This is a genomic window from Paraburkholderia sediminicola (assembly GCF_902859805.1).
GTDB classification, from domain to species: Bacteria; Pseudomonadota; Gammaproteobacteria; order Burkholderiales; family Burkholderiaceae; genus Paraburkholderia; species Paraburkholderia sediminicola.
Map to the genome: position 1 here is coordinate 1,265,435 of NZ_CADIKC010000001.1, position 113,023 is coordinate 1,378,457.

Below are 113,023 nucleotides of genomic sequence, written 5' to 3' on the forward strand. Positions count from 1 at the left end.
GCACGCCGACGCCGCCGCGAAATTCATCGTCTCCGCCTCGCAGCCGAAGGCGTATGCGGATTTGTCGAAGTACATCGCGTATGCGCCGCCGCGCAAGGATGCAATCGCCCTGGTCGACAAACAACGCCTCGCCGATCTGCCGACCGCCCCCGAGAATTTCAAGCGCGCCTTGCAGATCAACGCGAACTTCTGGGCCGACAACGCGGACCAGATCAACAAGCGCTTCCAGGTGTGGCTGACGCAGTAACACTATCGTCCAACGAGAGCCCAACGTGACTACCCACATGCCCGCTTCGGCCCGAGCCACGGCCCCGGGCTCTCCGACGAGAGCCGACGGCCGCGCGTCGTTTCAAAAGGCGCGCCGCCGTGCGTCGGTGCAGGCGCTTTTGCTCGCACTGCCGCTGATCGTGTTTCTGCTTTCAACGTTCATCGCGCCGATCGCGCTCCTGCTCGCGCGCAGCGTGCAGAACCACGAAGTGCCGGACAGCATGCCCGCGCTCACGCGCGCGCTCGATGCATGGGATGGGCAAGGCGTGCCGGACGAACACATGTTCGCGCTGCTCGCTGCGGGGCTCAAGGAGGCGCAGCAAAGCGGACAGCTCGGCACCGTCGCGCGGCGGCTGAACTTCGATCAGGCCGAGTTCCGTAGCCTGTTGATGCGCACCGCGCGGCAGTTGCCCCCTGATGCGCCGCCCGCGTGGAAACCGGCGCTCGTCGAACTCGACGCACGCTGGAATTCGCCTGAAATCTGGCGCTTGCTGAAGCGCGCCGCCACATCGCCGACGCCCGACTTTCTGCTCGCGGCCGTCGATGCGCAAGTGACGCCGCAAGGCTCAGTTGCGTTCGTGCCGGACAACGCTTCGATCTATCGTCAGGCGTTTGGGCGCACGATCTCGATCAGCGCCACAGTCACGCTGCTGTGCCTCGTGCTCGGCTATCCGGTCGCATGGCTGCTCGCGAACCTGCCCGCGAAAAGCAGTAACCGCCTGATGCTCTTTGTGATCGTACCGTTCTGGACCTCGGTGCTCGTGCGCACAACTGCGTGGTACGTCTTGCTGCAACCGGGTGGCGTCATCAACAGTCTGCTGATGGGGCTCGGTCTCACGACCCATCCACTGCCGCTCATCTTCAACCGGGCGGGTGTGCTCGTCGGTATGACACATGTGCTCCTGCCTTACATGATTCTCGCGATCTACTCGGTGATGAAGAGCGTATCGCCCGTCTATGTGCGGGCCGCGCAATCGCTTGGGGCGCACCCGTTCGTCGCGTTCGTGCGGATCTACATGCCGCAGACGCTGCCGGGCGTGGGGGCGGGCTGCTTCCTCGTGTTCGTGCTCGCGCTCGGCTACTACATCACGCCCGCTCTGCTCGGCGGCGCAGGCGACGAGATGATCAGTCAGCTCATCGCGATCCAGACCAACACGCAGCTCAACTGGGGCCTCGCCGGTGCGCTCTCAGCCTATCTCGTGATCTTCACGGCGATCTTCTATTTCCTGTTCAACCGCATTGTCGGCATCGACCGTTTGCGTTTCGGTTGAGACCTGGTTGATACACGCGAATACGACGAAGGAACGATATGCCAGACAAACGCAACACAGTGCTAACGGAACGCGTCGCCGCGCGCTGGGTGCGGCTGCATACAGCGCTTGTACTGTTCTTCCTGATCGCGCCGATTCTCGCGATCATCCCGCTTTCGTTCAATTCGGGCTCGTATTTCTCTTACCCGTTGCAGGGCTTTTCGCTGCGCTGGTATGAGCAGGCGCTCACGAGCGCGGCCTGGCAACGATCGCTTCTGAACAGCATTGGCATCGGCGCGGCGTCGACGCTGATCGCCACGTGTCTCGGCACGCTCGCCGCGCTGGGCATTTCGCGCGCGCAGTTTCCGCTGCGCTCGCTGATCATGCCGATCATCATCTCGCCGATGATCGTGCCGATTGTCGTCGTCGCCGCGGGCTTCTATCTGATCTTCGCGCCGCTTGGTCTTGTGAACTCGTATCCCGGCGTGGTGCTCGCGCATGCAGCGCTCGGCACGCCATTCGTCGTGATCACCGTGACGGCGTCACTGCTTTCGTTCGATCAGAGTCTGTTGCGCGCCGCATCCGGGCTCGGCGCAACGCCTTGGGTCACCTTCAGGCGCGTAACCTTGCCGCTCGTCACGCCGGCGGTCGCGACCGGCAGCGTCTTCGCTTTTGCGACCTCGTTCGACGAAGTCATCGTCATTCTGTTCATCGGCGGCCCGGATCAAACAACCGTGCCGCGGCAGATGTGGAGCGGTATTCGCGACTCGATCGATCCGTCGATCCTCGCCGTGGCGACGATGCTGATCGTGTTCGCCGTGCTGCTCTTCGCGAGCATTAACTGGCTGCGCGGCCGCGCGGCTGCCGCGAGCAACGCGCTTATCTGACGCATCGAGGCGACGGGGGTCGAGCTCATCCATCTAGGCTTCGCTTCGCGAGCATGCCTTGCGCCTCGCTCGCAGAAGCGGCCCCTCTGCGCCTCGTTACCGCTCACCACCGCTAGCGGGAAGACTACGCACTTCGATCAAGTTTCAGCTCAACGGATCTAACGCGTGCCGTTGCAGGGAGCAGCAGCACACCCGCAATGCCAATCAGGACGCTAAATTCCACGTAATAGATCGGCGCCAGATTGTTGCCCGTCACGTGTACCAGCCACGTATTAACGAATGGCGCCAAACCGCCAAAAATCAGAACGGCGAGGTTGTACGTGACTGCAGCTCCGGTCGAGCGAACGCTCACTGGAAAGACTTCGGTGAGTACAGCCGGTGTTGGTCCCCAGAAGAAGCTCATGAAGCACGACACACCAACCTGAACTGCCAGCAAAGACCCGAAAGACGGCCCACTGACCAACTGGTGGAACAGCGGATAAGCGGCCAGGCCGTAGGCGACGATGGCTGGCAGGAGCACGGCTTTTCGGCCATAGCGGTCTGACAGATGGCCTGCCAGCGGGCAAAAGATCAGGAGGACAGCGGTGCTGAGAAACGTGCTCAGATTGACGTCTGCGGCTGAAAGGCCCAGTTGCTTCTTTGCAAAGATCGGCAGGAAGAACACGAATACGTATGCCGAAACGGTGCCGACTACCGACATACCGAGGGTGCTCAACACCGCGCCTGGATAGTCGCTAAAAACGGTTCTCAGTGGCGTTTTCACAGGTTGTGTCTTGCCGTGCTTGACCTCCTCGGCATACGCAAGGAACTCAGGCGATTCATCGACACGCGAACGGATCAGCCAGCCTACCGGTCCGATCAGAATGCCGAGCAGAAACGGCAGACGCCAGCCCCAGGCTTCGAGATCGTGCGGGGCCAGGTTCGCTGTCAACAGATAGGCCACCAGTGCGCCTAGTGAAAAGGCCAGCGCTTGAGAGCACATCTGAAAGCTGCCATAGAAACCGCGGCGATTGGCGGGTGCGAATTCCACCAGCATCGTGGTCGCGCCGCTGAATTCCCCGCCCACCGAGAACCCCTGGATCAGCCGGGCGAGCACCATCAGGATCGGCGCTGCGATTCCGATCGCAGCGTGAGTCGGCAACAGGCCGATCATCCCTGTACCCACCGACATCAGGACAATCGTCAGCGAGAGTGCTTTCTTGCGGCCCACACGGTCGCCATAGAGTCCAAGCAGGACGCCGCCCAGGGGGCGCACTGCGAAACCCACTCCGAACGTGGCCAGCGTCAGCATCAAGGAGGCGAACTCATTGCCGGCAGGAAAGTACAGGTTGGCAATGACGACGGCAAACAGGCCGTAAATAGCAAAGTCAAACCACTCAAAGGCGTTCCCCAGCACCGAGGCAATCACGACCCTCCGAACCATTGCCGGTGTGGGCATGGGTTTTCCGTTCATCCCAGTTCTCCTCTGATCAAGACGTTCGATTCCGGATTTAGCCGAGCCGCTGTCGCACGATCTCGATGAAGACAGCTGCGCCGGTTGGCGAGGTGTCGTCGTCAAAGTCGAACTCGGGGTGATGGCAGGTGAGTCCACCATGGCCCAGGAAGAAGTACGAACCCGGGCGTTGCTGCAGCATGAAAGCGAAGTCTTCCGACGCCATTAACGGCGCTACATCGACGATGACGTTTTCCGCACCCAGCACTCGCTCCGCGGCGCGACGCACGTATTCGGTCTCGTCGACTGTATTGACGGTGGGCGGCGAGCTTTGCAGGTGTTCGAATCTCACCTCGCACCCATACATTCTGGCCGTACCTTCGCAGATATCCCGCAGACGAGCAAGCGTCAACGCCTGCGCGGCGGCCGAAAGGGTGCGTACGGTTCCTTCCAGGACTGCCGTATCGGCAATCACGTTGATCGCAGTTCCCGCGATGAACTTGCATACGCTGACGACAGCAGTGTCCAGCGGATCGATATTGCGGCTGACGATGCTCTGGATCGACTGTACGACGGTGGTCCCCACGATGAGAGGATCGATGGATTTGTGCGGCATCGCGGCATGACTGCCGATGCCTTTGATGCTGATCCGGAACAGATCGCATGCCGACAGGATCGCACCGGCCCGAACACCGATCTTGCCGGCCGGCAATGCGTTGTTGTTGTGCAAGGCGTAGATTTCGTCGCAGGGAAACCGTTCGAATAGTCCGTCACGGATCATCTCCGATCCGCCGCGCAGCGTTTCTTCGGCTGGCTGAAAGATCAGGTGAACGGTGCCGCAAAACGTGCGATGGGACGACAGGTACTTTGCTACGCCCAGCAGGATGGCCGTATGGCCATCGTGGCCGCAGCCGTGGAAAATATTGTCGTGTGTCGAACGGTGCTCCACCGAGCCCTTTTCCGTCATCGGCAGTGCGTCCATATCGGCACGCAGACCGAGGGAAGGTCCGGGCCCACCGGTGCCCCGAATCGTGCCGACCACGCCCGTGCCGCCTATGCCGGTGTGCACATCGATCGCCCAATCGGCCAGCAACTTCGCGACAAGTCCTGCAGTGCGATGCTCCTGGAAGCCAAGCTCAGGGTGTTGATGAATATCTCTGCGCCACGCCCGCATCTGTTCCCCGAGCGCGTTCAATTCAGCATCCTTCTGCATACCGCCACCTCTTGCGTTGGTGAGTCTGTAGCCCGTCTTTGCTCCGGCAAGGCGAGCGCTTCCGAACGTAGAGTAATTCATTAGTTGCAATTTGCAACTAATGCTTTTCCCTGATAATCCACCATGAACGGTCGGCTGGGCTATCATCCGGAGTGACCAGATGGCCGGTACGACAGGGCCGCTCTGGACGATCCAATTTCCGGGTAAGCAACTCTTCAGACAGGACGCAGAGAAATGCGAGCAGGTACGCCGTCGACCTCACAGAAGGCCAAAGCCGTCTCTACGGAGAGCGAGTTTGCCTATTTCCTTACGTTCAAGCTGGATCTGATCAAGAGCGAAATGATCAGTCGAGCCAACGCGGTCTATCGGCCAGCATTGGGCCTGGATGTGCGTTCGCTGCGGGTGCTGCGGATAATCTGCGACGCACCCGGCGTAACCGCGACCACCTTGAAGGAGCAGACGCTCATCGAGAAGACTCTGTTGTCCAAGCTTGTGACGGAACTGATCGAGCGAAAGCTGGTGCGGCGCACTATCCACCCGGACGACGCGCGTCACTTCGAGCTCTGGCCCACGGCGGCCGGCAAGCGGGCACGTGCGGCCAGCGACGAATTGGGCCAGTCAATGGAAACGGAAATGCTGTCGATGCTCTCTTCAGACGAGCGCGAGGAACTTAACCGTATTGTGGACAAGCTCGTGGCGGTATTTCGCAGCTCAGCGAAGGGCTAAGGCCGTGGATCTCTCGTAGATCAAAAAAATCGAGATTCTCTGCCGTCCAGAGTCCGACGAATAATTCCCCGGATTAAACAGTATTTATCCTTTACCAAATCAAATTAAAAACGGCAGAAAAATCCGGCTTTATTAAAACTAAACCCGGAACTCAAATCAAATCGTTTGTGCGCCAACACCCCCGCCGCTACTCTGTCCTGCAATGATCTCCGGCAAACATTCCGCTTTGAAGCGGATTTTTGCCACCCACTTCACTTCATTGCATTCGACAGAGGACATTCAGAATGAGTCTGGCGCACATCGAATCTCGACCCAGCAAGATATCCGAAGTTCAGCTCGGGGAATCCGATATTTCAATCGAGCAATTCATTGCCGTAGCCCGACATGGCGCACAGATAAAGTTTTCCTCCGTCTATCGCGAGCGCGTGTTGAATTCGCGCCGCCTGGTCGATCTTTTTCTGAGCCAGAACCGGCTGGTCTATGGCGTGACGTCTGGTTTCGGCGCCAATTCGACACGCGTCATCAGTCCGGACGACGCTGAGCAACTTCAGCGAAATATCGTGCGCTCCCATGCCGTCTCGGTCGGCGAACCGCTGCCGCGTGAAGTGGTCCGAGCCACGCTCCTGATGATGCTGATCAGCCTCGGCAAAGGTTATTCCGGTGTCAGCCTCGAATTGCTGCAGCAAATCGCCGGACTGCTGAACAACGACATCACGCCGTTTGCACCGGGCGATGGATCGGTCGGTTATCTCGCGCCCGAGGCGCATATGGCGCTCGTGCTGATTGGCGAGGGAGAAGCTTTCTACCGGGGTGAACGCATGCGCGGTGCCGAGGCATTGGAGCGTGCGGGACTGAAGCCACATTCGCTGCGCTGCAAGGAGGGGCTTTCGCTCACCAACGGCACCACCTCGGTCACCGCGATCGGCATGCTTGCGCTTTACAACGCGCTCGAGCTTTCAAAGGTTGCGGACATTGCCGCATCGATGTCTCTGCAGCCGCTCAAGGCCACCACGCGCTCACTGGATGCCCGGTATCACTCCGTCAAGAAACATGAAGATCAGCGGAACACCGCCGACAACATCCGGCGGCTGCTGGCGGGAAGTGCGCTATGCGAGCGCTTTGCCGATTACCGGTTGCAGGATGCCTACAGCCTCCGCGGCATCGCTCAGGTACATGGAGCGTCCAAGCGCGCGATCAAGAACGCCTACGACTCGATTCTCGATGAAGTGGGGTCGTGCGGCGACAACCCTGTCATTCATCCGGACGGTGAGGATGGCATCGCGATTTCCGGTGCCAACTTCGACGGTACGTTCGTCGGCATCGGGTGCGATCTCCTCTGCATCGCCATGACCACGCTCGCGAAGATCTCGGAGCGCCGGACGGACCGTCTCGTCAATCCGTACTTCAGCGAACTGCCCGCATTCCTGGCGAAGGATCCCGGACTGAACAGCGGATACATGATCATTCAATACACGGCGGCCGGATTGCTAGGCGAGATGCGCACTCTTGCTCAACCCGCAAGTGTCGATAGCGTGCCGACGAGCGGTAACCAGGAAGACCCCGTGAGCTTCGCCTATCACGCGGCACGAAAGGCCTACACAACTTCGCAGAAGTTGCAGCACGTGCTGGCGATCGAACTGCTCACCGCCGCCCAGGCGCTGGACTTCTTCGATCCAGCCGACGCATCACCCGCAACCGCTGCGGTCTATGCGCGAATTCGACAGGTTGCCCCGACAGCAGAAGGCGATCGTTTCTTCTATCCGGACATGATGGGTGTTCACCGGCTCGTCGAACAGGGCGACTTGCTGAGCATCGTGGAAAACATCGCCGGCACATTGCACAGCTGAAGCGGTAGCGCCAGCAATGCAGCGAACTGTGGCAATTCGAGCAATTCCAATCCAAGCACAACCTTGATTCGACACTATAGAGGTGTAATGTGAATGCGATTTCAACAAGAGTCCTGAAGACTTCTCTCGTCACTTTTCTCGGCATGCTGGCGCTGGCAGGAACCGGCGCTCAAGCAAAGGAATGGAAGACCGTGAAGATCGCCCTGGAAGGCAGTTATGCTCCATGGAATCTGACCTTGCCGAACGGAAAGATCTCGGGATTCGAACCGGAATTACTCGACAATCTGTGCAAGCGGGTCAACCTGCAATGCGAGACGGTTGCCCAGGACTTTGACGGCCTCATTACCGGCCTGCAGGCCGGTAAATTCGATGCTGTGATGGATGCCCTTGCAATCACGCCCGAACGTCAACAGGTCATTGCCTTCTCCAAACCCTACGCTGCAACGCCGGCTGCGTTCGCGACGGTAGATGGCCATGGATTGGCGAACACGACAGGAAAACCCTCTTCCCTCAAGCTGACTGGCAACCCCAAAACCGATAGCCAGTTGATCGCCCCGCTGCGCGATCAACTGAAAGGGAAATCGATCGGCATTCAATCCGGCACGGTTTATACGAAGTTCATCAACGACAACTTCAAGGACATCACGTCCGTACGCCTCTACAAGACCTCGGCAGAACGTGACCTCGATCTGGTCAACGGACGCGTCGACATAGCCTTCGACGACGTCACCTACTACGCTGGAATTGCCGACAACAAAGACACCGCCCGAATCCGGGTCGCCGGACCCACCATCGGCGGCACGGTTTGGGGGCCGGGAGAAGGTCTTGGGTTTCGCAAACAGGATGCGGATCTGAAAGCAAAATTTGACGCAGCCATCACAGCAGCACTCGCCGACGGTACCGTAACGCGCTTGTCGGAAAAGTGGTTCAAGACCGACGTGAAGCCGTAAGCGTGCGGTATTGCATGACGCCGTTGCGCGTCGAGGCGGAGATCAGTCTTTGCTAGACTGGCTTCACGATGGCATTTGCCAGGTCAACGACATGAACCGCCTTCCTCCTCTTCGAGCCTTGCAGATATTCGACGCCGTCATCCGTTACGGAGGCGTTGTAGCCGCCGCTGAGGCGCTTTACGTGACGCCCGGTGCAATTAGTCAGCAGATTCGCGTCCTTGAAGAATTTCTCGGGGTCACGCTTTTCGAGCGGGAGAATACGGGCCTGCGACCAACCCCGCTCTGCGAGATGTACCACTCGCACATCTCCCGGGGGTTCGAGTGCTTTCATAGCGCCCAGGCGGCGCTCAAAGCGCAGACGGGCCGCCGGCTCACCCTGATGACATTCCCGTCAGTCGCAACCCACTGGCTCGCCTCCAGATTGGACAAGTGGCACACCATCTGCCCGCACGTGCAGGTCCATGTGGAAGTCGTCGACCACGAAACCAGTATCGCCGCGAGAAGTGCCGACGTCCGGCTCACGTACGGGGCGCTACCGAGTGACGGAACGCCCTATCACGTTGTCTTTACGGACAAGGTTGCGCCCGTCTTTGCACCCTCGCTGCTGCAACCGGAGAAACCGATCTCGCAACCGGCGGATATCTTGCGCTATCCGCTGATTCACGTCGAATGGGGATGGGCAAACTTGTCACCGCCAACGTGGGGACACTGGTTGCATGCGGTTGGCGTGCCTCTGCCGGAGGGCCTGGCGCCGCTCACTTACTCCGTTTCCGGCATGGCAATCGACGCAGCAATTCGAGGCAGAGGCATTTCGTTGGGACAGGGCTTTTTTGCCATCGATAGCATCAAGCGACACGAACTGGTCGCGCCGTTCAAGGTCGCCTTACCCATGCCATTCCCATACTTCATTTGCTGGAAGCGCACTGCGGCAGATTCCCCTGCAACCAGGCAATTTCTCGACTGGTTAATTGAGGAAGCCGAGCAGACGGGACGCGACATTAACGCCATGTTCGGCGAGTGAGCCGTCGATCCTCACGAGCAACGTTAATACCACTCAGCCGACCGGCGACGAGTCGCGACTCATGACCAGTGCGAGCGACTCGGAGAGAATCGATTTCGCCAGTTTGTCGTCGTCAACGCCGCGCGCAAGCGTAATGGCGCCCACGATAGTCGCAACGATACCCAGGCCGGCGTCTTTGCTATCACTGGATATGGCTTGCGCTATTCGTGACGCCAGTTTGCGCACGTAATCCGTGAGCTGTTCCCTGACATCCGGATTTGCATGCCGCGCTTCGCCGGCAAGCGCACACAGCGCACATCCATTACCGGGATTCTTCACGTGACGCTCATTGAGGAAAGCTTCGGCAATAGCCTGTAGAGGCGTTTCCCCGCGCTTTGCCGCACCGCTTGCAATGGAAGCCATGCGCTTCTCGCTCTGACTCACCGCGTGTTCGAGCGCCTCCAGGATCAACGCATCACGCGACGAAAAATGGCCGTAAAACGCGCCGTGCGTCAGCCCCGCGCTGCGCATGCACTCGGCGACGCCGAGCGCCTCAATGCCGTTTTCGCGGATCTGTCGTGACGCATTCTCCAGAACCCGCTGCCTGCTCTCAGCCTTTTGTGCCTGCGAATAACCCATTTTTCCGCCTCATCGCGCTTGACAAACTGCATGATGAGCATAATACTGAATTTCTGCATGATGATCAACATACAGAATGAGATGTTGATGACGCTCGTGCCAGCTTGGATGCAGCGGCTGTCCTGCGCTGCTTAACAGAGATTTTTGTGAGGTTTTTGCGCCGTCAGCACGTGCAGATTTGGACGTGATCTCGCGGCGCAATGCATAGGAGAAGGAAATGCGTTTTACTGGAAAGACAGCGCTCGTCACTGGCGGAAACAGCGGCATTGGCTTTACTACAGCGAAGCTTCTGATCGCCGAAGGCGCCCGTGTTGCCATCACCGGCCGCGATCGCGCCAAACTGGATCAGGCGGTGTCCGAGCTCGGAGAAAACGCGCTTGGCATTCAGGCCGATCTCGATGATGAAAGCGCGATTGAGTCGACGTTCAAGCAGATCCAGGCTGCCTTCGGGTCACTCGACATCGTGTTCGCCAACGCCGGCATCTCCGGTCCGACGCCGCTAGGCGGCACGACCGCGGCGGCATTCGAGGCGATTCTTCGTACCAATCTCACCGGTGTTTTTCTCACGGTTCAATCGGCCCTGCCGTTGATGAGCGCCGGAGGCTCGATCGTATTGAACGGTTCCGTGATGCGCGAGCTGGGCTCGCCCGGGTCGGCTGCTTATTCCGCAACGAAGGCGGGCGTCACCGGCATGGCGAAGGTGTTTGCGTCCGAACTCGTGCAGCGTGGCATTCGCGTCAACACCGTGATTCCCGGCGGCACGCGCACACCGATCTGGACGCGCGGCGCACGGGCCGGCGCAACGATCGACGGCACCGAAGAAGCGTTTGCACCGCGCATTCCGATGGCTCGGCTCGCCGCTCCTGAAGAAGTTGCCAAGGCCGTACTGTTCCTCGCGTCCGACGATGCTTCGGGAATCACGGCGGCGGAAATCGTCGTCGACGGTGGCACGATCGGTGCGCCGTGGGGCGCGCCGATGTTCCGCAAGGGATGAAGGCACTCGAGTGTCCGGTAGCAGTTCGATCAGCTTAGGACAGCGGCACGCGGTCCTAAGCTGCTGGATAGTTTGCTACCGCCAGATCGCAAGCCCGCGCCCGCGGACCTCCTTTGGGCGCCCCTTTCCAAAAAGGCTACACGGACGGACGAGCGCCCTCCCAGGCACGCTGTAGCAGCGCTCTAAGCGGCGCCTCCTCAATCGGTCGCGGATTCCAGTATGGATTCGACAATGCCACTTTGCACGCGTGATCGAGGTCGGCTTCGCCCAACCCAATCTCACGAAGCCCTCGCGGAACGCCAAGTTCTTCGTTGAGTTGGTAAACGCCGTCTGGTGCCGAATCTACGTTCAACGCCCTGGCGATTCGGCCCATCGCATCATCCGCAACGGTACTGTTATAGGCGAGTGAATGAGGCAGAACGATTGCGTGAGTCTCAGCATGGGGGAGGTTAAATGTTCCACCCAGGGTATGACACAGCTTGTGATGAAGAGCCATGCCAACATTGCCGAGCACCATTGCGCACAGCCACGCACCGTAGAGACACTCGCTGCGCGCCGCTTTGTCCTTGCTGTTTTTCTTCACGCCACGCAGGCCGTTGGCGAGTGAGCGAATGCCTTCCTCCGCCATCAGCGACATGACGGGATTTCCGTCCTTTGCGTACAGCCCCTCGGCAGCATGAGCGATAGCGTTGAGGCCGCTGACAATCGAAAGACGAACCGGGAGCCCGATGGTCAGCTCCGGGTCGTACAGGACTGTCTTGGGGATGACCTTGGCATCGCGACCCGTCTTCTTCAGGCCGTTTTCAGTTATCCCATAGATGGGAGTCATCTCCGAACCGGCATACGTCGTCGGTATCGCGATGATCGGCAACGACGATTCGAGCGCAATCGCCTTGCCTAGCCCAATTGTCGAACCGCCGCCAATGGCCACCGCACAGTCCGCGTCGACCGACTTCGCGTGTTCGCGCGCGCGGCGAGCGCTCTCGATGGGAACGTGCATCCGGGCACCATCGAAGACGCCTGCGCTGGCAGGTCCAAGAAGAGACGAAACCACTTCAGCCTGAGCCTTTTGCTCGGGCGAACAAAGAACCAGCGCCCGGCGGGCACCCAATGTTTCCACTTCCTGTTGAATCAGCTTCATGCTGCCGGCACCGAATACGACTCTTGACGCCTGCGTGGTATAGGTGAACTCATACATGAGATTGACTCCCTGTGTCGTCAAACGGTACAGCTCGCTTAGATGTAGTCAACCTGGTGGCGAGCGATACGAATGTCACCCACGATCTGCTTCACTCGCAGATGCTCAGGGTGCGACGCATACGCGTCGAGCGACTCCTGGCTTTCGAACTCTGTGTACAGAACGACGTCGCAGGCGTAATCCACGGCGCTTACATCCAGCCCGACCTCGAGCCTGGTAAGTCCGGGAATCTTTCCCCTCAGACTCTCGAACGCAGTCTTTACGAGCACAGCGGATTCCTTCTTTTGCTCGGGAGTCTCACCGCGAACGTTCCACATCACGATATGCTTGACCATATTCGATTCCGTTAGTGTTACTCATTACCAGGCCAAATGTTCGAGATGCAATCTCATGACTCAAGTATGCATGTCAGTTGGGCCCCGCCGCGCACCTGACCCCTCTGACTTCTAGATCCAGTCTGCCGCAAAAGCAGTAGTTACGCTTTGTTCTTGTTGTACACGTCGACGAACACAGCCGCGAGCAAAACGATGCCTTTGATAACCTGCTGATAATCCACGCCGATGCCCATAATGGACATGCCGTTGTTCATCACACCCATGATGAAGGCGCCCACAACCGCCCCGACGACCTTCCCGACACCACCAGAGGCGGAAGCACCGCCGATGAAACACGCTGCAATGACGTCGAGCTCGAATCCCGTCCCAGCCTTCGGCGTTCCACTATTCAGGCGTGCGGCGAAAATCAGACCTGCCAGCGCTGCAAGAACACCCATGTTCACAAAGGTCAGGAAGCTCACTGCCGGAACGCTGACACCCGACAATCTCGCTGCCTTTGCATTGCCGCCAACCGCGTAGATACGTCGACCGATCGTGGTGCGATTCATGATGAACGTGTACACACCAATCAGCACAGCCATGATGACGAGCACGGTGGGCAGGCCACGATAGGATGCAAGCAGGTAGCAGAAGAACACTATCAGTGCCGTAAGAACGAGATTCTTCGCCACAAACATCGAGAACGAACCACTCTCAACGCCGTGTTTCGCCGCGCCGGCACGATGCCGAAGCTCAATCGCGAAGAAAAGCGCGCCGACAAATGCGCCGAGGACAATCGATGTGATGTGAAGCGCCTGTCCGTGAAAAAGGTCAGGGATGAAACCCGAACTCACGGCGCCGAATGCATCAGGGAACGGTCCGATGGACTGGCCTTGCAAAACGAGGTTTGTCATGCCGCGGAAAACCAGCATGCCGGCCAGCGTCACGATGAACGAAGGCATCCGCCAGAACGCAATCCAGTATCCTTGCACCGCGCCGATCAGCGCACCGGCCGCGATACAGATGATGGTTGCCCAGATGTAGTTGACCTCAAACTGCACCATCAATACAGCCGCCAAGGCGCCCACTAAACCGGCCGTTGAACCGACGGACAGGTCGATGTGGCCTGAAACGATCACCATGAGCATACCTAGCGCCATGATGACGATGTAGCTATTCTGAAGCACCAGGTTGGTCAGATTGAGCGGTTGCATCAGTACCCCGCTCGTCGAGATCTGGAAGAAGACCATGATGATGACGAGCGAAATGAGCAGTCCGTATTCGCTGCCAATACGCTTCACCACACCAAGAACTTCGCTTTTCTTAACCTCGGCGCCGTCGGCGACCACTGGAGAGAGTGCCTTACGCATTTTCGATGCCTCCATTTCGCATAATCGCCCGCATAATCTTTTCCTGCGAGACTTCTTCTGCGGTGAATTCGCCGACAAACCGGCCTTCGTTCATGACGTACACGCGGTCGCACATGCCAAGCAGTTCGGGCATTTCCGAGGAAATCATGACCACACACTTACCCGCTGCGACCACCTGATTGATGATGTTGTAAATCTCGTACTTCGCTCCCACGTCGATGCCTCGCGTGGGTTCGTCGAGAATCAGTACCTCTGGTTCAGAGAACAGCCATTTACTCAGCACCACCTTCTGCTGATTTCCACCCGACAGGTTGCCGACCACATGGGTGACGCCTTGAGCGCGGATTCGGAGTTTCTTTAGAAAATCGGTCGCAACCTTTATCTCCTCGTGTTCGTCGACAACGCCAAATCTCGAGACCCCGATCAGATTCGCCAGCGTGATGTTCCGTTTGATGTTGTCGTCCAGAAGCAGACCGTTGCCTTTCCGGTCTTCTGTCACGTAGGCGATGCCCGCCTTGATGGCCTTCTGTACCGATGAAACGTCCACCTGCTTTCCGTGCATCCGCACCTGGCCCGTGATGTCCTGACCATAGGTGCCACCGAAGACGCTCATGGCGAACTCGGTGCGCCCAGAACCCATCAGTCCTGCGATACCAACGATTTCGCCCTTGCGAGCTTCCAGATTGACGCCTTTGATGACTGCACGGTCCCTCTGCGTGGGATGCTGGACACGCCAGTCCTTGACTTCAAAAATGACGTCGCCGATGTTCGGCGTACGCGGCGGATACCGGTCAGACATCTCGCGACCGACCATCGCCTTGATGATGCGGTCTTCGCTCACGCTCTCGGCATTGCAATCGAGGGCGTCGACCGTCGAGCCATCACGGATAACGGTGATTCCATCCGCGACGCGCGAAATCTCATTCAGCTTGTGCGAAATGATGATTGACGTCACGCCCCGCGACTTGAGCTCAAGCAGAAGACTAAGCAGTGTGTCGCTGTCTTTTTCATTCAGGCTCGCAGTAGGTTCGTCGAGAATCAGCAGACGAACCTCTTTCGACAATGCCTTGGCAATTTCAATGAGTTGCTGCTTGCCAATCCCGAGCGTGCCGACCGGTGAATCTGGCGAATCTGAGAGGCCGACCTTCGCCAGCAACGCCTTTGCCTTCGCACGCGACACCTGCCAATCGATGACGCCGCGCTTCGACTGCTCGTTACCCAGATAGATGTTCTCGGTAATCGAGAGCATCGGTACGAGGGCTAGCTCCTGGTGGATGATGATGATTCCAACCGCCTCGCTATCGGAGATATCGGCGAATGCCCGCTCCTGACCGTCGTAAAGAACGTCGCCAGAATAGGAGCCGTGGGGATAGACGCCACTGAGGATCTTCATCAGGGTCGATTTTCCTGCGCCGTTTTCTCCGCAAATGGCGTGAATCTCGCCCTGACGAACCCTCAGATTGACGTTATTCAGGGCTTTGACAGCGCCAAAGCTTTTCTGAATTCCGCGCATCTCCAGAATGGTATCCATGGTCAAATTCCTCTGATTGGTCGCGCTCGCGAGCATGTCTGCGTGAAGCGAGGCCTCGGTGAGTACCCCGCCACGCGGACGTTCAGATGCCTTACTTGATTTGGGCCTGCGTGTAGTAACCGCTGGTCACCAGTTCCGACTGGTAGTTAGCCTTGTCGACAAGGATCGGCTTCACGAGGTAGGTCGGAACAATCTTCGTTCCGTTGTTGTAGCTCTTCGTATCGTTGACAGGCACCTGCTTGCCGCTCAGCGCGTTGTCCACCATTTCAGCGGTCACGCCGGCAAGCTTGCGAGTGTCCTTGAACACGGTCGAAGTCTGGTCGCCCCGGACAATGTTCTTGACGTTCTGGATGTCTGCGTCCTGACCCGTGACAACAGGCATGGTTTGCCGGGCCGAACCATATCCGATGCCCTTAAGCGATGAGATAACGCCAACTGCAATCGCGTCATTGGGTGTCCATACCGCGTCGAGGTGGTCCTTACCGTAGAAAGCGCTCAGCAGGTTGTCCATCCGGGCCTGAGCGGTCGCGCCATCCCAGTTGCGCGTCGCGACTTTATCGAAGACAACCTGTTTGCTTCTAACCACGAACTTGCCGCTGTCAATGTACGGTTTGAGAACGGACATGCCACCCGCGTAGACCATATGGGCGTTGTTATCGTCCGAAGACCCTCCGAACACTTCGATGTTGAACGGAGTCTTGCTGCCGGCCTTCTGCCACGCACTGACGATGCTCTGTCCTTGAAGAACGCCAACGCCATAGTTGTCGAAGGTTGCGTAATAGTCGACATCCTTGGTCTGGCTAATCAGGCGGTCGTATGAGATGACCTTAATGCCTTTCTTCTGCGCGAGCGCCAGAGCGTCAGAAAAGGTCTTGCCGTCGATCGGTGCGATGACCAGTGCTTTGACACCCTTCGCAAGCATGTTCTCGACCTGGTTCACCTGCGTCGGAACGTCGTAGTTTGCGTACTGCAGGTCGGCCGAGTAGCCTTTCGCCTTCAGTGCATCGACCATGCTTTTACCGTCGGTAATCCAGCGGGATTCGGTTTTATCGGGCAGCGAAATGCCAATGACACCCTTATCCTGGGCGAAAGCAGCGCCGGACATTGCTGAGAACGCTGCCGAAACAGTCAGGATGACCGCGACACTCTTCAGAATTTTCATGACTTCGTCTCCTATTTAGGAATGCGTATTTGTGTTGCCGGTTTATGAAGTACGGAATCCTCGACCGACGCCCAAAGGCGTCAGCCATTCAAACGCTTAACCGATAAAGACCTCTGCCCCCGCTTCTTTAGACGAAGCGAACATGGCCTCGATGACACGGCTAATGTTGTACGCCTGCGTAGCCGGTACCACCGACTGCGTGCCGTTGCGTAACGCGTCGAAGAACGCGTTCGACTCCCGGTCGAAATACACCGGGTTGCCAATTTCCGCGATATCGGGCGAATACTCCGTCTTTTTTGTTGCCCAGATTTCCGGGAAGCTGGTCTCTTGCCACTCGGTCCAGCCCTCTGGATGGTCGCCCTTGCCCGCGTCATAAATCTTGTAGCTCGCGGGTAGCGAACGGGAAGACATGATGCCTTCCGTTCCGTAAGCGGTGATGTCCCAGCTCTCGGTCCAGGGCAGGACGTCCCACGACATGAAGTCGACTGTGACAATCTTGTCGTCGTAGTTCAACACCGCACCGGCAGCATCTTCGCGAGACTCGTCGCCGTGGAAGTTCGGGAACTTGGTGATACGCGCGTTGACGGAGCGGGGCAATCCGAAGTGCAGAAGAATGCGGTCCACCAGGTGACATCCAATAACGAATACCGCGCCGCCAATATCACCTGGCTGCGTCATGTGTGGCGTTCCGGCTTCATCGTGTGAGCAGCCGCCGTGGGCGCGCACCTGGACAACTTTGCCAAGACGTCCGCTCTTGAGCGCCGCCTGCATGGCGTCGACCGATGGTGCGAAGCGCCAGCAATAGCCGACTTGCACGAGTCCACCTGTTCGCTCCACAGCCTCGACAATGCGCTTGGCGTCAACGGAACTGCGGCCGGCGGGCTTTTCGCACAGCACAGCCTTGCCCGCCTCGAGCGCTTCAATGGTCAGATCGGCCATCTTCTCGCTCTTGGAGTGGACGAGCACGACATGAACATTCTCGTCCGCCAGGATATCTTCCTTCGAGCGCGCCTCAAGACCGAGCGCGTCGACGAACGGTGTGAGTAGCGGGCTTTTGTCCCACGCACCGAGCATCCTTGCGTCGGTGCGACGCTGGATTGCCTTGACCCGCCCCGACGTATGGGGGTGAGTGATGCCAAGACATGCTACGCCGAGCGTTTCGTTGGGACCGATCTTTCGCGTCATGACTTATTTCCTCCAGATTTCCCGTTACACCTTGACGGCCTTGCCCGACAAAGCCGACTCGAGCGCGCAGTCCGCCAGACGCAGCGCCTTCAGCCCATCCTGAACGGAGGTCGGCAAAGGCGAATTGGCGTTCAGTGCGTCGACGAAAGCCTCGAGTTCGGCCTTGTATGCAGCCTCGTAGCGCTCCAGGAAGAAGTTGAGCAGGGGCTCGCGAACGTCAGTCGCTTCCTTGGACCAGCGTCGAATCGTCGAAGGACGCAGGTTTTCTTGCAGGAGCATTCCCTTCGAACCCGACACTTCCATGCGCTGGTCGTAGCCGTACACCGCTTCGCGACAGCAGTTGATGTGGCATTGCTTGCCCGAAGCTGTTCGCAACTGGACCATCACCGTATCGAAGTCAGTCAGCTTCTCAAGCGACTCGTCGACGAGACGGCTGGCCATGGCCATTACCTCGACCGGCTCTTCGCCGAGCAGCCAGCGCGCCATGTCCAGGTCGTGAATAACCATGTCGCGGAAGATGCCGCCAGAGTGCTCGACATAGTCACGCGGAGGCATGCCCGGGTCACGGCTCGAAATGATGACCTGCCGCACTTCGCCGACGTCGCCTGCGTCGATCGCTTTGCGGAAGGCTTGCGATGTCGGGTCGAAACGTCGATTGAACGCGAGCATGACGCGACCACCCAGTCGCTCGACTTCGTTTGCCGCGGCTAGCGACTTCTCCATGTCGAGGTCGATAGGCTTCTCGCACAGAACAGCCTTGCCGCGCTTGACGGCTTCGAGCATGAACGTGATGTGCGTATCCGTCGGCGTACCGATGACCACTGCATCGATGTCGTTGCGCTCGAGGACTGCTGCTGCGTCCGTCGAGGCTTCGCAGCCCAGACGGCTAGCCAGAGAATTAGCCGCACTTTCTACGGGGTCTGCAACCACGACCAGTTTTGCGTTCGGGCTCGCGGCGACGTTGCTGGCGTGAATGCGACCAATGCGGCCGGCACCGAGTACAGCGATTCGAATCATGGGACTCTCCAGAAATACATTGTCGGTTAAGGTCGAAAGCTTCAGGCAGAAGTCGCGGTTTTTGCCGAGAACTGTGCGATGGTGGTGTCGTAAGCGCGCTTTGCCATCTCGTCGAGCGGAAATTTCCGGTGCACCTCAGAGATGAGCTCCACGCCGTAGTACGGCAGCGCGCAACCTGCTTGATCAAGGGCATCGACGAAGGCGGGACAGTCACCTGCACCCTCGCCACAAAGCTGGCGGTTAAAGGTCGAGTCATCGAACAACGAGCCCTTAACCTGTGCGCCGACGTCATCCATTTCTACGCCCTTGATGAAGCACGCGGGGATCTGGGCGACTTCGCTATAGGGGCTGCCACCGCGTGCTACGTGCCAGTGGTCAACCATCAGGCCACCATTGGATTGGTTTGCGCCTTGAGCAACCTGTAGCGCTTCTGCGATGTTTCGAATGGGAGAGAAAGGCATGAACTCGATTGCAACCGTGGCGCCAACCGCCGCCACGTCCTGGCAAAGCTTCCCGAATTCGTCAGTCATGCGGGGAAAGTCGGCCGGATTCTTGTCGAAGGGGCTCGCACCGATTTTCAGATTGCGCATGCCCAGTTCGCCGCCCAGTTCGATGAAACGGCGACGGTAATCGTCCGACTTGGCACGCTCCTCTCCGTCGAAGTACCAGTCCATGAGAATCTCAAGCTCGAAGTACTTCATGCCCGTGTCGTCCAGAATCTTCTTGACGCCGGACACCCCGTATTTCCCAATGCTGTACTCGAGGTCATCGAGAATGAGGCCGATACCGCTCCAGCCGGCACGCGAAGCTGCTTCGCAGCGATCGCGCAGCGGGAACGGGCTGATTTCGTTCGGTGCACACGGATAGACGTCGCCGGCGAGTGTCCAGTACGCCGCCAGCAGTTCTTTCTTTGCGATCATATGTAGTACTCCTGTATCTCTCAATGTCATCGGTTCTTTCGGCGGCACACTCCCGCGCACCAAACGATTACGGGATTGCCCGCGTGGGCTTCGCAGACGTCGCGAGGGTGACGTCCCAGGAAACAGACCAGAACGGTGATAAGACTCCGACGCGCTCACCCGCTTCCGGGTCGTCAATCTTGTTGAATTCAGCGATGAGTTCACGCTTGACGCCGAAGACCGCGTCCTCGGGGAGATACGGACAGTCGGGCGTAAAAATGTGAGTGATGACCGGGTCAAAGCCAGGCGCGGTTACGATGAAGTGCAGATGAGCAGCTCGGTTCGGATGTCGGCCTATTGCGGCGAGGAGCTTGCCGACCGGACCGTCCGAAGGAATTGGATAGTGACGCGGCTTGACAGATTTGAACCAGTAGCGGCCTTCAGCATCCGACGTAAAGACGCCGCGAAGATTTGAGTCAGGCTGAATACCTTTTTGCTGCACGTCATAGAAGCCGTCGTCGTTGGTCTGCCAGACCTCGAGTTTCGCGTCAGGAATCGGGTTTCCCTCGATATCGGTTACCCGTCCTTCAACAACCATAGGCTCGCCCTTTCCGTCCAGGCAGATGTTCGCGCCGTTCGGATATTCAGGCGCGTTGGCGACGTAGAAGGGACCCAGAATCGTGTTCGGCGTAGCACCGCTCGGACGACGATGATTGATTGCATCAACGAGCATCGAGACGCCCAGGACGTCGGAGAGCAGGATGTACTCTTGCCGCCAGTCCGTACACATTTGCCCCGTCTCGGTCAGGAAACGAATGGCAGTGAACCACTCTTCATGCGTCGGCTCAACTTCCTTGACCGCCGCATGAAGGTGCTTGACCAGAACCGACATCACCTGACTCAGGCGAGCGTCGGCATTTTCACTCATACGGGCATTAACGACTTCGGCCGAGCGAGCCTCATCGAAATAAGGCGATGCGAACGGAACTGCAGAGGTTGCGCTTGGCATTGCGTGTCTCCATCAATCTCTTCTGTAGCTTTGAGACGAGTCTATATTCGTCGTGGCTGGCAAAACAGAGCTAGAAAGGGAAAGTCTTTCGCGCTGGGTGGGAAGAAACGCCAAATGCGATGAGCGCAAGCTCACGCCGTCCAATGACGCTCGTATTCGTTCTGGTGGAACCGCTCCACAAGCGCCTCAATGAACAGTCGCACCTTTACAGGTAGGTGTGATCGAGTCTGAAACGCGATGTTCATGGTCAGCCGGGGAAGGTCCCAGTCGTCGAGCACAGGGACAAGACGGCCTGACTTGAGGTCGTCGTAGATGATGTATTTGGGCTGCACCAGAATGCCCATGCTGTCTAGCGCAGCGATGCGCAATATCTGGCCGTCATTCGACTCCACTAACGGCTTCACTTTGACGACGACGTTCTCGCCACCACGTGTGAAGGAAAGCTCGCGTGGATTGTCGGCGAGTTGATAGTTCAGCAGTCTGTGCTTCGCGAGTTCCGCCGGGAAGCGAGGGCGCCCGTTCGCCTCGATGTAGCCGGGCGATGCGGCCAATATGCGACGTGTCGAAGCCAATCTTCTAATGGTTATGTTGCTATCTGGCTCAAGGACTTTCGTACGAATCGCGACGTCGATGCCGTTCTCGATGATGTCGCAGTAACGGTTTGCTGCTACCACGTCCACTGTTATGTCGGGGTAGCGCGCGGTGAAGTCAGGAAGCATTGGCGCGATGTGAAGCATGCAGAACGATAGCGAGGCGGTGACGCGAAGGACACCGCTTGGGCGCACAACTGCTTCCTTGGTTACAGCCTCTGCTTCGCCAAGATCGGCGAGGATGGATTTGCACCGTCGGTGAAACTCGGCGCCCGCCTCAGTCAGGTAAAGGTTCCGAGTCGTTCTACGCACCAGTTGGACGCCAAGTCTCGCCTCCAACGAAATCAAATACCGACTTGCGGCTGAGATGGACAGCTCGACAGCCTCCGCTGCGCGGCTGATGCTGCCCGTCTCGGCCACCTCGACAAATAGTTGTAGTTCCTTGAACTGATCCATGCCCTTGCACCGTTACGCCTCGTTCGCCCGCACCCCTGGCCGGATGCGGGAGCACACGCGACTTCGCAGAGTAATGTCGTGTGTCGCGTCGGCACCATGATAGTGCCGCGGCTCTATCTTTTAGCCAAAAAAATACATCAATAATCTATCAATTCAGCAGGTTCACCATTCCCATGGCGCCAGGCATGCTTTGCAAGGGTCCGCACAAATTCGGCTGGCTCCCAGTCCTCCCGAAGTGCCCGGAGCATCATCTGGGCTTGACTCTCCGGCGCGAGTCCCCCGACGGGCGGATCCCTGTCAAGGTTTGTCGGGAACGCATAACCTTCGGCGCACGACGCAATCACCGACAACACCTCGAGCTCGGTTATCGTGCCGGTCTTAAACCTGTCCCGAAGGACTGGATAGAGCGTCTCGGACATGCGTGTTCGATCCACCGCTTCCATCGCGCGACCATAAGCTGACGAGATTTGAAGCAGGTTTGCCATGCGCTGTACGTGGCTCGTTCGATTCGACCCCGCTGCGTGAAATAGCGCCGGATTGAAGAAGATGGCATCGCCCTTGGCAAGCGGCACCTGAACGAAGTTGTTCTCGAAATACTCCCGGAAATCGGGTCTACGCCAGGCCACATAGCCTTGAGCGTATCGCTGCGAGTAAGGCAGGAGTTTGGTCGGACCGCTCTCAACCGGCATGTCGCTGTGCGCAACGGCACCTTGCAGCGTGAGAAAAGGCGACATTCCATGCACGTGCGCAGGAAAAGACGCCGCCACCTGAGCCGTCTGGAAGCCCAGATGGTAGTCGCGATGGGCTTGCTGCGCCTCTCCGCCAGGCCTGACGACATTGACCTGGGACGTGACCTGAAAGCACGGGCCAAGCCATGCCTCGGCGGCCGCCGGCAGCCAGGGGTTCGAAAAGTATCTGGCGAAGACCTCAGGTGCCGCAACGCAGAGTTTTTCCTGCGCGTTCCAGATGCGGTCGTTCGCCCCTGCTTTCGCGAAATGGTCACCCTTCGAACCCGATTTCTTTTCGGCTTCAATAATCGATTCGAAGATGGCCGTTGCCTCATCCACGCACTCTGTATCGGCAAAAGCGTGCTTGAGCACAAAGACGCCCGCTCCATCCCGCAGGACCCCGGCCCACTCCGACATTAGCTCAAGCCTTTCTGTTTCAGACGAGCGCACTTCTTCCAGGTCGCGGCATTCGTATACAGGAATCGCTTGAACCAACTTTGCCGCGTAGCGCAGCCCACGCTCCCCTCTCGCATTGAGCGCCGTCACGAAATCACTCAAGCTGCAGTCGCTTTCGCGATACCAGTTAGTTTGCTCAGCGAGAGAGTCTTCGCGTCGGTCGTCCATACGTGCCTCCTATTCTCGATGTAGGATAGCTCGCAAAGCACAAATCAAGTCATCAGAAACACATCAAAAAACTATCAGCGAAGGAGAGTCGGATTGGCTCACCGCTTCTTGATCAAGGAAATTGCTCTTCAGGCAGGGCTTGGAGTGGCGACCGTTGACAGAGTGCTGAACGGACGCGCAAACGTCCGGGAGCACACTCGCAATCGGGTTGAGCAGGCAATCAAGGAACTTGAGAAACAGGAGCTAAACCTGGCGAACACGGGGCGCAAGCTCATGGTCGACGTGGTAGTGGAAGCGCCGGCGCGGTTCAGCGACGAGATAAAGAATGCGCTCGAAGCGGAACTTGCCTTGATGCACCCAGCGGTAGTTCGTCCACGTTTCCTGTTGCGGGAGACGATGACGACACCTGAAGTCGTGGATACCCTTCGGTCTATCGCCCGAAGAGGCAGCCATGGTGTTTTCCTGAAAGCCCGCGACGTTCCCGAGATTGCCGAAGCGGTTCGCGAGCTCCAGCATCACGGCATTCCTGTTGTCACCGTCTTCACCGACATACCGCTGTCGGGCCGTATTGCCTACTCCGGACTCGACAATCGCGTCGCCGGGGCCACGGCGGCTTACCTTCTGGGCCTATTACTAGGGCCCCAGCCGGCTAACGTGTTGATAACGATGAGCGACGAGCATTTTCGAGGCGAAGAAGAACGCGAAATAAGCTTTCGTCGAGCACTGCGCAAGCATCACCCCCAACTCAGACTGATTGACGCAAGCGGCGGACATGGTCTTGATCTGCCAACTGAAGAGCGAGTCCGAAGCGTTCTCAACGATGGTACTGACATCGCTGCCGTGTACTCCATGGGAGGCGGTAACGTCGCGATTCTTCGCGCGCTGGAAGCGCAACAGCAGGCTCCGGTCTGCTTCATCGGTCACGACCTGGACAAGGATAATGTCCAGCTTCTACGCGCTGGAAGGATTCAGGCAATCTTGCATCATGACCTCCGACAGGACATGCGCTCCGCGTGTCATCACGTCATGCACTTTCATAAGATCTTGCCAGCATCATCTGTCGCTTCATCCTCTTCTGTCGTGGTCGTGACGCCAGAAAACATTCCGGACCACATCGCCAGTCGTTTCCGCGATTGATCCAGCCGCTCATGAGCGCAGACGCAGCGCCCGATAGGTCCGGGAGATAATCATCACCCGGACCTATCGACAGCATCAGAATGTCGTCGCCAACCCCGCAATAACGCCAAACTGGCTTTTGCCATAGTTGGGGTTGGTGCTCGAGGTGCTTCCGTTGACCGGGTCGTTGTTGATATTCGCGCCATACAGACCGCTGTCGAGGCCGATGTTAGACGACGAACTGTTTCTAACGTATGCCAGTTCCGTGTACAGGAGCGTTCGCTTGGACAGCGAGTAGTTCGCACCCAACGTGTAGAGGGTTGCGTTCCCGTTCCCATTATTTGCGTTCGCGTGATAGACGGCGCCGGTGATCGCAAGCGCGGGGGTCGTCTGCCAGATCGCGCCAATCCACTCATGGTTGACGGCTGTCGGGAGGCTTGTTCCTGCCGGCAACGCTGAAGGGGTCGCAGTGCCGAAATAGCCCGCATTCGATGCGTTTGGAGCACTCAGATGCTGGTAGCCAACGTAGCCAGTCACGGGACCGAATGCGTACGTCAAGCCCGTGAGAATCGAGCGGGAGGCAAGGTACACGTTGCTGAACTGGCCGCTTCCGTCACGAACCTCATCATAAGTCGCCTGCCAGAAAAGGCCCTTGTTCGCGTAAGAGAGTTTGATACCATCCGAGCGGCCCTGCGAACTTCCGAGTCCGCTAGAAGTACCGAGTTGACCAGGCGCGCTTCCTGGATTTCCGGCGTTCCACGTCGACGAATTCGTCAAATCATACTGACCTTGCAGGGTGAAGCCGCCAATCGTCGGCGACAGGTACTCCGCACCGTTCCCTGCCTGTGAAAAGATGCGGCCGCGTACCAGCGTTCCAATCGCATACTTCTTTGTTTGCTGTGGGTCGACGTCGCCTGAATATTGACTTATTTCAGCCGAGCCCATGTTGCCGAGCTTGATTTGACCCCAGGTGTCATTCTGCAGGCCTACGGTCGCCTGTCCCTCGAAGAAACTTCCGTTCGCGAAAGCCCCGGTCATGGTATTCAGTCGGGACTCGAGCGTGAAAATCGCGCGGGTGCCGCCGCCGAGGTCCTCGCTGCCTTTGAGACCAAATCTCGATTGCGCCCAACCTCCGCTTTGCGCACCGAATACATGCCCCTTCGGTTGATTCGTCTCGTATGCGATACCGTTGTCCACGATGCCGTATAGCGTGACGCTGCTCTGAGCCATTGCAGTTGCCGTCGCAGACAATACGAACACGCCAAACAGAAACTTCTTCATTGCTATCTCCGTTAATATAGTTGTACTACGTACTTTCCCTGCTATCGAAAATGCTCACACCTTTCCCAGCGCCCATCTATCTTTGATCAAGTGCGATACGACTGAAGGACGTGGAGTCTCAGAGACGCTCGCGGGAAAGAAAATGAGAAGAAAAACAAGCACTGGAGTGAGGCTTATGCGGAGGGCAATAATTTCCGTGAGGCATGTCTCCTGAACTGCGCTTGTATTTTTGCCCGAGTTTATATTCCCCATTCGCTCGAACAAAGAGCAGAAAGGGGAATCTCTTTCGTGAAATCAGGGAAAATCCGCGTTAACGCAAGTGCGCAAGAGCCTTTCAGCGTTATGCCTCACCACCTCCTCACGGTTAACCCCTGTATCCCTGTGGGCGTCTCATCGATTACGGTTCGAGCGTTCCCCACGCGAAGAGACACGCTCTTCTCAGGAACCAACCCAAATGGTCCGTGAGCAGTCTCACGCCGTCTAACGCCCCCATACGGAGATACGTATGAAGTTCAAGCAACTGTCTGTTTTTGTTGTTTCAGCAGGTATGGCTTTGAGTCTGCTCTCACTTCCGGTGTTGCAAGCTCATGCAGCGACAACCGATGCCGGCGCCTCCGATAGTGCTATGTCGAAGCAAGAGATGAAGGCGCAAAAGAAGGCCGACCGCAAGGCGCGCCGCGCGAAGAAAAATGCCGAGCTCAGCAAGCTGGAAAAGAACGGGTACAGTCCGGCGGGGAATCAAACGAACTATCCGCAGAATCTGCAGAATGCCGAGCAGAAGGCGAATGGCCAAAAACCTACCAATGCACCTGCGGTCGCACCTTGACGCTTTACGCATACTGAATCGCACGCGTGGTCAAGCTGATGATGGCTCGAGTCGCGCGGGCGATCAAACAGGATCGTGGGTTCGACAATTGCCAGGCTACTATCGCTCTTGCGCGCTAACCAAGGGCAACCCAACATGAACAAGCCTTCAATCGAAAAACGCCGTAGCGGCGTGTTCAAAACATTGGCAGCATTAATGGCGTCGAGTGCGGTCCTATCCGTGCCCGTTCCCACGCCCGCTGTCGCGCAAACGAAAGATGCGAGCGCATCGATAGCAATGGTGTTCGCGCCGAGCGGCACGCTGCGCGCGTCGATCAATCTCGGCAATCCGATCCTCGCCAGTCTTGATCCGGCAACGGGCAAACCAGTCGGCGTGTCCGTCGATCTCGCCACCGAATTCGCCAAACGACTCGGTGTGCCGCTGCAACTGGTCGTGGTCAAGTCGGCGGGTGAATCGGTTGAAAACGTGAATCAGGACAAGGCGGACATCGGTTTCTTCGCCGTCGATCCGAAGCGCGGACAGGAAATCGCCTTCACCAAACCGTATGTGCTGATAGAAGGCTTTTATCTCGTGCGCGACGCTTCGCCGATCACCACCAACGAGGCTGTCGATCAACCTGGCGTGACGGTCGCGGTCGGCAAAGGCAGCGCCTACGATCTGTTTCTGACGCGCGAACTGCATCACGCGACAATCGTCCGGATTCCAACCTCACCGGCAGTTGTGCAGGGTTTTCTGGATCAACATCTGGACGTGGCTGCAGGCGTCAAGCAACAACTCGAAAAAGACGCTGCGAAAGCGGGCGGATTGCGGTTGCTGGACCAGCGCTTCATGGTGATCCGTCAGGCGATGGGCGTGCCAAAGACCGGGGGCGATGAAGCGGCCGCGTATCTGTCGAAGTTCGTTGAAGATATGAAAGCGTCGGGCTTTGTCGCGGCGTCGCTGGCGCGGCATCACATCGCGGGGGCGGAAGTCGCAAACAACGACGAGTAGCACATCACGTGGATGTCCCTTCGAGGTGCGCTACTTCCCACCCTATTCGTTCGCGACGTCCGGCATGACCTGTCCCATCTCCATCGCCTGACTGGCCGGTACGTCCTGAATGCCGATGACAATCTGGTCATCGGGCGCTCCGGTCGCGGTCTGAAACAGTTTCCAAAGACGCTGTATCAACTCCCGCTTATATTCAGGCGGCCGCCCGGCTCGCATCAGAAGCGTGAGCGCGGCAGTTGCCGCCGGTTCTCCGGCAGTGAAACCGCTACCCGGCGCATAGTCCTGAAACACGACATGCACCCAATTTTTCGGCACGCCCGCAAAATCGGAATGCAGGTTAGTCAGTTCCATCGCGAGCTTGGCCTTGGCGTCACTGCTAAGTGCGCCGTGCTGAGTGGTCAAGGTGTAGAGCGGCATGAGAGCGACTCCTAGGCTGAAGTTTCACGGGCGCTCGCGTCGCATTGAAGGCGCCCCTCGTAAACCTGCCCTCTGCTAACGCATAGGGGCGCCCAAACGATCATTCGACGTAGTTCTTCAGAATGCGCAGGTCGGTCACCGAGTACGCCATACCGAGCCGATAACCCCGGCCGACGCGCACCGGCGCAATCAGGTTCATATCCTCACCCGCGACTTCGGGAATCTTCAGTTCCGCCGACCCGGCCCAGACGTCCACGATCGCGAGATTGTCCGTAAGCGACATGGTCAGTTCATCGACCGGCGGTTTTTCCTGAAGTCCCGCTGCGAGCTGGGGAAAGTAACGGCGCATCGTTGTTGGCCGGTTAAAAACGGTCGTCGGGTCAGCGACAGGTTCCTCGAGCTGGATACGGGCGGTCGCCAGTCGCTCTCCATGCGCGGACACACTGGCGCCGAAGCGGCTTCCTTTGGCAAGCGGCGCAGCTGCCAGGCTGGGCGCCGAGAAACTGCGAGTCTGGTAGACGCTGGCGAGTTTCTTAGGAAAGCCCTGCGCCCACCCGCGGGCGATGGCGGCATCGTTATCGACGAAGATGTACGGGCAGTAGTTGACCGGAACGCCGTCGAAGACCGCCTCAACCAGAACGAAGGCCTCGCGGTATTGGTAGCGGGCCGGGTCCGTCAATTCATCATTGGAACCTGTGAACTGCCAATCCAGAAACCAGAAGAAGGCCCGGCCGCCGGATTTCTCGTCCACCGTGACGCCAGGCGGGAGGAGCGCCGCGATCGCTTTCTGGTCGGTCCAGTATTCGATGGCGAGACAATCGCTCGAGTAGTGCCACGGCGGCAGCGTCGCCAGTGCGGACTTTCCTTGCGGAGTGACAGGGACCGAAAACGCTTTGGGCATTTCGCTTCTCCTTGATCGGCGCGACGGCACGTCGCTGTACGTGGAATCCATGCGTTGCCTACGGACGCCGCGTATCAGTCGAGGCAGACCGTTCGAGGACACAACGCGCGGCCAGAAGGCGACCGTCCATAGCGCTCAATCCGGCGCGCCGCGCGTGAAGTAATAGTGCCGTGTCCCGTCTGCTGCCGCTTTCGAAATCGCACGACGGGGCCGCCATATCCCATCAGGAACTGCGCGCAAGGTGGAATAGACACCCCTCCAAAACCGTTTAGACGACATACGAACCACCGGCAGACTTCGATGAGCACTCGACAACAGCACGTCATCCGTTCTGTCAGCGCGGGGCTGCTAATTGCATCCGTTGCGTTGTTCGCTGGCTGCGGCGGCGGAGGCGGTGGTGGCAGTAGCGCAAGCAGCGTGTCGATGGTTTCGATCACCGGTACGGCGGCAACCGGCAAGGCGCTCGCGAACGCGACGATTAGCATCAATTGCGCGCGGGGCTCGATATCGGTCGCAGCAGATGCGAACGGAAACTACCACGCGGCATTCGGCGCAGTGATGCCGTGCCTGATCACTGCGACTTCGGGCGGGACGATGTTGCACTCCGCAGCGTTCGCCGGCGGCACGTACAACGTCACGCCTGAGACTGATCTGATGTTGTCGTATCTGGCGGCACAACTCGGTACGAATGAAAGCGGGTTGATCACCGGCTTCGCGACGAACACGCAATTTCAGCAGACGCTGCAGAATCAGACCGACGTTCTGAGTGCGCAGGCCGCTGTCGTCCAGAACCTGCAACAAAAGTACGGTATTACGCTTTCCACCGCCAATTTTCTGACCACCGCATTCACTGTCGGTCAGTCAGGCGAGGACAGCGATCTCGAAGCGCTCCTCGCTCTTGGCGCAATCGACACCAACGGCGAACCGGACGCAGCCGCCGTCTCACTCATAGCTACGATGGGTGCCGCACATCCGATCGCGACGTCGCCAGGTACCGGCACAAACGGGACCGGCGGAACCGGAGTAGGCGGCACGGGGAGCACGGGCGGCATGATGTGAGACGACACCACACATGCTCAACCGACCGCCCTCGCGTAAGAGTCAGGTCAGCTCCATGGTGAAATCCCCCGCAGAATGGCTGGGGCTGGAATCGGGTGAACTCGTGCGAAACAGCGCGGTGAACTCCTCCGCAGGCAGAGGCCGTGAAAAAAGATAACCCTGCCCGGTCTGGCAGAACCATTCGCGAAGGAGCCTTGCCTGCTCACTCGTTTCGATCCCCTCGGCCGTGACGGACAGTCCAAGCGATTGCGCCATGGAAATCACGGCGCGAACGATCGCATCGTCTTCGGCACTCGTGCCAATGCCCTGAACAAAGGATCGGTCTATTTTCAGCACGTCCAGCGGCAGCCTGCGAAGATAACTGAGCGATGAATAGCCCGTACCGAAGTCATCGATTGCGATGGTGACGCCAAAGTCTTTCAGCTTCTGGAGCGTCTCGATACTCCTTTCGGTATCCCGCATGATCAGGCCCTCCGTGACCTCCAGTTTCAGCGAGGCTGCGCCGATGTGCGCTTTGGACAGCGCCGTAGCCACGTCGGCAACGAGGTTGGGATCATCGAACTGCCGAGGCGAGAGATTGACGCTAATCTGCAGCGGCGGTTCTGCCGGGAACTCCCGTTGCCAGCGGGCGACTTGCAAACAAGCCTCTTCCAGTACGTATCGTCCGAGCGGAATGATCAGGCCGCTCTCTTCCGCAATCGTGATGAACTCGGACGGCGGCAACAGACCTCGCGTGGGATGCTGCCACCGCACGAGCGCTTCCATTTCCCGGAACCCCGCCTCCTGAAGCTGCATGATGGGCTGGAAATACACGCGCAGATCGCGATGTTCGAGCGCGTAACGCAGGTCCGTTTCAATCTCCAGCTTCTTGACTGCTTCAGCGTGCATGTTCTCTTCGAAAACCACATAACGGCCCTTTCCACCGTTCTTGGCCCGATACATGGCAACGTCGGCGTCTCGCAACAATGTGTCAGCATCGCCGCGGCCGCGGCCAGCGCGCGCGAATGCCAGGCCGACGCTCGCGCTGATGATGTACTGCTTGTTGTCGAGATCGAACGGCTGACTGAATTGCGCAAGAATGTTGTCCGCGACCAGGGTTCCTTCGTTCGTCGCTTCGCTCCCCAGGTGTTCCAGCAGGATGACGAACTCGTCGCCACCCAGTCGCGCGACGGTGTCGGTCGGACGAACACATCCTTCAAGACGCTTGGCCGCTGCGATCAGCAACCGGTCTCCCACGTGATGGCCGAGACTGTCGTTCACCCGCTTGAAATTATCCAGGTCGATGAAGACGACGCCAATCATCGCATTGCGTTGACGCGCGCGCGCCTCGGCCTGGCTAATACGATCAAGCAGCAGAGCGCGGTTCGGTAGCGAGGTGAGCGTGTCGTAGAACGCCCGTCGCGCGAGTTGCTCTTCGAAGCTCTTTCTTTCGGTGGTGTCGCTCGCGGTCGCCACGATCGCACCGACGGCCGGTTCGTCGAGCAGATTCGTCAAGGTAAGCTGAATATAGCGCCACGCGTCACCCTCGCCTCGAGTACGGATCTCGATGGACTTCGTGGATCCAGCGATCGACGACACGGTCTCCAACAGGCCCTGCAGCGTGGGGCGGTCGATGGGATGAATCGGATCGAGCAGACTGGTGCCGACGAGCTGGCCCATGTTCTTCAAGGGGTCCGGTCTTCGCGTCGGCGCTTCGTAAAGCACAGTCCCGTTGACGTCGGAAACGAGTATCGCATCCGACGTGTTGGCGACTAGCGCCTGCAACCTCTGTTCGCTCGAGCGCAGCGCGTCCTGAGCCGCTGCATCCACGTTCTTGCGAATACGCCGCAACATCTGAAGGAACAGCAGCGCGAGCCCCACGCCGATCGCGAGTACCACGGGGGTCGATATCAGAACGATCCGTTGTACGGCAACGAGCCGTTCGAGTTGCTTCGTCGCATCGTCGCGGTGCTGTGCCGCAACCGCGAGAACCGTTTGCTCGATGTCGTCGAAGAGCGGATCGGCCGAATTCTCGTCGATCTCATTGGCTCTCGCGATATCGTGATCGTCGACGGCCTTGAACATCGACTTGGCGAACGATCGATACTTCGCGTGCTTCTCCAGCAGGCCGTGCAGCATCGCGCTGCTGTCAGGCTCAAGTGCCATTGCCTTCTTCAGCGCTGCGTCGAGTGCTTCACCGGCCTCGCGGTGCTCGTGCAGCACCTCCGGGCGCGGATCCTGGAAGTACTTGCGCTCGGCCGATTCCTCCCACGCAACGCTATAGCGAGCTTCCTCGAAAGCGTTATTCGCCTCGTTGGCGGCTTGCGCGGCGAATCCGGCACTCAAGCTTTCATACGCACCCCAGAAGGCCAGGAGCGGCACGCTCAACAGAACGAGGACAAGACCGAATATTGCCGTGCGCCGCGCAGGGGGCACGTTCGTCGACGCCTGCTCAACCCGGTCTTCTATTGCGTTGCGTCGCCACAGGTATCGACGCCTTTGAGTGCCCTTCTGTCTGGTCACGATTGCTCCGATGTGGAACAGCACGTCGACGAGGTGACCTGTTCGGGCAGGTTGGGCGGAAGGACACTGAAAGTGTCCGTCTGCCCGTAGACGACGTGCTCATCCGGAAGTCGTGATCCGAAGCATCGCCTGGTTCGTTCGTTGACTTCGAACCGAGTAAATGACGGACGACTCCGATCCCGGTCCGCGTTGTGTCGGACCACCGCTTATTAACGGCACGCCGTGGTTTTTTCTAAAGGTTTCGCGGTCGCTGAATGCAGCACGCCCGCCGGTCTCGAACTAGAACAGCGGATGCGCTTGCGGATACAGCGCGGTCCTGAGGGCAAGGCCACCGAGCACCACGAAGATGATCGCGGCCAGAATGTGGACCGCCTTTGTCGGCAGGCGATCGGCGAATTTGTGTCCCAGGTAGATGACGGGCACATTTGCCAGCATCATGCCGAGCGTCGTGCCCGCAACCACGCCGAAGAACTCGTGAAAACGCGCCGCCAGAGCGATTGTGACGATTTGGGTTTTGTCGCCCATCTCAGCGAGAAAGAATGTGAGCGCGGTTGTGCCGAACACGCCCATCGAATTTTTCGTCAACACCGCATCGGCGTCGTCCAGCTTGTCCGGAACGAGAATCCACACCGCCATTACGGCGAATGACGCAACAACCGCCCAGTTCAGAATGCCAGGACTCAGAACGCTCGCAAGCCACGCGCCGAGTGCGCCGGATGCACCATGATTGATGAGCGTGGCGACAAAAACACCAAGGATGATGGGAATGGGCTTGCGATACCGCGCTGCCAGAACCAGGGACAGAAGTTGAGTCTTGTCGCCGATTTCAGCAAGGCCGACCACACTGGTCGAAATGAGGAAGGATTGCATGGGGTTGTTGTATCCGGGCCGCGCAGAAAAAACGCGATGACGCGCATTCCGGCGACCCGGTTAGGTCGGAATGCGAGTCATCGGTCTTGCCAGGCATTTAGCTGCGCACGCCATAGCGGGTCTCTCGACTCGCCAAGTATGTTGACGTGCGCCCTCGAACATGGCGTTCGAGGCGGCTACTCCCCAATGAGCAGGCGCGATTTTATCGCGCCATGCGTTGCAGAAGCAAGTCACCACAATAACGCTTTCCGCAATCGAGCATCGCTGCGCACGCCTATTATTACGAATTCCTTTCGGCCATGATATGCTCACCCCTGTCTTTGGGGAGTAGCCGGCTTCTACCCAGAAGCGCCTGCGTCAACATACTCGGTCGCGCAGACCGTGGTGCAGGCAGCCCTTTGGTTGGCAAGACCATCGACACACCACGCGACCGGTCGGGCGCGATGGTGTGTCGCGGTTTTCCGCCCGACCTTGAGCCACTCCTCTTATGAATCCTGTCGCAACGCTATTCCTTGCTTTCGCCATGTCTACCGATGCCTTTGCAGCTGCAATCGGCAAAGGCGCCACGCTCAATCGTCCTCACTGGCGCGAAGCCATCAGGACAGGACTCATCTTCGGGGTCATCGAGGCACTGACGCCATTGATCGGATGGTTCCTCGGAAAAGCAGCAGCCCAATACGTCTCTGCGTGGGATCACTGGATCGCGTTTACGCTGCTGTTCGTTCTCGGCGCCCGCATGGTGTTCAACAGCTTTTCAGCGAAAGACGTCGACGAGACGAAACCCGCATCCCATTCGTTCTGGTTGCTGGCATTGACGGGTTTCGCCACGAGTATCGATGCGATGGCAGTCGGCGCGGGCCTCGCCTTTGTCGACGTCAACATTTATTCGACCGCAGCGGCGATTGGTCTTGCGACCATGGCGATGGTCACGATCGGCGTGATGCTCGGTCGTGTCATCGGCCACGTCGCGGGTAGGCGCGCTGAGATGGCGGGTGGCGTGGTGCTGATCGGGATCGGCGGGACCATACTTGCTGAGCACCTTAAGATCTTCGGATAAACGGCCATCACGTTCGGCTTGTTAATCATGTGATGGCCGTTACCGGTGGTTTTTCGAAAGGCAGCACAATCACCGGCCTGAACCACTATGCATCCTCAGTCCTTCGGCCGCACTGCAAGGCTACGCTCGGATTTGTGCACATCTCGGTAGCCAAGCATATTCACCAACTGCTGCTCCTTCTCTTCGTCGAATCCGCAGGTGTGGCGCCACTCCCTCGGGTTCTCGTAAGTCCCGAACAACATGTCCCACCATGGGATATCACCGTAGTTGTTCTTATGCCGGCCGCACCGGTGATGAATCCGGTGCATCTCGGGGCGCTGGAAGAAGAAGCCGACCCAGCGTGGAGTTTTGACGTTCGTGTGGTAGAAAAACTCTCCTACGGCTGTGCAAAAAGTATAGACCGCTGCCGCCTCGGTCGACAAACCGAGGACCGTGAAGACCAGCAGGCTGCCAATAATCGAGTTCACTACCATCTCGCCGGGATGCTTGTAAAACGACGTGATGACTTCGAGTCGCCGTGGGCTGTGATGTATCTGATGGAAAACGCGCCACAGCAGATCGTTTTCATGACGCCAGCGGTGCCACCAGTAGAAGACAAAGGTAGCAACGAAATAGGCGAGCAGACCGCCAGCAGCCGGCCGGAGATACCGTGACAAGCCCAGGATCGACCATGACGAGAGCCACCGCTCCCACGTCACGCCGGCAAGCATCACGACGCAAACCTGGATGGCGTTGATGAGTAACACCCGCAATGGCCAAGTACGCACACGCGGCAACGCCCACCCCGGCGCCGTGCGTTCAATGACAAAACAGAAAACGAATACGATAAGAGCGACGCCAAGCATTGGTGACCTCCATTCCGTTCGAATTATCTTTTCGATGCATCCGTCGCGACGCCGTCAAAGACGCAGCGCAACTGCAGGCTCTTTATCAGGCTTGCTGGGGTGACTGTTTCGCGCGCCCATGGAATGCGGCCGAAATACCAGATTTTCCAGAAGAGAAGTTCCGCGTCAGGTCGACGCGAATACAATGCCGCAAAAGTTTCGATATCACCGAGGCGGGCTCCAGTCGCTTCCTCGAGTACTTCGCGAACGTATCGCGAACAGAATTGACGACGGGAATGAAGGTTGAATCCCGTGTCATAGAGGATCCCCGTTCGTCGCGCGGCAGCTGCACGGACCCGTTGCTCTTCGGTCAATGTCAGAGGCTTCGTGAGCCGAACCACGGCAACCCGGCCGCGATCCGAACGAGCGACAAATCGCGCGAGAGTCGTAAAACGGGATATCGGAAACGTACTTTCACCTATAAGCGGTTGCCCATCAGCGGTGCCCACAACGACGCCGACATGATTGATCCACGATCCGGTTGCGGCGGAAACTTCCCGGAACGGCTTCGCCGAAACATGAATGCCGACGATGTCTCCAACACGTAGCGTTACGCCAAGCGAGACGACCGTTTCGATGAATTGCCCAGACGCGCCTAAGGTCCCGGCCACGGATAGCTTGCTCATTTGAATGGGCAGACTTGTTCGGATGTGCATGACTAGCCCCTCGCGGTTCGAATGACAGGAACTATGCACATGGGTATCAACTTCTGCTGATATTCTGCTCAACGTCTCCTAGAATGTACTTCTGAGTATTAATTTTCGATACCAAACAATGACTGAAATAGCCCAACTCATTGCGACCATCAAGCGGGAACTCAAGGCCCAAGGGTTGACCTACCGCGACGTAGCGCGTGCGTTGGCACTTTCGGAACCAAGCGTGAAACGCCTGTTTTCGAGCGAAAGATTCACCGTGGAGCGACTGGTACAGATCAGCCAGTTCCTCGGATTCACTCTGGCCGAACTTTTGCAGGAAGCATCGTCTTCGGTTCCTCAGCTATCCACGCTGACGGAGCATCAGGAGACACAGCTCGTATCGAACAGCAAGTTGTTGCTGGTGGCTGTCTGCGCGTTTAACCATTGGTCAGCTGCGGACATCGTCGCGACCTATCAGATGAGCAAGGCGGAATGCTTAAAGCGGTTGTTGGTACTCGATCGTATGGGTGTCATCGCGCTACTCCCAGGGGACCGGATTCGACTCCGTATTGCGCGAGATTTTGACTGGCTGCCAAACGGGCCGATTCGCCAATTCTTCCGGCGGGAAGGTCTTAGCGATTTTTTGGCCGGGCGCTTCGACCAACCGAATGAAACGCTGGAGTTCACTCACGGCATGCTGACAGAAGCTGCGTTCTCGCAGCTCCAGCTTGAGCTAAGGCGGCTGCGTGGCAGGTTCGCCGCCTTGCATAAGGAATCTGCAGCCGCGCCTTTGAACCAGAGACGCGGAACCGGCTTGTTATTGGCTAGCCAGGAATGGGAGCCAACCGTATTCCAGCAGTTCCGACGACCACCTGCGGCCTAAAAAATCAACGGCGCCCAGCGCCAGCTCAAGCAGCGACTTTCCGTTCCGCTCCAAGTGGCAGTTCGGGCATATCACGATCCGACTGCGGCACGGAGCCAGGCCGGCGATGCACGTCATGCGTCACGAAACCCTGTTCGCGGCTCGGCACATCGAACCACTCACGATGCGCAAACGAATCGCGAATGTCTTCGAGACCGCTTTCCCAATGCTCGTGCATCGTGTCGACGCTGAACTCGTAGTCCTTGTAATGCCCTTCATATGGCTTGTTCTTATAGATGAGATGCACCACATTGATCGCGCTCCCATCGGCCGCTTCTTCAGCGAGACGGAATAGCGGATCGGTCCTGCGCAGATCGGACGGAACATGCGCGAGCAGCTCCTTCACGAACCGCGCATGCTTCTGACGATCTGCCAGCATGCTGGTAATCGCCCGCGTACGGCTGGAGTACTGAATGTCTTTGGCGCGCTCGGACACGTCGAGAAAATCTCCGGGCGCATTACCTCTCGCGCTCCACAGATCTACCTGAAAAACCAGCGTATCTTTGTGGTCCGCGTCGCGAAGCACCTCGGTGAGCGGTGTGTTGGAAACCAGGCCGCCGTCCCAGTAGTACTCGCCGTCGATCTCCACCGCCGGAAAACCTGGCGGCAACGCTCCTGACGCCATGAAATGCTCCGGTTCCAGACGCATTTTCGTGTTGTCGAAGTACACCAGGTTGCCGGTCCGCACGTTCACCGCACCCACTGAAACGCGGATATCGCCATCGTTGATACGATCGAAATCGGCGAACTTCAACAACGTTTCCTTCAGAGCGGCCGTGTCGTAGTAGCTGACCAAGTTGGGGTTTTGCTTGCCGAAACCTGCCATTGGCAACGGGCTGCGCGGCGAGAAAAACCCCGGCTGCCCCTCTGTCAATGCTCGCCCGGCTGCCCACAAACTTGCCCACTTGCGCGACAGGTCCTGCGCGCCGAACCCAGGCGGCATCCACGCACCCAGACCACCGACCCAGTCGAGTGGATGACAGATCGAATTCCAGAAACCTCGCAACGCTTCCACACGGTTCTCCGGCGCATTGCCGGCGATGATGGCCGTGTTGAGCGCACCGATCGAGACGCCGGCGATCCAGTTCGGTTGCACACCGGCCTCGGCCAGACCTTCGTAGACGCCGGCCTGATAAGACCCGAGCGCGCCGCCGCCTTGAAGCACCAGGGCGATCTCGTCGTAGCGCGGCAGCGCAAACACATCCGGCTGCCCGTTGATTTTTTTTGTGCTGCTGCGCATACGTTACCCCTTATTGCATTGACCAGCCGTGGCTCACGATCACCGACTGCCCGGTGAGCGCAGACGATTCGAAGCCTGCAAGGAACGCAACCGTATTGGCGACGTCCTCGACCGTGGTGAATTCACCGTCGACGGTTTCCTTGAGCATCACGTTCTTCACCACTTCGGCTTCGGAGATACCGAGCGCCTTGGCTTGCTCGGGAATCTGCTTGTCGACGAGCGGGGTGCGCACAAAGCCCGGACACACGACATTCGCTCGAACGCCGCGCGGGCCGCCTTCCTTCGCAACCACCCGAGCCAGTCCCAGCAAGCCATGCTTGGCAGTCACGTAGGCGGACTTCAGCTTCGACGCCTCATGCGAATGCACCGAACCCATGTAGACGATCGAGCCGCCCTTGCCGCCCGCGTACATGTGCTTGATTGCCGCCTTAGTGGTGAGGAAGGCGCCGTCCAGATGGATCGCCAGCATTTTCTTCCAGTCGGAGAACGCATACTCCTCGATTGGAGCGACGATCTGGATACCCGCATTCGACACGAGCACATCAATACTGCCGAGCTCCTGCACCGCGCGTTCGATGCCGGCATTAACCGCTTCTTCATTCGTCACATCCATTGCAACCGCCAGCGCCTTCCCGCCCGCGGCGACGATGCTGCTAGCCACCTTTTGCGCGTTCTCGAGATTCAGATCGGCAATCACTACTGCAGCACCGAGGCTAGCGAGTTTGCGTGCGCACTGCTCACCAATACCGCTTGCTGCGCCCGTCACAAGCGCGACTTTATTGTTCAACGACATGTTGCGTTCCTTATCGGTTCACGGACCGTTATTGATTGACTGCGAGCTTCACGCTCTCCGTTGTGGCGAGATAATCGAGCGCAACTTCGCCGATATCCAGTGTGAGATTGGCGATCACATGCCGTGCGCCGACCACCCGCTTCACCGGCAGATCGGCCACGGGCGCCAACGCGTGCGGATGCAGTTCGAGCGCAGCGGGACCGGACCACGCGCCCAGTACGCTCACATCGCGCAGATAGAAACGCACGAGCTCGCACACGCGCGCCGAACCGTCAACGTGCGGGATCACCTTCAGCAGGTAATTCGGCGTGTCCGCAAGCTTCTTGCGCTCAACCTCGATGTCGAGCGGCACATGCTTGAAGCCCATCGTGCCGGTTGCGATACGTTGTGTGCCGTAGTCGAGTGTGCCGAGCAGCGTGTCGTTGCCATCGACGCTCAAGGTCGGCCTGGCCAGCTTCTTCGGAAAGCCCCAGATCTCGCGGCCGCCTGCAATCGGGCCTTCATCATCGAGGTACATCGAATGGGTGTAGTTGCCGAGGCGCCCTTGCTGGTCGCGCACCGAGATGACCTGACCGCTTTCGGTGTAGTCACCGAAGCCCGACGAATCAGGCATGCGAATGAATTCGTAATGTACGAGATCGTTTTCCGGATGCAACGGCTCCGGCACGATGGCGCGCAGCGCATCGAAATCGGTCTCATACGAAATGATGAAGTATTCCCGATTGATGAAGCGGTACGGCGGCCGGGGGTAGGCCGGATTGTGAACGGGCATCGCAAAGGCGTCTTTGCGGATCGAAGCGAGGTTCATGAGGCTCCTTTATGACTGGCACATGCAGCACCGGTGCAATGGTAGAGGCAAACCTCACGCGATAGGAGCCGCCATTTGTCAATAGACCGTTAACCACACCGCAACACTGCCGCTGGAACTTTGGCCGTGTCATGCAACCCAGTGCAGGTTTAAACCCGCCAGAAGGGCGTGAAACACACGAGTCCCAAAAAAGATCGAGGGGGGGCCTGATCCGTAGCACCAGGCCCCCAGCTCATATGGATATCAGTGAGAAGCGGAGAACGCGTCGAGCGCCGCGGCCGGAGATAGCGCGAACGATGCCCGCATATCTCGAGCCTCATCCACCGGCGAGCGTCCGAAGAAACGCTTGAATTCGCGACTGAATTGCGAGGGACTCTCGTAACCGACACGTGCCGATGCAGAGGCTGCCGTCAAACCGTCGCGAATCATCAGCAGCCGCGCCTGATGCAAACGCGTCGACTTGATGTATTGGATCGGCGAGGTCAACGTGACGGTTCTGAAGTTGACATGAAACGCGGGAACACTCATCCCCGCCTCTTCGGCGAGACGACTGACATCCAACGGCTGCGCATAGTCAGAGTGAATTCGCCGCAGTGCTTTCGCCACCCTGCCGAAGCGCCCCTGATGCGCGAGCGCGGCCCTCATCGCTGCGCCTCGTTCTCCGATCAATACCCGATAGCAGATTTCCCGCACGATTGCGGGCCCCAGTACCTCCGCGTCCAGCGGTGACGTCAGCGCTTGCAGCAAGCGCAAGGCCGCTTCGGCGAGGTCTCCCTCGAGCGGCGTCGATACGATCCCTAGCGGCGTGCCTTGCTGGTGGTTTCCGCCGCGATCGATCGCCAGTATCAGATCCGTCAACTCGATCAGATCGAGGCGCAACGTCACAGCCAGCATCGGCTCTGACTCGCTCGCTTCGGTTTCCGTTGAGAACGGCAGCGGCACGGACAAGATCAGATAGTGCTGGGCGTCGTAGACATACACCTCCTCGCCCAGAAACCCCAGCTTGCGCCCCTGGCACACGATCACAATGCTGGGCTCGTACAGCACCGGCGTGCGGCCCAGCGGCCTGTTCGAGCGCATGAACCGCACGCCCTCCAGAGCGGACTGGGTGTACCCCTCATTCGGAGCCAGACGCTCAAGCAGGCTCACCATCCTTGCGGAAACCGGGTTATCGGCAACTGTCACGAAGGCCTCTCTTTCGCCAGATCGGGTGAAGAAATTCTACTTGATCGGATCGGCGGCCCGCATCCACTTCAATAGGAATAGGCAATTCCGCGATTGTCGCGTGTATTCGCGTGCAGGTGCTCGACTCATAAGATGGGTCATCGGTTGCACGGTGCAGCCGAAGCGCCCGGGAGACCGCGCCGCGATTGCCTTGCCGCCTCGTGCGCAGACTTCGTAGCCTCTCCCTCAGACAAACCTGCACAGATTATCGGCACGGAGAACGCAACATGACAACGCAAACCAATCAACCCAAAGTCATCCTCATCACTGGGGCAAGCAGCGGTATCGGCGAAGCAACGGTCCGGCTGCTCGCCGCTCAAGGTCACCAGCTCGTGATCGGCGCGCGGCGCACAGAACGACTCGCGGCGCTGGCCGACGAAATCCAGACAAGCGGCGGCTCGATTCGTTACAAGGCACTCGACGTCACGTCCGCCGACGACGTCAACGCTTTCGCCCAGTCCGCGCTGGACGCCTTCGGCCGCATCGACGTGATCGTCAACAACGCCGGCGTGATGCCTTTGTCGCCCTTGAGCGCGACAAAGGTGGACGAATGGAATCGCATGATCGACGTGAATATTCGCGGCGTGCTGCACGGCATCGCTGCGGTCCTGCCGACCATGGAGCGCCAGGGGTTTGGCCAGGTCATCAATATCTCCTCGATCGGTGGCCTCTCTGTCTCACCGACGGCCGCCGTGTATTGTGCCACCAAGTTCGCCGTGCGCGCCATCTCGGACGGTCTGCGGCAGGAAACCGACAAGATTCGCGTGACCGTGATCTGCCCGGGCGTCGTGGAGTCGGAGTTAGCCGATTCGATTTCCGACGACACCGCGCGAGCAGCGATGCGTGACTTCCGCCGCGTTGCGCTGACGTCGGACGCCATTGCTCGCTCGATCGCCTACGCAATCGAGCAGCCGGCGGACGTGGATGTCAGCGAAATCGTCGTGCGCCCGACGGCGAGCCCTTTCTAACAAGCCTCACCTCTTTGGAGCAATTCACTATGACTTCACAAGCATCCACCCACCAACCGTTCGCCGGCAAGGTTGCCATCGTCACCGGTGCGGCAAGCGGCATCGGACTCGCCACCACCGAGCTGTTGCACGCGCAAGGCGCGAGCGTGATCGCAGTCGGACGCGGCAGCAACGTCGAAGCGTTGGCCCGACCCGGAATCATTCCACTTATCGCCGACGTCGCGCATGAGGAAAGCGCGGTGCGCGCCGTGGCCACTGCGATGCAACACTTCGGCAAGCTGGACATTCTGGTCAACAACGCCGCGATCATCATTAACAAGCCGGTCGTGGAGATGACGCTCGACGACTGGAACGGCATTCAGGCGGTCAACTCCACCGGCGCATTCCTGTTTTCGCGCGAAGCCATGCGCGCGATGATGCCGGCGAAAACCGGCGCAATTGTCAACGTGGGTTCGTACGCATGCTATCAGGCGTTTCCGCTGATCGCCGCGTATGCGGCGTCGAAAGGCGCGCTCGCTCAGTTGACGCGCGCCATGTCGCTCGAGGCGATCGATCACGGCATTCGTGTCAATGCGGTGGGATCCGGCGATGCCGTGACGAACATCACGAATCATCTTCACGAGGACGGCCCGGCCTTCCTCGCCGAGCACGGTAAGAACGCGCCGATCAAACGTGCTGCCGATCCGCGAGAAATTGCTGAAGTGATCGCCTTTCTGGCCTCCGAGAAAGCGAGCTATATCGTCGGCGCAGTTGTGATGGCTGACGGTGGAATGAGCGTGGCGCTCAAGTAAGACGTTGATCACATTTTTTTGAAACGTCGCTGCAACTTAATTCTGTACTCCATATCTCTCAAGGAAATTATCATGAACAAGTCTGCGAAAATCTGGTTTGTCACTGGCGCATCGAAAGGCGTCGGCCAACGACTCGTGCGGCAACTCCTCGCGCGCGGAGATTACGTCGCCGCGACCTCGCGAACCGTGGCATCGCTGACGGAAGCGATTGGTCCCGCCGCGGAGCGGTTTCTTCCTCTGCAAGTGGATCTGACCAACGACCAGAGCGTGCACTCCGCCATCGAGCAAACCGTCAAGACGTTCGGCAAGATCGATGTGATCGTCAATAACGCCGGCTACGCACAACAGGGCACCGTTGAGGCCCTTTCGGACGAGGAGCTTCGGCAAAACTTCGAAGTCAACCTGTTCGCACCGCTGATGGTATTGCGGCACGCGCTCCCGCATCTACGGGAGCAACGCGGCGGGCATGTTATCAACATCGCTTCGATCGTCGGTTATCAGGGCGGCTACGCCGGTTGGGGTAGCTATGTAGCGAGCAAGTTCGCGCTCGCGGGCCTGACCGAGTCGCTCGCGGCTGAGGTGGCCGAGTTCGGCATCAAGGCGACAGTGGTCTACCCCGGGCCGGTGCGCACGGAGTTTTTGTCGAGCGGCGCGCTGGCGGTGGCCAAACGACAGATCGATGAATACACCGAAGCCAAGGCATCGCTCGATCTGCACCTGGGCACGCTGCACGGTCATCAGGCCGGCGATCCGGACAAGCTGGCCATGTTGATCATGCAGACTGTTGATGTCGCCGAACCGCCGTTGCACCTGTTCGCTGGCAAGATTGCCAACGAACTGGCAGCGCAGAAAGCCGCGGCGGTCCAGCGCGATCTTGATGCGTGGAAGGGCTCATCCGAAGCGACGGATTTTGTTGATTAACTTCAAAGACAGGCAGCGTCCAGCGATGGGCGCTGCTGGCTCGAATCTATACTGTTGAATGAATCAGGAGTCGAAGGATTTAGTGGAGATTTGTAATGCCTAAGGGACACTATAGAAGCGATGCATCGGAAGCAATTCATAGCGCAGCTTCCGGTCTGCATCGCGCAAAGGTCATCGACAAAAAGACGATGCGTGAGTATGACGATCTGTGCATCGAAAAGGCACCGGAGTTCAATGCGAAAGAAATCGCTCGCATCCGGAAAGGCGTGAACGTCAGTCAAGGTGTGTTTGCCTTGTACCTCAACACAACCGCGTCAACCATTCGTCAATGGGAACAGGGCGATAAGAAGCCCAGCGGGATTGCAGCTCGTATGCTCCAGCTCGTACAAAAGAACGGTCTCGAGATCTTCGGTTAAATCACTTCTTCCCCTCCGACCGCCCTCCACCCAGCGCCTCAAGCAGCGGCCGCAGCGCATCCAGTTCCACACCAAACCCACTCCAGTCCCCCGCCTTCAATCGCTCGATCGCACGGTCATAGTGTGCAAGCGCCTCACGGGCACGCGCATCCGCCGTACCCTGAGGCTGCGCTCCAAGCGGCGCACTTTCCTTGAAAAGCGCCGCCAACGCTTCGCCCAACGTTTCCCTCATCACCACCCGATCCCCATACGCAGCGATCACCCGCTTCAACTCAGGTAACTGCCCCGACTCCGCACGCAGGTACAGCGGCGAGATGTAGAGAATCGAGTTCTCAATCGGCACGACGAGAAGATGGCCGCGAATAACACGCGAGCCCATCTGGTTCCACAGCGAAATCTGCTGCGAAATCTCGGTGTTCTGCTGGATGCGCGCCTCGATCTGGAACGGCCCATAGACGAGCTTATCCTTCGGAAACGAGTAGACGACAAGCTTGCCGTAGTTAGGCGGATCACAACGCGCGGCGAGCCACGCGATCATATTGTCGCGCTGACTGGGCACCATCGGCAGCATCAGGACGAACTCTTCGCGCGGTTCATCGGGCAGCCGCATGATCATGTAATAAGGCGTCATCGGTGTGCCGGGACTATTCCCGCCATCAATGCCGATCAATTCCCGCGGGAACTGCCACAGATCCTCGCGATTGTAGAAAACCTCCGGCGCATCCATGTGATAGGCCCGATAAAGCTGCGCCTGGATCTGGAACAGCTCTTCCGGGTAGCGAATATGTTGCTGCAAATCTTGCGGCATCGCGGCTAGTGGCTTGAACAGTCCCGGAAAAATGCGCTGATAAGTCCGCAAGATCGGATCGTTGGGATCGCTGACATAGAAATCGACCGTACCGTTATATGCGTCGACCACAACCTTGACTGCGTTGCGGATGTAATTGGCGCCATCGTCGAAGCCCGGCTGTGCGTAGGGGAACCAGCTGCTCGTCGTATACGCGTCCTGCATCCAGAAAAGGCGCCCGTTGCTTGTGACGAGGTAGGGATCGTGATCGAGCCTGAGGAACGGGGCAATCGTGCGCACGCGATCCTGAATGTTACGGTGCAGCAGAATGCGGCTACCGCTCGTGATGTAGTCGGTTAGCAGGATGTTCGGATCGTTGAACTGCCAGGCGAAGAGACTACGGCGCGCCGTGCTGCCGATGCCAATACCATCGCTCCCGCTATAAGCGGTGTAGACGTTGTCCTTGCCCTTGGGGTAGTCGAATTCGGGAACGCTGCCTTTTACGATGACATAGCCCTCACCTCCTTCCCCGAAATACAGACGCGGCTCGCGAACGGCAGGGCCGCCGTGCGCAACGGGCGGAATATCCTGCAGATAGAAGGACGGCAAACCTTCCGCCGATTTTTCGGTGACGGGCGACATCACCACGCCATTGCCATGCGTGAACAGAAGGTGCAGGTTCACCCAGGTTTGAGCGTTCGCGGGGAGCATCGAAGGCTCCAGTTCGCGCGCCGACAGCATCACCTGCCGATATCCGGCGTCGAGTCGATAGCGATCGATGTCGACGGAGAAAAATTTGTAGTACGTCCTGATCTCTTGCAACTGCGCGTAGGTATCCATCAGCGGCTGCACATCCCATAGGCGGATGTTGTCGATGGTCGCGCGGTTGGCCTCGAGCGAGGCGAGATTCAGTTCCTGCTCGGCCGGGAACGGCTTTACCGCGATCTGGTTGAGGCCGTAGGCCATTCGCGTCAGCGCGATATTGTGTTTGATATAGGGCATCTCCAGTTGCAGTTCGCTCGGCTTGACATAGAGGCGCTGGAACAGCGCCGGATAGATCAAGGCGAACACGAACGAGGTGCCGAACACCAGCAACGCAGCGCCGATAGGAATTCGATAGTCCTGCCGACGCATATTGACCCAGCACGCGACGGCTGCAATAACAGCAAGACCAACGAGCACCCACAAGACCGGCAGCTCGACGTGGATGTCGGTATAACCGGCGCCGACCACGACACCGTTATCGCCGTAGAGCAACAAAAAGCGGTCGAGTGTGTAAGACCAGGCCTTCAGGAGAAAGAACGCACCGAGCAGCGCTGAACCATGAGCGGTGGCGGCAGCAGAGAGCACGCGCGGCGCCTGCTCGAACGTGATGTCGCCGCGAATCCCATACACCGCGGCTGCAACGAGCGCACTGCAGAAGATCAGCTGCAGCAACCAGTTCTTGAACGCAAGATAGGCGGGCAGTGAGAACAGATAGAAGCTGATGTCTTGCCCAAAAACAGGATCGCGGTCGCCATAGGGCACCTGATGCAGGAAGCGCAGCACCAGATCCCAGTTGGAGATTTCGCCGCCAGCAATGATCAGTGCAAGGACAATCGCGCTGCCGGCAATGCTGGCGCGCCAGGGAATACGTGGTGCAAGCTGGTCCGCTAGTTCAGAGATGAACTCAGGCGTACCTGACAAACGGGCCGTTTCGACTTGCCAGCTACCGGGCCGCCGCGCATAACGATGCGCAAGAAACCCCGACGCAGCTATCACGCTCGCCGACACTGCGAACACCGCGACAAAGAGGAGCGCCTTGGCGGAGACAGTCGTCCAGAAAACGTCGACGTAACCGATTGAAGCAAACCACAACCAGTCGACCACAACGCCAGTGAGGCGCCCTGCGACGATCAAGGCGCCCACAACAACCGCAACCATGATTGCGATGCGTCTGACGTTCATGCCGGAGCTTGGTTGCCAATGCATCGCCCCTCCTTTGCCGGGACGCCACGTGTGGCTGACTGCGATCAGGTCTGCCTAAACCGCTACTTTGCTGCGAACCTGGTTGACCGGTTTGAAGCGGGCGCGCAGCCAATGAATGATTAGGGTCACATAACTGATTGTAGTCCGGTGAAGCAACGAGCGCCCAAAGCGCAACGTCAGAAGCGCTCGATCATGCCGAACTGCACACCCCGCACAGAAGCCCCAGGCCACGACGGTGTGAGGCCCGTCACATTTACCCCGCGCAACGTGAACTCACCCTGCCCGCGATTGCGCAACCAGCCGGCGCTCGCATAAAGCAAAGCGCGCTTGGAGAGGTCGTACTCGCATGCCGCGCTGAACTGATCGGCGTTGTCGTCACCACCCGAGCGGTCACGCAGATAGGTGTAGCCGAGCGAGGCACGAAAGCGCGAATTCACCGCATAGCGCGCGGAGACGGATACACCGTCGTCGTGATATCGCGGCGTACCGCCATCGCCGTTGAAGAACGATAGGAAGCCCGTGACCGGTCCAAAAACATACGAGACACCACCGAGGTTTGCGCGCAGCGCGCCATCGCCATGCGTCTGTTGATGCGCGTACGAAATGCGGAACGGTCCCTCGCGCCATGCGAAGGTTTCGATGTGACCGGCGAGCCCGTTGCCATCATTGCTGGCGTCGCCGTCGCGCAGCGCTGCCATGATGGTCGTGGAGAAACCGTGGAATTCGGGCGAGAGATAGGTGATCGCATTGCTCTCGTAGGGTGTGATCTTGGAGAGATTGTCGAGACCGGAAGCGATCGTGCCTGCGTCGAAAGCATCGAGGCCGCCTTTGAACGGGATATAGATAGGCGAGTACTGGCGGCCGACACGCACGGTGCCGTAAAGCGTATCCAATCCGATCCACGCCTGGCGGTTGAATATTGTGTTCGCGACGGCAAAGGTGCCGTCAGCGGAACCGAAGCCGTTCTCCAGAGTGAACAGAATCTTGACGCCATCGCCGATGTCCTCGACGCCGCGCAGGCCGACGCGCGATCCCCGATACGCACCGGAATCCATACGAGCAACATAGCCCGCGCCCGGATTGGTGACCTCAATGCTCGTATCGAGTGCGCCGTAGAGCGTGACCGAACTTTGCGCATGCGCAAGCGTGGCGTGCAACGCGATCGAGGCCAGCACGACGCAGGCTCGCGGCGCAAAGCGTGAATAGTTCATTCGACAATATAGAAAGCGGCGCATTCAATGCGCCGCGTAAGGGACAAGAAAAACCGCATGCGCGGCGCGTGCCGCTTACTGCGGCGGCAATGCGTAGGCAATCACATAATCACCGAGCTTTGTACCGAACGAGCCATGTCCGCCCGCCGCGATCACGACATACTGACGGCCGTTGATCGAATAGCTCATCGGTGTGGCCTGACCGCCTGCAGGCAGGCGGGCCTCCCAAACCTGCTCGCCGTTGTTCACGTTAAACGCACGGATGTAGTTGTCCGCCGTCGCGCCGATGAACGCGACACCGCCCGCAGTGACGATCGGACCGCCCAGCATCGGCATGCCCATTTTGAACGGCAGAGGAATCGGCGAACTGTCGCGCACAGTGCCGATGCGCTTCTTCCACACAATCTCATTGGTTTTGAGATCGATCGCCGAGATATAGCCCCATGCCGGTTGCTTGCACGGCAAGCCAAGCGGCGAGAGGAACGGATTGATCGTCACGCCGTACGGCACACCGTACTGCGGCTGGATGCCCGACTCCGTGCCGCTGCCCTTGGCGCCCGGCTCCGGTTCCAGCGGGTTGCCCGGGCCACGCGGAATCAGGCGCGAGACGAACGGCAAGCCGATCGGGTTCGCGACGGCAATCTGGCGGTCAGTGTCGACGGCAAGACCGCCCCACTCGAACACACCCAGATTGCCCGGGAACACGAGCGTGCCCTGTAGCGACGGCGGCGTGAAGGTGCCCTCGTACCGCAGTTGGTGGAACATCACGCGACATACAAGCTGGTCGAACATCGTCGCGCCCCACATGTCGGCGTCAGTGAGGTTCTTCGACGGACGATACGTGAGCTGTGAGAACGGCTGTGTCGGCGCAACATGGTCGCCGGGGGCTGCGCCCTGCGGCACGGGCATTTCGGGCGCAGGCACGACCAGCGCGCCGGTGCGGCGGTCGAGCACGAACAGGTTGCCGGTCTTGGCCGGCGCGTACACGACCGGCACGGTCTTGCCATCCTTGTCGGTGATGTCGGCGATCGTGGGCTGCGACGGCTGATCCATGTCCCACAGATCGTGGTGCACGCTCTGGTAGAACCAGGCGAGCTTGCCGGTCGAGGCGTTGAGTGCGAGCAGCCCGGTGGCGTATTGCTCCAGCTCCGGCGTGCGGTCGCCGCCCCAGATATCCGGCGTCTTCACACCCATCGGCAGATAGACGATGTCGAGCTTCGCGTCGTAGGCGGCGGGCGCCCACGAGTTAGGCGAATTCCATGTGTAGTGTTCGCCTGGGCCGGGAATGTGATTCGGATCTTTCGCGCCCGGATCGAACGCCCAAAGCAATTCGCCCGTGCGCACGTCGTAGCCGCGGATGACACCCGACGGCTCGCGGTTCGAGAAGTTGTCCTCCACTGCGCCTGCCACGATGATCACCTTGCTGGTGATGATCGACGGCGAGGTGGGTTCGTACATGCCCGGCGTTGTGACAGGCTGGGCGTGTTGAAGATCGAGGTCGCCGTTGTTGCCGAAGCCCGCGCAACGTTGGCCCGTCAGTGCGTCGAGGGCGTAGAGGTGGCCGTCGTTGACCGGCAGGTAGATGCGGCGCGTACAGGCGGCAGTAGCGGCCCCAGAGGCGTCTGCGACTGCAGCGCCCGAGGCAGGCGTTGCAGCAGCACCTGAGGCGTCAGCGGTTGCTGCCGCATCGCTCGCCGGCGCCGCGGCGGGCGCGGCGGGTGCGGCCGCCGTGGCACTGGCCGACAGATCGACATACGACACGCCACGGCAAGTCACGTGCTGGAACGACGGATCGTTCTTCAGCCGCGGATCGAACTTCCACTTGAGCGTGCCCGTTTTCGCGTCGAGCGCGAACAGAATCTGATGCGGCGAGCATAGGTAAAGCAGGTCGCCGATCTTGATCGGCGTGACTTCGTTGGTAATCTCGACAGGATCGTCGGGCCCCTTCATGTCGCCGGTACGGAAGGTCCAGGCCACCTGGAGATTCTTCGCATTGTCAGGCGTGATCTGCTGCAATGGCGAGTAGCGCGTGCCTTCCTGAGTGCGCCCATAGGCGGGCCAGTCGGAGGGGTCGATCCCGGTGCTGGCGACGCTCGCGGGCGCGGAAGCGTTCAGTGTGCCGTTGACCTGTTGAGGATCGTTGAAGTTGGCGTACACGAGTATGCCCGCCCATGCGACGAGCGCAACCACGAGCGACGCAACACCCAGCTTGCGCTCACCCTCCAGCCGCCAGCTCACGAGCAGCAGCAACCAGACACCGAAGATGACGAGTACACCGGAGCGCGGTGCGAGTGCCCAGAAGTCCGGTCCCGACTCGTAGAGTGCCCAGATCGCCGTTCCGATCAGCACGAGTGCATAAAGCAGGAGCACGGCGGGACTGCGTCGCCAAAGCAGCCAGGCCACGCCCAACAGCACGACGCCTGTGATGACGTAGTACGCCGAGCCGCCGACCGCCAGCAGCCATACGCCGCCGATCAACAGATAGAGCGCGCTCAGCACCGTAAAGAGCAAAGTGATGACGCCGATCACGCCCCGCGAATTCGATTGACTGGTCATGATGAGATCTACCCTCTTGAGTGGATACCGCCTGCCAGTGGTACCGACATCGAATTCACATGCCGGCGCACGGTGAAAAGCATATCAGAACGCTAATTACACATATTAGGAGACTTTAGCGAGCATCTGAAATGACATATTCGTTGTAGAGCCGGCTACTGCGCTTCGTGCCGCCCGATCAGATGCGCCGCCAGCTGGATGGCATAAACGGCAGAACCCGTTACCACACCCGTTATCAACACGCCGAGCAGTCCAAGCAAAACCGCGAGGATGAGGCCCGGCGTGGTGGTTGGCACCACGTCGCCGTAGCCGATGGTCAGCGCCGTGACCGCGCAAAAATAGAAAGTGTGGCCTAGCGATGCGTGCGTGCGCGTGGCTACATCCACGGCCCCGCCAAAGTAATACATGGCGATCGACAACACGAGGAAAAGTATCAGCAGCATCACCAGAATGGCGCGCAGATGCCAGAGAACCTTGGCAAACTCGGCAATGGCCCGTTGCGGCTGGATTCGAGTGCGAGCAGCGTTTTCGGCGGCATTGGCCATGTCATGCACCTCATGAGATACACGCCGCTTTGCGCGACACGGCACCCGCTGCTTGCACTCGAAATAACGCGTGATGACGCGCGGCTTAGACCAGCGTCAGCTTGACGTCGATGTTGTTGCGTGTGGCGTTCGAATAAGGACAGACGACGTGTGCCTTGGCGATCAGCGCTTCCGCCTCTGCGCGGTCCATGCCCGGCAGCGAGATTTTCAGTTCGACTTCAATGCCGAAGCCATTGGGGATCTGACCGATGCCGACATTGCCGTCAATGGCGACGTCTTTTGGCAACGCAATCTTGTCGCGCGCGCTAACGAACTTCATTGCCCCGATGAAGCATGCACTATATCCCGCCGCGAAGAGTTGCTCGGGGTTCGTTCCGTCGCCGCCTCCGCCGCCGAGCTCCTTCGGCGTGGTCAGCTTGAGATCGAGGTTGCTGTCAGGAATCGTCGCGCGTCCGTCGCGACCGCCGGTGACGTGTGCGTGAGCACGATACAAGACTTGTTCAATCGACATTCAAGACTCCTTTGTGTGCCAGGATGATCGACGCCTTACGCCGCCCTTTCTGTTCACGTTCCGCGACATAAGGTCTCGAGAAGTTGATGCCAAAGCTAACACGCATAGTAGTCGGGTCGACTCAGACCGGCAACCGGGACGGAGGTGCTTTCTCCTACTTTAAGCGCTCTATTGGTGGATTGATATGACATATTCCAGGTAGGCGCGAGGGTATGCGGGTGGGGCTGTGCCGTGTGGTTCGGGTTGCCGACGGCATGGGTTATGTGACAGCACTGAGACGGCCGATGGCCGTCTCAGTGCGGGTGGTTTCCGAACGATTATTCTTCGGCTGTGCCGCGTAGCCAGTGGATGGCCCTTCTTGATCGTCTAGTGTTGCGCGACGACCGGTTGCTGGGTTGCGTCGGCTTTTAATGTTGCGGCAGTTTTCTCCGCTGGGGTTTGGCGCTGTTCCATGTTTGCGGTGGCTGTCGGTTCGCTTGCTCGTTGCGCCACTTCTTCTGCAAGCAGATCCGCTGCGTGGCGTGCCGTGATGCGGCTTTGCGGAACACCCTTGGCATCGAGCGCAATCACCTTGTACAACTCGCGGTCGCATTCGAGTTCCTGCTGATATTGCTCAGCCGTGTCCACCAGCAATTCAAGAAGCGTCTGACGACGTCGTCTTTCCTCAAGCGTGACGGAAGGATTCCTACATATTGAGGACGCAAGTGTAATCAAGGTGTCCAGTTGAGCCAGGTGCCGGTCGCATAAGTCGAAGGCGGACAGGGCAAGCTTTTCGTACTGGATTGCGTCGACAGGCGGACGTGAAGCGGGTTGGTTTTTTTGGGACTTGCTCATGGTGACGATCTCCCTGTTACTTCTTGGATCGCCCGACACTCGCTGGAACGGGGTGAGCGGGCACGTGACGGGGTTAGCAGACCGGCGTTACGTCAATCCGGCGAGCCTTGCGGCTCCCCCGCCACGACCCGCCCATAGGAATATAGACGTGCAGCAGCAGACGCACTCCCGCCTGAGCGGGTGTGCGGACGTAACGATCAGGCTGCTAAACCTGGCCGCCGGGTGTCTCCCGACGACTTGGTAATTATAAGGGAGGCCGCCGAGATTGACTTCAGTCTTGTAGGCTAAATGTTTGATTTGGCCGAACGGATAAGGAGAGATAGGACGAGGGTGGACGGCTTTCCGTCGAGACCGTCATTCGCGCGCCGACGTTGACAGACCGAGACTCAACGACGCTCGAATCGCAGCACTCGACTACGTTGCGTCGCGAGCAATACTGATCGGCCACTTGCCCTAACGCTAAGGCATACGCGCTGCCGTTGGAGCGCCTCGCGCTGTGGATCGATCGCTTGATCCGCACCGACCGACACACCACACCGTGTAATTTTGGCTCAGGTCGAAGAGGTGCCATTACCGTACGGAAAGCCGATCAAGAGCCGATACGGCACGGAATTCCCAGTGGCGGGTCATCGGCCTTAGCAGACGTTGGGCTTCCATCTGATCGCGACTGGTCGAATGACTGCTCTCCGAGAATGCGGAAGACTGGTGTCGACCCGGAGCGGCCGTTCGGACAGTGTCGCCCAATGACCGTTATGGGGAGTACAGCATCCGAACTAACTCGGCTCATAGAAGATGGCATCAAGCATTGCCGCACGAGCCTTCCACGCTCGAAGCTCCTCTTTCGATTTCGGGGGCGATGACTTCCACCACGGCGCGTCCATGATCCGCTCGATGACTTCGTCCCAGTAACGGTCATAGTCGAGCTTTGATGCATACTTAATTCCAATGTCATTTGCCAGCTTTTTCTTGTTTGCGCTGTCCACGCAAAGAAACTGGTCTGGTCTCTTCATGCCGAGCAGGCGGGTGGCCGTTGCAACGCCGTCGTTGCCATCAGGGAATGCCTTCACGAATTCAGCAACATAGCTCTCGTATTGCGCCTTTGTCACGGTTCCTTCGAGTGGAATGCAATCCAACGCAGCAGAAATGTGTTCCGGATCGCTAATGATACGATTCTTAAAAACTCCGGCACCCTTCATAGACCCGAACCAGGCAGAGTTTTCTATAGCGTTGTTCGGTATTCCTGCAATAGCTCTCCGTATTTGACTATCTAAGTCCTTGAAGTGTGGGGTGCTCAAAAAGCAATCTCGAAATCGATCCAGTAGAGCTAGGCGCTTGCCAAAGCCAAAAGTTTCATCGCTACGCTGGATTTCAGCAAGAAAACTTGGCCAATCCAAGCTCATTACGTGGCTATCGACGGCAGGTTTGGACGCCAGGTTTTCTCCATACTGATCCATCAGCTTTCGCAACTCAGGCTGTTTGGCTTGCCAAATTATTCGGTAGTTGGCAGCTTCTTGCTTGGTGATGGTTCTGGCGGCGGAAGTGTAGGTACCGAGGATTTCCTGAAGCTCGTTGAAGCGATCACTGTCCTTTCCAGAGATAAGTGTACTGAGCTCAGTGTTTTCACCCAACGCGCCGGCAGTGAAGTTTGCACTACCAATTATGGCCTCCCAGTTTTCCCTATTCCAAAAGAGGTAAAGCTTGGGGTGGAACACCCCTTTGGGTTGCAGTATGAACTTGACTGACTCGGATTTGACGAAATCCTCCAGCACTGTCGGGTGTGTCTGGTAAAAGTGGGTGCCGATAACCCCAGCTCTGATTTTGTGCTTCTTCGCCAAAAGGAGGTCGTAGATTTTTGTAGCGGAAGATGCCCACGCAACTCCAAAAGCAATGTTGGGGTAACTCTCAATTAACCTTGTAAGATTTTTCTCAAATGCTTTGTTGGTCGCGATGAGTTGTACCATGTCTTCCTTGTTCTGTCGTCGGTAGGAAACGGTAACCATCAAGGGCTTTCGCCCTTAGACAAAGGCGTGGACGCATAAGCCAGCGGCATCCACAACCATTAGCCTAACCCAAACAGAGCGCACGGCCGAAACGCATCGAGTTTCAGCCACACGTCACTGTCGAGCGAGGGTCGCTTCATGGCCGAACTTAGCCGGATGGCGACCGCCTCAGTTCGACCCGAAGCTGTCATTCAGGCCTCTTGGAGGCAACGTCCGCTCTCAAAGCCAATCCGCCATTCGTTCACGTCTGGACGAGGGACTTGCCGCCCGGAATGTGCATCTCACCTATGGCTCCTACGATTAGTTCTGAATTCATATCTCCTGCCCCTATACAATTGAGGTCGGCATCGCGATAATTTCGCGAGTGCTGGATAAAGAGCTTTGTGCCCGTCAACCTTGACGCAGAGATAATATGTCAAAACGCGAAGTCATTTGTAAGGCGATAGCCGCTCTATATAAGGAGGGTGCCGAACTAGCCGTTGCCTTTCAGAAGAACGAGGAGCAGCAGTTCCAATATGACTATCAACGTTGGTATTCTAAGTCGCTCAAGGTCATAGAGACACTCGCCTCTGATCGCTACCCCGAGTTTCGTGGATACTACGAAATTGACCCCAAGAGAAAATCTCTTGGCTACGCAACGTATGTGATACAGGATTACCTTAAAAACGTCATCCCGAATAAGTACGATTATCCAAATTTTGATGCACGGTCCCAGGTGCTTAAATGCTTCTTTAATCAAATAACCATACTACATTCAATTGAAGAGCGCGTTGACTCAGTTCTTGGGGACATGGCGGGCGAGCTGTATGCTGAATTCCAGGACGACGAAGTAGCCGTTGCGCGACAGCTGGCAAAGATCAGTGCTCGGGCGGCGGGCGCCCTTGCAGGAGTCTTGATCGAAGGTCACCTGCAAAAAGTAGCACAGGCGCACAGTATCAAGATCGCCAAGAAAAATCCCACCATTGCCGATTTAAATGATCCACTCAAGACGGCATCCGTGATTGACGTTCCTGTCTGGAGGAAGATCAGTTATCTTGCCGATCTACGCAATCTTTGCTCTCACAAAAAAGATTTGGAGCCAACAAAAGATCAAGTTGAAGAGCTAATTCAGGGTGCCGAATGGCTTACTAAAAATGTGTTCTGATTGATCAGTTAAAAATAGCGGCTCGACTGCGCGGCTTCGGTATGTCACGGAGGTAAGCCGCGGGGGAGTTGCTTCTCGATGAATGTCAAAGAAATATTCTTCCAGATTCGCGGTTTGTTTGAAATATAATTCAAGAGCTAATATGCTGGAAAAATGGTCTCCCTTAACCGCCATAGGTGGTTTCATAGCGCTGTTTGCCGTGCTTGCGAGCCTCACAAGCCTTGTGGGGTTAACTGACCCGTGGATGTATTTAAATGAGAACCAGATTCTTTATCTTTTCTCTACTTCAGCTCAAGTCATCGCGAGCATATATGGTTTGACGTTTGCCGGATTTATCTTCTTTCGAAATGAATTAAGCCGAGAGGAGTTGGAGGACGACACACTTTCAGATGCGGTTGAAGGCCTAAAGAGGCGATATTTTTCCTTGCTTATCTTTATAACTGTTCTTGTGATGCTAACCGTGCTCTTGGCTAATCTCGCAATTTCGTACGAATGGGCTGGTCGCGGCGAACAAAGCACGATAATTATCAACACAGCCCAATCTGCTTTTGTGGCAAGCCTTTTTTCAATAGCATATTTTATATTTGACGTTGCCTCTCCAAAAAGAATTGAATCTATTAGCAAAAATCTTCAAAATAAGCTTGACCCAGGTCATGGACAGGAGAAGAAAGGAAGTCTCGAAAGTTTTTTGAGAAACTACAACGAAATCGAATCTTTGCTAATTATTAATGGTCAGCGATACGAAAATGCGATCGCCGCCAGTTACCAAGCAAAAGCGCCCAGGCGCATATCCAACTCACGGCTTGCTGAAATGCTATTCCGGCAGAAGCGTATAAGTCAGCCGTTATTTGGAAAATTGCGAGAGCTTATAACTCTGAGAAACTCAATTATTCACGGTGCCGATCCGGTAGTTAGTCAAGAAATAGTCCAAAATTCCGGTGATGTTTTGCAAGAATTGAAGCTAGTTCTTGAAGGGGAGGATATCGGAGTGCCCCAATATTAGCCGCAACGAGAGCATGCAACTCGTGAATGACTGTTGTGTGAGGGATAGAGCCGCTCGAATGTCGGCATCGAATTTTCAGCCAATGACCGTAAGTGGCCGGATACTGCCTGACGCGGAACAGGCTGCAAGCGGACATTTATCGGCGATACCAGATAGCAACGAACGTCAGGTAAGGCCGATCAACCGCCTTCGTGTCACGCCCCTGATCGCCTAGTTGTAGGCAGGAGTGGCCATTCAACTCGGTGCCTCAAAACAACGGGGCGTTCGTTCATCCCAGCAAACTCATCCGCTTCCGACGACGCCAATCAGTGGGTGTTCTCACGGATGATCCGCTCGAGAATCCCGGTGTCCTCCGTCTCACCCTCCGCCCCCTTGAACACGCATACCTCCGTGTGCCCATCGCGGAACACATCAACCTCAACGCGCATCCCGACAACTGTGATTGACACCAGAACGGTATCGGGGCGATTGCGGCTCAACGTGTAGTGAATTTTCGCTGCGTCGAGCCTTTCGAGCAGATCAAACAAAACTGTTGTCATGGCCTTGCCTATTTCTTAGACCGGTTGCCGTTAAGCAGCTTCAGCGCTTTTCGCGCCTCCTTCACACCACCATTTGCATCACTTTGTATATCGCCCAACTTCGGACTCAAGTACTGGCTCGGAAATTCGCGCAGTAAATCAGCGCGCATCCCCATCCCACCATTTGCAACACGATACCAGGGGAAAAACCTAATGTCTGACAAATCCTTACGAGTGCATATTTAAACCATATATTCATTAGTGGATTCAGCATAAATTCCCAGCAGGAGACACGATGAAGATTTCCATCAGTCGAAAGCATCGCGAGTTGCTGAAGTCAGGCAGTGCTGCTGTCATCCCCCGGTTGCAGCACGCACCAGCGCCGCAACGCTTCCTTGCCCAGCGCGCCCGGCATTCCCCCTTCACCTCCACCTAACCCTTTCAATCCAGCCAAAGCTTCACCGCAGGCAAATCAAATCCTGCACAAGCAAACCCAAGGCGCTCTATCTAAACGAAATCACGTTGCGCGCGGCCAGCAAGATCAATCTCGACCTGACCTGCACAACGACAAGAACGAGCACCTACCCAGAAGTCCCAGTTTCATTTTTCAGCAAAGGAAAATCATGAAGATCCTGGGTCGCACACAGGTGTATCTGTTCTTCGCGAGCATCGTGATGGCTTTCGTTTTGTCCGGCTGCGGAGGCGACCAGCAAGGGTCCTCCAACGCCGCAAGCGTCGCGCAAGTCGCGGCCAACTCCGCAAACGTTTCCGCACAAGACGCGTCATCGCAAACTCGGGCTCAAGGGGCGATTGCACTACCGCCTATGGGGTGGGCCTCGTGGAATGCGTACGGCTGCAACATCACCGAGGATCTGGTGAAAACCGCCGCGGACGTTATCTCCGACGGCCTGAAGAAAGATGGTCCGTTGATGAAAGCGGGCTACAGCTATATCAACGTCGACGACTGCTGGTTCGCGCCATCCCGCGATGCGCAAGGCAACCTGGTCGCCGACCCCGTGAAGTTTCCCAGCGGCATCAAAGCGCTGGCCGACTACGTTCATGCCAGAGGTCTGAAGTTCGGCATGTATGAAGTGCCCGCAGCCGAAACCTGTGCTCAGCGTAACAATCTGTACCCTGGACACACCAACCCGATGGGCAGTCTTGGGCACGAAGTTCAGGATGCCAATACATTCGTGGCATGGGGCGTCGACTACGTGAAGTACGACTGGTGCTCACCGGATGGCACCGTCGACGATCAGGTGGCCGGTTTCCAGAAGATGCGCGATGCGCTGAACAGTGCGGGTGCCGCCGTGAATCGGCAGATCGTCTACAGCATCAATCCAAACAGTTTTCACACCGACAAGACGGGCAGATCGTATGACTGGGGACAAGTCGCGGATCTGTGGAGAACGACTGAGGACATCACCTATGACACCGGCACGCCGGGTCATCAAAGCACGCCTGATTTTTCCAGAATCGTGAACCAGAATTTCTACGGCAATCTGTTTCCGGAAGCCCAACATACGGGTGTTTATAACGACGCGGACATGATGCTTGCCGGGTTCGGTCTGACCGCCGCGCAGGATCAGACGCACATGAGCCTGTGGGCCATTTCCGGTGCGCCGCTTATCCTGGGTCTCGATGTCACGACGCCGATCAGCCCGGCAACGATGGCGACGCTGACCAATCCGGAGGTGCTCGCCGTCGATCAGGACCCGCGTGGCCTTCAGGCGATCCGGGTGGCGGTGCCGCAGAACGGTCTAGGCGTATGGGCCAAGCTGCTCGCCGGTCAAGGTCGCCGCGCGGTCGTTCTGCTCAACACAACTGGGTCGGCCGCTCCGATCACGGTGAACTGGAAGGATCTCGGGCTGGACCCCGCTGCTTCGGCCAGCGTGCGGGATATCTGGGCGCACACGGATCTTGGTGCGCACACGTCCGGGTACACGGTGTCCGCTGTTCCGGCTGGCGGCTCCGTCATGCTGACCATCGCCGGCGTGGACGACGCATCGAAAATCCAACCAGCCAAACCGGACAGACATGAAGGCGGCGCAGCACGCTACACGGTGAATGCAACCACGGGCGGCTACATTGACGTGACGTACCGGAACGAAGGAATGTCTTCGCTGAAGGTGCCGTTGACGCTCAACGACAACGTACTCACAACAATCCAGTTGCCCGTTACCACCGGACACGCCAAAGGCACCGTCACGGTGTACATGCCGTTCGTGCCAGGAAGCAACACGCTGAGTTTCGCTCTTCCGGACAAGGACAAGGGCCACCACGCTCTGTCGATCGGCAAGGTGACGCTGATCGCCGCTCCGCAACCCGCATTGCCGCCCGTCGCCTATGAAGCGGAAAGCGCCACCAACATCATTCAGGATGCGGCAGTCCAGGCATGCAACATCTGCAGCGGCCACGAAAAGGTCGGCAATTTTGTGAACTCGGATTCGAGCCTCCAGTTCAACGGAATCGCGGTGCCTGCGGATGGCGAATATGCGGTCCCCGTGGTGTACATCAGCGCGGACGACGGCGGCGGTTCGCCTCGTGCACTAAGCGTGAGCGTCAACAATGGCCCACCGGTTCCCGTGCAGTTTCCTGGTGAAGGCACCTGGGACTTTCCGATCCTGTCGAGTGCTCAGGTCACGGTCCCGTTGAAAGCCGGTGCGGCCAACACCATCAAGTTCTCTGTGATTTCCGGCAACTACGGTCCCGACATCGACGGCTTGGGCCAGCCAGTCAGCCAGCCGGTCAAACAGTGAACCGGCGATCCTTGGAGACAGGCATGAAGAACTTCTTGATGCGGATTGCGCTGCCGTTGGTATTGGCTGCGAGCGGGGTGCAGGTGTCCGTTGCCGCCGACGCGACGGCCCAACCGAACGCCGCAACGGCAGAATCGTGGAACAAAGGCGCGCGCTTCCGGCACGACGAAGTAGCGGTCCTGTTCGTGATGGGGCAAAGCAACAGTGCCGGTCTTAACGGCCTGCCCGCGAATCTGACGTTGACGGGAGCCTCGGGTGCTGGCGCGGGCACCGGCGGGATGCCGGCACCCAATGTCTGGGGCATCCGCAACGACGGTTGGGGGAACATCGCCGGTAATGCCGACGGGCCGGGTGCGCCATTTACCCAACCGATATCCTCGATTGATCACGTGTCGTGGGTGAACTGGTCGGACAGCACCTCGTCCGACATGAATCTCGGCTACTACGGCGGCAGCGGCAACGCCGCCGATTTCGCCGCGTATGCGTGGCAGTCGGCGATCAATGCAGGCGAGCCGCTGCCCGATCTGTACATCATTCATATCGGCTGGGGCAGCCAGGGCGTGGACGTCGCCGACGATGCGTTCAGCGGCTGCTGCGGCTGGACGGTGCATGGCGTTAATCTCTGGCAGCCCATGCTCGATGCAAGCAAGACGCCGACGTATGCGCTTGCACCGTTCGCGCGCCGCATGATGTATCTGGGACTGAAGCAGATTCTGGCAAGCGGCAAGAAGCCGCGTGTCCTCGGCCTGGAGTGGAACCAGTGGGAGGCAGAAGCAGCGCCGCTGAATTCGGCCGGCAACGCAACGACGATTCATCGCGCGCCGCAGAATTACGCTTACCTATTCAGCAGTTTCTTTGCTGCGGTGGGTTCGACCTTCCCGGTGCTGATCGTGAAACCGTTGTCGACGGCTTACGACAACGTCACCAACGCGGTCGCGCCTTATAATCCCGCCGCGCTTGCGTCGATGCAGAACGTGTTCGGCGGCTTCGTCGACGCGAATCCTCGCATCTTCAGTTTCGCCGATGCGTCGCAGTCGCCGGACTGGAATGGACAGCCGCCCGGCTTCGGTATTTTCCAGGGCGGCACATTAGGCGGTGGAGACGGCAGCGTGCACTACAACCTGGACACGCAGAAATGGTTCGGCGAGCAGGCGCTTGCATCGTGTCTCGGGCACGCCCGATCCTGTGGGCCGCGCATTACGGATCTGCCGAGGCGCCTGCCGAATTAAACTCAGCGCAGACTTTTAACCTGGCTCGGCGTGACATCTCCAGCAAATCGATTGCCGAAATGGGTTCTCGTGTAGTTGACGACAGCAGCGACCTGATCGTCATTCATCTCGTCGCCAAAGGATGGCATCGCCTTCCGGCCGTGCAGTACGTTGATGATGACGTAGGGTGCTACTTCGACTGCCGGGTTGTCAGCGAGCGCCGGGTAGTGACCGGCGCCCTGTGCGCCTTTTCCATCCGGCATGTGGCATCCGGCGCAGGTAGCGTTATAAAGCGCTTCACCGCTTTGTTCGGTGAACCGGTAGTCCGGTGAAATTGTGAAGGCGTGTGACGCGTCCTGTGCCACGGTCTGAGCCGGCACCACAGTCGCGGCTCCCATCAGCAAGGCCATCAGCATCGCGCTGAGGATCAGTGGTGGCCTATCCATTGACGATTCTCCGATGCAACCGGGTGATCGCATCCAGCGATGACAGCACGGCGCCTTCCTGCCATGCCGGGATATGGGAAGCGTGCTCTCCGGCAAGAACAATCCGTCCGTCGATCTGGCAGAGATTCTCGTAATGCGCTTTTCTCAACGCCTCCGTCCATGCCGCGAAGCAGCCATTCGTGAACGGCGATCGGCTCCAGCTCATCGCGAAACCGTTCTGGTACTCGCGCGCGTACTGCGGATGAATCTGGCTGCCCTGGCTCAACGCCACCGCGATCCGTTCCGCAGGGGGCAGCGCACCCATCTCATAGGCGGCCGGCCCCCACATGTAGGCGCCGAGCAGCACCGCAGGACCCGTCGATCCGTAACCTGTTGCCGGATAGCCGATCGTCGAGATCGGCAGGTTCGTATACGTAATGCCGCCGTAGATCTGCTCGTCTTCTTCCCAGAATCGCCGGCCGAATTGCAAGCCGATTTTCACCGACGTCTCGTAGGGCACCGCATCGATCGCAGCGCGCATGGCCGGGCCGACCGCAATGTCGATCTGACTCAGAATCGAGAGCGGGATCGTGCACACCAGCCAATCCGCGTGCGCGTTCCGTTCGGTTCGGGTGGTCGTATCGGTGTAGTGCACTGTGACGCCTTGCTCGTCCTGCACGATGGCCGTGACCTTTGCGTTGAACACCACAGCGCTCGCGACCTGCGAATAAAGCGCGTGGGCAATCCTGTCCATGCCGCCGACGGGCTGAAAAATGCTGCTCTGGAAATCCTGCTCGTTTCCAGACGCGAGCCAATGCCACAAACGCGATGCAAGCAAGGGGTCGCGCGGGAGCAGATTCGACGGCACGGCCTCAGGCATCAGCCCGCCGCCATCCGCAGTCGCGAATCCGCGGCGTTCACTGCTTCGCCGGCCCGACTGGTAGCTCCCATCCCGACCGAGCGCGCCCCATTGGCGCAGGGATTCGAGTAGCAGATGCGCATCGTCGGCTGACAACGCATCATCGAGCGCGTCCTTGCGGATGGCTTTGGAAAGCAGCTCGGCGATATAGCCTTGATAGTCGGTCTGCACCGCCCGGAATCGTTGCGGCTTGCCATCGAAAGCCTCCGTCGAATGCAGGTAGGCGTTGTAATTGACCTGGATGAACGGCTCGAGCGGCACCTTCAGGCGTTTTGCGTAGTCGAGTACGCCCTGGTGGTGATACGGAATCCGCCACGGCCCTGGGTTCAGATAAAGCCCGTCGGCAAAATCGCAGGACTGGGTGGCGCCGCCGAGTTCGGTATAACGATCACCGCCTCTGACAGTCCAGGCCCGGCCACCCGCGCGGTTGTTGTACTCGAGCACCTGCACGTGATAGCCCGCGTTCCTCAACTCAAAGGCCGCGACGAGACCGGCCATGCCCGCGCCGAGCACGAGAATTCGCGTTCCTTTGGGGGCGCCATCGAGTTTGATCGGTCCGGCGTAGGTCGAGGTAGCGGCGAACCCCAATGTGCCCATGCCTTGCATCATGGCGGCCGCGCCGAGGTTCTTGCCGATCAGCGCCAGCAGGTGCCGGCGGCTCATCGCTTTTGTAGTCATTCTCGACATAAGGACGTGGTGCCCCGGCTGGAGAGAAACGATGGCGAACGAAATCAGATTGCAAAGGCCCGAGTCATCTGGATTGGTGTGCCTGGGGAATGCGTTTGGGCGTATTGCAACGGACCAGGTCATTCTATGCGATCACCTGTCGAACGTCTGTGGCGCCAGTTTCCGGGTCCCGGCAATTTGTCTGTAGATTACCCTTCGCAGCGACCACATAAAACTGATGCTCGCGGCGATCGGCAAATCAGCGAAAAGAGGCCAGAAAAAAGGCCTATTCGTGATGCGAGCGCACGCATATGACCGATAGAATTTCCTCCCATACACACGTGACTCATAGTCGCGTATCCGATATCTGTCGGATCGCTTTCTCACATCGGATTTCCGGTTAATTCAGCATGACACGGCTTGCACGGCACTACGTTCCAGAACAACCGCAGCACGTTATCTTGCAGGAGCTCACGGGGCCTGCATTTCTGGACGAGGGAGACTATCTGTACTTCCTCGCCTGCCTGGCAGACGCTGCGCGCGTCGCCGATCTGGCAGTCCACGCCTGGGTACTGATGCCCGACGCGATACAGTTCCTCGTTACGCCGTCATACGAGTCGAGCGTGGCTGTCGCGATGCAGGCGGTCGGCCGTCGCTATGTCGAAACCTTCAACCGCCGCCATGGACGCCGCGGAACGGTGTGGCGTGGCGGGTACCGGGCAACAGTGATTGAACCCGATCGGTATTTCCTGCTCGCAAGCCAGGTCATTGATCATGCGCCGGTGCGCAACCGTCTTGTAGCCGAGCCGGGAAACTACCCGTGGTCCAGCTACACGCACCACGTCGGGCTGCGTGTCGACAACTTCATCAAGGACCATCCACTCTACCGTGCGCTCGGCAATACGCCTTTCGAGCGCCAGCAGGCTTACCGCGATCTGGGTGTACAGCTTCTTGACGAGCGCGAGGTCAATGACCTGATGCAGTCGACGCTCGAGGGCTGGGTGCTCGGCAGCGCCGAGTATTGCGCGTGGGCGGCGCAGACGGCCAACCGGCGTTTGATGCCCCTGCTGCTGCGCGACCGGCCGCCCCAAGGTTCGCACGACACGCGCCCTCGCACACATGGGCTAACCAAAAGATAAACCGGCAAGGAAACCTTGATGGAAGCGGCACGCGCGTGCGGGACACGCGCGACGCATTGCCGTGAGATCCGGCCGTTGCCACCGGCTCAGGACGTCTGTTTCCCAACGACCTTCGCGTTTGGGGCGTTCGCGGCCTTCTGCACCCCCGCCCTCTCCATCTCAAACGGCGTATCCCTCAACCTCTTCCCCGTCAATCTGAACACCGCATTCGCCACCGCCGGCGCCACCGAAGGACTCGACAACTCCCCAACGCCTCCAGGCTTAGCCGGATCGCCCTGCACAATCAAAATATCAACCTCCGGCATATCGCTCATCCGCATCACGCGATATGTGTCGAAGTTCTTCTGCTCCACCTGGCCATGCCGAATATCGACGCGATCCGCCGTCGCATGGCCTAGCCCCCACATCAGCCCGCCATACAACTGTTCTTCAACCCCGCCCGGCGACACCGCTAACCCGCAATCCGCCACACAGGTCAGCGTCTCAACCACAACCGCATCTCCCTTCCGCACAACCCGCGCCACCACCGCAACATAGCTGCTATACGCCTGATTCGTCGCGACACCCAACGCCGTCCCCGCAGGCAACGTCTTCCCCCACCCTGCCCGCTCGGCCGCCTCGCGCAACACCGCCTTGTGTCGCGGGTCCTTCATATACGCAAGCCGGAACTCAATCGGATCGCGCTGCGCGGCATGCGCGGCCTCATCCATGAAAGACTCGACAGCGAACACGTTCGGGATATAACTCACCGCGCGATACCAACCGGTCGGCACACCGGTTTCATGTCGCACCCAACCAATATCGACATGCGGCGCATCGTAAGCGAACTCGTATTTGCTGATCGCTTCGGTGGTGCTGTAGTCCATCCGGTCCGGACGATCGAAATAACCCGGCTCCCATTGTTCCGGCGATGCGGGCATCACGGCGCGCAACTGCAATGTCGTGAGATTGCCATGCGCATCGAACGCGGCTTTGGCACGGTGATAACTCGCCGAGTGATAAAAGAGCGCGCGCATTTCATCTTCGCGACTGTTCATCAGCTTGACTGGTTTGCCGACTTTCAACGCAAGCCATGTCACCTCGAACAACCAGTACTTCGATTCACGCGAACCGAAGCTGCCACCCGACACAAGCTCATGCAACACAACGCGCTCGGCAGGAATCCCGCCGATCACTTCAGCTGCTTCTTGCACTGTGGACGGCACTTGCAAACCACCCCAATACTCAATGCGGCCGTCCTTCGCCCACGCAGTGACATTGATCGGCTCAAGCGCGTTCTGCGCCTTATAGGGCATCGAATACGACGCCTCGATCACACGCGCACCATGTGGCCATGCAGTCTTCGCGTCACCGGTTTGAATCGTCGGCACAACGTGCGCGACAGGATCGTCGAGCCAGGCAGCCTGACGTGCGGCGAGCGTACCGCTGTCGAAGGTTTCCAGCGGACTGTCTTCCCACTCTACTTTCAGCGCCGCCTGACCTTGATGCGCCGACCAATAATCATCGGCCAACACGGCAACGCCCGCCTGATTGCCGCCAAGAAGATCGGGACGGCCAGGAATCTGCAACACCTGCCGCACGCCCGGCACGGCTAACGTGGCTTTAGCATCGACGCTCCGCACACGCGCATCGATTACCGGCGCACGCGTGACAACCGCCACCAGCATGCCCGGCAACGACACATCGATGCTGTATGGAAACGCCCCTCTCGCTTTCAGATCGGCGCCACGCTTCTTCTGCAACTTGCCGATGTACTTGAACTGCGACGGGTCCTTCAACGCGACGTCTTTCGGCGCGGGCAATTGCGCCGCTACGCTCGCCAACGATCCGTAGTTCGCGCGCTTGCCACTTGCCTTATCGATAACAAAACCGTTTTCCGTCGAGCACGCGGACGGCGCCACATTCCATTGTTTCGCCGCGGCTTCGATCAACATGGCACGCGCGGTTGCACCCGCACGCCGCAAGCGATCGTACTCAAGCGAGACGCTGGTGCTGCCGCCCGTCGAGAACACTTTCCACAGCGGATGAATGTAGTCCCCGTAAAACGGATTCTCCGGCGTGATTACCTCCACGCGAAACGGATCGACATCAAGTTCTTCCGCGACAACCGCAGCCAGTGCAGTACGCGTTCCGGTGCCCGAGTCGTGCTTATGGACCACTAGCTTGATCGTGTCGTCAGGCAGCACGCGCACCCATGCGTTCGGTTCGAACTCGCCTGCTTGCGGTTTAGGATCACCGCTTACGTTGGCGTCTTTCGCGAAAGCCTCCGGCAGTTGAAAACCGATCGCGAGGCCCGAAGCCAACAATGCCGAGCTCTGTTTGATGAAACGCCGACGCGCCGCGCCGTGTGCGCCGTTCAGCGCCTGCTTGTCGTTGCGCATTCAAGCCTCCTCTTTCGTGGAGGTGCAGACGGAAGCGCAGATGGACTCGACCCACGTAACCGACGCGAGCGCCGGATCACCGGACGCGGCGCGTTTGATCGCCTTGCGAATGCGCGAATAGGTGCCACAGCGGCAGATGTTGCCCGACATGGCCGTGGCGATGGTTTCATCGTTGACCGTCGGTTTGTCCTTCAGAAACGAGGCCGCCTGCATCAACTGACCGGACTGACAGTAGCCGCACTGCGGCACGTCTTCCGCCACCCACGCAAGTTGCAACGGATGCGTACCGTCTTTCGACAATCCTTCGATCGTCGTGATGTGCTTGCCCGCCACCGCGGCAATCGGCAGCAAACAGGAGCGCACCGCCTCGCCTTCCAGATGCACCGTACACGCGCCGCAAAAGCCGCCGCCGCAGCCGAATTTCGTCCCGGTCAATTTGAGCCGGTCGCGCAACACCCACAACAGGGGCATGTCTTCCGGTACATTGTCGAGCGAGTGCCGCGTGTCGTTGACCACGATCTCGATCATGCGCTGTCTCCTGAATGGTGTTGTGCAGCGCGGCGCGTGATTCAAAGGGTCCGCGCGCTTGCGGCCATTATTGAAAGCCGTTAAGCACAACGCCAGCGACGATTTCTTCCATCACCGGTAAGTCCGGCTAACACCCATGCTGAAACGCTACCCTTCCATTCAGTCGATGCAGGCCTTTCTGCAAGCGGCACGCGTCGGCAGCTTTTCGAGCGCGGCGCGGCAGCTGTCGCTCACGCATAGCGCGATCAGCCAGCAGATCCGCACGCTCGAGGAGTTCGTCGGGCAGCCGTTATTCGTGCGCGAAAGCGGCCGCGTGGTGCTGACGGATGCGGGCGTGCTGTTCGCCAATCAGCTGACGGATGGCTTCGAGCAGATCGATCGCGCGTTATCGTCGGTGAAAGAGCGCACGGTCAAGCAGTCCATCACGCTCGACGTCGATCCCGAACTCGCGCAGAGCTGGCTGGTCACGCGCTTGCCTGCTTTACTCGATGCGTTGACCGGCACGTCGTTGACGGTACTGTCCACGCCGCGGCATGAACGCAGCGCGTTCGAGCGTGTGGATATTGCGTTGCGGTATGGGTATGGAGAATGGGAAGGCTTCGAAAACGCATTGATTAGCGGCGACCGGTTAACAGCCATGGGTTCGCCCGCGCTTCTTGAAGCGCGCGGGCTGAGCCTGCCGCTCACACCCGAACAGGTGCTCGATTTGCCCTTGCTCGGCTATACGAAACGCTCATGGATTCCGTGGCTCACCGCGGCAGGCCTGCCCGCTGTCGAACCGGATGCGGTCGCCGTGTTCGACAACGCCGCCGGGTTGATTGCAGCGGCCAGCGCAGGCGTGGGTGTGGGTTTAGCGCGCGGCCTGCTCGCAGCGGACGCAAAACGCGAGGGACGTCTGGTCGAACTCACTCAGGTAGAAATTCCGACGCATTACAACCTGTATGCCGTATGGCCGCGCGAGAAAGCGGCCCGCGTTGCACCCTTGATCGACGTGATTCGCGAACTGGTCGCGCAAACCGTCAGCCCGTGCTAGCTGCCACCTCGCGCACCGTATCGAGAAACAACGACAACACCGGCGACGGATCCTCAGCACGATAGCGCGCATGCAACGACACCTCGGGACGCGGCGCAGCCAGCGGCACGAACGCGACACCACCCGTCGTCAATTGCCGTGCCGAAGAAGGCAGCAACGCCACGCCCAGCCCTTCGCGCACGAGACACAGCAGCGTATGCACCTCGACCACTTCCTGATCGATCTGCGGCGTAAACCCTGCCTCGACGCAACAGTCCTGCAGAAAGCGCGCTAGCTGCGACTGCTGCAAACCGAACGACACAAAGCGCTCCGCCTCCAACTCGCGCAGCGCGATCTCCTCACGCGCGGCAAGCGTGTGCCCTAACGGCAGCGCGACCACCGCCGATTCGCGCATCACCACTTCACTACGAATCTCCGGGTCCTCATGTGACACCCGGAAGAAGCACACATCCAAGCGCCGCTCCTTGAGCGCGAGAATCTGCGCGGCGGGTGTCATCTCGTGCAGCGTCCACTGCACTTGCGGATGCTTCTCCGCAAATACCCGCAGCGCGCGTGGAATCGGCTCGACCATCGCCGAGCTAATGATGCCGATCTCGAGACTGCCCACTTCACCACGCCCCGCGCAACGCGTCAGGTCGATAGCGCGTTCGAACTGCGCGAAGATCAGCGGCACCTGCTCTTTAAGTGTTTTCCCTGCATCCGTGAGTTCGACGCGGTGCTGTGAGCGCGTGAACAACGCGGTGCCCATCTCCTCTTCGAGGATGCGAATCTGCTGACTCAGCGGTGGCTGCGAAATGTGCAGCCGTGCGGCTGCCCGGCCGAAATGCAGTTCGTCGGCAAGTACCGCGAAGTAACGCAACAGCCGGATGTCCATATCGCAAACGTATCAAGATCGTGGTTAAAAAATATTGTACAGAGCGTTTTTATCTTGTGAGACTGCATCGCAAGCAGCAGTGCACATCAGTGTGACACTCGATGCCGGCGAGGGGAAGGCGCTCAAAAATGGCGCCTTGCAAAGGGCCGCATGGGCAAGCCCGTCTGGGCTCCGTTCCATCGATGTGCCTGCCCGCGATCCGGCAACTGGATACACCAGTTCCTCTCAAGGAGATCGAGTACATGATCATCGACACCAGCTGTTACCCGACCAATCTGGTCGACCTCGCCTGGCGCCACGACGGCGAGCCATTTACCGGTGAGCGTCTGATCGCAACGATGGACGGCCCGTACATCATCAACGGCAAGCCGCGCCGCATCGACAAGGCCTTCATTCAACCGCCGCAAGGCAACACCATCTATACGTGGACCGACGGCAATCGTTCGGGTCGCGAATCGATCGACGACTACATGGCGTACACCGTCGAAATGACGCAGAAGTACCCGGACCGTCTGATCGGTTGCTTCGTGTACAACCCGCGTTGCGGCCCTGAGAACGGCGCCGAAGCCATCGAGTTCTATGCAAAGGAACACGGCTTCAAGATGGTGCAGTTGCAGGCCAACATGCACGCGTATCGCCCCGACCGCGCGCTCGACTGGCTGCGTCCTGCATTGCGTAAATGCGCGGACCTCGGCCTGCTCGTGAAGCTGCACACCGGAGATGGGCCGTACAGCATTCCGAGCGAGTGGTATCCGTTGATCCGCGAATTCCCGTCGGTGAATTTCATCATGGCGCACTTTGGTGTGCAGACGGGTGGCGTGTATTGCTTCGAGCCGTATCAAATGGCGCTCGATACGCCGAACGTGTATTGCGAATCGAGCTGGTGCCTGCAATCGCGGATCGTCGAATTCGCGAAGGTGCTGCCGACGCACAAGATTCTCTACGGCTCGGACACGCCGCCGAATGAACCCGGCATGTGGCTGCGTTTGCTCGAAGTGTTGTGTCACGAGCCCCCGCAAGGCCTGAATCTCGACGAAGACACGCTCGAGGATTACCTCGGCAACAACCTCGCCCGCATGATCGGCATCGAGCCGAGCGCGCCGCCGAGAAGCGTCGAAGAAGCGCAAGCCTATCTGAAACAGCATGCCGGCGCGTCGCACAAGCACGCCGCTCAGGCATCGCAAGCAGCCTACGCAGGAGCCCGCTGATGATCATCGATACCCATCTGCACCCGACTAACCTCGTCGACGAAGCGTGGCGCCATACCGGCGAGCCGTTCACCGGTGAACGCCTGCTCAAGATGATGGACGGTCCGTACATCATCAATGGCAAGCCACGCCGTATCGACATGGGCTTCATCCAGCCGCCGCCTGGCAACACGGGTTACCGCGACGGCAATCGCCGCGGCCGTGAAGGCATTCGCGACTACATGGCGTATATCGCCGAGTTGACGCAGAAGTACCCGGATCGTTTTATCGGCAACTTCACGTACAACCCGCGTTGGGGTCCGGAGAACGGCGCCGCCGAACTCGAATTCCACGTGAAAGAGTACGGCTTCAAGATGCTCAAGCTGCACGCGAACATGCACGGCTATCGTCCGGATCGCGCGCTCGACTGGTTGCGTCCGGCGATGAAGAAGTGCGCCGAGCTCGGTGTGGTGGTGCTGATTCATACCGGCGACGGACCGTACACGATTCCGACGCAGTTCTATCCGATCATCCGCGAATTCCCGATGGTGAATTTCATCATCGGTCACTTCGGGATTCAAACGGGCGGCAATTATTCGTTCGAATCGTTCTGGATGGCGATGGATACACCGAACGTGTATTGCGAATCGGGCTGGTGCTATCAGTCGCGCATCGTCGAATTCGCTCGTGAGTTGCCGCGCAACAAGATCGTGTTCGGCACCGATTCACCGCCGAACGAGCCGGGAATGTGGCTGCGTGAACTCGAAATGCTGTGTGGTCCGGCGCCGCAAGGCATGGATCTGGATGAAGACGGTCTTGAAGACTATATGGGCAACAACATCGCCCGTCTGGTCGGCATCGAGCCGACCAAGCCGCCGAAGGATCTGGCCGAAGCTGAGAAGCGTTTGAAGGCGACTTACGTGAATGACGTAACGCAGCCGGCTTAACGCACTTAACACGTTCGGCGCTTGCTGATGGACAGGTGCGGCCAATGATTGGCGCCGCGCCTGTCTCGCCCGACAGTCCGCTTTCGTTATTGCTTTCGACGGAGTTCACTATGGCGGATAACCTCTTCCGCGCCACGCAGGATTTTCATCGCTTCGCCCTTGCGTACCGCGAGCAGTTTCCCGACGATGTATTGACCATCAAGCAGCCGGTGGCCGCGGATCAGGACGTCACTGCTATCGTGGCCGAACTGGCCGCGCGCGGTCGGCATGACATGTTGATCTGCGAAAACGTCGACGGCATTTCGACACCGCTGGTCACCAATTTCTTTGCTTCACGCGCACGCATTGGGCGCTTGTTCGACGTCGATGCTTCGGGCTTATTCGACGCTTACCAACAGCGCGCGAACGCTCCTATCGCGCCGGTTTTCATTCCGACCGGTCCGGTTCTCGATCAGGTTATCGAAGGCGACGCCGTCGATCTCGCGCAACTGCCGATGATCCGCCACTTCGATACCGATCGCGGTCCGTACGTTACCAACGCGGTGATCATTGCCGAAGATCCGGTGACGGGCGTCGCGAATCTCAGCTATCACCGTTCGATGCGGCACGCACGCAATGCGCTCGCCACCAGCCTGCATTCGCGCGGCCACCTCTGGCGCATGCTGCAAACCGCTCAAGCGCGCGGCGACACGTTGAAAGTCGCGATGGTGATCGGTGCGCATCCGTTGTTCATGCTGGCCGCCGCGGCGCGCGTGCCCTTCGGTACAGACGAGCGAGCGATTGCAGGTGGATTATTCGGCGCGCCGCTGGAACTGGTGCGTACGCCGCGATACGGCATCGGCGTGCCCGCTTCCGCCGAGTTTGTCCTCGAAGGCACGATCGATCCGGACGCGCACGCAGAAGAAGGCCCGTTCGGCGAATTCACCGGCTATTCATCGGACCGCTCGACCAACAACGTGTTGCGCGTCGACACGATGATGCGGCGTAACGATGCATGGCTCGTCGATGTCGTCGGCGGCCCGTATGCTGAGCATTTGACGCTGGCTCGCTTGCCGCGCGAAGCGGAAATGAGCGAGAAGCTGAAGGCGCGCTTTCCTTCCGTCACCGCGCTGCACTATCCGAACTCCGGTACGCACTTTCACTGCTACGTCGCGCTGAATCAGACACGCGACGGCGAAGCGCGCCAGATCATGCTCGCGCTGCTCGGCTGGGACCCGTATCTGAAGAACGTGGTCGCGGTGGATAGCGATATCGACATCACCAATGATTCGCAAGTGTTGTGGGCCATCGCCACGCATTTTCAGCCGCATCAGGACGTGTTTATCGTCGATGGCTTGCCGGGTAGTCCGCTCGATCCGTCATCGTCCGCGGCGGGCACCACTTCGCGCATGGGCATCGACGCGACTCGCGGTTCCCACTTCGACGGCATTCGCGCGAAGATCAGCGAGCGCGCTGCGCAACAGGCGGTTGAGATTCTGAACCGCGCCGCCGCCGGAGCACGGCAATGACCCCGCGGCGACTCGCAGTCGGCATCAGCGGCGCGTCCGGTTTCACATATGGCGTGCGCCTGCTCCAACTGCTGCGCGATCTCGACATCGAAACGCATCTGACCGTCTCGCGCAGCGCCCTGCTAACGATGACGCATGAAACCGACTACAAGTTCGCCGAAGTCAGCGCCCTCGCCAGCTTCACCTACCGTTGCGACGATATGGCCGCGGCCATTTCCAGCGGCTCGTTCCGCTCGTTGGGCATGATCGTCGCGCCCTGTTCGATGAAAACGCTTGCCGAAATTGCCAACGGCATGTCGTCGAGCCTGATCTCGCGCGCCGCCGACGTCACGTTGAAAGAGCGCCGCCCTTTGGTGCTGCTGGCGCGTGAAACCCCCTACACACTGGCGCATCTGCGCAACATGATCGCCGTCACTGAAATGGGCGCGATCGTCGCGCCCCCTGTACCGGCGTTTTACGCACGCCCTGTTTCGCTCGACCAGATGATCGACCACACGCTAGGCCGAGTGCTTGATCTGTTCGGTCTCGAAGCGGGCACCGTCAAACGCTGGCGAGATGGCGAGGCAAAAGCCGCATTGCAAGAAGCGGCACACGCACCACATATCGCCTGACAAGCCGAACCGCACCAACCGCAGTACGAACGAAGAAACGGAGACGAGTCATGAATCACATTCACACCACCCACAATGAAATCGAGAAAATCCCTGTTACGGTGCTGACCGGCTTTCTCGGCGCCGGCAAAACGACGCTGCTCAACTACATCCTGCGCGAGAAGCACGGGCGCAAGATCGCGGTGATCGAAAACGAGTTCGGCGAAATCGGTATCGACGGTGGTCTCGTGCTCGAATCGACCGAAGAGATCTACGAGATGACGAACGGTTGCGTGTGCTGCGTCGGCGCGGTGCGCGAAGACCTGGTGCGGATCGTACGGATGCTGGTGGAGAGGCCTGACCGGCTCGATCACATCATCGTGGAAACGAGTGGGCTCGCTGATCCGTATCCGGTCGCACAGACTTTCTTCCTTGACGATCCGATCGCAAAACAGGTGACACTGGATGCGGTCGTCACGATGGTGGACGCGAAGCATATCGCCGCGCATCTTGATGATCTGGTGCTCGACGGCGCCGACAACCAGGCGGTCGATCAGATCGTCTGCGCGGACCGTATCGTGATCAATAAAGTCGATCTGGTGACTGCTGACGATATCGCTTCGTTGACGCAACGCATTCGCGGGTTGAACGCCACAGCAGAGATCGTCGAATCGAGCTACGCGCAGATTGATCTCGACAAGATTCTCGGCGTCGGTGCGAACGAGTTCTCGCAGATTCTTGTGGAGGCGGATGGCTTGCATGAAGAAGAGCACGGCCACGCACACGTGCACGAGGATCACCACGACGCGCACGAAGCCCATCACGATCATGAGCATGCCCATCATGACGACGATCACGCCGACCATCAGCACGACGAAAGCGTCTCCTCGGTGGGCATCGAAGTCGATGCGGACATCGATCTCGACGCGCTGCAAGTCTGGCTCACCGAACTACGCCAGTCCGACGCCACCAACCTGTTCCGTATGAAAGGCATTCTCGCTTTGCAAGGCCAATCGCACCGCTATGTGCTGCAAGGCGTGCACAACGTGATCGAACTTCGTGCGGCACAGGTGTGGGGCAGTGAACCGCGCTCATGCCGCATTGTATTCATCGGACGCGATCTCGATCGCGCCGCGCTGACCGACCGCTTCCATGCCTGTCTTGCCGTGCCGGTTGCGGCCTGACGGGAGACCTGGCCGGCGCGCGAAGTAATGCTGCACGGCAAAGCCGTGTGGTGCGCTCCGGCCGGAAACCGAAAATCGCTGTGCTGAGACTGGAGTCAACGCCAAGGCACTCACTCCGGCCGACAGCTTTGCGTGACAAAGGAGACACGTCATGAACACCGCCATACATCCCGTCGATCGGATTCTGCCGAAGCGCCAGATGATCACGCTCGGTTTGCAGCACATGCTAGTGGCTTATATCGGTGCGATCGCCGTTCCGTTGATCGTCGCGTCGGCACTGAAGATGTCGCCGGCCGACACCACCGTGCTCATCAGCACCGCTCTGTTTTGCTCAGGCATCTCGACGATCCTGCAGACCGTCGGCGTGTGGAAGTTCGGCGTACGGCTGCCGATTCTGCAAGGCGTCGCGTTCAGCAGCGTCGGGCCGGTCATCGCGATCGGCCTGAGCCCGGGCGTCGGTTTTGCAGGCGTGTGTGGCGCGGTGATTGGCGCGGGTCTCTTCACGATGTTCGCAGCGCCTTTGGTCGGACGCTTACGAAGATTCTTCCCACCTGTGGTGACCGGCTGCATTGTTACGGTGATCGGTTTGCAGTTGTTCCCCGTTGCGTATCAATGGGCCGGAGGCGGCGAGGCCGCTCAGCAGCAGTTCGGCGCGTTGCCGTTCCTGAGCGTCACGCTCTTCGTCGCCATTGTGATTCTCGGGATCAACCGCTTTGCCGGTCCGTTCCTGCGCAATCTCTCCGTGCTGATCGGCTTGATTGCAGGCGGCATTCTGGCGTGCGCTCTCGGCATGGGCAACTTTGCAAGCGTGAGCGCTGCGCCCTGGTTCACGCTGCCCATGCCGTTCCACTTCGGCACGCCCGTGTTTTCGCTGGTGCCGGTGCTGACAATGATCGTCGTGATGGTGGTGCAGATGGTCGAATCGATGGGGCTGTTCGTCGCCATCGGTGACATCGTCAATAAAGACGTGAGCGAGGAAGACGTGGTGCGCGGCATGCGTGCGAATGGTCTCGCCAGTGCGATCGCCGGCATGTTCGCGGCGTTCCCCTTCATCGCCTTCATGGAAAACGTCGGTCTCGTGATCCTGACCGGCGTGCGCAGCCGCTGGGTGGTGGCGATCAGCGGCGTGCTGATGTGCGTGGTGGCGCTGGTGCCGAAGATCGGCGCGGTGGTCGCATCGACACCCGCAGCGGCGCTAGGTGGTGCAGGCATCGCAATGTTCGGCGTGGTAGTCGCAGCCGGTGTGCAAACCCTGGCGAAGGTGGACTTCGAGGGCAATCGCTACAACGTGTTGATTGTCGGCTTCACGATCGCCACCGCGCTGATTCCGGTGATGGCGCCGCAAGTCTTCAAGCATATGCCCGACTGGACGCAGCCTTTCTTGCATAGCGGCGTGGTGCTGGCGTGTCTCGTATCGGTCGTGCTGAACGCGGTGTTGAACGGCACGCACGAAGAAGAAAAAGTCGTCGAGACGCACAGCAACCTGGTGCGCGAATCCTAGTACGCGATTAGCGACCGAGGGAGCAGGACGAGCGCGGCCGTTGTACCTCCATGGACCGGCGGCCGCTTCGAAGTATCTGAAAGGACATTGAATCGTGAGCATGCAAACTGAAGCGTTGCTGATCAAGAACCCTGCCGCGGTGATGAGTGGCCGAAGCGGCGATAACGCGCGCCTGGGTCAGGTCGATCTGCGGATTCGCAACGGCCGTATCGACGCCATCGCCCCCAATCTCGAACCGCGCGCCGATGAGCGCGTGATCGACGCGCGTTCATGCGTCGTTTATCCGGGCTGGGTGAACACGCACCATCATCTGTTCCAGAACCTGCTGAAGGCGGTGCCGTCCGGCATCAACGCCGATTTGCAGGAATGGCTGGCCGCCGTGCCGTATCCGCGTCTCGCACGCTTTACGCCGGACCTGGCGCGCGTCGCTGCACGTCTGGGTCTTGCCGAGTTGTTGTTGTCCGGTGTGACAACCTGCGCCGATCATCACTACCTCTATCACGCGGACGGCACCACTGAAACCGGCGATCTGCTATTCGACGAAGCGGCGTCGTTCGGCATGCGTTTTGTGCTGTGCCGCGGCGGTGCACTGCAGGCGGCGGGCGATCACCCGGGTTTTTCTAAAGTGGCGTTGAAACCGGAGACGCTCGATCAGATGCTTGCCGACGTCGAACGCTTGAAGTCGCGCTATCACGATTCGGGAGCCGCCTCCATGCGGCGCGTGGTGGTTGCACCGACTACGCCGACGTTTTCACTGCCGCCGGAACTGCTGCCTGAAGTCGCCCGCGCCGCGCGGCGCATGGGCTTAAGGTTGCACACGCATCTTTCCGAAACGACCCGTTACGTCGATTTCTGCAAAGAACGCTTCAACAAACTGCCGGTCGAGTTCGTCGCCGATCATGAGTGGCTCGGGCCGGACGTCTGGTTCGCTCACCTCGTGCATCTGCAGCCGAGCGAGATCGCGATGCTTGCGGAAACCGGCAGCGGCTGCTCGCACTGTCCGGTGAGTAATGCCCGTCTCGGCAGCGGCATTGCGCCCGCACCGCAGATGGCGGCGGCGGGCGTGCCGATGTCACTGGCCGTAGACGGCGTTGCCTCGAACGAGTCCGGCAGCATGACCAACGAAGCGCACTTCGCGTGGTTGGTGCATCGGGCGGCACAAGGCGCGTCGGCGACGACCGTCGAAGAGACGATTCATTGGGGCAGCGCGGGGGGCGCAGGTGTGCTCGGCCTCGATGCGGTCGGCACGCTCGAAGTCGGCAAGGCAGCGGATTTCGTGCTTTATGACGTCAGCGATCTGCGCTTCAACGGCTTCCATGACGTGGCCGTGGCGCCGGTGACGGCGGGCGAGCCGGCTCGTGTTCGCTACAACGTGGTGAATGGTCGTGTCGTGGTGGACAACGGCGTGATTCCGGGCCTCGATCTCGAGCAGCTTCGCTATGAAGCGGCCGAGGGCGTGAAGCTGTTGCTGGCCGACTAACCCGCCGACACACTCAAGCACCCAAGGGACACGCCACGATGCAACACAGGAGAATCCGGCTCGGCATCCTCACGCCATCGTCGAATACGGCGTTGGAGCCGATTACTGCTGCCATGCTCAGCGAATTGCCGGACGTCAGCGCACACTTTGCGCGCTTCACGGTCACGGAGATCGCGTTGTCGAAGCAGGCACTCGGCCAGTTCGACGCGGGCCGGATTCTCGCAGCGGCGTGTCAGTTGGCCGATGCACGGGTCGACGTGATCGGCTGGAGCGGCACCTCGTCCGGTTGGCTCGGCTTCGAGCGCGACCAGGCGCTGTGCCGCCAGATCACCGAGGCGACCGGCATTCCCGCAACGACCTCGGTACTGGCGCTCAACGAGATCTTCGCCAGGACAGGTGTACGGCGGCTCGGTTTGGTGTCGCCGTATATCGACGAGGTTCAGCAACGGATCGTGCGCAACTACGAGAAGCTCGGCATTGAATGCGTTTCAGAACGACATCTCGGCTTGCAGGACAATTTCAGTTTTGCCGAGGTGCCGGATACGCAACTGGCGATCATGATGCGTGAGGCCGCGTTTGCGAGGCCGGATGCGGTTACAACCTTCTGCACGAATCTGCACGCGGCGCATCTGGTGCGGGCGTTTGAGATGGCGACGGATATTCCTGCGTATGACACGGTGGCCACCGTCGTTTGGAAGGCTTTAAGGATGGTGGGCGTGGACACCAGGCCGCTTGGGAGTTGGGGGAGATTGTTTAACGACGTGGCTTAACGCGTGGTTAGCGCGTGACTCATTTCGTCGAACGCCGCAAGCGTGAAACGGAACTGCGAGCGACACTGTCATCCAAGCTCGATCGGCTGTCCGTGCGGGGTATTGCGTGCTGCGACGTCCCATGCGTTGTGACGCTGTCGAAGCATGTCGTCTGTCACCAATCCCTTCATGGTACTGATGCGCTCGAGCGCCGTCAGCCAGTGACTGTAGTAAGTGTTGCCACGGTCCGGGTCGCCAGCGGCCTGCGCATCACAGATTGCCTGGTTCAGGCATTCTGCCCATTCAGCCCAGGTGAACATGCCGCGCTTGTGCAAGGCCACTGTCATGGCAAATGCGTGGGCTTCCCATGGCGCACTGAAAGCGGGACCCGCCTCGTCACAAGGCAACGTCGGCAAGGCGGTACGCAGATCAGGCAGATTCGGTCGGGCGGAAGTCATATCAGGCAGACCCGGCGTTCGGGTAGTCGAGATACGGCTCCCAGCAATCGACGCAGACCGAGGCCGCTGTCGTGTCCGTCCCCCAGAGTTCGGCGGCATCGAAGCGCACCGTATAGAGCCATTGCGGCTGTTCGCCGAGCCCAACCGCGTTGGCATCGGGAAAAACATGCGCGCCGTGCACGGCGATAATGTGTCCCCGTCTGCCGCGGCAGTAGCGCGGCAGACGGGTATGCGTGGATGGATTCAACTGACGGGTCTGCACCCTGTCACCGACCTTAAAGCGTGCGTCGGCCGCCGCAGGGCGATCGGCAGGACTGCCCCGGAGCAGCGCGGCGGCTACTCCGTCGGCCATCAACACGCGAGGAACCGGTGCAGCTGCGCTCTTCGACTCGCCGGTTCCGATTTCCTCCGCGGTTGCCAGCCCCGTACTCAGCAGCAGCTTTATCAGTCCTTCGAACCAGATCTGGTAGTAGCTGCTGGAGAGGTATTGTGCAGGCGGCAAGCTCTCCCGCGCGGCGCGAGACATGTCGATGTTCCACTTACCGACTGCGCCCATCGCCAGCGTGATCGCCAGCACCCGGCGCTCCCAGTCAGCGTGAAAGAGCGAGACGTCGGCGTCCGCCCGTATCGGACCGAATGCCTGCATGCCGCCAAGGTCTTGTGCGCCGTTCATGCTGGCTCCTGTTTCGGTTCCGGTGTCTTCGGCAATCCTGTGCCGATCATCGAGTCACGTGTCACCAGTTCAGCCAGCGCCTCCTCAGAGAAGCCACCGGTTCCGGGCGGCTGCATGGGCAACACCAGATAACGAACCTCTGCGGTGGAGTCCCACACGCGAAACTCCACTTCGGCGGCCAATTCGAAGCCGAACTCCTTCAACACACCACGCGGATCCATAACCGCGCGCGACCGGTAAGGCGCCGACTTGTACCAGACCGGCGGAAGCCCAAGCACCGGCCACGGATAGCACGAACATAGCGTGCAGACCACCATGTTGTGTACGGCGGGCGTGTTCTCCAGCACCACCATGTGTTCGCCCTGCCTGCCGGTGTAGCCGAGCGAAGCAATCGCGGCAGTAGCGTCGTCCAGCAGCCATTGCCTGTATGCCGGGTCGCGCCATGCCTTCGCGACCACGCGCGCGCCATTGTGCGGCCCAACTTTGTGCTCATAGGTCTCGATCAGAATATCCAGTGCGTGTGGATCGACGTACCCCTTCTCAACTAGCAGGGATTCCAATGCACGCACCCGCAAATCCATCTCTGACAATGCACTACCGTCGTGGCCGTGGTCGTGGTCGTGGTCGTCAGCGTCGGCATGCACATGCTCCTGCTGGGTACCGTCAGAATCGCTAGGGTTCATCGAAGTTCGCTCGGAAGATTGCCGACAAAAGGAGTATGGTCGGCGCAGGACGCAAATGCAAACCGGCTAGGTACGCCCCAGTGTGCTACGCGCTGCGAGACCGGCTGACCGCGAACGCGCTCGAACGCAACGGCCGAAGCGAACCGGTGTCCCTGCTGCGCTAAAACGCGGATCGTAGTGGAGGCGGCAGCGCAGCCAATCGCAAATGCTCGACGCCCTCCGCGAGCGCAAGCGTCAATTGATGCCCGTCGCGCATGCGAATGCTGATCGTCCGATCGCGCTCATCGCGCGAACCGACCGCGACGAAAATCGGCACCTGCTTTTCGCGTGCGTCGACGATTTTCTTCTCCAGTCGCTCTGGTCGGCCGTCGAGCAGCGCTCTGATGCCGGCGACGTCGAGCGCCTGCATCACTTCTTGCGCGTAGGCCGCGTTTGCATCGCTGATCGTCGCGACCACGACCTGTTCCGGCGCAAGCCAAACCGGCAACCACCCTTCGTGATGTTCAAGCAACATCGCGATGAAACGCTCCATGCTACCGAGCACCGCGTGATGAATCATCACCGGCCGCTCGCGTTCGTTGCGCTCGTTGACGAACTCCGCATCAAGCCGATCGGGCAGTACGAAATCGAGCTGGATCGTGCCGCATTGCCAACTTCGTTCACGGCTATCCGTCAGATGAAACTCCAGTTTCGGACCGTAAAACGCGCCCTCTCCTTCGAGTACATCGAATTCAAGGCCTGCTGCACGCGCTGCATTGGCCAGCGCCTCCTCCGCGCGATCCCACGTTTGATCGTTGCCCGCGCGCATCGCAGGCCGCGTGGCGAGCGCCACTTTGAATTCAGGGAAACCGAGGTCCGCATAGACAGCGCGCAACAAAGAACAGAAGTGGCCCACTTCGGCTTCTATATGCGCCTCCGTGCAAAAAACATGCGCATCGTCCTGCACGAACGCACGCGTACGCTTGAGCCCTTCAAGCGATCCTGAAGGTTCGTCACGATGACACGCGCCGAACTCGCTATAACGAACCGGAAGCTCGCGATACGACCGCACACGCTGGTTAAACACCTGCACGTGACACGGACAACTCATCGGCTTCAAACACAGCGCGCGTCCTTCTTCCGCGTCAGCCAACGAATACATTGCCGCGCCGAATTTGTCCCAATGACCGCTTTTCTCCCACAACGAGCGCGCCAGCAGTTGCGGCGTACGAATCTCGCGAAAGCCCGCGCGCCGCATGCGGGCGCGAATGTAGTCTTCCAGTACGCGGTACAACTCCCAGCCGCGTGGGTGCCAGAAAACCATACCGGCGCCTTCTTCCTGTTGATGGAAGAGGTCGAGTTTGTTGCCCAGTACACGATGGTCGATGTCGTTCACGATGACGCTCCGTTTGATTTGATCTTGCAGATACTGAGGATCGATGCCGCAAACGGAGGTCCAGAAACGCCAAAGGCCCCGTCCGTTTCCGGCGGGGCCTTTGGTGGTCTGCCACAGCTTCCTGCTTCTAGCGTGCGCGACCTCCAGACGACCCGCCTGTGAAGGTGGTCGTCGTGGTGGTGACGGCGGCGAAGGGAATCGAGTGGAAGTCCATGGATCGACAGTAAACGAATTTATGGCGATGCGTCAATCGCAATCTGGATAAGCGATACGATGGCGGTTTGATCCGAAGCTGCCGCATTTTCGCTACACTTCGATCGACCATCCAACCGACCGAGCAATTCACCTTGACCATCCACATCCGCCCCGCCCACGCAGCCGACGCCGCGCTGATTCTCCGCTTCATCACCGAACTCGCGGTGTATGAGAAAGCGGAGCACGAAGTTGTCGCGAAGGTTGAAGACATCGAAACGAGCCTGTTCTCCGCTACGTCCACTGCGAAGGCCTTGATCTGCGAGATGAACGGCCAGCCGATCGGCTTTTGCGTTTACTTCTTCTCCTATTCGACGTGGCTCGGCAAACAGGGGCTTTATCTGGAAGACCTGTACATATCGCCGACATCGCGCGGCAGCGGCGCGGGCAAACAGATGCTGCGCCATCTTGCGCAAATTGCCTGCGAAACAGGCTGCGGGCGCTTCGAATGGAGTGTGCTCGACTGGAACGAACCGGCAATCGGCTTCTATGAATCGATCGGCGCGAGCGCGCAAAGCGAATGGGTTCGCTACCGGCTGGCGGGCGAGGCACTTACGGCGTTTGCCGATGGTAATTCGTGAGACACGCGTGCCCCCGAACAGAAACATGGCCAGCTAATCAGTGATGCGCGCCTTGTTTATCTGCAGCAAGAACCGCCTGCGCAGCCCGACAGCCGAGCACGTGTTCGCCACTTGGCCGAACGTCGAAACGGATTCGGCCGGACTTGCTGCGGATGCCGACGTGCCACTTTCGCCCGAGCAGGTTCGCTGGGCCGACATCGTCTTCGTAATGGAAAAAGCGCATCGGGCGAGGCTGTCGGCAAAGTTCCGCGCGTATCTGAACGGCAAAAAAGTGATTTGCCTCGACATCCCCGACGACTATGCGTTCATGCAGCCCGAGCTCGTTGCGCTGCTGGAGCAGAAGGCGGGCAAATTTTTGCGGCAGAAATAGTGTGCGGCGTGGGCGCTGACAAAGTTCAGGGCGCCGCCGCTCTAATTGGTTAATCCCCCACGCTGCTCGCCACCGGCGCAACTTCAAACGCATCGCCCGTGGCGAAGAACGTCCCGCCCGCCACGTAATGGCATGTGCGCAGGTCCGGGTCGTCGCCAAAGTGCCAGCGATTGTTCGAATACACGCGGCTGTCCGCGTAGGCGGCGACCACTTCGCCGATGATCAGATCGTGCCGTTGGCTATCGTCCGGAATCACCTTGCATTCCATCCACGTGATACAGCCTGCCAGCATCGGCACATCGATTTGCTGTGCGGGGAAAGTCTCAAGGTTGAAGGCTGCAAACTTGTCGAGTTCAACGCCTGCGTTCGTTCCCACCGCCAGCGTCTGCGCGGCAAATCCGCGGCTCGGCAGTTGCAGCCCGAACACGCCGCTCGCTTCGATCAGTTGTCGCGTGAGCGTGCGGCTGTCCACCACTACGACGACCTTCGGCGGGGTGAAATCGAGCGGCATCGCCCACGATGCGGCCATCACATTCGAGCGGCCGCCGTGCGCGCTGGTAATGATCGTGACAGGGCCATGATTCAGTAACTGCGTGGCTCGCGACAATGCGACGGGTTCCCGGGTGACTTTCATACGTGCTCTTCCGCGTCAAATAGATCAGGCAGATTGTAGCGGGGACGCGCAAAACGGGTGCAACCTGTCGCATGACACAGAAAGTGAAAACTGTGCCTCGCAGGTGAAGAACTGACAATACGGTTAGTGAACTGACCCGGACGGCCGACGCCTTTTTGTTAAGGCGCGGTCGTCCGGCAGAGGCACGAGACGCCGTGGATACACGTCTACTCGACCTTAACCAGAATCAACACCGACGAGCTCATCTTGCCCGTGAGTGCGTTCTTGCCAGGCAGCGTCTTTAGGTACAAGGTCTTGCCCTCAACTCGAAACTGACGCATTTGGGTCGTGCCCGTCCATGACTGGTTCCACGAAGCATCAATATGGTGACTAACCTTGTCGCCCTCGATGCTATAGGTCCCTGCATAGGCGACTAACCCGTTGTAGAGCTCGACGCGCTCGGCGTCGGTTGGTACGGTAGGCGCTTTTCGCCCCTCCTTGATCAGGATGACTGACATCCTGCAGTCTGGACCATAGCTAATAAAACCGGTTGGATGTGCGCCGAACAACTCGGCCTTCTCGCCGGTAGTCAGGTCTTCAGTCGTGTTTGACTGGAGCGCCCATGTTCCTAGCTGCGGGCCGGTGCAGCTCTGCCGCTCTTGCCCGATCGCTTGCATGCAAGCGGCGCAAAGCACGCTGCACGCTATAACTGCGGAGTATTTCATCTGGCGTCCCTCCGAAGAAGTTGGCGCTTCACAGTTGGCACGCTGCGTGGCAGGAAACTCAGTTGTGGTCTTTCGCGCCGTTCAGTCGTGTCTCACGGTGTAGACCTGGTGTCCCGACACTACTTTCAACACTTACGGGAGCCATCTTCGCGCACGACTCGTTATAACTCGTGAAGTTGCGCTTCGGGGGAGAACATGAATTGGGAGTGCGGTTTGGAGGGCGCCAAACTCGCAATTGTCGGAATTGCGCTGGCGGAAGGCGGTTATTTCCGTTGATGCGCCCGGCATTGTGCTTTGCAGCTAGTTGAGTCCGGCTCGATTGTTGACGATGTCACTCCATACATCGCCATGTCTCCTCATGCCCGCCCGATGCCCCACGCATGGGGGCCGTTTCCCGCGGCACGTAAAGCGGTGATCCGCGGCCGGCGACCCGGGCTCACTCGCCTGGTGGCGAGCAAGCCTCAACCGCGGAGCGCCACAGTAACCACAACGAGAGCCGAGAAAACCAGCGCCGGAGCGACATGCCCGAACGGCTCCCGGTTTCGTAGCAACGTGAAGAGCGCGGCGACCAGGATCGCACCGGCCAGCGTTAGGCCCAAAACTCTCGTTTGTTGTCCAAAGAGAAGCGCCGCAGACAACAGTTCAAGCGCGCCACAGAGCAAATGAAACCATGCCGGGTAACCCCAGCGCGCAAAGTCACGCTTCACCGCGCCGAGTCCTGCGAGATTGACCACCCCAGCAACCGCGAACAGAACCGCTACGATCATCGCGAGAATCGACTCTAAAGATGCACTGTGCCACGCCATGATCATGCTCCGTTGATTTGCTGAAAGTGCTTCTGTGCAGAGAGGTCCGCAATCAGGCCGGGGCCATCGGGCTTCCATGCAAGAACTTGCCGGGCATGCTGGCCGCTCACGGTCTGATCGAGCGCCAGTGCGTCGGCGAACGGTCCAAACGATTGGCGAGCATCGTCGAGCGGCCAGGGCTCGACGCGATCGGCGCCGATCGAGGCCCGAATCGCTTCACCCATTTCGGCAACGGCAACCGCATCTTCCGTGACCACGTTGAAGATCTGTCCCGCGACTCGGCCGTCCCCACTTGCCGCCCGCTCCACCGCGCTCAGATAGGCCGTGGCGAGATCATCGACGTGAACGGCAGGCCAGTGGTTGTGACCATCACCGACGATCCTCACACTGCGACGGGCCATGCCGGCGAGCATGCCGAAGACGCCACCGCCGTAGCCGTGCACCATTGCCGGCCTGAGGATCACTGCAGCGATCGAGCGGCGTGCTGCTAGCGCCAGCACCTGTTGCTCCACTGCGGGCCGCCAGGCGATGAGTGGCGTCGGGTTCAGCGCCGATGCTTCAGTCGCGGGCTCCCCTTCCGTATTGCCGTAGACCCAGGTGCCCGACGTATAGACAAACGCCGCGCCCGGATGCAAATGCGAAAGCACCGCTACCGCCGCGGCCTCGTCAGCAGCAGCGGCGGAAGCATCGTTAGTCGATGCGGCGTGCACCACGCCATCGGCGGCGCCGGCAGTCGCAGCGAAAGTCTGTGGCTCGCGCAGGTCGCCGGAATGCAGCGTCACACCGAGACGTGCCAGCGCGCTGGCGGCCGCCGTGCTGTCCTGGCGCACCAGCGCCGTCACTTGATGGCCGAGGCTGATTGCCTTGCGCGCGATCGCTTGCCCGATGAAGCCAGTACCACCTGTAATGAACAGTTTCAAAGCGTTCTCCAATGATTGGCTGCGAAGTTGAAAAGTCACACAACGAGACTCACCGGTCTCGTTTCGGCAAATCTAAACGAGACTGACCAGTCTTGTCAACTACTCAACGATCTGTTATTTATCTGGGATGGACACTTCTTCTCTCCCCGGCCTGAGCCCGCTGCAATGCCGCAAGCGGTCTGCAATCCTCGACGGCGCGAAAACCGTCTTCTTACGCGGGGGTTTCGGTTTGGCGACGATGGACGATGTCGCCTCGGAGGCCGGCGTCGGCAAACAGACGGTCTACCGCCACTTCAAGTCGAAGGAGGCGCTCTTCATTGGTCTGGTAAGCGCGATGTGCACTCAGGTGGGCGCGCTGCTTGCCGGCGCTCAGGGCGAGCAATCCGAACGCGCCCCCGAAGTCGAGCTGCGCGAGTTGGGATGGGTGCTGGCACGAAGCCTTATTACGCCAGATACTCTGGGGCTTTACCGGGCCATCGTTGCCGAGGCCGCGCGGTTTCCGGAACTCGGCCGGGTGTTCTACGAAAATGGCGCAAAGGTCGTGCGCGCCTTCGCCGCAAAAATTCTGCGAAGGCGATTTGACGAATCGACTGCTACGTTGCGGGCAGCGACATTCGTTCAGTTGGTGCTAGGCGATGCGCATCTGGAACTCACACTTGGCTACACGGTGCCCGATGTTGACGCACGCTTTGCGCAGCAGATTGACGAGGCGGTAGCGGCGGCACTTCGCTAAGGTGCGCCGCATTTGTGGCCGGTCAATGCCTGCTGACGATCGATCGCATGCGCTGCGCCTTACTGCATTCTGCCCGGCCAGCTCGCTCAGAGATCCCCGATGTGATCTCCGAGGTTCAATTCAAATTCGCCTGCGGTCCCAATGCCTCGTGCACGTAGCTTAGGCATCCGCTCGATTGCGCCTGGCCATCCGAATGTCGTGAAGAAGGTGTCCTGGGTCAATTGAAGCTGAGCGAAGTCCGGCAAACCGAACTGGTTGATCGTCTGCTTGGCTGTGCTGAGCGCCTGCTTGTCGAAGGACAGAATGCGTCGCACGAATCTCGCAACGAAATCATCAAGCTCGGCCTCCGGTATGGCGCGGTTGATCCAGCCATAGCGTTCGGCAGTCTCAGCGTCGAAATCCTCGGCGCCGAGAATGATCTCGATGGCTCTTGAGCGCCCAACCAGCAGGGGTAAGCGCTGCAGGGCGCCACCACCCGGAATAAGGCCGGTGCCGACCTCGGGCTGGCCGAAGACGGCTTTCTCTTTACTGGCGAAGCGGATGTCGCACGCCAAGGTGAACTCGCTTCCGCCGCCGCGCGCCCTGCCGCGTATGACGGCTATGCTTAGCACCTTGCTTTGAGCGAGGCGGGTGGCGGCTTGAATCCAGCGCGGCGTGCCAAATCGGCTACGAGGCTCCGCCGTGCTGTAGTGGGCGATGAAGAAGTCGGGGTTGGCACTCTCGAAAGTGACGACCTTCAGCGACGGAGCCGCTTCAATCTCCTCGACCAGGTCATAGAACTCATCGTACATACGATCGTCGATGGCGTTGATCGGCGGGTTGTCGAGCGTGACGCGCCAATATCCTGGCGTGGTCTTGTCGGTGACGATGGTCGTGCGGACGTTGCTCATGGAGCCTCCATTATTTGGCGCATCATCTATACGGTCCAGACTGGTTATGGCTTCGATCGCGCCACTCATTGACTGCTGCCTGACTGGCGCGATCTCACTCCCACCGTTTGGCCAGGGCTTTACGCTCGATGTCCTTGGCAAACAGGGGTGTCTCCTCAGCGTTGTGAGCGCTTAGAGCTTGCTGCGCGACTTCGCTCGCCTTGGCGAACGGCACGCCACGCTTCTCGAGCACCTCGAGATAGTCTGGCGTGGAGCGGACTTCCACGCTGTTAGTCAACCTTGTTGTGTCAGCATCGATCGCATCCGCGTTGAAAGACCAGATCACGATAATCTTGACGCGGCTGCCGATGTCCGGACCGATCGAGTCCGATAACGACACAAGCCGGCAACGGCTTCGCTCCGCGATATCCTCGACATAGTGCTGCACCATCAAGTTGCCAACGTGCTCCACATTGACGGACATACGCTTGCCATCAGGGGTGAGCGTTGCAGCCGCCGCAATGTGATTCTTCGAACAGGCCTGATATTCGCTGTCAGTGAGCGTGAAGACCCATTCGGTCAGATCGATGGACGCGAGTGGCGCATGAATGGTGGCCTCGGCCATCGATTTAGCGATGACTTCATCAGTCATTTGTCGATCTCCGGATGGTCAGACTGACAGCTTCGCGACAATCTCGGCAGTCGAGACAATGGCGTTCGCGTAAGCCGGCATGTTGAACTGCAACGAGGCGTCCATCTCGGCGTGACCGAAGCTGCCGATCGCGTCTTTCACCAGCGTGACTTCGTAGCCCAGCTCGGCGGCAAAGCGCACAGTAGACTCGATGCACGTGTTGGCGCGCATGCCGATCACGATGACCTTGCGCACGCCATGCTTCTTGAGCTGAAGGTCAAGATCCGTGTTGGCGAATCCGCTTGAGAGCCAATGCTCTTGCGCGACGACCTCACCGGGACGCGGCTCGAAATCGGGGTGAAAGCTTCCGCCCCAAGTCCCGTCGGCAAAGGCGCGGCCCTTGTCGGCGGAGGCTCCAATCGGCGGTATCGTTTTCCAATGACTGTGCAGATCACATTCGCGCCAACGGTGGTGGGGGGCGATGAAGACCTGTACGCCGGCCGCACGAGCCGTAGCGAGCACCTGCCGCATATGTTCGACGACATCGTTCGCTTCCAGCGTCGAGCGGCTGAGTTCGTAGAGCTTGCCTCCTTCCGACAAAAAGTCGTTGTAGGGGTCGACGATCAGCAGCCCCGTCAGTTCAGGCTCATACGTCAGTTCGGATTTCGACTGATTTGCCATATTCCATGCTCCGCTGGTTCGTTTGTCGTGTTGCTACAATATTTGAAGTCACTAGATTTGTAAAGGACATAACTTGCGATCCGCGACGGGAGGTGATCTTGGATAGCAGACCAGACAGGTTCACAATGCAGGGTTGAGTGAGGGACCGAGATGAAACAACAGACTACTGGCGAGACGCTTTGCCCCCTCGCTCGCGCGGCCGCCGTCATTGCGGATCGCTGGACTATCCTGATCCTGCGCGAGTTGAGAATGGGGAATGACCGCTTCGACGGCATTCAGGCACAGACCGGAATGTCGCCCAACCTGCTTACCCAGCGCCTCAAAACAATGGAGGACAACGGGCTCATCGAGCGTCGGGTCTATCAGGAGCGACCCAGACGGCACGCTTACTGCGTCACTGACAAGACGCGCGAGCTTGACGGAGTGATGCTGACCCTTCGTTTGTGGGGAATGCGGCACTGTGGGCTGGACCCGGAAGCTGAAGGCGCTGTGACGATGAAGCACCGGCGAACCGGCGAGGTAATTGGCAGCGACTGGCAACCCGAAGAAGAGGACTTGCCTTTCACTTTCAGCCAGGTCGAGACTCGGGTAAATCCGGCATGGGCTGCCGAGCGTGCCACTCGCGCGGAAGCCTTTGCGACTGGACGGCGCATTCAGGTTTCCAAACGCACACCGCAAAAAAAGCAGGCCCCCGTGGCGTTGAAAGCGGAAAGCGGGAAGCGCACTCCGCGAAAGCGCGATTCTGCTTCTCTGAAGGACTGACCTTCTGCGAGTGGACCCGCCGGCTTTCCAGACGTGGAATGCCGGTGCCCTACCAGGTCTGGCGCGCTTGAGGAAAATCGGATCTTGACCTCCATCTCTTGAGCGGCTCGCGGTACGCCGCGCAGACCGAAATGTCGAACGACTGCGGTATCGGCCATTTGCAGTTGATCATCCAGACTCGATTACACGCACGGCCGGCTTCCTTTCGCGCACTTACAAAACATCAAGTCTCGCGCGACAGACCCGATAACTCGATTGCACGTCGCTACCGTGCATTCGATTCTCGACCGTCTCCCCAAGCGCGGAGCAAAGGAAGCGTCAGCCCATGTCGCCTGATCCGATCAACACGAATACGTCAGTCACCACACCGCCACCACCCGAGCTTCCTTCATCAAAGGATGCAGCGTCGACAGACAGCACGTCCGACCGCAGCAACGATGCACTGATAACAGCACTCAAGCAGACGTTGACGCGGCTCGGCATCGATGCATCAACGGGATTAACCATCAGCGATAACATCAACGACAACTCCGACTCCTCGTCGTTGCACAGGCGCGTGAGTGCGTCGAGCGCGTCACTGGTCGCGGCGCTCTATCAGGCGCTCGAATTGCAGCGGTCAATTGCCGCGGCTAACGGCCTGAGCACGTCGGGCAAAGAAACGAAGGACGCGCTTTCCGCCGCGGCAGATATCCAGCCATCCAGTTCGGCCGTAAGCGGCTATCGCGATCTCGGTGCGCAGATTGCCGATCTGGCGAAGATGTCCGGCACGGTAGCAAGCGACGACGATGGCGATACGGACGAATGGGATTTCGATATCGACAATTCCAACAACACATCAAGCGCTGTGACAAAGCCGGGCGACCCGATGACAGCCGCAATGGAACAATTGAATCAGGCCTTACGGGATCACGTCGCGGCGCTCGCGCAGAATGCGAACGCGAAAGTCTCGCTCGCTGCTGTGCTCGACGGATTGTCGGACGAGACGAAGGGAGTCCAATGGCGGCCGCTCGGTGTGTTGATCGATGTGCAGGCGTAGTGGCCGATCAATGCCGTCACGCTAATCTAGTGTTCACCGAGTATCACGACCGCGTTGTTTGATCGGGCAGTTGCAACGCGTTCAGCCGTACAGCGCGGGATCGTCCGCGATTTACGCTCCGTCGTCGAGCGATCGCTTGTGGCCGTTGCGTGCCGCACGCGGTTGCTCATGGCGTTGTTCGGGACATGCTGTGGCGAGTGGCGAATCGCTGCCACCAGTAGGTCAATTTTTCGCACCCTTCCATTAGTGAAATGGCTTCAGGTGCCTGCATGAAGCATGCGAACATTGGAGCGGCGTACAAATCAGCAATTGTCACGTCATCGCCGATCAGGAACCCATGGTTGCCGGACACGCGCGTCAATTCAGATAGACATACAGCGGCACACGGTAGCGCGGCGGCGATCTTCCGCTCATCTGCTAACCGGCCTTCCCGAACTGAAACCACGCGTTCAACGTATATATCCCAAACGAGCGTTCGGTATGCATAGGCGTCCAGTATCCCAACGATCTGGTTTACCTTGGCGCGGGCTCTCGGATCTGTCGGTTGCAGTTTGCATCCGGGAAAAGCATCGTCGATATAGCGAACAATCGCGCCTGTCTCGTAAAGATGAAAATCGCCATGCTCGAAGGCTGGAATGCGGCGAACGGATGACGCGTCAAATGCTCCTGCGGAACCCCCGTCTCTGCGAATACATCTACTTCGACCAAGTCGTATTTGACCTGCTTCTCTTCCAGCGCAAGCCGGACGATCCGCACATATACACTCCATGCGGCTCCGTATACTTTCACCACATTAGTTGTCGGCACAGCGTTGCCCCAGTCGCGCATGGAAGGCGCGGATACGACAGTTTATTTAACGAAGCGTACGCCCCCCCAATCCTGTCGAATGCGGCCGCTCCGGGAACTGCATAAGTTTCGTTGGCGATCATGTATTTGGCGTTGTCCAACAGCGTTTCGCGACTGCAAGACGTGCGCTAATCCCTTGCGACCATCACCTTGTTCTCATGTTTGATACCGCCAAGGGCAAAATACGCTACCCCTTCTTGTGTCAACCCACGGGAACGATAGAAAGAGATCGCCTTTTCGTTTTGTGAGTTGACGATGAGCCAGATTGCACGATTTCCAGTTCTTGCCTCTGCAATGCCTCTGGCATGAGCCAGCAATGCTGATCCAATGCCACGACCAGAAAAAGAGGCATGGATGTAAAGTGTTTCGATCTCGATGGGAACGTCCGTATGGTACGAATCAAAGCGCATGACAATATAGCCGGCAAGATTTCCCTCTGCCTCGGCAACCAGCACAACAGCGCCTAGATCGTTCACTAAGGTCTGGATTTTTTCTGGCGTAAATGTCGCCAGGACATATTGCGCGATGACCTCGGACACTCCCGCCGCTGCATACGTATGCACCCATACATTTGCGCCAAGCACCGCAATACGCGCTGAGTCTTCCGGCCTGGCTGTTCTTATCAAATGCGTAGCTTCCATCGTGTTCTTTTTTCAGAGCCCGTTGGCAAAGGTGGGTTGGACGTGCCGACAAGCGCCGATTGTCGGCGATGTAGGCCACATCGTCGAGTGTCTCTCCACGACCGAACCCGAAAGTTCGACGTCAAAATAACTCGACCCAACCCGGGCTCGCGTCGAACTTCCGTCGTCGACCCATTGCAGCCAATTAACCCATTCGAACCCCGTCACTCAGCAAAACAAACCCAGCGGGGGACGCCTAAAAGCGAAAACGCGCAGATTTATCTGCGCGTCTCAACGTCATTCTCTCAACAGACCAAGGACGCCCAGGCACCACTCAATCCACGACACAAGGCTGCAATCAATCCGGCCAATTTATGCGCCGCCGAAAAACACGGGCTTCATTCCGTCATTCGGGTCCGGGCGAACAGAGCCTTGAATTTTATGTCCCAGGTGCGAGACGGCAGTGTCGAACGAACGCAGTTCATGGTGGATGCCCGACGCCGAAGTACCGTCAGCAACGCCACCAAAGCTACTTTGTGCAGCCTGAACATTGGCCGGAGCGACCGCTTCGTTGGATTGAGCAAAAGATGAGACAGCCGGGATTGCAAGAGCAGCTGCGACGATGAGCGATTGAACGAGTTTCATGATACTTACCTCCAGACTTCGTTTGTTCCGCAAACGCCCGTTTGCGTTTCAGTGCTTGCAGTCTAGGCCGAGGTCGGTGCGCAATTAAGTGCTTGCGGAACAAAACAATGTTGAAAAAATAAGTACAAACCCTTAGACCCCTGCATCACGCACGCAGCGGCTTGCGTTCGCCCCGCCGTCCACATCACCATGACCTCAACTCCCGTCCCAATCAAACAGCTAACGTTCGCACATTCGGCGCAAGAGGTCATACAGGTAGAGCGCTCAAACCCGAGCGAGCTTTTAACCCGCCATCAAGCAAAGGCAAGTGATCGCAATTTTGTATTGTCATTAATTTGCCTCAATATTTAATAAGTTGAAACAAGGCATTCCATAGACTAGAGTGGTCGGTAACTTCTATCTGCATACATATTCGAATCTCCAATACGGAAAGCGGATGACAGGCCATCTCGTCATTGATCACGGTGGCCCATGCTGGATCAGCTCTCACGCCTGGATTGTGCCAACCAGCAATCCTCACTAACCATGGCCGCTTTCAGATGAAAGCCAGCGCAATTTATCTCGGTACAGACGCGCGAACCGCATATATATGCAGATTTTTATTTCGCAAAAGACTCGACTTTATTTCGATTTGCGTCGATATCGAGACGCAAGGTGTGCCCTATTGTGCCGCATATGAATTTATCGCGATTCGGGTTTTATTCGAGGAAAGGGGATCACTATGCAATCCGCATGCAAGATGATTAGCAACGTGCGCTACGCTCGCGGCGCCCTGATTGTTTTCACTCTGATCGCGGTCGCTGCATTTCAGCCTGCCGCAGGCCAAAGTCTCACCATCAAAGATCTCGGCGCGCTCCCCGGTCAATATAACTACAGCAACGCGCTCGGGATCAACGAGCGCGACCAGGTGGTCGGCTACTCGATCACGGCCGGTGGGAACACGCACGCCTGTCTGTTTGAAAACGGGGTGGTGACCGATCTGGGCACGTTCCCTGGTGGCAGCTACAGCTCAGCTAGCGCGATCAACGATCGTGGCCAGGTGGTCGGTTCCTCGAGCACCGCGCGCGGGAGTTCGCACGCCTTTCTGTTCGAACACGGGGTGATGACCGACCTGGGTACGCTACCCGGCGGCGACGTCAGCGGAGCTAACGGGATCAACGAGCGCGGCCAGGTGGTTGGTCTAGCGTCCAACCTACGCGGGTACATTCACGCTGCCCTGTTTGAAAACGGCGTGGTGACCGACTTGGGCACGCTCCCCGGCGGCAGCGATAGCGGAGCTTTGGGGATCAACGATCGCGGCCAGATAGTCGGCTATTCGTCCATCGCAGGTGGGTACGCGCACGCCTTTCTGTATGAACACGGGGTGATGACTGATCTGGGCACGCTCCAGGGGAATAACGGCATCAGCCATGCTCAGGCGATCAACAATCGCGGCCAGGTGGTCGGCATATCGTCTACCGCAAGCGGGGACGTGCACGGCTTTCTGTATGAAAAGGGGGTAATGACTGACCTGGGCACGCTCCCCGGTCTCAACGACAGTAACGCTTTTGGGATCAACAATCGCGGCCAGGTAGTCGGCGAATCGGATGCCGGAACCAACCCGTACTTGCCGCACGCGTTTCTGTTTGAACATGGGGCGATGACTGACCTGGGCACGCTCCCCGGGGACAACTTCAGCGAAGGTGTCGGGATCAACGAGCGTGGCGACATCGCTGGCAACTCCACGTTGCACGCTATCCTTTGGACACGAAAAAAATGATTGCCGGTCTCTAATGGTTAGCAAATCATGTTGAAATTGTGGGACGAACATGGCCAACGGTCCGGTTCAGCGGCGGCCCGCGCAACGAACCGTTCGCTGCAACCGATCGTTAGGCACCCTCACTGACGCACATAGCGCAAGTGCGTGGCAGCCGGGCCATCCAGAACCCTGTCAATGCGAAACTGCGGCCCGGGCTCGCGCAGGTTCTCGAAGAGACGTCGCCCGCTGCCGAATAACACCGGTGACAAGGCGATTTCAAGCTCATCAACAACACCCATGGCCAGGTACTGCTGGATCACATCGGCTCCGCCCGCGATACGAATATCGCGATTGCCGGCAGATTCCCGAGCCAGCTCAAGGGCACGCTCGGGCCCGTCATTGATGAAGTGGAAGGTCGTCCCACCCGGGCGCACCCAGGGTTCGCGTTTCTCATGAGTAAGAACGTACACAGGTTTGTGAAACGGAGCTTCCTCTGGCCACGCACGCTCACCTTGTTCGAACATTCGCTTGCCCATAATGTTGGCGCCGATTCGCTCCGTCGTGCTGCGAAGCAGGTCATTGACCGGGCCGGTCTCTCCCCCTGGTCCGAGCTTGAGGTTCTCGCGGAAGTACTGTTGATTGAAGATCCAGGCCATCAGTGCACCCCACTTAGCGCCCCAGTTCTTGTACTCGGGCGTCTCCCAATGTTCCATGGTCATTCCTTCCGGTGCCATGTAGCCATCGAGACTAAGTCCAATGTTGACGAATACTTTGCTCATGATTCTCCTCTCGCATGTTCGGATGTCGACCTAACTTTGACGACTGCCGGTTAACTCCGCAGCTAGAACTAGAGATACATCGAATGAGATGAGATAGCTGCGCCATTTTGACTTCTGCCGAGCCGCTTATGCAGGTAATACCAAGCATGTTTGCCGCAGAACGCCTCAAATCGACCAAACTCACTATAGCCTGGCCTCAGGTAAAAGCACGACCGAAGACGACCGTCACGCCCACTTTAAGCACGCAGCTTGGCCTTCATACATAGCTGCAAATAGTGAAGGAGATCGTCGTCGTAACGGGCGCTATATTTTCCGTAGTCGATGAACTCGTAGTAAATGTTCATCGCCTGAATAAATCGTCTCTCGCTCCTGCCGCCGGATTAGAGAAGTATCCAGACGAGTAGCCATTTCCAGGCGAGAATGCAAAACCATGACAACCCGCTGGAGAAAGAAACCGTGCGCATCGTCTGTTTGCACACCGCTGACAGCAACATCGCCTTGTTCGATGCGGCTGCCCGCGCCGCCGGATTCGAGGCGCTCGAGTTGACGCACGTGGTCCGCGCCGACTTGCTCGCGGGCGCCGAGCAGGCCGGCGGCTTGACCGAGGCGATCGCGTCGCAAACCCGCGAGGCGCTCCTCGCGCTCACGGACAACGCCCACGCCGTGTTGCTCAACTGCTCGACGCTCGGCCCATCAGTGAACGACGCCCTAGCCGCGCAAGCCGCACCGGTCCCCGTTTTACGCGCCGATGCCGCGTTGGCTCAACACGCGGTGGAAAGCGGCGGCAAGGTTGTCGTGCTATGCACCGTATCCACAACACTCACCCCGACCACTCGCCTGTTCGCTGAAGCCGCCATGCACACCGCCGCGGAAGTTGACGTTCAGTTGGTGAGCGGCGCATGGGACCGTTTCAGAGCAGACGACACAGCAGGCTATCTGTCCATGATCGCCACCGCTGCGGATGTAGCCTACGAAAACGGCGCGGACGTCGTAGCGTTTGCACAAACATCGATGGCCGGAGCAGCCTTGTTGGTCGCGGGCGAAGCGAAGCCTCTGACCACACCGGCCATCGCTCTCGCCGCTGCAGTGCACGCAGCCACACTCGCAGCTTGAAACGCGATGTTCGCTGAGTACCTCGTCAAATGGGACTTACTGCCGGACGGCGAGCCGATTCGCACGCATAGCAGCCGGCTGCTGCCGGTGCGCCAGCATGGCGTCGCCGCGATGCTAAAAGTTGCGCAGGAACCCGAAGAGAAATTCGGCGCGCAACTGATGGTGTGGTGGGACGGCGACGGCGCGGCCCGCGTGCTCGCCCACGATGCCGACGCCCTGCTGTTGGAGCGCGCCCAAAACAATCATGCGTTAGCGGATCAGGCCCGCACGGGCGACGTTGAAGCAGACGACCACGCCATCGACATCCTCTGCGCCGCTGCGGCGCGACTCCACGCACCACGTAACAAACCGTTGCCCGACCTGATCGGCTTGCCACGCTGGTTCCAGAGTCTCTGGCCCGCAGCGCAGCAATACGGCGGCTGGCTCTCCGACTGTGCTGCGACAGCGCAAGCCCTACTCGCCGCGCCGCAAGACCCTGTCGTGCTGCACGGCGATATTCATCACGGCAACGTCCTCGATTTCGGCGCGCGTGGCTGGCTGGCGATCGACCCGAAAGGTCTCTACGGCGAACGCGGCTTTGACTACGCGAACATCTTCTGCAATCCGGACGAGTCGTCCGCGCTGGCGCCTGGACGGTTCGAGCGTCGCGTCGAACGCGTAGCGCAAATCGCGGGGCTCGACAGACACCGTCTGCTGCAGTGGATCCTCGCGTGGTCAGGTTTGTCCGCGGCGTGGATTCTCGAAACGGGCGAGACGCCGGACATCGATATCGACATCGGCAAAAAGGCGGCCGAAGCGTTGAAGCGGAAGTGATCGCTGGGAACTGAAGAGGAGAGGAAACTGCCCTGAGCGGCAGCCCGCAAGCCGCCGCCCAAGTCCTACGTCAATTAAATTAATGCGGAGCTTTACCGTTGGGCAGGGCGTCCAGCGGTTTGTGCTGTTCTTCACCGAGTCCCGGGAAGAACGCGTTCCATGCGGCGCGCACACCCTGAGCCGCGGTGGCCTCCGCGCCAATCGATTCTGCCTCGCCGTCCGCAGCTTTCGAAGGGTCAGAGGAAAGACCGCGCCAGTGCGTGAACACCAGCAGCGGTTTCTCGGTCCATACACCGTCGCCATATTTCGCAAATGCCGTGTCGCCGCTCGTCAACTGCACCTCGTACCAGCCTTCATGGACAGGCGTATGGGCAGCAAGCTCAAACCAGGCGGTCGGTTCGATTTCCTTCATGTCGTCTCCGGTCGGATAAATCGTCAAAGATAACCACAAGCAAGGCATTCTTCATGCCCGAACCCGGTAGTGGCCCGGCCGGCGCGCGACGCATGTCACGCGGTGCTGCAGGGCGGTGTGCTGGGCATGACCTGCGGGCGATTCGTCGACGTCGCGCACTCCGAATTCGCCGCGCATAAACGACACGATAGCGCGACATAGGCCGCGCGGACAAACGTAAAAAGTTACACAGCGCGCCGGGTTGTCGACCGGCTACCCGACTCGCCCGTCATATCCCGCACCAGCGTGGCCAATACGCGAACAGCGAGCGCCAATTGTTCGGCTGACGTGCTGCCGTAGCCGATCACCAGCCCGTTCGTCTCCTCGCGCTGCTGCAGTGCAAAACCCGACAACGCACGCGGATTGAGCCGCCTGGCAAGCGCGCGCTCGGCGAGGGTCCGATCAGAAATAGGCGGCGGCAAGCGAACCGTCAGATGCATGCCGCAATTGCCGCCCAGAATCTGCGACGGCGCGAAATGCATGGTGAGCGCATCGCGCAGCGCCTGCTGGCGCTCCCGATACAAACGCCGCATGCGGCCCAGATGCCGCCCGAATTCGCCGCTATCGATGAAATGTGCGAGCGCCAGTTGTTCCAGACGATGTCCGCCGCGCAGCATCTCCTGCAACGCGACGGCCGTGTGCGCGGCGATCACGCGCGGCAACACCACGAAGCCGATACGCAGCGCCGGAAACATCGTTTTGCTGAATGAGCCGACGTACAGAACCGGCGCGTCCTCGACCAGCCCTTGCATGCTGGCAATCGGCTCGCCGGTATGGCGGAATTCGCCGTCGTAGTCGTCCTCGATCAACCACGCGCCGCAGCGGCGCGCCTGCGCGATCAGTTCAAGCCGGCGCGCCACCGACAACACCGCGCCGGTCGGATACTGATGCGCGGGCGACGTGTAGATCAGCCTGGGAGGATGCGTGCGCCACGCGTCGGGCGGTACCGCGATGCCTTCGGGATCGACCGGCATCGGCAGCATGCGCAGATCACCGAGGTTGAAAGCGGCCTTCGCGCCGCGATAGCCCGGATCTTCAACCCACGCGATGTCGCCCGGATTGGTGAACAGCCGCACACACAGGTTCAGCGCTTCCTGCGCGCCTTCGGTGATGACCACCTGCGACCCCTCGCAGCGCACGCCGCGCGCCATCCGCACATGCGCGGCGATCGCGTCGCGCAGCGCCGGTTCGCCCGCCGGGTCGCCGTAGCCGAGCGCAAGCGGCAACGCGCGCTCCATCGAACGTTCGAGCGCGCGCCGCCAGGCGGCCAGCGGAAAGCGGTCCAGCGCGGGCGTGCCGGGCGTGAGCGGTAACGTGTTGTCGGCATGGGTGCGAGTCGCCGCGAATTGGTCGACGCGCGCCGCGTACGCGACCTTCGGCGCAGCCGACGATGTCCGCGTTTCACCGCGAGCCGAAGGGCTGGAGAGCGAACTCACGCGCGTGCCCTTTTTGTCGGCCACCACATAACCGACCGCGGCCAGATGCTCGTACGCGATCACCACCGTGTTGCGCGACACGCCCATTTCCGCCGCCAGCAAGCGCGAGGACGGCAGCAGCGACCCCGCCGGCAAACGCCCTGTGAGGATCGCCTGTTGCAAGCGTTCGATCAGCTGCTTTTGCAGCGGCACAGACTTTTCACCGTTGCCCGCGGTGGCCCCGGCGGCCGGGCTGGCGAGCGGACCAATGATTTCGATCATCCTGGCTGGACCTATCAAATGCTGTTCTGCTGGATCTTTTTAACATACCACGTTTGCCGTATCGTTCTCCATAAGCATCGACCATCCAACTATCGACAGGAGAGCAGACATGGAACCCAGACGTAATGCGTTCGAGCAGCCGATTGGCGTCCCCGTGCCGGATTGGAAAGGCGCCCAGGCGCCGGGCCGCGAGCCGCTGGTGGGCAGCTATTGCCGGATCGAACCGGTGGACGTCGAACGCCATGCGGCGGACCTGTACGAAGCCTACAGCTCGGCGCCCGATGGCCGCGACTGGACCTATCTGACGGTCGGCCCGTTCGAGAGCCTCGCCGCGTATCGCGAACATCTGACGCGCATGGCCGCATCGCCTGATCCGCTGCACTATGCGGTGATCGATCTGGCCACCGGCAAAGCGATCGGCACACTCGCGCTGATGCGCATCGACCGGGCGAACGGCGTGATCGAAGTCGGGCACGTCACCTATTCGCAGCGCCTGAAACGCACGCGCATCGCCACCGAAGCGATGTTCCTGCTGATGAACCATGTGTTCGACGACCTCGGCTATCGCCGCTTCGAATGGAAGTGCGATTCGCTCAATGAACCATCGCGCACGGCGGCGTTGCGCTATGGCTTCACGTTCGAAGGGATCTTCCGGCAGGCGATCGTGTATCGCGAACGCAACCGCGATACCGCGTGGTTTTCGATCATCGACAGCGAATGGCCTGCGCTGCGTCCGAGCTACGCACGCTGGCTCGACGCCGGCAATTTCGATGCGCAGGGCAAGCAGGTCAACCGGATGGTGGACCTGATCGCACGGCAGCGGGCAGCGGTGGATGAAAGCAGTCGATAAGGCAACCCGTTGCGGGCTGGTTGCGAGCCGGCCAGAAGGTTGGCTCGGGCCGGCTCGTCGATCCCAGGACTTCAGAGACTAAATAGACTTCCGGCGAGTGCCGTGCGACGACTCAGGCAACGCCTGCCGTTCGCCGCAGCACGATGGTCGGGTTGCCTTTGTACGTCGTGCGAAGCTGCTCACGGTAACCGCACTTGCGCGCGACGTTCAGCGAAGGCTGGTTTTCCGGCGCGATGATGCAGGCCGTCTCGCCGTCAGGCCAATTCGCGTCGGCCCAATCGAGCGCCGCGCGCACGGCTTCGGTCGCGTAGCCGCGGTTGTGGACGGCAGGGTCCAGCGCCCAACCTATTTCCGGCGTATCGAGTAAAGAAGGCTCGATCTCGCGGTGGTAGTCGGCAAAGCCGACTTCGCCAAGGAACCGGCCACTGTCCTTTTCCCGCACCACCCAATAGCCGTATCCCAGCATCGCCCAATGCCCGGCATAGCGCAGCAGGCGCGCCCAGACTTCTTCGCGCGTAAACGGCTTGCCGCCGATGTAGCGGATCACTTCGGAATCGGACCACATCGCATAGCTCTCGAGGAAATCGTCGCGCGCGTGCGGACGCATGATCAGGCGGTCGGTGGTGAGAAGCGTGGGGGGGTTGGACATAGGCGGGCGGGTGGTTGGCGTAGACGCTATGAGGTTGAGAAGGGTTGAAGAGTGCCTGGGATGATCGCAGATTTTTTGCGCGCCGGGTTCACCGCCAAAAAGCAGGACACCATGCGCTATCCAGCCGATCCGGCCGACCCTGCAAACGCCACCGACCATCTCGCGAATTCATGAAGCCACCCCTCACACCATCTCGAGAAACCTTGCCAGACACGGATTGCGATTGGCCGGCGACCACGCCAGCACCTGCTCGATCAGCGGCGCATCGAGCAGCGGCCGGAACACCACGCCCGCGAGTTGTGCTTTGCGCATCGAGGCCGGCACCAGCGCTACCCCCACTCCTTCATCGACGAGACTGAGCACGGTCTGCTGCAACTGCACTTCGAAGCGGATATCCGGTTCGAAGCCGCCTGAGCGGCAATGCTCGAGAATGGCCGTGCGCAAGCTCGGCGCGACTTCCTCGGACGCCAGCACGAATGGCTCGCCCGCCAGTTGCGCGATCTTCAGACGCCGCGCGCGTGCGCGCGGATGGTTGCGCGACAGCGCAACGCACAAAGGCTCGCGGAGAATCGTCCGGGTCACGATGCCCTTGTCGGGCACGCCTGGAAACATGATCGCGGCGTCGATCTGGCCGGCCAGCACTTGCGCAGCAAGATCGTTCGACACGACCTCACGCAAATTCAAGGCAACCTCGGGAAACGCAGCGCCGAACGCGCGCGCATAGCCGGGCACGACGTTGTACGCAGCGCACATCGTGAAGCCGATGGCGAGCTTGCCAGCGTCGCCATGCGCCGCCGCCTGGGCATTGCTGACGGCCTGCTCCACCGACGCCAGGATCGCCTTCGCATCGGCGTAAAAACGCTCGCCCGCTGCGGTCAATGTGACGCTGCGCGGACTGCGTTCCAACAGCGTCACGCCCAGATTCGCCTCCAACGCCGCCAGTTGCCGGCTTAAAGGTGGCTGCGACAGATTCAGGCGCGCCGCCGCGCGGCCGAAATGCCGCGTCTCGGCGAGTGTCACGAAGTAGCGTAACGGCTTGATATCGATCACGACGCCCCCGTGCTGAATGACGATGCAGAAAAGGTATTGTTGATGGCAGAAAACAGTATTGGATTGTATCAACGCAAGCCACTACGCTGGCGCATCGCTCCCTGCGCCCACGCTCTTCTTTAAATCGATGTTAGCTACTCTCGAGATTCTGCTTCCCGTGTTCGGCCTGATTTTCGCGGGCTTTGCATGCCGTCGGCGCGGCGTGCTCGGGCCGAACTCCGCGTCCGAACTGAACCGCTTCGTCGTCTGGCTGGCGCTGCCGGCGCTGCTATTCGACACGATGGCGCATGCCACGTGGCAACAGCTTTATCAGCCGGCCTTCGTCGCGGCGTTTTCGATCGGATGCCTCGGCGCGTTTCTGCCGATTCTCGCCATGCGTATGATCGGCGGCCGGCATCTGGCCGACGCGAGCGTCGATGCGATTGCAGCGTCGTATCCGAATACAGGCTACATCGGCTTTCCGCTCGGCATGATCGCGTTCGGCTCGGCCAGCCTGACGCCGACCACGATCGCCACGATCCTCGTCGCGTGCGTGCTTTTTGCGCTTGCCATCGTGCTGATCGAAATCGGCCTGCAGACCGAACGCACGCCGCACAAGCTGGGGTTGAAAGTGTTGGGCTCGCTGGCGCGTAATCCGTTGATCGTGTCGCCGATCCTGGGCGTGCTGTTCGCGAGCACCCATGTGGCGTTGCCGCAAAGCGCGGAGACGTTTCTGAAGCTGCTGAGCGGCGCCGCCAGTCCGTGCGCGTTGGTCAGCCTTGGCCTGTTCCTCGCGGAAAAGCGCCCGTCCGAGGCGGGTGCGGGTGCGGGTGCGGGCGGCATCTCGCTGCTGCTGACCGGCGTCAAGCTGCTGGGGCAGCCGGCGCTGACCTGGTGGCTCGCGGCGCGCGTGTTCGGGCTCTCGTCAGCGCTGGTCGAGATGGCTGTTGTGCTGGCCGCGTTGCCCACCGGCACTGGCCCATTCATGCTGGCGGAGTTCTACCGACGCGAGGCGCACATCACGTCGCGCACCATTTTGCTGTCGACGGTGGGGTCGGTGGTGACCCTTTCGTTGCTGCTGCTGGTGATGGGGCATCGCACGTAAGCGAAGCCCGAGAATATCCGGCTCGCCGCGCCTCGCGCTATGCTTCGCACACGGACCACCAAGGTCCGTGCTCTGCATCTGTGTAGAGCCAGGAGCAAACAGCGAACCGAACCGCCGTGCCCAAAGCCCGCCCACCCGAACTTCACGACGACGCCGACGCCCGCTCCCTCGCGCGGCGCTATCCGCGTGGGCTGCGCATCGACCCGCATTCGCACACGTGGGCGCAGGTGCTCTATGCGGTATCCGGCGTGATGTGGGTCGAAGTCGGCCGGGAGGCGCTGGTGGTGCCTCCGCAGCGTGCGGTCTGGCTGCCGGCCGGCACCGTTCACTCGATCCACATGATGAGCGAGGTGGAGATGCGCAATATTTATCTCCACGAGCGCAACGTCGGCCATCTGAGTCGGCGCAGCGACGTGTTCGAGATTAACGGCCTGCTGCGCGAACTCATCACATCGATTGCGGAATACGAGCGCACCCATGTTCGCGACGAAACCTATCTGGAAGCCGCCTATCGTCTCGCGATGCTGGAGCTGGAGCACGCGCCGCGCTCGTCGCTGCGCATCGCGCTGCCCGATGCTTCGGACCGGCGGCTCGATGCGCTGTGCCGCGCGGTGATCGACAACCCGTCGATCGCAATCAGCTTCGAACAGCATGCGGCCTCGGTCGGCGCTAGCGTGCGGACCTTGGCGCGCCTCTTCACGCGTGAGTTGGGCGTGGGCTTTGCCGAATGGCGGCGTCAGGTGCAACTGGCAGTGGCCGTGTCAGGCCTCGCCGAAGGACGCTCGGTCAGCAGCATTGCGCGCTCGCTGGGCTTCCAGCCGAGCAGCTTCAGCGACATGTTCCGGCGCGAGTTGGGCGCGCCACCGACCGGCTTCGATCCCAGCGGCACGCTCAGCGAGGCGGCTTCTGAAGCTTCGCCAGAGCAGGCGCAAGACAAGCTATCCACTGACGGATAAGTTATACGCGCTGACGGTAGCAAGATTCGCCCTTGTGCAGCTAAGCCAGCGCTCGCTGGCGGCCTAACGAATCGCGCCAACAGTCGCACCGTTCAACGTCGGCCAGACGACGCCCAGCACGACCCGTAAGCCGCCGCACAGCACGCCTTGTCCGAAATTCGAAAGTCTTTGTCTCAACGCCTTTGTACCGGTCATCTAGACTACGCTCATCGGCTGCACGACGCAGCGCAAGACCTGACAGGAGTGACACGCAATGAAAGCGATTCAGTTCAAGACTTTCGGCAACCCCGAGGTGCTCGAATACGTCGATCTGCCAACGCCCCAAGCCGACGCGGACAGCGCCGTCGTGCAGGTCAAGGCGGCCTCGGTGAATCCGAGCGACGTCAAAAACGTGTCCGGCCATTTCGACCACACTGTCCTGCCGCGCACGCCGGGACGCGATTTCAGCGGCGTCGTGACAGCCGGTCCCGCCGAATGGCTCGGCGCCGAAGTCTGGGGCACGGGCGGCGATATCGGCTTCACGCGCGATGGCACGCACGCCCAGTTCATCAAGATCCCGCTCGCCGCGCTGTCGCGCAAGCCGACCACGCTCAGCCACACCGAGGCCGCCGCGATCGGCGTGAACTTCGTGGTCGCGTGGCTCGGCACGGTCGAGTACGCAAACCTGCAAGCCGGCGAGACGATTGCCGTCATCGGCGCTGGGGGCGGTGTTGGCGGCGCGGTGGTGCAGATCGCAAAAGCGCGGGGGGCTCGCGTGATCGGAGTCGACCGTCATCCGCTTTCCGCCGACACGCCCGCAGGCCGACTGATCGACGACTACGTTCCGTTCGACGAAAACGCAGCCGAAGCTCTCAGAGCGCTAACCGGCGGCGCGGGCGCGGACGTGGTGTACGACACGGTCGGCGGCGTCGCCTTCGAGACGGCACTGAGTCTCGTCAAGCGCCGCGGCCGGGTGCTGGAAATCAGCGCCACGGGCAAACGCCGAGTGGAATTCGACCTGATCGATTTTTACCACAACGAAACGCAACTACTCGGTGTGGACAGCGCCAAGCTGGGCGTCGCCGAATCGGCGCCGTTGATGACGGCGCTGGTGGAAGGCTTCGAAAGCGGCAAGCTGCAAGGGCCGGCCATCGCGCAGGAATTCCCGCTCGAACGGGCACGCGAGGCCTACGAATCGGTGGCCGCCGGCACACGCGGCCGGGTCGTCATCACGATGTAATTGCCGACATGACCGGCGGGCGTGGCTGCCCGCATTTCAGATGGGTACGAACAACATGAAAGCGTATTTGATCTCGCTTGTCGCCGGCGTCGTGGTCGGTTTGATCTACAGCGTGATGCAGGTGAAGTCGCCCGCGCCGCCGACAGTCGCGTTAGTCGGCTTGCTCGGCATGCTGGCCGGCGAGCACGTGATCCCGTTCGTGCGGACGTGGCTATCCGTCGGTATTCACTGACGCGCTCCCATTAACGCCTGCCATCGACCTCTCTTCGCACCGATCGCTTTTCCGTCACCGGGCGCAGCACGCTAAGATGGAGCCCGCCGGGTTGGCGAGCCGCGCTTGCAGCTTCGCCCGCGCATGGGCCACCGACATGCGCGCCGCCCGGAGACCACAAGAAAAGCCTGGCTCGGAGAATCAGATGTCTGAAGAATATGAAGTGCATGGTCCGCACGACCATGCGGTTGAACACGCTGGCCACCACGACGAGGACCCGTTTGCGAGCCGCATGGCCGTAATGACAGCGATCCTCGCGACGATCGGCGCGCTGTGCGCCTACCAGAGCGGCAACAGCGAAAATCTGGCGCTGTACTACAAGAACGAAGCCGCCATTAAAAAGACCGAAGCGTCGAATCAATGGAACTACTACCAGGCCAAGGGCGAGAAAGAGAACCTCGCTGAACTCGGTGCGGCGCTGTCGCTCGGCAACGCGGATGCGCACGCAAAGTTCGCCGCCGACGTCGACAAATACAAGCAGCAGAAAGAGCCGATCCGCGCGAAGGCTGAAGCGATCGAAAAGGAAGTCGTGGACAACGACGCTAAAAGCGAAGCGCTGCTGCACGGCCATCATCGCTGGGCACAGGCCACGACCTTGATTCAGGTGGCCATCGCCCTCTGCGCGATTACGTTGCTGACCCGCAAGAAATGGCTGCGCAATCTGTCATTCGGGATTGCAGCTGCGGGGGTGATCACTGCCGCTGTGGCGTTCTTTTCGGCGTGATTGCGCGGACGAAGCAGCGAGAGCGGTTTGCGCTTACGCTACGCTTTGCCGGATAGCTGAATTAAGGAGCAGTGTGTGATTGATGGGTCCGCAGTTCTAGGCGTTTTCTCCGTGTACATAGCCGGCGTGGTGATCCCCGGCCCGAACTTCGTTGCAGTGGCGCACAAAGCCGCATCGGCAACGCGTATCGAGGCGCTCGCCATGGTCGCCGGCATCGTGCTGGTCAATCTGTTCTGGGCGAGTTGCGCGATTCTCGGCGTGGGTATCGTGTTCACCGCGTTTCCATGGCTGGCGCTCGCAGTGAAGATCGCGGGCGCTGCTTACTTGATCTGGTTCGGTGGACGCCTCATCGCAAACGCATCCGCGAGCAAACCTGCGCAAAGCATGCAGGCTTCGACCGGCGGCTTTCGGCAAGCATTCGCACAAGGCTTCGCGACCAACATCGCGAATCCGAAGTCGATGGCGTTCTTCGCCGCGGTGTTCTCGTCCGCCGCGCCGCCGCATGTCAGCGTGGGGACATTTGCCGCGATGCTCGGCATGGTCTGCGTGGTCGCGAGCAGCTGGTATGGGTTCGTCGCGCTCACGTTGTCACATGCGCGGATCGCGTCGGCGTACCGGCGCTGCAAGGCGTGGATCGATCGGGTATGCGGCGGCCTGATCGTCGCGCTGGGCGTGCGTCAGTTGATCCGGTAAGTTACTGACGTACGGTTCAATGCGCACGGCCGCGCGCAGCACGCTCGAGCAACAGTTCACGCTCGCGCGCATTGCGCGTCATGCCGGCAGCGCGTTCGAATTCGGCGCACGCCTCTTCCACCCGGCCGAGTTTCTCCAGCAGATCGCCGCGCACGCTTGGCAACCAGTGATAGTTCGCGAGCGCCGGATCGGCGGCGAGCGCGTCGACGATTTCCAGACCGGCAGCCGGTCCGAACGCCATGCCGACGGCGACTGCCCGATTCAACTCCACCACCGGCGAAGGCGTGACCTGCGCCAGCGCGTCGTACAACGCGACGATCTGCGCCCAATCAGTCTCTTCGGCACGGCGGGCACGCGCATGGCACGCGGCCAGCGCTGCCTGCAGCGCATACGGCCCGCTCGCGCCGCCCAACGCGTGCGAGGTGCCGAGCGCGGCCAGCCCGCGGCGGATCAGCAACGGGTCCCAGCGGCTGCGGTCCTGGTCGAGCAGCAGCACCGGCCGCCCTTCGGCATCGGTACGCGCGTGCGTACGCGAGGCCTGAATTTCCATCAACGCGACGAGGCCATGCACTTCGCTTTCGTCCGGCACGAGCCCGCTCAGCACACGCCCCAGCCGCAGCGCTTCCTCGCACAACGCCGGACGCATCCAGTCGTCGCCGGTTGTGGCCGAATAACCTTCGTTGAAAATCAGATAGATCACCTGCAGCACCGACGCGAGGCGCGGCGCACGTGCATCCGCCTGCGGCACCTCGAACGGCACCTTGGCCGCCGATAACGTGCGTTTGGCCCGCACGATACGCTGCGCGATGGTCGGCTCGGGCACGAGAAACGCGCGCGCAATTTCGTCCGTAGTGAGGCCGCCGAGCAGGCGCAGCGTCAGCGCGACACGTGCGTCCGTGGACAACACCGGGTGGCACGCCGTGAACACGAGGCGCAGCAGGTCGTCGCCGATATCGTCGGCGCGTGCGGCATCGAGCGTATCGACGAAATCCGGCACGAGGTGCGCCTCCATTGCGTCGAGATCATGGCCCAACTCCTCACGCTTGCGGGCATGCAGCGCCTCCTGGCGCAAGCGGTCGAGAGCGCGGTTCTTCGCGGTCGCCATCAGCCACGCTCCCGGGTTGTCGGGCACGCCCGCATCAGGCCAATGTTCGAGCGCCGAGACCAGCGCGTCCTGCGCCAGCTCTTCAGCGAGCCCCACATCACGCACGATTCGCGCAACGTGGGCGATGACCTTGGCGGATTCGATCCGCCAGACTGCCTCGATGGCACGATGGGTGGCCGGTTTTGTCACGGGATCAACCCGCTGCCTTGGCGTTCGGATCCATGTAGATCAGCTCCCAGATGTGTCCGTCGATATCTTCGAAGCCGTGCCCGTACATGAAACCGTAGTCCTGCGGCGCGCGCGGCACCGTGCCGCCGGCGGCGAGCGCCTTCGCGACCAGCGCATCCACCTCGCCCCTGCTTTCGCACGAGAGGCCCAACAGCGCCTCGGTGCTTTCCTTCGGATTGCAAAGCGACTTGCGTGTGAAGGACTTGAACAGATCCTTGACCAGCAACATCGCGTAGAGGTTCTCGCCGAGAATCAGACAGGCGGCTTGCTCGTTGGTGAATTGCGCCTCGAAGCTGAAACCGGTCGCGCTGAAAAATGCCTTCGACCGTTCGAGATCGTCGACAGCGAGATTGACGTAGATCTGCTTATGCATGATGAAATCCAGTGATCGGGTTGTGGGCCGCGGGGCGTCGCAGTGCTTCACACCGCGCCACGCATACAGCGATCCCGCGTACTCAACTCGCCTCGGCCAACGTTTTCAGATTGCTCAGGCCGTCTTCGAAATCCTTGCCGACCATGCGGTCCATGCTGACGAACACCTGCATCAGCTTCGACAGAAACGGCGCCGGCCCATGCATCGCCCAGGTGACCTGAGTCGCGCCGGCCTCCGGCTTCAACGTGAAATCGGCGATGTTATGGGCTTCGAACGGCTTGATGAAATCGAGGTTCATCGTGACGTTCGCCGGCGCCGCCGTGTCGACGATCTCCATCTGCCCCACACCGACCTTTTCGCCTTGCCACGCATAGCGCGCACCCTTGCCGCTCGGCGTGCCGCTGTAAGTGCCCTGCGCCGCGGGATCCTTGCGCAGGAACGGATTCCAGCGATTGAACTGGTGCAGGTCGTCGATCAATCCGTAGACCCGCTCAGGCGGCGCATCGATGCGCACGCTGCGTTCGATGCGAAAGGTGTCGGGCCGCGTTGCCGCGTAGATGAGCAGCAGACCCACCGCCGCAACGATGGTGATCAGAATGACTTTGAGCATGATGAATCCTCTCGATGTGGCCGGATCGGCGCCTCGTTTGGCGGTCGGATCGGCGTCGCGATTAATGTTTGGCTGCGTCCAGCTTGCGGAAGCGGTCCACTTCCGGGCTCGGTTCGAAGTCCTCGAGTTCATACAGTTGCCGCACTTCGATTTCGCCTTCGGCCTGCTCGCCGAATGGCGCCGGGAAGCGCCGCGCCCATTCCATGGCTTCTTCGCGGGAGCGAACCTGAATCAGCGTGTAGCCGGCGATCAGTTCCTTGGTTTCCGCGAACGGGCCATCGATCACCGTGCGCTTGCCTCCGCTGTAGTGAATGCGCCAGCCTTTGGAACTCGGTTTCAGCCCGGTTGCGTCAAGGAGCACACCGGCTTTGGCCAGTTCTTCATGGTAGGCGCCCATCGCGGCCATCAGGGCTTCGTCCGGCGAGCCGCCGGCTTCGCTGACGGCCGTCGCCTTCACTATGATCATGAATCGCATCGCAATCGCTCCCAGGGTGGTGTGTAGTTGGTGGAGAGCCGTTATCTGTTTGCTGGCTCCTTACTCACACGACGAGCGATGCGCGGCCAGATCGACATGTTTGTCGTTAGCCTAGGGAAAACCCCCAGAAAATAGCTACAAATGGGCGAACCCGCTCACAGGAAACAAGGCCCGAGCTTGCGGACTTCGACCGTGCACCACGCCGCCGCCGGGCAGGCTTGCGCGATCGCCACCGCTTCTTCGCGGGTTTCAACATCGAGCAGGTAGAAGCCGCCGATCATTTCCTTGGCTTCGGCGAACGGACCATCGAGCAGTTTCGCTTGACCGTCGCGCACCTGCACGCGCACGGCGTCATTCGTGGAGGTCAGCGCTTCGGCTGCGACCAGCTTGCCGCGTTCTTTGAGGCCGTTGGCGAAACGCACCATCTGGTCATAAACTTCGCGCCCTGCCTGCTCACCGCGTTCAACGCGTTGATTCAGGGGTTCGACGATAAGCAGCATGTAAGACATGGCGTCTCCAATTGATCGCGCCGTGGGCGTGAACGCCAGCGAGGCGTACAACAGCAAGAGCGCGCTTACAGTTAGGTTGCGAAAGGCAGTCTAGCAAGCGCGAATGACTCCAGCAAACCCGTTTCACTGCCCGGACACCCACGGACCGCAAGCCCTACGGACACTCGTAATACCGATGCGGCACGTGGATTGCTGCTGCGGGTGTATCGATACACATCCGAGGTGACATCATGCGAAACCGATCTGGTCTGGGCGTTATTGCGATGGCATTGGCGTTACTGACATTGATGGCCGGCTGCACCCTTGGCGGCGCGGCAGCAGGTGGCGTTATCGGCAACGAGGCAACCAATCACAGTACTGTCGGCACGGTCGGCGGCGCGGTAGCCGGCGGGATTATCGGACACGAGTTGGGCAAGTAATTAGCGCCTGAACCGTTTGAAGCAATTCGATCAGAGAATATGACGGGTTCGAAAACGCGATCACCCTTCATATTCTCCTATTCAGCTACGTCTCCACGCGACACAACAACGCCACTTTGAAGTATTCTCCCAACGCTTAAGCGCGCGTCGTGTATGGATTAAAAGCAGCAAATAATCCGCTTTCAATCCGATAAACCGGCGCGGCAAATGCAATCAAACTTATCGGCATAATCTGCCGGCATAACAAACGAATCATATAAACAGGGCATCGGGGAAATTCATGCATCGATCGTTAGTGCGTAGCGGCGTCGCGGCCGCAGTGGCCTTTGCGTTGTTCCAACTCAGCGGTTGTGGCGGCGGCAGTGGTTCCAGTTCAGCCTCGTCGAGCACCCCGACAGTCACGGCCACCTCGGTGAACGGCACGGTCGCCACCGGCAGCGCCGTCGTGGGCGCAACCGTCACGCTGACCGATGCAACCGGCGCTCAGGCCACGGCAACCACCAACACGCAGGGTGCGTACACGATCTCGGTGAAGGGCATGACCGCGCCGTTTCTGATCGTCGCCACCGACGCCGCCGGCCTCTCTGCCCCGCTCGTCTCCGTGCTCGCCAAATTGCCGAATGGCACGGCGCCGGCTGTCGCCAACGTCACCACGCTGACCACGGCGATTGCCGCCATGCTGACCGCTTCAGGCAACCCGCTCGACCTCGCGTCCACCACGGCACTCGCCAAAGTGACGCTGCCGTCCGTGCAGATCGCCACCATCACGCTCGACACGATGCTGACGAAAATCCTCACGCAGAACGGCATTCTGACGGCGGGCTTCGATCCCATTGGTACAGCCTTTACGCCGAACCACACCGGCGCCGATGCGGTGATCGATACGGTCTCGGTCGTGTCGGCCGCCAACGGCGGCCTGTTGCTGCTATCGAACGCGGCGCCGGGCACAACCATCGCACTGAACAACCAGACCACCCAATCGATCGCGCTGGCAGCGCCGTCCGCGGCGGCCAACTATCTGGAGCCGCTTGCGTCCCTGCTGACTGCCTGCGCGGCGACCGGCACGCTCAACACATCATGCTCGCCGGCCATCGACTCGGCCTACCTCGAAAGCGGCTCGACCGATCTGGCCGTAGCCCACGGTCTGTCGGAAGCGACCTTAACGGGTGCGGTGTTCGGTTCGCCGAAGACGCTCGCCTTCTTCACACGCAACGGCAAGCAGCTTGCGCTCGTGCAGTTGCCGTTCACGCTGGCGAGCGGCACGGCAGCCGGTGTCCTCTACACCATCGCGCAACAGCTCTCCACGCCCGTCACGCTCGCCAACGGCACGCAACTCGGCTGGGATCTGATCGGCAATCAGTCGCAATTCGCTGTGGCGATCACGTCGCAAATCCAGCGCCGCACCTTCCTTGACTCGAAGCTGAGCGATGTGAACAGGTACGAGTCGGGTCTTAAGATTGCGATTCCGACTACTTCGAATCCGACGGTGTATTCGGCTTCTGTCACCGGACCTGGCCTCGCTGCGCCGATCTGGCTGATGCAGCGCAATGCGCTCGGCATCAGCTCACTGGGTCTGTCAGATCAGGCATTGAGCGCGGCGCCGGTTTCGCCGGCGACGACCAGCAGCAATACGGAGCTGTATCGCTGGTCATGGCAATCGCTGTCGTCCACCGCGAACTTCACGCCGGCGGCTTCGAGCGGCTACTACTCGGCGCAATCCATCGACGCGAGCACCGTGCCGCTCTATTCGACCTACACCGTGACGTTCTACGACCAGAACGGCGCGCAGCTCGGCCAGTCGTCGATCATCAATCCGGGCAGCCCGTTGAACGCGGCGGCGGGTAGCACGGTTGCGTGGCCAACGCTGCTGTCGGACTTCGCGACCCAGTTCCTCACGCCAGCCGGATCGCTGGCCGGCGTGCAGTACGCGATGAGCGTGACGTGGTCGAGCCTCGTGAACGGACAGAATCTCGCCTATCCGGTGACGTCCGTGCAGATTCAGGCCTCCCCCGGAACGAGCACCGGCTCGGCGACTGCAATCAATGGCTTCTCGATTGGTGCGCCGAACAACACCACGGTCGGTCAGTATCAAACCACCGTCTTTGCAGGAGTCAATGCCGCGGGTGTACAGACTTGCACGAACTGCCCGTTCCCGGCGTTGACGTCCGGTGGTTCGCGGCTCGTGCAATTGGGTGGTGGACGGAATGGAACCGTGTTCTACGACATGACGCAGTACAACGATTAGAGCAGGACAAACAGGAAACACCTGCCCATCGCAGCGGCTTTCATGCAGCCGGCAACAGCGATCGGGCCTGCTCGAGAAGCGCGTGGGACGCAGCAAACTCGTTGCGTCCCGCCATCGTCAGTGCAGCGTGGCCGGTGCTCGCGAACAGTTCGTCGTTGGACGTTACGACTGCATTCGAACCGGAACCCGGCTGGTCGTATCGGCGAAAGAACGCGAGCATCTGGAACGCGTCGAGTCGCCAGTCCTCTGGACCGGCCTTGGCCAGAAGCTCTGCGGCGGCTGCCAGTTGCCGCGTGACGGCGAGGAATTCAGAGCGTTCCATGACATCTGCCTCCTTGTGAGTCGCCGCCACCGGGCGTGCTGAGAGTCTAGCGCAGGAATTCAATCGTCCACCCACCCAGCCCCAGCCGCAGACCTGCAAACTCGCAGGCCCAAGTAACAAGCCCGCGAGTTTGCATCAACAACGCATCACGACGCTTTTTCCAGCTTCACGATGGTCATCGTGCCGTCGACATCCTCAATGCGCACCTTCACCTTGTCGCCTTGGTGAATCTGCTTGATCATCGCGGCATCCTTCGCCTTGAAGGCCATGGTCATGGCCGGCATCCCGACGTTCTGCAGCGCGCCGT

The 113,023-nt window shown here is 59.5% G+C and carries 113 protein-coding genes, 1 pseudogene and 2 riboswitches (2 of these 116 cut by a window edge); of the genes and pseudogenes, 50 read left to right on the plus strand and 64 right to left on the minus strand.

Annotated features, from left to right (window positions below):
- The 3 genes in view from R8871_RS05615 to R8871_RS05625 are tightly spaced (at most 38 nt apart) and all read left to right on the plus strand, a layout consistent with a single transcriptional unit that may run on beyond the window.
- On the plus strand, positions 1-247 hold the end of the coding sequence (locus R8871_RS05615; RefSeq protein WP_175049421.1) for an ABC transporter substrate-binding protein. It extends 800 nt beyond the left edge of the window; only the last 247 of its 1,047 coding nucleotides appear in the window; its start codon lies beyond the left edge, outside the window; the stop codon is at positions 245-247.
- 37 nt (positions 248-284) lie between these two features.
- Positions 285-1,538: an ABC transporter permease gene (locus R8871_RS05620; protein WP_175050011.1), complete on the plus strand. Its 1,254-nt coding sequence runs from the start codon at positions 285-287 to the stop codon at positions 1,536-1,538.
- 38 nt (positions 1,539-1,576) lie between these two features.
- Complete coding sequence (locus R8871_RS05625; protein WP_175049422.1) at positions 1,577-2,404, plus strand: ABC transporter permease; 828 nt, start codon at positions 1,577-1,579, stop codon at positions 2,402-2,404.
- A 124-nt stretch (positions 2,405-2,528) separates the two neighbouring features.
- Here the strand turns inward: R8871_RS05625 and R8871_RS05630 are convergent, their stop codons facing one another.
- A complete protein-coding gene (locus R8871_RS05630) occupies positions 2,529-3,857 on the minus strand; it encodes an MFS transporter (protein ID WP_175050012.1) in 1,329 nt (442 codons plus the stop codon).
- Positions 3,858-3,894: 37 nt separating this feature from the next.
- Entirely contained in the window at positions 3,895-5,049 is a 1,155-nt protein-coding gene (locus R8871_RS05635; RefSeq protein WP_175049423.1) for a M20 aminoacylase family protein, read from the minus strand.
- Positions 5,050-5,283: 234 nt separating this feature from the next.
- Here R8871_RS05635 and R8871_RS05640 point away from each other — a divergent pair, with 234 nt between their 5' ends.
- The 4 genes from R8871_RS05640 (at position 5,284) to R8871_RS05655 (ending at position 9,593) form a co-directional block, all read left to right on the plus strand.
- Entirely contained in the window at positions 5,284-5,775 is a 492-nt protein-coding gene (locus tag R8871_RS05640) for a MarR family winged helix-turn-helix transcriptional regulator (RefSeq protein ID WP_175049424.1), read from the plus strand.
- A gap of 284 nt (positions 5,776-6,059) precedes the next feature.
- Positions 6,060-7,622 (plus strand): histidine ammonia-lyase, encoded by a 1,563-nt coding sequence (hutH, locus tag R8871_RS05645; RefSeq protein WP_175049425.1) that lies wholly within the window; start codon positions 6,060-6,062, stop codon positions 7,620-7,622.
- A 143-nt stretch (positions 7,623-7,765) separates the two neighbouring features.
- Positions 7,766-8,572 carry a transporter substrate-binding domain-containing protein gene (locus R8871_RS05650; protein WP_175050013.1) on the plus strand — a complete coding sequence of 269 codons (807 nt, stop codon included), beginning with the start codon at positions 7,766-7,768 and terminating at the stop codon, positions 8,570-8,572.
- A 91-nt stretch (positions 8,573-8,663) separates the two neighbouring features.
- A complete protein-coding gene (locus tag R8871_RS05655) occupies positions 8,664-9,593 on the plus strand; it encodes a LysR substrate-binding domain-containing protein (protein WP_175049426.1) in 930 nt (309 codons plus the stop codon).
- A 33-nt stretch (positions 9,594-9,626) separates the two neighbouring features.
- Here the strand turns inward: R8871_RS05655 and R8871_RS05660 are convergent, their stop codons facing one another.
- Positions 9,627-10,211: a TetR/AcrR family transcriptional regulator gene (locus R8871_RS05660; protein ID WP_175049427.1), complete on the minus strand. Its 585-nt coding sequence runs from the start codon at positions 10,209-10,211 to the stop codon at positions 9,627-9,629.
- A gap of 217 nt (positions 10,212-10,428) precedes the next feature.
- Between R8871_RS05660 and R8871_RS05665 the strand changes: the two genes are divergently transcribed.
- Positions 10,429-11,205 carry an SDR family NAD(P)-dependent oxidoreductase gene (locus tag R8871_RS05665; protein WP_175049428.1) on the plus strand — a complete coding sequence of 259 codons (777 nt, stop codon included), beginning with the start codon at positions 10,429-10,431 and terminating at the stop codon, positions 11,203-11,205.
- Between the two features lie 136 nt (positions 11,206-11,341).
- Here the strand turns inward: R8871_RS05665 and R8871_RS05670 are convergent, their stop codons facing one another.
- The 11 genes from R8871_RS05670 to R8871_RS05720 all read right to left on the minus strand — a co-directional run bounded on the left by R8871_RS05670 (position 11,342) and on the right by R8871_RS05720 (position 23,288).
- A complete protein-coding gene (locus R8871_RS05670) occupies positions 11,342-12,403 on the minus strand; it encodes a maleylacetate reductase (protein WP_175049429.1) in 1,062 nt (353 codons plus the stop codon).
- A gap of 38 nt (positions 12,404-12,441) precedes the next feature.
- Positions 12,442-12,738, minus strand: coding sequence for a Dabb family protein (locus tag R8871_RS05675; RefSeq protein ID WP_175049430.1), 297 nt, complete (start codon positions 12,736-12,738; stop codon positions 12,442-12,444).
- A 140-nt stretch (positions 12,739-12,878) separates the two neighbouring features.
- Positions 12,879-14,087, minus strand: a complete 1,209-nt coding sequence (gene mmsB, locus R8871_RS05680; protein WP_217468886.1) for a multiple monosaccharide ABC transporter permease — start codon at positions 14,085-14,087, stop codon at positions 12,879-12,881.
- Entirely contained in the window at positions 14,080-15,618 is a 1,539-nt protein-coding gene (mmsA, locus tag R8871_RS05685; RefSeq protein WP_175049432.1) for a multiple monosaccharide ABC transporter ATP-binding protein, read from the minus strand. The genes mmsB and mmsA overlap by 8 nt, the downstream gene beginning before the upstream one ends.
- Before the next feature lie 91 nt (positions 15,619-15,709).
- Positions 15,710-16,780, minus strand: coding sequence for a multiple monosaccharide ABC transporter substrate-binding protein (chvE, locus tag R8871_RS05690; protein WP_175049433.1), 1,071 nt, complete (start codon positions 16,778-16,780; stop codon positions 15,710-15,712).
- Between the two features lie 96 nt (positions 16,781-16,876).
- Positions 16,877-17,965: a Gfo/Idh/MocA family protein gene (locus R8871_RS05695; RefSeq protein WP_175049434.1), complete on the minus strand. Its 1,089-nt coding sequence runs from the start codon at positions 17,963-17,965 to the stop codon at positions 16,877-16,879.
- 24 nt (positions 17,966-17,989) lie between these two features.
- Positions 17,990-18,982 (minus strand): inositol 2-dehydrogenase, encoded by a 993-nt coding sequence (gene iolG, locus R8871_RS05700; RefSeq protein ID WP_175049435.1) that lies wholly within the window; start codon positions 18,980-18,982, stop codon positions 17,990-17,992.
- A gap of 41 nt (positions 18,983-19,023) precedes the next feature.
- Positions 19,024-19,950, minus strand: a complete 927-nt coding sequence (locus R8871_RS05705; RefSeq protein WP_246287408.1) for a sugar phosphate isomerase/epimerase family protein — start codon at positions 19,948-19,950, stop codon at positions 19,024-19,026.
- Between the two features lie 19 nt (positions 19,951-19,969).
- The gene (locus R8871_RS05710) at positions 19,970-20,890 is read right to left on the minus strand and encodes an intradiol ring-cleavage dioxygenase (protein WP_175049436.1); all 921 of its coding nucleotides are present in this window, start codon (positions 20,888-20,890) and stop codon (positions 19,970-19,972) included.
- A gap of 131 nt (positions 20,891-21,021) precedes the next feature.
- Positions 21,022-21,936, minus strand: coding sequence for a LysR family transcriptional regulator (locus R8871_RS05715; RefSeq protein WP_175049437.1), 915 nt, complete (start codon positions 21,934-21,936; stop codon positions 21,022-21,024).
- Between the two features lie 137 nt (positions 21,937-22,073).
- Positions 22,074-23,288 (minus strand): phytanoyl-CoA dioxygenase family protein, encoded by a 1,215-nt coding sequence (locus R8871_RS05720; RefSeq protein WP_175049438.1) that lies wholly within the window; start codon positions 23,286-23,288, stop codon positions 22,074-22,076.
- A gap of 93 nt (positions 23,289-23,381) precedes the next feature.
- Between R8871_RS05720 and R8871_RS05725 the strand changes: the two genes are divergently transcribed.
- Positions 23,382-24,425, plus strand: a complete 1,044-nt coding sequence (locus R8871_RS05725) for a LacI family DNA-binding transcriptional regulator (protein WP_175049439.1) — start codon at positions 23,382-23,384, stop codon at positions 24,423-24,425.
- 75 nt (positions 24,426-24,500) lie between these two features.
- Here the strand turns inward: R8871_RS05725 and R8871_RS05730 are convergent, their stop codons facing one another.
- On the minus strand, positions 24,501-25,685 hold the full coding sequence (locus R8871_RS05730; RefSeq protein WP_175049440.1) for a porin: 1,185 nt from the start codon (positions 25,683-25,685) through the stop codon (positions 24,501-24,503).
- A 499-nt stretch (positions 25,686-26,184) separates the two neighbouring features.
- Here R8871_RS05730 and R8871_RS05735 point away from each other — a divergent pair, with 499 nt between their 5' ends.
- Together R8871_RS05735 and R8871_RS05740 are read left to right on the plus strand one after the other, a co-directional pair.
- Positions 26,185-26,511 carry a hypothetical protein gene (locus R8871_RS05735; protein WP_407673121.1) on the plus strand — a complete coding sequence of 109 codons (327 nt, stop codon included), beginning with the start codon at positions 26,185-26,187 and terminating at the stop codon, positions 26,509-26,511.
- A 276-nt stretch (positions 26,512-26,787) separates the two neighbouring features.
- The gene (locus R8871_RS05740; RefSeq protein ID WP_246287486.1) at positions 26,788-27,501 is read left to right on the plus strand and encodes an ABC transporter substrate-binding protein; all 714 of its coding nucleotides are present in this window, start codon (positions 26,788-26,790) and stop codon (positions 27,499-27,501) included.
- A 42-nt stretch (positions 27,502-27,543) separates the two neighbouring features.
- Here the strand turns inward: R8871_RS05740 and R8871_RS05745 are convergent, their stop codons facing one another.
- On the minus strand, positions 27,544-27,918 hold the full coding sequence (locus R8871_RS05745) for a tautomerase family protein (protein WP_175049442.1): 375 nt from the start codon (positions 27,916-27,918) through the stop codon (positions 27,544-27,546).
- 100 nt (positions 27,919-28,018) lie between these two features.
- Positions 28,019-28,819: an acetoacetate decarboxylase family protein gene (locus R8871_RS05750; protein ID WP_175049443.1), complete on the minus strand. Its 801-nt coding sequence runs from the start codon at positions 28,817-28,819 to the stop codon at positions 28,019-28,021.
- A gap of 300 nt (positions 28,820-29,119) precedes the next feature.
- Between R8871_RS05750 and R8871_RS05755 the strand changes: the two genes are divergently transcribed.
- The gene (locus R8871_RS05755) at positions 29,120-29,878 is read left to right on the plus strand and encodes a hypothetical protein (protein WP_175049444.1); all 759 of its coding nucleotides are present in this window, start codon (positions 29,120-29,122) and stop codon (positions 29,876-29,878) included.
- Positions 29,879-29,920: 42 nt separating this feature from the next.
- Here R8871_RS05755 and R8871_RS05760 read toward each other — a convergent pair whose 3' ends face one another.
- Together R8871_RS05760 and R8871_RS05765 are read right to left on the minus strand one after the other, a co-directional pair.
- A complete protein-coding gene (locus tag R8871_RS05760) occupies positions 29,921-32,380 on the minus strand; it encodes a putative bifunctional diguanylate cyclase/phosphodiesterase (RefSeq protein WP_175049445.1) in 2,460 nt (819 codons plus the stop codon).
- A gap of 279 nt (positions 32,381-32,659) precedes the next feature.
- Positions 32,660-33,250 carry a TMEM165/GDT1 family protein gene (locus tag R8871_RS05765; protein ID WP_154566686.1) on the minus strand — a complete coding sequence of 197 codons (591 nt, stop codon included), beginning with the start codon at positions 33,248-33,250 and terminating at the stop codon, positions 32,660-32,662.
- A gap of 9 nt (positions 33,251-33,259) precedes the next feature.
- Positions 33,260-33,447, minus strand: a riboswitch (yybP-ykoY riboswitch).
- 113 nt (positions 33,448-33,560) lie between these two features.
- Positions 33,561-33,727: riboswitch (yybP-ykoY riboswitch) on the plus strand.
- Between the two features lie 10 nt (positions 33,728-33,737).
- On the opposite strand from R8871_RS05765, the gene mntP reads away from it, so the two are divergent.
- Positions 33,738-34,307, plus strand: coding sequence for a manganese efflux pump MntP (mntP, locus tag R8871_RS05770; RefSeq protein WP_175049446.1), 570 nt, complete (start codon positions 33,738-33,740; stop codon positions 34,305-34,307).
- Positions 34,308-34,402: 95 nt separating this feature from the next.
- On the opposite strand, the gene R8871_RS05775 is transcribed toward mntP, so the two are convergent.
- Both R8871_RS05775 and R8871_RS05780 read right to left on the minus strand, forming a co-directional pair.
- On the minus strand, positions 34,403-35,152 hold the full coding sequence (locus R8871_RS05775; RefSeq protein WP_175049447.1) for a sterol desaturase family protein: 750 nt from the start codon (positions 35,150-35,152) through the stop codon (positions 34,403-34,405).
- A gap of 23 nt (positions 35,153-35,175) precedes the next feature.
- Positions 35,176-35,817, minus strand: a complete 642-nt coding sequence (locus R8871_RS05780; protein ID WP_246287410.1) for a YebB family permuted papain-like enzyme — start codon at positions 35,815-35,817, stop codon at positions 35,176-35,178.
- A 148-nt stretch (positions 35,818-35,965) separates the two neighbouring features.
- Between R8871_RS05780 and R8871_RS05785 the strand changes: the two genes are divergently transcribed.
- Entirely contained in the window at positions 35,966-36,709 is a 744-nt protein-coding gene (locus R8871_RS05785) for a helix-turn-helix domain-containing protein (RefSeq protein ID WP_175049449.1), read from the plus strand.
- A gap of 25 nt (positions 36,710-36,734) precedes the next feature.
- Here the strand turns inward: R8871_RS05785 and R8871_RS05790 are convergent, their stop codons facing one another.
- From R8871_RS05790 to R8871_RS05805, 4 genes are all read right to left on the minus strand, one after another.
- Positions 36,735-37,988: a DUF3734 domain-containing protein gene (locus tag R8871_RS05790; protein WP_175049450.1), complete on the minus strand. Its 1,254-nt coding sequence runs from the start codon at positions 37,986-37,988 to the stop codon at positions 36,735-36,737.
- Between the two features lie 10 nt (positions 37,989-37,998).
- Positions 37,999-38,781: a 3-hydroxybutyrate dehydrogenase gene (locus tag R8871_RS05795; protein WP_175049451.1), complete on the minus strand. Its 783-nt coding sequence runs from the start codon at positions 38,779-38,781 to the stop codon at positions 37,999-38,001.
- Between the two features lie 28 nt (positions 38,782-38,809).
- Positions 38,810-39,589 carry an acetoacetate decarboxylase gene (locus R8871_RS05800; RefSeq protein ID WP_154567445.1) on the minus strand — a complete coding sequence of 260 codons (780 nt, stop codon included), beginning with the start codon at positions 39,587-39,589 and terminating at the stop codon, positions 38,810-38,812.
- A gap of 243 nt (positions 39,590-39,832) precedes the next feature.
- Positions 39,833-40,741 (minus strand): AraC family transcriptional regulator, encoded by a 909-nt coding sequence (locus R8871_RS05805; protein WP_217468892.1) that lies wholly within the window; start codon positions 40,739-40,741, stop codon positions 39,833-39,835.
- A gap of 299 nt (positions 40,742-41,040) precedes the next feature.
- On the opposite strand from R8871_RS05805, the gene R8871_RS05810 reads away from it, so the two are divergent.
- The 4 genes from R8871_RS05810 to R8871_RS05825 all read left to right on the plus strand — a co-directional run bounded on the left by R8871_RS05810 (position 41,041) and on the right by R8871_RS05825 (position 43,909).
- Positions 41,041-41,781, plus strand: a complete 741-nt coding sequence (locus R8871_RS05810) for an SDR family oxidoreductase (RefSeq protein ID WP_175049453.1) — start codon at positions 41,041-41,043, stop codon at positions 41,779-41,781.
- A gap of 29 nt (positions 41,782-41,810) precedes the next feature.
- Positions 41,811-42,572: an SDR family NAD(P)-dependent oxidoreductase gene (locus R8871_RS05815; protein ID WP_175049454.1), complete on the plus strand. Its 762-nt coding sequence runs from the start codon at positions 41,811-41,813 to the stop codon at positions 42,570-42,572.
- A 72-nt stretch (positions 42,573-42,644) separates the two neighbouring features.
- Entirely contained in the window at positions 42,645-43,493 is an 849-nt protein-coding gene (locus tag R8871_RS05820; protein WP_175049455.1) for an SDR family oxidoreductase, read from the plus strand.
- 95 nt (positions 43,494-43,588) lie between these two features.
- Positions 43,589-43,909, plus strand: a complete 321-nt coding sequence (locus R8871_RS05825; RefSeq protein WP_175049456.1) for a helix-turn-helix domain-containing protein — start codon at positions 43,589-43,591, stop codon at positions 43,907-43,909.
- 1 nt (position 43,910) lies between these two features.
- Here R8871_RS05825 and R8871_RS05830 read toward each other — a convergent pair whose 3' ends face one another.
- From R8871_RS05830 to R8871_RS05860, 7 genes are all read right to left on the minus strand, one after another.
- Positions 43,911-46,643 (minus strand): UPF0182 family membrane protein, encoded by a 2,733-nt coding sequence (locus R8871_RS05830; RefSeq protein ID WP_407673107.1) that lies wholly within the window; start codon positions 46,641-46,643, stop codon positions 43,911-43,913.
- Between the two features lie 197 nt (positions 46,644-46,840).
- Positions 46,841-47,875, minus strand: a complete 1,035-nt coding sequence (locus R8871_RS05835) for a porin (RefSeq protein ID WP_175049458.1) — start codon at positions 47,873-47,875, stop codon at positions 46,841-46,843.
- A 75-nt stretch (positions 47,876-47,950) separates the two neighbouring features.
- Positions 47,951-50,431 (minus strand): glucose/quinate/shikimate family membrane-bound PQQ-dependent dehydrogenase, encoded by a 2,481-nt coding sequence (locus R8871_RS05840; protein ID WP_175049459.1) that lies wholly within the window; start codon positions 50,429-50,431, stop codon positions 47,951-47,953.
- A 155-nt stretch (positions 50,432-50,586) separates the two neighbouring features.
- Positions 50,587-50,976, minus strand: coding sequence for a potassium channel family protein (locus R8871_RS05845; protein ID WP_175049460.1), 390 nt, complete (start codon positions 50,974-50,976; stop codon positions 50,587-50,589).
- An 85-nt stretch (positions 50,977-51,061) separates the two neighbouring features.
- Positions 51,062-51,487 (minus strand): organic hydroperoxide resistance protein, encoded by a 426-nt coding sequence (locus tag R8871_RS05850; protein ID WP_175049461.1) that lies wholly within the window; start codon positions 51,485-51,487, stop codon positions 51,062-51,064.
- A gap of 366 nt (positions 51,488-51,853) precedes the next feature.
- Complete coding sequence (locus tag R8871_RS05855; RefSeq protein ID WP_175049462.1) at positions 51,854-52,321, minus strand: hypothetical protein; 468 nt, start codon at positions 52,319-52,321, stop codon at positions 51,854-51,856.
- A gap of 773 nt (positions 52,322-53,094) precedes the next feature.
- A complete protein-coding gene (locus tag R8871_RS05860; RefSeq protein ID WP_175049463.1) occupies positions 53,095-54,282 on the minus strand; it encodes a phospholipase D family protein in 1,188 nt (395 codons plus the stop codon).
- A 451-nt stretch (positions 54,283-54,733) separates the two neighbouring features.
- Between R8871_RS05860 and R8871_RS05865 the strand changes: the two genes are divergently transcribed.
- Both R8871_RS05865 and R8871_RS05870 read left to right on the plus strand, forming a co-directional pair.
- Entirely contained in the window at positions 54,734-55,465 is a 732-nt protein-coding gene (locus tag R8871_RS05865) for a hypothetical protein (protein WP_175049464.1), read from the plus strand.
- Positions 55,466-55,607: 142 nt separating this feature from the next.
- Positions 55,608-56,468, plus strand: a complete 861-nt coding sequence (locus R8871_RS05870) for a hypothetical protein (protein ID WP_175049465.1) — start codon at positions 55,608-55,610, stop codon at positions 56,466-56,468.
- Between the two features lie 305 nt (positions 56,469-56,773).
- Here the strand turns inward: R8871_RS05870 and R8871_RS05875 are convergent, their stop codons facing one another.
- Positions 56,774-57,007, minus strand: coding sequence for a hypothetical protein (locus R8871_RS05875; RefSeq protein WP_175049466.1), 234 nt, complete (start codon positions 57,005-57,007; stop codon positions 56,774-56,776).
- Between the two features lie 274 nt (positions 57,008-57,281).
- Here R8871_RS05875 and R8871_RS05880 point away from each other — a divergent pair, with 274 nt between their 5' ends.
- From R8871_RS05880 to R8871_RS05890, 3 genes are all read left to right on the plus strand, one after another.
- The gene (locus R8871_RS05880) at positions 57,282-57,422 is read left to right on the plus strand and encodes a hypothetical protein (RefSeq protein ID WP_175049467.1); all 141 of its coding nucleotides are present in this window, start codon (positions 57,282-57,284) and stop codon (positions 57,420-57,422) included.
- A 187-nt stretch (positions 57,423-57,609) separates the two neighbouring features.
- Positions 57,610-59,745 (plus strand): alpha-galactosidase D, encoded by a 2,136-nt coding sequence (locus R8871_RS05885; RefSeq protein WP_217468887.1) that lies wholly within the window; start codon positions 57,610-57,612, stop codon positions 59,743-59,745.
- A gap of 23 nt (positions 59,746-59,768) precedes the next feature.
- Positions 59,769-60,974, plus strand: coding sequence for a hypothetical protein (locus R8871_RS05890; RefSeq protein WP_175049468.1), 1,206 nt, complete (start codon positions 59,769-59,771; stop codon positions 60,972-60,974).
- Between the two features lie 2 nt (positions 60,975-60,976).
- On the opposite strand, the gene R8871_RS05895 is transcribed toward R8871_RS05890, so the two are convergent.
- A complete protein-coding gene (locus R8871_RS05895; protein ID WP_175049469.1) occupies positions 60,977-61,399 on the minus strand; it encodes a c-type cytochrome in 423 nt (140 codons plus the stop codon).
- Positions 61,392-62,960, minus strand: a complete 1,569-nt coding sequence (locus R8871_RS05900; RefSeq protein WP_246287412.1) for a flavin monoamine oxidase family protein — start codon at positions 62,958-62,960, stop codon at positions 61,392-61,394. Before R8871_RS05900 ends, R8871_RS05895 begins: the two co-directional genes overlap by 8 nt.
- A gap of 413 nt (positions 62,961-63,373) precedes the next feature.
- Here R8871_RS05900 and R8871_RS05905 point away from each other — a divergent pair.
- Positions 63,374-64,091, plus strand: a pseudogene (locus tag R8871_RS05905) (transposase).
- Between the two features lie 97 nt (positions 64,092-64,188).
- Here R8871_RS05905 and R8871_RS05910 read toward each other — a convergent pair.
- Both R8871_RS05910 and R8871_RS05915 read right to left on the minus strand, forming a co-directional pair.
- A complete protein-coding gene (locus R8871_RS05910) occupies positions 64,189-66,483 on the minus strand; it encodes a xanthine dehydrogenase family protein molybdopterin-binding subunit (protein WP_175049472.1) in 2,295 nt (764 codons plus the stop codon).
- Positions 66,484-67,011, minus strand: a complete 528-nt coding sequence (locus R8871_RS05915; RefSeq protein ID WP_175049473.1) for a (2Fe-2S)-binding protein — start codon at positions 67,009-67,011, stop codon at positions 66,484-66,486.
- Positions 67,012-67,147: 136 nt separating this feature from the next.
- Here R8871_RS05915 and R8871_RS05920 point away from each other — a divergent pair, with 136 nt between their 5' ends.
- Positions 67,148-68,044 carry a LysR substrate-binding domain-containing protein gene (locus R8871_RS05920; protein WP_175049474.1) on the plus strand — a complete coding sequence of 299 codons (897 nt, stop codon included), beginning with the start codon at positions 67,148-67,150 and terminating at the stop codon, positions 68,042-68,044.
- Here the strand turns inward: R8871_RS05920 and R8871_RS05925 are convergent.
- Positions 68,031-68,918 (minus strand): LysR substrate-binding domain-containing protein, encoded by an 888-nt coding sequence (locus R8871_RS05925; RefSeq protein ID WP_175049475.1) that lies wholly within the window; start codon positions 68,916-68,918, stop codon positions 68,031-68,033. The genes R8871_RS05920 and R8871_RS05925 overlap by 14 nt on opposite strands.
- Positions 68,919-69,160: 242 nt before the next feature.
- Here R8871_RS05925 and R8871_RS05930 point away from each other — a divergent pair, with 242 nt between their 5' ends.
- From R8871_RS05930 to R8871_RS05965, 8 genes are all read left to right on the plus strand, one after another.
- Positions 69,161-70,126, plus strand: a complete 966-nt coding sequence (locus R8871_RS05930) for an amidohydrolase family protein (protein WP_175049476.1) — start codon at positions 69,161-69,163, stop codon at positions 70,124-70,126.
- Entirely contained in the window at positions 70,126-71,052 is a 927-nt protein-coding gene (locus R8871_RS05935; protein WP_074289307.1) for an amidohydrolase family protein, read from the plus strand. Before R8871_RS05930 ends, R8871_RS05935 begins: the two co-directional genes overlap by 1 nt.
- Before the next feature lie 110 nt (positions 71,053-71,162).
- Positions 71,163-72,560 carry a UbiD family decarboxylase gene (locus tag R8871_RS05940; protein WP_175049477.1) on the plus strand — a complete coding sequence of 466 codons (1,398 nt, stop codon included), beginning with the start codon at positions 71,163-71,165 and terminating at the stop codon, positions 72,558-72,560.
- The gene (locus R8871_RS05945; RefSeq protein ID WP_175049478.1) at positions 72,557-73,171 is read left to right on the plus strand and encodes a UbiX family flavin prenyltransferase; all 615 of its coding nucleotides are present in this window, start codon (positions 72,557-72,559) and stop codon (positions 73,169-73,171) included. The genes R8871_RS05940 and R8871_RS05945 overlap by 4 nt, the downstream gene beginning before the upstream one ends.
- A 50-nt stretch (positions 73,172-73,221) precedes the next feature.
- Positions 73,222-74,334: a CobW family GTP-binding protein gene (locus R8871_RS05950; RefSeq protein WP_175049479.1), complete on the plus strand. Its 1,113-nt coding sequence runs from the start codon at positions 73,222-73,224 to the stop codon at positions 74,332-74,334.
- A gap of 151 nt (positions 74,335-74,485) precedes the next feature.
- Positions 74,486-75,835, plus strand: a complete 1,350-nt coding sequence (locus tag R8871_RS05955) for a nucleobase:cation symporter-2 family protein (RefSeq protein ID WP_175049480.1) — start codon at positions 74,486-74,488, stop codon at positions 75,833-75,835.
- A 100-nt stretch (positions 75,836-75,935) separates the two neighbouring features.
- Positions 75,936-77,315 (plus strand): amidohydrolase family protein, encoded by a 1,380-nt coding sequence (locus tag R8871_RS05960; protein WP_407673122.1) that lies wholly within the window; start codon positions 75,936-75,938, stop codon positions 77,313-77,315.
- Between the two features lie 38 nt (positions 77,316-77,353).
- Positions 77,354-78,085: a maleate cis-trans isomerase family protein gene (locus R8871_RS05965; RefSeq protein ID WP_175049482.1), complete on the plus strand. Its 732-nt coding sequence runs from the start codon at positions 77,354-77,356 to the stop codon at positions 78,083-78,085.
- Positions 78,086-78,153: 68 nt separating this feature from the next.
- Here R8871_RS05965 and R8871_RS05970 read toward each other — a convergent pair whose 3' ends face one another.
- The 4 genes from R8871_RS05970 to thrS form a co-directional block, all read right to left on the minus strand.
- Positions 78,154-78,522: a nitrile hydratase accessory protein gene (locus R8871_RS05970; protein ID WP_175049483.1), complete on the minus strand. Its 369-nt coding sequence runs from the start codon at positions 78,520-78,522 to the stop codon at positions 78,154-78,156.
- Position 78,523: 1 nt separating this feature from the next.
- A complete protein-coding gene (gene nthB / locus R8871_RS05975; RefSeq protein ID WP_175049484.1) occupies positions 78,524-79,195 on the minus strand; it encodes a nitrile hydratase subunit beta in 672 nt (223 codons plus the stop codon).
- A complete protein-coding gene (nthA, locus tag R8871_RS05980; protein WP_175049485.1) occupies positions 79,192-79,878 on the minus strand; it encodes a nitrile hydratase subunit alpha in 687 nt (228 codons plus the stop codon). Before nthA ends, nthB begins: the two co-directional genes overlap by 4 nt.
- Before the next feature lie 160 nt (positions 79,879-80,038).
- Positions 80,039-81,253, minus strand: a complete 1,215-nt coding sequence (gene thrS / locus R8871_RS05985; protein WP_175049486.1) for a threonine--tRNA ligase — start codon at positions 81,251-81,253, stop codon at positions 80,039-80,041.
- Between the two features lie 347 nt (positions 81,254-81,600).
- Between thrS and R8871_RS05990 the strand changes: the two genes are divergently transcribed.
- The gene (locus tag R8871_RS05990) at positions 81,601-82,086 is read left to right on the plus strand and encodes a GNAT family N-acetyltransferase (RefSeq protein ID WP_175049487.1); all 486 of its coding nucleotides are present in this window, start codon (positions 81,601-81,603) and stop codon (positions 82,084-82,086) included.
- 43 nt (positions 82,087-82,129) lie between these two features.
- Positions 82,130-82,456 carry a low molecular weight protein tyrosine phosphatase family protein gene (locus tag R8871_RS05995; RefSeq protein WP_175049488.1) on the plus strand — a complete coding sequence of 109 codons (327 nt, stop codon included), beginning with the start codon at positions 82,130-82,132 and terminating at the stop codon, positions 82,454-82,456.
- Positions 82,457-82,505: 49 nt separating this feature from the next.
- Here the strand turns inward: R8871_RS05995 and R8871_RS06000 are convergent, their stop codons facing one another.
- From R8871_RS06000 to R8871_RS06015, 4 genes are all read right to left on the minus strand, one after another.
- Positions 82,506-83,090 (minus strand): flavin reductase family protein, encoded by a 585-nt coding sequence (locus R8871_RS06000; protein WP_175049489.1) that lies wholly within the window; start codon positions 83,088-83,090, stop codon positions 82,506-82,508.
- Between the two features lie 206 nt (positions 83,091-83,296).
- Positions 83,297-83,794, minus strand: a complete 498-nt coding sequence (locus R8871_RS06005) for a lipocalin-like domain-containing protein (RefSeq protein ID WP_175049490.1) — start codon at positions 83,792-83,794, stop codon at positions 83,297-83,299.
- A 461-nt stretch (positions 83,795-84,255) separates the two neighbouring features.
- Positions 84,256-84,600: a DoxX family protein gene (locus tag R8871_RS06010; RefSeq protein WP_246287414.1), complete on the minus strand. Its 345-nt coding sequence runs from the start codon at positions 84,598-84,600 to the stop codon at positions 84,256-84,258.
- A gap of 2 nt (positions 84,601-84,602) precedes the next feature.
- Positions 84,603-85,520, minus strand: coding sequence for an NAD-dependent epimerase/dehydratase family protein (locus R8871_RS06015; protein WP_175049492.1), 918 nt, complete (start codon positions 85,518-85,520; stop codon positions 84,603-84,605).
- 127 nt (positions 85,521-85,647) lie between these two features.
- On the opposite strand from R8871_RS06015, the gene R8871_RS06020 reads away from it, so the two are divergent.
- On the plus strand, positions 85,648-86,253 hold the full coding sequence (locus R8871_RS06020) for a TetR/AcrR family transcriptional regulator (protein ID WP_175049493.1): 606 nt from the start codon (positions 85,648-85,650) through the stop codon (positions 86,251-86,253).
- Positions 86,254-86,339: 86 nt separating this feature from the next.
- Here R8871_RS06020 and R8871_RS06025 read toward each other — a convergent pair whose 3' ends face one another.
- The 3 genes from R8871_RS06025 to R8871_RS06035 form a co-directional block, all read right to left on the minus strand.
- Entirely contained in the window at positions 86,340-87,143 is an 804-nt protein-coding gene (locus tag R8871_RS06025) for an enoyl-CoA hydratase/isomerase family protein (RefSeq protein ID WP_175049494.1), read from the minus strand.
- A 94-nt stretch (positions 87,144-87,237) separates the two neighbouring features.
- Positions 87,238-87,774, minus strand: coding sequence for a hypothetical protein (locus R8871_RS06030; protein ID WP_175049495.1), 537 nt, complete (start codon positions 87,772-87,774; stop codon positions 87,238-87,240).
- A gap of 18 nt (positions 87,775-87,792) precedes the next feature.
- On the minus strand, positions 87,793-88,434 hold the full coding sequence (locus tag R8871_RS06035; protein ID WP_175049496.1) for an isochorismatase family cysteine hydrolase: 642 nt from the start codon (positions 88,432-88,434) through the stop codon (positions 87,793-87,795).
- Between the two features lie 150 nt (positions 88,435-88,584).
- Here R8871_RS06035 and R8871_RS06040 point away from each other — a divergent pair, with 150 nt between their 5' ends.
- Positions 88,585-89,196, plus strand: a complete 612-nt coding sequence (locus R8871_RS06040) for a winged helix-turn-helix transcriptional regulator (protein WP_175049497.1) — start codon at positions 88,585-88,587, stop codon at positions 89,194-89,196.
- 325 nt (positions 89,197-89,521) lie between these two features.
- Entirely contained in the window at positions 89,522-90,232 is a 711-nt protein-coding gene (locus tag R8871_RS06045) for a hypothetical protein (protein WP_175049498.1), read from the plus strand.
- Positions 90,233-90,398: 166 nt separating this feature from the next.
- Here R8871_RS06045 and R8871_RS06050 read toward each other — a convergent pair whose 3' ends face one another.
- From R8871_RS06050 to R8871_RS06060, 3 genes are all read right to left on the minus strand, one after another.
- Positions 90,399-91,001 carry a glutathione S-transferase family protein gene (locus tag R8871_RS06050; protein ID WP_246287416.1) on the minus strand — a complete coding sequence of 201 codons (603 nt, stop codon included), beginning with the start codon at positions 90,999-91,001 and terminating at the stop codon, positions 90,399-90,401.
- Between the two features lie 205 nt (positions 91,002-91,206).
- Positions 91,207-91,719: a GNAT family N-acetyltransferase gene (locus R8871_RS06055; RefSeq protein WP_175049499.1), complete on the minus strand. Its 513-nt coding sequence runs from the start codon at positions 91,717-91,719 to the stop codon at positions 91,207-91,209.
- A 351-nt stretch (positions 91,720-92,070) separates the two neighbouring features.
- Positions 92,071-92,343, minus strand: a complete 273-nt coding sequence (locus R8871_RS06060; protein WP_175049500.1) for a hypothetical protein — start codon at positions 92,341-92,343, stop codon at positions 92,071-92,073.
- 721 nt (positions 92,344-93,064) lie between these two features.
- On the opposite strand from R8871_RS06060, the gene R8871_RS06065 reads away from it, so the two are divergent.
- Positions 93,065-94,102, plus strand: coding sequence for an HAF repeat-containing protein (locus R8871_RS06065; protein WP_246287418.1), 1,038 nt, complete (start codon positions 93,065-93,067; stop codon positions 94,100-94,102).
- A gap of 119 nt (positions 94,103-94,221) precedes the next feature.
- On the opposite strand, the gene R8871_RS06070 is transcribed toward R8871_RS06065, so the two are convergent.
- Positions 94,222-94,860: a dihydrofolate reductase family protein gene (locus R8871_RS06070; protein ID WP_175049501.1), complete on the minus strand. Its 639-nt coding sequence runs from the start codon at positions 94,858-94,860 to the stop codon at positions 94,222-94,224.
- Between the two features lie 420 nt (positions 94,861-95,280).
- Between R8871_RS06070 and R8871_RS06075 the strand changes: the two genes are divergently transcribed.
- Both R8871_RS06075 and R8871_RS06080 read left to right on the plus strand, forming a co-directional pair.
- Positions 95,281-95,973: an aspartate/glutamate racemase family protein gene (locus R8871_RS06075; RefSeq protein WP_246287420.1), complete on the plus strand. Its 693-nt coding sequence runs from the start codon at positions 95,281-95,283 to the stop codon at positions 95,971-95,973.
- A gap of 6 nt (positions 95,974-95,979) precedes the next feature.
- Entirely contained in the window at positions 95,980-96,786 is an 807-nt protein-coding gene (locus tag R8871_RS06080; protein WP_175049502.1) for an aminoglycoside phosphotransferase family protein, read from the plus strand.
- 79 nt (positions 96,787-96,865) lie between these two features.
- On the opposite strand, the gene R8871_RS06085 is transcribed toward R8871_RS06080, so the two are convergent.
- Positions 96,866-97,198 (minus strand): hypothetical protein, encoded by a 333-nt coding sequence (locus R8871_RS06085; RefSeq protein WP_175049503.1) that lies wholly within the window; start codon positions 97,196-97,198, stop codon positions 96,866-96,868.
- Between the two features lie 224 nt (positions 97,199-97,422).
- The gene (gene pdxR / locus R8871_RS06090) at positions 97,423-98,934 is read right to left on the minus strand and encodes a MocR-like pyridoxine biosynthesis transcription factor PdxR (protein WP_175049504.1); all 1,512 of its coding nucleotides are present in this window, start codon (positions 98,932-98,934) and stop codon (positions 97,423-97,425) included.
- A gap of 109 nt (positions 98,935-99,043) precedes the next feature.
- Here pdxR and R8871_RS06095 point away from each other — a divergent pair, with 109 nt between their 5' ends.
- A complete protein-coding gene (locus tag R8871_RS06095; protein WP_175049505.1) occupies positions 99,044-99,784 on the plus strand; it encodes a GNAT family N-acetyltransferase in 741 nt (246 codons plus the stop codon).
- Positions 99,785-99,896: 112 nt separating this feature from the next.
- On the opposite strand, the gene R8871_RS06100 is transcribed toward R8871_RS06095, so the two are convergent.
- Both R8871_RS06100 and R8871_RS06105 read right to left on the minus strand, forming a co-directional pair.
- A complete protein-coding gene (locus tag R8871_RS06100) occupies positions 99,897-100,433 on the minus strand; it encodes a GNAT family N-acetyltransferase (RefSeq protein ID WP_175049506.1) in 537 nt (178 codons plus the stop codon).
- A 183-nt stretch (positions 100,434-100,616) separates the two neighbouring features.
- Positions 100,617-101,483: a LysR family transcriptional regulator gene (locus R8871_RS06105; protein ID WP_175049507.1), complete on the minus strand. Its 867-nt coding sequence runs from the start codon at positions 101,481-101,483 to the stop codon at positions 100,617-100,619.
- A gap of 127 nt (positions 101,484-101,610) precedes the next feature.
- On the opposite strand from R8871_RS06105, the gene R8871_RS06110 reads away from it, so the two are divergent.
- The 6 genes from R8871_RS06110 to R8871_RS06135 all read left to right on the plus strand — a co-directional run bounded on the left by R8871_RS06110 (position 101,611) and on the right by R8871_RS06135 (position 106,430).
- Complete coding sequence (locus tag R8871_RS06110; protein WP_175049508.1) at positions 101,611-102,567, plus strand: AEC family transporter; 957 nt, start codon at positions 101,611-101,613, stop codon at positions 102,565-102,567.
- A 116-nt stretch (positions 102,568-102,683) separates the two neighbouring features.
- Positions 102,684-103,523 carry an AraC family transcriptional regulator gene (locus R8871_RS06115; RefSeq protein WP_175049509.1) on the plus strand — a complete coding sequence of 280 codons (840 nt, stop codon included), beginning with the start codon at positions 102,684-102,686 and terminating at the stop codon, positions 103,521-103,523.
- Between the two features lie 253 nt (positions 103,524-103,776).
- Positions 103,777-104,742 carry a quinone oxidoreductase family protein gene (locus R8871_RS06120; protein WP_175049510.1) on the plus strand — a complete coding sequence of 322 codons (966 nt, stop codon included), beginning with the start codon at positions 103,777-103,779 and terminating at the stop codon, positions 104,740-104,742.
- Positions 104,743-104,797: 55 nt separating this feature from the next.
- Positions 104,798-104,974 carry a DUF1427 family protein gene (locus tag R8871_RS06125; RefSeq protein WP_175049511.1) on the plus strand — a complete coding sequence of 59 codons (177 nt, stop codon included), beginning with the start codon at positions 104,798-104,800 and terminating at the stop codon, positions 104,972-104,974.
- A gap of 184 nt (positions 104,975-105,158) precedes the next feature.
- The gene (locus R8871_RS06130; protein ID WP_175049512.1) at positions 105,159-105,737 is read left to right on the plus strand and encodes a DUF4337 domain-containing protein; all 579 of its coding nucleotides are present in this window, start codon (positions 105,159-105,161) and stop codon (positions 105,735-105,737) included.
- Between the two features lie 75 nt (positions 105,738-105,812).
- Positions 105,813-106,430, plus strand: a complete 618-nt coding sequence (locus R8871_RS06135) for a LysE family translocator (RefSeq protein ID WP_175049513.1) — start codon at positions 105,813-105,815, stop codon at positions 106,428-106,430.
- Between the two features lie 16 nt (positions 106,431-106,446).
- Here the strand turns inward: R8871_RS06135 and R8871_RS06140 are convergent, their stop codons facing one another.
- The 5 genes from R8871_RS06140 to R8871_RS06160 all read right to left on the minus strand — a co-directional run bounded on the left by R8871_RS06140 (position 106,447) and on the right by R8871_RS06160 (position 109,730).
- On the minus strand, positions 106,447-107,724 hold the full coding sequence (locus R8871_RS06140) for an RNA polymerase sigma factor (protein ID WP_175049514.1): 1,278 nt from the start codon (positions 107,722-107,724) through the stop codon (positions 106,447-106,449).
- Between the two features lie 4 nt (positions 107,725-107,728).
- A complete protein-coding gene (locus R8871_RS06145; protein WP_175049515.1) occupies positions 107,729-108,136 on the minus strand; it encodes a VOC family protein in 408 nt (135 codons plus the stop codon).
- Positions 108,137-108,218: 82 nt separating this feature from the next.
- The gene (locus R8871_RS06150) at positions 108,219-108,746 is read right to left on the minus strand and encodes an SRPBCC family protein (protein ID WP_175049516.1); all 528 of its coding nucleotides are present in this window, start codon (positions 108,744-108,746) and stop codon (positions 108,219-108,221) included.
- A gap of 61 nt (positions 108,747-108,807) precedes the next feature.
- Positions 108,808-109,221, minus strand: coding sequence for a YciI family protein (locus R8871_RS06155; protein ID WP_175049517.1), 414 nt, complete (start codon positions 109,219-109,221; stop codon positions 108,808-108,810).
- 155 nt (positions 109,222-109,376) lie between these two features.
- Entirely contained in the window at positions 109,377-109,730 is a 354-nt protein-coding gene (locus R8871_RS06160) for a YciI family protein (RefSeq protein ID WP_175049518.1), read from the minus strand.
- 263 nt (positions 109,731-109,993) lie between these two features.
- On the opposite strand from R8871_RS06160, the gene R8871_RS06165 reads away from it, so the two are divergent.
- Together R8871_RS06165 and R8871_RS06170 are read left to right on the plus strand one after the other, a co-directional pair.
- On the plus strand, positions 109,994-110,149 hold the full coding sequence (locus R8871_RS06165) for a glycine zipper 2TM domain-containing protein (protein ID WP_407673123.1): 156 nt from the start codon (positions 109,994-109,996) through the stop codon (positions 110,147-110,149).
- 280 nt (positions 110,150-110,429) lie between these two features.
- On the plus strand, positions 110,430-112,394 hold the full coding sequence (locus R8871_RS06170; protein WP_175049520.1) for an Ig-like domain-containing protein: 1,965 nt from the start codon (positions 110,430-110,432) through the stop codon (positions 112,392-112,394).
- 40 nt (positions 112,395-112,434) lie between these two features.
- Here the strand turns inward: R8871_RS06170 and R8871_RS06175 are convergent, their stop codons facing one another.
- Together R8871_RS06175 and R8871_RS06180 are read right to left on the minus strand one after the other, a co-directional pair.
- The gene (locus R8871_RS06175; protein ID WP_175049521.1) at positions 112,435-112,716 is read right to left on the minus strand and encodes a hypothetical protein; all 282 of its coding nucleotides are present in this window, start codon (positions 112,714-112,716) and stop codon (positions 112,435-112,437) included.
- A gap of 146 nt (positions 112,717-112,862) precedes the next feature.
- Positions 112,863-113,023, minus strand: partial view of a copper-binding protein gene (locus R8871_RS06180; RefSeq protein ID WP_175049522.1) — the final stretch only. It continues 190 nt past the right edge of the window; 161 of the gene's 351 nt are visible here — the last part of the coding sequence; its start codon lies off the right edge, out of view; the stop codon is at positions 112,863-112,865.

What these genes read in the sequence shown, in the direction of transcription:
- R8871_RS05665 (WP_175049428.1), top strand. Translation starts at nt 10,429, where the DNA reads ATGCGTTTTACTGGAAAGACAGCGCTCGTCACTGGCGGAAACAGCGGC.
- R8871_RS05790 (WP_175049450.1), bottom strand. Translation starts at nt 37,988, where the DNA reads ATGCGCAGCAGCACAAAAAAAATCAACGGGCAGCCGGATGTGTTTGCG.
- R8871_RS05955 (WP_175049480.1), top strand. Translation starts at nt 74,486, where the DNA reads ATGAACACCGCCATACATCCCGTCGATCGGATTCTGCCGAAGCGCCAG.
- R8871_RS05835 (WP_175049458.1), bottom strand. Translation starts at nt 47,875, where the DNA reads ATGAACTATTCACGCTTTGCGCCGCGAGCCTGCGTCGTGCTGGCCTCG.
- R8871_RS05930 (WP_175049476.1), top strand. Translation starts at nt 69,161, where the DNA reads ATGATCATCGACACCAGCTGTTACCCGACCAATCTGGTCGACCTCGCC.
- R8871_RS06065 (WP_246287418.1), top strand. Translation starts at nt 93,065, where the DNA reads ATGCAATCCGCATGCAAGATGATTAGCAACGTGCGCTACGCTCGCGGC.
- R8871_RS06130 (WP_175049512.1), top strand. Translation starts at nt 105,159, where the DNA reads ATGTCTGAAGAATATGAAGTGCATGGTCCGCACGACCATGCGGTTGAA.
- R8871_RS06005 (WP_175049490.1), bottom strand. Translation starts at nt 83,794, where the DNA reads ATGAAATACTCCGCAGTTATAGCGTGCAGCGTGCTTTGCGCCGCTTGC.
- R8871_RS05795 (WP_175049451.1), bottom strand. Translation starts at nt 38,781, where the DNA reads ATGTCGTTGAACAATAAAGTCGCGCTTGTGACGGGCGCAGCAAGCGGT.
- R8871_RS06120 (WP_175049510.1), top strand. Translation starts at nt 103,777, where the DNA reads ATGAAAGCGATTCAGTTCAAGACTTTCGGCAACCCCGAGGTGCTCGAA.
- R8871_RS05670 (WP_175049429.1), bottom strand. Translation starts at nt 12,403, where the DNA reads ATGTATGAGTTCACCTATACCACGCAGGCGTCAAGAGTCGTATTCGGT.
- R8871_RS05815 (WP_175049454.1), top strand. Translation starts at nt 41,811, where the DNA reads ATGACTTCACAAGCATCCACCCACCAACCGTTCGCCGGCAAGGTTGCC.
- R8871_RS05715 (WP_175049437.1), bottom strand. Translation starts at nt 21,936, where the DNA reads ATGGATCAGTTCAAGGAACTACAACTATTTGTCGAGGTGGCCGAGACG.
- R8871_RS05845 (WP_175049460.1), bottom strand. Translation starts at nt 50,976, where the DNA reads ATGGCCAATGCCGCCGAAAACGCTGCTCGCACTCGAATCCAGCCGCAA.
- R8871_RS05860 (WP_175049463.1), bottom strand. Translation starts at nt 54,282, where the DNA reads ATGGTACAACTCATCGCGACCAACAAAGCATTTGAGAAAAATCTTACA.
- R8871_RS05865 (WP_175049464.1), top strand. Translation starts at nt 54,734, where the DNA reads ATGTCAAAACGCGAAGTCATTTGTAAGGCGATAGCCGCTCTATATAAG.
- R8871_RS06150 (WP_175049516.1), bottom strand. Translation starts at nt 108,746, where the DNA reads ATGCTCAAAGTCATTCTGATCACCATCGTTGCGGCGGTGGGTCTGCTG.
- R8871_RS05875 (WP_175049466.1), bottom strand. Translation starts at nt 57,007, where the DNA reads ATGACAACAGTTTTGTTTGATCTGCTCGAAAGGCTCGACGCAGCGAAA.
- R8871_RS05720 (WP_175049438.1), bottom strand. Translation starts at nt 23,288, where the DNA reads ATGGACGACCGACGCGAAGACTCTCTCGCTGAGCAAACTAACTGGTAT.
- R8871_RS05890 (WP_175049468.1), top strand. Translation starts at nt 59,769, where the DNA reads ATGAAGAACTTCTTGATGCGGATTGCGCTGCCGTTGGTATTGGCTGCG.
- R8871_RS05765 (WP_154566686.1), bottom strand. Translation starts at nt 33,250, where the DNA reads ATGCAATCCTTCCTCATTTCGACCAGTGTGGTCGGCCTTGCTGAAATC.
- R8871_RS05830 (WP_407673107.1), bottom strand. Translation starts at nt 46,643, where the DNA reads ATGAACGTCAGACGCATCGCAATCATGGTTGCGGTTGTTGTGGGCGCC.
- R8871_RS05655 (WP_175049426.1), top strand. Translation starts at nt 8,664, where the DNA reads ATGAACCGCCTTCCTCCTCTTCGAGCCTTGCAGATATTCGACGCCGTC.
- R8871_RS05910 (WP_175049472.1), bottom strand. Translation starts at nt 66,483, where the DNA reads ATGCGCAACGACAAGCAGGCGCTGAACGGCGCACACGGCGCGGCGCGT.
- chvE (WP_175049433.1), bottom strand. Translation starts at nt 16,780, where the DNA reads ATGAAAATTCTGAAGAGTGTCGCGGTCATCCTGACTGTTTCGGCAGCG.
- R8871_RS06050 (WP_246287416.1), bottom strand. Translation starts at nt 91,001, where the DNA reads ATGGAGTGTATATGTGCGGATCGTCCGGCTTGCGCTGGAAGAGAAGCA.
- R8871_RS06035 (WP_175049496.1), bottom strand. Translation starts at nt 88,434, where the DNA reads ATGGCAAATCAGTCGAAATCCGAACTGACGTATGAGCCTGAACTGACG.
- R8871_RS06030 (WP_175049495.1), bottom strand. Translation starts at nt 87,774, where the DNA reads ATGACTGATGAAGTCATCGCTAAATCGATGGCCGAGGCCACCATTCAT.
- R8871_RS05800 (WP_154567445.1), bottom strand. Translation starts at nt 39,589, where the DNA reads ATGAACCTCGCTTCGATCCGCAAAGACGCCTTTGCGATGCCCGTTCAC.
- R8871_RS06010 (WP_246287414.1), bottom strand. Translation starts at nt 84,600, where the DNA reads ATGGCGTGGCACAGTGCATCTTTAGAGTCGATTCTCGCGATGATCGTA.
- R8871_RS06165 (WP_407673123.1), top strand. Translation starts at nt 109,994, where the DNA reads ATGGCATTGGCGTTACTGACATTGATGGCCGGCTGCACCCTTGGCGGC.
- R8871_RS06160 (WP_175049518.1), bottom strand. Translation starts at nt 109,730, where the DNA reads ATGTCTTACATGCTGCTTATCGTCGAACCCCTGAATCAACGCGTTGAA.
- R8871_RS05915 (WP_175049473.1), bottom strand. Translation starts at nt 67,011, where the DNA reads ATGATCGAGATCGTGGTCAACGACACGCGGCACTCGCTCGACAATGTA.
- R8871_RS05820 (WP_175049455.1), top strand. Translation starts at nt 42,645, where the DNA reads ATGAACAAGTCTGCGAAAATCTGGTTTGTCACTGGCGCATCGAAAGGC.
- iolG (WP_175049435.1), bottom strand. Translation starts at nt 18,982, where the DNA reads ATGATTCGAATCGCTGTACTCGGTGCCGGCCGCATTGGTCGCATTCAC.
- R8871_RS06020 (WP_175049493.1), top strand. Translation starts at nt 85,648, where the DNA reads ATGGACACTTCTTCTCTCCCCGGCCTGAGCCCGCTGCAATGCCGCAAG.
- R8871_RS05960 (WP_407673122.1), top strand. Translation starts at nt 75,936, where the DNA reads ATGCAAACTGAAGCGTTGCTGATCAAGAACCCTGCCGCGGTGATGAGT.
- hutH (WP_175049425.1), top strand. Translation starts at nt 6,060, where the DNA reads ATGAGTCTGGCGCACATCGAATCTCGACCCAGCAAGATATCCGAAGTT.
- R8871_RS05635 (WP_175049423.1), bottom strand. Translation starts at nt 5,049, where the DNA reads ATGCAGAAGGATGCTGAATTGAACGCGCTCGGGGAACAGATGCGGGCG.
- R8871_RS06080 (WP_175049502.1), top strand. Translation starts at nt 95,980, where the DNA reads ATGTTCGCTGAGTACCTCGTCAAATGGGACTTACTGCCGGACGGCGAG.
- R8871_RS05650 (WP_175050013.1), top strand. Translation starts at nt 7,766, where the DNA reads ATGCTGGCGCTGGCAGGAACCGGCGCTCAAGCAAAGGAATGGAAGACC.
- R8871_RS05965 (WP_175049482.1), top strand. Translation starts at nt 77,354, where the DNA reads ATGCAACACAGGAGAATCCGGCTCGGCATCCTCACGCCATCGTCGAAT.
- R8871_RS05895 (WP_175049469.1), bottom strand. Translation starts at nt 61,399, where the DNA reads ATGGATAGGCCACCACTGATCCTCAGCGCGATGCTGATGGCCTTGCTG.
- nthA (WP_175049485.1), bottom strand. Translation starts at nt 79,878, where the DNA reads ATGAACCCTAGCGATTCTGACGGTACCCAGCAGGAGCATGTGCATGCC.
- R8871_RS06055 (WP_175049499.1), bottom strand. Translation starts at nt 91,719, where the DNA reads ATGGAAGCTACGCATTTGATAAGAACAGCCAGGCCGGAAGACTCAGCG.
- R8871_RS06075 (WP_246287420.1), top strand. Translation starts at nt 95,281, where the DNA reads ATGCAAAACCATGACAACCCGCTGGAGAAAGAAACCGTGCGCATCGTC.
- R8871_RS06070 (WP_175049501.1), bottom strand. Translation starts at nt 94,860, where the DNA reads ATGAGCAAAGTATTCGTCAACATTGGACTTAGTCTCGATGGCTACATG.
- R8871_RS05825 (WP_175049456.1), top strand. Translation starts at nt 43,589, where the DNA reads ATGCCTAAGGGACACTATAGAAGCGATGCATCGGAAGCAATTCATAGC.
- R8871_RS05940 (WP_175049477.1), top strand. Translation starts at nt 71,163, where the DNA reads ATGGCGGATAACCTCTTCCGCGCCACGCAGGATTTTCATCGCTTCGCC.
- R8871_RS05660 (WP_175049427.1), bottom strand. Translation starts at nt 10,211, where the DNA reads ATGGGTTATTCGCAGGCACAAAAGGCTGAGAGCAGGCAGCGGGTTCTG.
- R8871_RS06085 (WP_175049503.1), bottom strand. Translation starts at nt 97,198, where the DNA reads ATGAAGGAAATCGAACCGACCGCCTGGTTTGAGCTTGCTGCCCATACG.
- R8871_RS06025 (WP_175049494.1), bottom strand. Translation starts at nt 87,143, where the DNA reads ATGAGCAACGTCCGCACGACCATCGTCACCGACAAGACCACGCCAGGA.
- mmsA (WP_175049432.1), bottom strand. Translation starts at nt 15,618, where the DNA reads ATGGATACCATTCTGGAGATGCGCGGAATTCAGAAAAGCTTTGGCGCT.
- R8871_RS05675 (WP_175049430.1), bottom strand. Translation starts at nt 12,738, where the DNA reads ATGGTCAAGCATATCGTGATGTGGAACGTTCGCGGTGAGACTCCCGAG.
- nthB (WP_175049484.1), bottom strand. Translation starts at nt 79,195, where the DNA reads ATGAACGGCGCACAAGACCTTGGCGGCATGCAGGCATTCGGTCCGATA.
- R8871_RS05750 (WP_175049443.1), bottom strand. Translation starts at nt 28,819, where the DNA reads ATGCCCAAAGCGTTTTCGGTCCCTGTCACTCCGCAAGGAAAGTCCGCA.
- R8871_RS05970 (WP_175049483.1), bottom strand. Translation starts at nt 78,522, where the DNA reads ATGACTTCCGCCCGACCGAATCTGCCTGATCTGCGTACCGCCTTGCCG.
- mntP (WP_175049446.1), top strand. Translation starts at nt 33,738, where the DNA reads ATGAATCCTGTCGCAACGCTATTCCTTGCTTTCGCCATGTCTACCGAT.
- R8871_RS05755 (WP_175049444.1), top strand. Translation starts at nt 29,120, where the DNA reads ATGAGCACTCGACAACAGCACGTCATCCGTTCTGTCAGCGCGGGGCTG.
- R8871_RS05900 (WP_246287412.1), bottom strand. Translation starts at nt 62,960, where the DNA reads ATGAGCCGCCGGCACCTGCTGGCGCTGATCGGCAAGAACCTCGGCGCG.
- R8871_RS06170 (WP_175049520.1), top strand. Translation starts at nt 110,430, where the DNA reads ATGCATCGATCGTTAGTGCGTAGCGGCGTCGCGGCCGCAGTGGCCTTT.
- R8871_RS05740 (WP_246287486.1), top strand. Translation starts at nt 26,788, where the DNA reads ATGGTGTTCGCGCCGAGCGGCACGCTGCGCGCGTCGATCAATCTCGGC.
- R8871_RS05950 (WP_175049479.1), top strand. Translation starts at nt 73,222, where the DNA reads ATGAATCACATTCACACCACCCACAATGAAATCGAGAAAATCCCTGTT.
- R8871_RS05945 (WP_175049478.1), top strand. Translation starts at nt 72,557, where the DNA reads ATGACCCCGCGGCGACTCGCAGTCGGCATCAGCGGCGCGTCCGGTTTC.
- R8871_RS05775 (WP_175049447.1), bottom strand. Translation starts at nt 35,152, where the DNA reads ATGCTTGGCGTCGCTCTTATCGTATTCGTTTTCTGTTTTGTCATTGAA.
- R8871_RS05920 (WP_175049474.1), top strand. Translation starts at nt 67,148, where the DNA reads ATGCTGAAACGCTACCCTTCCATTCAGTCGATGCAGGCCTTTCTGCAA.
- R8871_RS05640 (WP_175049424.1), top strand. Translation starts at nt 5,284, where the DNA reads ATGCGAGCAGGTACGCCGTCGACCTCACAGAAGGCCAAAGCCGTCTCT.
- R8871_RS06145 (WP_175049515.1), bottom strand. Translation starts at nt 108,136, where the DNA reads ATGCATAAGCAGATCTACGTCAATCTCGCTGTCGACGATCTCGAACGG.
- R8871_RS06175 (WP_175049521.1), bottom strand. Translation starts at nt 112,716, where the DNA reads ATGGAACGCTCTGAATTCCTCGCCGTCACGCGGCAACTGGCAGCCGCC.
- R8871_RS05935 (WP_074289307.1), top strand. Translation starts at nt 70,126, where the DNA reads ATGATCATCGATACCCATCTGCACCCGACTAACCTCGTCGACGAAGCG.
- R8871_RS05710 (WP_175049436.1), bottom strand. Translation starts at nt 20,890, where the DNA reads ATGCCAAGCGCAACCTCTGCAGTTCCGTTCGCATCGCCTTATTTCGAT.
- R8871_RS06045 (WP_175049498.1), top strand. Translation starts at nt 89,522, where the DNA reads ATGTCGCCTGATCCGATCAACACGAATACGTCAGTCACCACACCGCCA.
- R8871_RS05855 (WP_175049462.1), bottom strand. Translation starts at nt 52,321, where the DNA reads ATGAGCAAGTCCCAAAAAAACCAACCCGCTTCACGTCCGCCTGTCGAC.
- R8871_RS06000 (WP_175049489.1), bottom strand. Translation starts at nt 83,090, where the DNA reads ATGAAAGTCACCCGGGAACCCGTCGCATTGTCGCGAGCCACGCAGTTA.
- R8871_RS06095 (WP_175049505.1), top strand. Translation starts at nt 99,044, where the DNA reads ATGGAACCCAGACGTAATGCGTTCGAGCAGCCGATTGGCGTCCCCGTG.
- R8871_RS05810 (WP_175049453.1), top strand. Translation starts at nt 41,041, where the DNA reads ATGACAACGCAAACCAATCAACCCAAAGTCATCCTCATCACTGGGGCA.
- R8871_RS06060 (WP_175049500.1), bottom strand. Translation starts at nt 92,343, where the DNA reads ATGAAACTCGTTCAATCGCTCATCGTCGCAGCTGCTCTTGCAATCCCG.
- R8871_RS05745 (WP_175049442.1), bottom strand. Translation starts at nt 27,918, where the DNA reads ATGCCGCTCTACACCTTGACCACTCAGCACGGCGCACTTAGCAGTGAC.
- R8871_RS05850 (WP_175049461.1), bottom strand. Translation starts at nt 51,487, where the DNA reads ATGTCGATTGAACAAGTCTTGTATCGTGCTCACGCACACGTCACCGGC.
- R8871_RS05805 (WP_217468892.1), bottom strand. Translation starts at nt 40,741, where the DNA reads ATGGTGAGCCTGCTTGAGCGTCTGGCTCCGAATGAGGGGTACACCCAG.
- R8871_RS05995 (WP_175049488.1), top strand. Translation starts at nt 82,130, where the DNA reads ATGCGCGCCTTGTTTATCTGCAGCAAGAACCGCCTGCGCAGCCCGACA.
- R8871_RS06125 (WP_175049511.1), top strand. Translation starts at nt 104,798, where the DNA reads ATGAAAGCGTATTTGATCTCGCTTGTCGCCGGCGTCGTGGTCGGTTTG.
- R8871_RS05785 (WP_175049449.1), top strand. Translation starts at nt 35,966, where the DNA reads ATGACTGAAATAGCCCAACTCATTGCGACCATCAAGCGGGAACTCAAG.
- R8871_RS06110 (WP_175049508.1), top strand. Translation starts at nt 101,611, where the DNA reads ATGTTAGCTACTCTCGAGATTCTGCTTCCCGTGTTCGGCCTGATTTTC.
- pdxR (WP_175049504.1), bottom strand. Translation starts at nt 98,934, where the DNA reads ATGATCGAAATCATTGGTCCGCTCGCCAGCCCGGCCGCCGGGGCCACC.
- R8871_RS05780 (WP_246287410.1), bottom strand. Translation starts at nt 35,817, where the DNA reads ATGAGCAAGCTATCCGTGGCCGGGACCTTAGGCGCGTCTGGGCAATTC.
- R8871_RS05885 (WP_217468887.1), top strand. Translation starts at nt 57,610, where the DNA reads ATGAAGATCCTGGGTCGCACACAGGTGTATCTGTTCTTCGCGAGCATC.
- R8871_RS05730 (WP_175049440.1), bottom strand. Translation starts at nt 25,685, where the DNA reads ATGAAGAAGTTTCTGTTTGGCGTGTTCGTATTGTCTGCGACGGCAACT.
- R8871_RS05840 (WP_175049459.1), bottom strand. Translation starts at nt 50,431, where the DNA reads ATGACCAGTCAATCGAATTCGCGGGGCGTGATCGGCGTCATCACTTTG.
- R8871_RS05630 (WP_175050012.1), bottom strand. Translation starts at nt 3,857, where the DNA reads ATGAACGGAAAACCCATGCCCACACCGGCAATGGTTCGGAGGGTCGTG.
- R8871_RS05620 (WP_175050011.1), top strand. Translation starts at nt 285, where the DNA reads ATGCCCGCTTCGGCCCGAGCCACGGCCCCGGGCTCTCCGACGAGAGCC.
- mmsB (WP_217468886.1), bottom strand. Translation starts at nt 14,087, where the DNA reads ATGCGTAAGGCACTCTCTCCAGTGGTCGCCGACGGCGCCGAGGTTAAG.
- R8871_RS05695 (WP_175049434.1), bottom strand. Translation starts at nt 17,965, where the DNA reads ATGACGCGAAAGATCGGTCCCAACGAAACGCTCGGCGTAGCATGTCTT.
- R8871_RS05625 (WP_175049422.1), top strand. Translation starts at nt 1,577, where the DNA reads ATGCCAGACAAACGCAACACAGTGCTAACGGAACGCGTCGCCGCGCGC.
- R8871_RS06155 (WP_175049517.1), bottom strand. Translation starts at nt 109,221, where the DNA reads ATGCGATTCATGATCATAGTGAAGGCGACGGCCGTCAGCGAAGCCGGC.
- R8871_RS06040 (WP_175049497.1), top strand. Translation starts at nt 88,585, where the DNA reads ATGAAACAACAGACTACTGGCGAGACGCTTTGCCCCCTCGCTCGCGCG.
- R8871_RS05925 (WP_175049475.1), bottom strand. Translation starts at nt 68,918, where the DNA reads ATGGACATCCGGCTGTTGCGTTACTTCGCGGTACTTGCCGACGAACTG.
- R8871_RS06100 (WP_175049506.1), bottom strand. Translation starts at nt 100,433, where the DNA reads ATGTCCAACCCCCCCACGCTTCTCACCACCGACCGCCTGATCATGCGT.
- R8871_RS05870 (WP_175049465.1), top strand. Translation starts at nt 55,608, where the DNA reads ATGCTGGAAAAATGGTCTCCCTTAACCGCCATAGGTGGTTTCATAGCG.
- R8871_RS05880 (WP_175049467.1), top strand. Translation starts at nt 57,282, where the DNA reads ATGAAGATTTCCATCAGTCGAAAGCATCGCGAGTTGCTGAAGTCAGGC.